The 112,762-nt window shown below is 63.7% G+C and carries 112 protein-coding genes (1 of these 112 running past the window's edge); 64 read left to right on the forward strand and 48 right to left on the reverse strand.

The features are described from left to right. Positions 1–68: 68 nt before the first annotated feature. Genes ACS0VV_RS12700 through ACS0VV_RS12710 form a run of 3 tightly spaced genes read right to left on the reverse strand, consistent with a single transcriptional unit; the run spans position 69 to position 3,369 of the window. The gene (locus ACS0VV_RS12700) at positions 69–809 is read right to left on the reverse strand and encodes a hypothetical protein (RefSeq protein WP_483533057.1); all 741 of its coding nucleotides are present in this window, start codon (positions 807–809) and stop codon (positions 69–71) included. Positions 810–856: 47 nt separating this feature from the next. After that, the gene (gene nadB / locus ACS0VV_RS12705; RefSeq protein WP_483533058.1) at positions 857–2,434 is read right to left on the reverse strand and encodes an L-aspartate oxidase; all 1,578 of its coding nucleotides are present in this window, start codon (positions 2,432–2,434) and stop codon (positions 857–859) included. Next, a complete protein-coding gene (locus ACS0VV_RS12710; RefSeq protein ID WP_483533059.1) occupies positions 2,434–3,369 on the reverse strand; it encodes an ABC transporter ATP-binding protein in 936 nt (311 codons plus the stop codon). The genes nadB and ACS0VV_RS12710 overlap by 1 nt, the downstream gene beginning before the upstream one ends. Before the next feature lie 55 nt (positions 3,370–3,424). On the opposite strand from ACS0VV_RS12710, the gene ACS0VV_RS12715 reads away from it, so the two are divergent. The 3 genes from ACS0VV_RS12715 (at position 3,425) to ACS0VV_RS12725 (ending at position 4,679) form a co-directional block, all read left to right on the forward strand. After that, positions 3,425–3,667, forward strand: a complete 243-nt coding sequence (locus tag ACS0VV_RS12715) for a zinc-finger domain-containing protein (RefSeq protein ID WP_483533060.1) — start codon at positions 3,425–3,427, stop codon at positions 3,665–3,667. Then, on the forward strand, positions 3,667–4,185 hold the full coding sequence (locus ACS0VV_RS12720; protein WP_483533061.1) for a hypothetical protein: 519 nt from the start codon (positions 3,667–3,669) through the stop codon (positions 4,183–4,185). Before ACS0VV_RS12715 ends, ACS0VV_RS12720 begins: the two co-directional genes overlap by 1 nt. Before the next feature lie 83 nt (positions 4,186–4,268). Next, positions 4,269–4,679: a hypothetical protein gene (locus tag ACS0VV_RS12725; protein WP_483533062.1), complete on the forward strand. Its 411-nt coding sequence runs from the start codon at positions 4,269–4,271 to the stop codon at positions 4,677–4,679. Positions 4,680–4,691: 12 nt separating this feature from the next. Here the strand turns inward: ACS0VV_RS12725 and ACS0VV_RS12730 are convergent, their stop codons facing one another. The 9 genes from ACS0VV_RS12730 to ACS0VV_RS12770 form a co-directional block, all read right to left on the reverse strand. Beyond that, positions 4,692–5,480, reverse strand: a complete 789-nt coding sequence (locus tag ACS0VV_RS12730) for a hypothetical protein (RefSeq protein WP_483533063.1) — start codon at positions 5,478–5,480, stop codon at positions 4,692–4,694. Beyond that, positions 5,477–6,193 carry an endonuclease III domain-containing protein gene (locus ACS0VV_RS12735; protein WP_483533064.1) on the reverse strand — a complete coding sequence of 239 codons (717 nt, stop codon included), beginning with the start codon at positions 6,191–6,193 and terminating at the stop codon, positions 5,477–5,479. The genes ACS0VV_RS12730 and ACS0VV_RS12735 overlap by 4 nt, the downstream gene beginning before the upstream one ends. After that, positions 6,130–6,420, reverse strand: a complete 291-nt coding sequence (locus ACS0VV_RS12740; RefSeq protein WP_483533065.1) for a hypothetical protein — start codon at positions 6,418–6,420, stop codon at positions 6,130–6,132. The genes ACS0VV_RS12735 and ACS0VV_RS12740 overlap by 64 nt, the downstream gene beginning before the upstream one ends. Positions 6,421–6,439: 19 nt before the next feature. Continuing rightward, positions 6,440–8,365 (reverse strand): hypothetical protein, encoded by a 1,926-nt coding sequence (locus ACS0VV_RS12745; protein WP_483533066.1) that lies wholly within the window; start codon positions 8,363–8,365, stop codon positions 6,440–6,442. A gap of 282 nt (positions 8,366–8,647) precedes the next feature. Continuing rightward, positions 8,648–10,222: a glutamine-hydrolyzing GMP synthase gene (guaA, locus tag ACS0VV_RS12750; protein WP_483533551.1), complete on the reverse strand. Its 1,575-nt coding sequence runs from the start codon at positions 10,220–10,222 to the stop codon at positions 8,648–8,650. Positions 10,223–10,284: 62 nt separating this feature from the next. Beyond that, positions 10,285–10,482 carry a hypothetical protein gene (locus tag ACS0VV_RS12755; RefSeq protein ID WP_483533067.1) on the reverse strand — a complete coding sequence of 66 codons (198 nt, stop codon included), beginning with the start codon at positions 10,480–10,482 and terminating at the stop codon, positions 10,285–10,287. Positions 10,483–10,571: 89 nt separating this feature from the next. Next, entirely contained in the window at positions 10,572–12,191 is a 1,620-nt protein-coding gene (locus ACS0VV_RS12760; protein WP_483533068.1) for a tetratricopeptide repeat protein, read from the reverse strand. Positions 12,192–12,313: 122 nt separating this feature from the next. Then, positions 12,314–12,985 carry a PEP-CTERM sorting domain-containing protein gene (locus ACS0VV_RS12765; protein ID WP_483533069.1) on the reverse strand — a complete coding sequence of 224 codons (672 nt, stop codon included), beginning with the start codon at positions 12,983–12,985 and terminating at the stop codon, positions 12,314–12,316. Positions 12,986–13,412: 427 nt separating this feature from the next. Next, a complete protein-coding gene (locus ACS0VV_RS12770; RefSeq protein WP_483533070.1) occupies positions 13,413–14,795 on the reverse strand; it encodes an L-serine ammonia-lyase in 1,383 nt (460 codons plus the stop codon). A 139-nt stretch (positions 14,796–14,934) separates the two neighbouring features. Here ACS0VV_RS12770 and gyrB point away from each other — a divergent pair, with 139 nt between their 5' ends. Continuing rightward, positions 14,935–17,472, forward strand: coding sequence for a DNA topoisomerase (ATP-hydrolyzing) subunit B (gyrB, locus tag ACS0VV_RS12775; RefSeq protein WP_483533071.1), 2,538 nt, complete (start codon positions 14,935–14,937; stop codon positions 17,470–17,472). On the opposite strand, the gene ACS0VV_RS12780 is transcribed toward gyrB, so the two are convergent. The 8 genes from ACS0VV_RS12780 to ACS0VV_RS12815 all read right to left on the reverse strand — a co-directional run bounded on the left by ACS0VV_RS12780 (position 17,469) and on the right by ACS0VV_RS12815 (position 23,631). Further along, complete coding sequence (locus tag ACS0VV_RS12780; RefSeq protein WP_483533072.1) at positions 17,469–18,182, reverse strand: sigma-70 family RNA polymerase sigma factor; 714 nt, start codon at positions 18,180–18,182, stop codon at positions 17,469–17,471. The genes gyrB and ACS0VV_RS12780 overlap by 4 nt on opposite strands. Beyond that, on the reverse strand, positions 18,179–20,290 hold the full coding sequence (locus tag ACS0VV_RS12785) for a flagellar biosynthesis protein FlhA (RefSeq protein WP_483533073.1): 2,112 nt from the start codon (positions 20,288–20,290) through the stop codon (positions 18,179–18,181). The genes ACS0VV_RS12780 and ACS0VV_RS12785 overlap by 4 nt, the downstream gene beginning before the upstream one ends. An 11-nt stretch (positions 20,291–20,301) precedes the next feature. After that, on the reverse strand, positions 20,302–21,204 hold the full coding sequence (locus ACS0VV_RS12790; RefSeq protein WP_483533074.1) for a transglycosylase SLT domain-containing protein: 903 nt from the start codon (positions 21,202–21,204) through the stop codon (positions 20,302–20,304). Positions 21,205–21,272: 68 nt separating this feature from the next. Beyond that, a complete protein-coding gene (locus ACS0VV_RS12795) occupies positions 21,273–21,614 on the reverse strand; it encodes a flagellar protein FlgN (protein WP_483533075.1) in 342 nt (113 codons plus the stop codon). Then, positions 21,611–21,901 carry a flagellar biosynthesis anti-sigma factor FlgM gene (locus ACS0VV_RS12800; RefSeq protein WP_483533076.1) on the reverse strand — a complete coding sequence of 97 codons (291 nt, stop codon included), beginning with the start codon at positions 21,899–21,901 and terminating at the stop codon, positions 21,611–21,613. Before ACS0VV_RS12800 ends, ACS0VV_RS12795 begins: the two co-directional genes overlap by 4 nt. Before the next feature lie 78 nt (positions 21,902–21,979). Beyond that, positions 21,980–22,513, reverse strand: a complete 534-nt coding sequence (locus ACS0VV_RS12805) for a flagella basal body P-ring formation protein FlgA (protein WP_483533077.1) — start codon at positions 22,511–22,513, stop codon at positions 21,980–21,982. A 32-nt stretch (positions 22,514–22,545) separates the two neighbouring features. Beyond that, positions 22,546–22,968 carry a hypothetical protein gene (locus ACS0VV_RS12810; protein WP_483533078.1) on the reverse strand — a complete coding sequence of 141 codons (423 nt, stop codon included), beginning with the start codon at positions 22,966–22,968 and terminating at the stop codon, positions 22,546–22,548. Between the two features lie 3 nt (positions 22,969–22,971). Then, positions 22,972–23,631, reverse strand: coding sequence for a MotA/TolQ/ExbB proton channel family protein (locus ACS0VV_RS12815; RefSeq protein ID WP_483533079.1), 660 nt, complete (start codon positions 23,629–23,631; stop codon positions 22,972–22,974). 198 nt (positions 23,632–23,829) lie between these two features. On the opposite strand from ACS0VV_RS12815, the gene flgB reads away from it, so the two are divergent. The 13 genes from flgB (at position 23,830) to ACS0VV_RS12880 (ending at position 33,611) form a co-directional block, all read left to right on the forward strand. After that, positions 23,830–24,177 carry a flagellar basal body rod protein FlgB gene (flgB, locus tag ACS0VV_RS12820; RefSeq protein ID WP_483533080.1) on the forward strand — a complete coding sequence of 116 codons (348 nt, stop codon included), beginning with the start codon at positions 23,830–23,832 and terminating at the stop codon, positions 24,175–24,177. Between the two features lie 37 nt (positions 24,178–24,214). Then, positions 24,215–24,619 (forward strand): flagellar basal body rod protein FlgC, encoded by a 405-nt coding sequence (flgC, locus tag ACS0VV_RS12825; RefSeq protein ID WP_483533081.1) that lies wholly within the window; start codon positions 24,215–24,217, stop codon positions 24,617–24,619. Then, positions 24,619–24,927: a flagellar hook assembly protein FlgD gene (locus tag ACS0VV_RS12830; RefSeq protein WP_483533082.1), complete on the forward strand. Its 309-nt coding sequence runs from the start codon at positions 24,619–24,621 to the stop codon at positions 24,925–24,927. Before flgC ends, ACS0VV_RS12830 begins: the two co-directional genes overlap by 1 nt. 37 nt (positions 24,928–24,964) lie before the next feature. Beyond that, positions 24,965–25,783 (forward strand): flagellar hook-basal body protein, encoded by an 819-nt coding sequence (locus tag ACS0VV_RS12835; RefSeq protein WP_483533083.1) that lies wholly within the window; start codon positions 24,965–24,967, stop codon positions 25,781–25,783. Between the two features lie 34 nt (positions 25,784–25,817). Then, positions 25,818–26,558 (forward strand): flagellar basal body rod protein FlgF, encoded by a 741-nt coding sequence (locus ACS0VV_RS12840; protein WP_483533084.1) that lies wholly within the window; start codon positions 25,818–25,820, stop codon positions 26,556–26,558. Between the two features lie 18 nt (positions 26,559–26,576). After that, positions 26,577–27,365, forward strand: a complete 789-nt coding sequence (flgG, locus tag ACS0VV_RS12845; RefSeq protein ID WP_483533085.1) for a flagellar basal-body rod protein FlgG — start codon at positions 26,577–26,579, stop codon at positions 27,363–27,365. A 25-nt stretch (positions 27,366–27,390) separates the two neighbouring features. Next, positions 27,391–28,062: a flagellar basal body L-ring protein FlgH gene (locus ACS0VV_RS12850; protein ID WP_483533086.1), complete on the forward strand. Its 672-nt coding sequence runs from the start codon at positions 27,391–27,393 to the stop codon at positions 28,060–28,062. Between the two features lie 170 nt (positions 28,063–28,232). Beyond that, entirely contained in the window at positions 28,233–29,294 is a 1,062-nt protein-coding gene (locus ACS0VV_RS12855; RefSeq protein ID WP_483533552.1) for a flagellar basal body P-ring protein FlgI, read from the forward strand. Beyond that, positions 29,291–29,611 carry a rod-binding protein gene (locus tag ACS0VV_RS12860; RefSeq protein ID WP_483533087.1) on the forward strand — a complete coding sequence of 107 codons (321 nt, stop codon included), beginning with the start codon at positions 29,291–29,293 and terminating at the stop codon, positions 29,609–29,611. Before ACS0VV_RS12855 ends, ACS0VV_RS12860 begins: the two co-directional genes overlap by 4 nt. Further along, entirely contained in the window at positions 29,608–30,936 is a 1,329-nt protein-coding gene (gene flgK / locus ACS0VV_RS12865; RefSeq protein ID WP_483533088.1) for a flagellar hook-associated protein FlgK, read from the forward strand. The genes ACS0VV_RS12860 and flgK overlap by 4 nt, the downstream gene beginning before the upstream one ends. Continuing rightward, positions 30,933–31,847, forward strand: a complete 915-nt coding sequence (locus ACS0VV_RS12870) for a flagellin N-terminal helical domain-containing protein (RefSeq protein WP_483533089.1) — start codon at positions 30,933–30,935, stop codon at positions 31,845–31,847. The genes flgK and ACS0VV_RS12870 overlap by 4 nt, the downstream gene beginning before the upstream one ends. A 30-nt stretch (positions 31,848–31,877) precedes the next feature. Next, positions 31,878–32,741, forward strand: a complete 864-nt coding sequence (motA, locus tag ACS0VV_RS12875; protein ID WP_483533090.1) for a flagellar motor stator protein MotA — start codon at positions 31,878–31,880, stop codon at positions 32,739–32,741. Beyond that, positions 32,742–33,611: a flagellar motor protein MotB gene (locus ACS0VV_RS12880; protein WP_483533091.1), complete on the forward strand. Its 870-nt coding sequence runs from the start codon at positions 32,742–32,744 to the stop codon at positions 33,609–33,611. 429 nt (positions 33,612–34,040) lie between these two features. On the opposite strand, the gene ACS0VV_RS12885 is transcribed toward ACS0VV_RS12880, so the two are convergent. Then, the gene (locus tag ACS0VV_RS12885; protein WP_483533092.1) at positions 34,041–34,859 is read right to left on the reverse strand and encodes a flagellin N-terminal helical domain-containing protein; all 819 of its coding nucleotides are present in this window, start codon (positions 34,857–34,859) and stop codon (positions 34,041–34,043) included. Between the two features lie 231 nt (positions 34,860–35,090). Here ACS0VV_RS12885 and ACS0VV_RS12890 point away from each other — a divergent pair, with 231 nt between their 5' ends. The 19 genes from ACS0VV_RS12890 (at position 35,091) to ACS0VV_RS12980 (ending at position 51,194) form a co-directional block, all read left to right on the forward strand. Then, positions 35,091–36,374, forward strand: a complete 1,284-nt coding sequence (locus tag ACS0VV_RS12890; RefSeq protein ID WP_483533093.1) for a sigma-54 interaction domain-containing protein — start codon at positions 35,091–35,093, stop codon at positions 36,372–36,374. Further along, positions 36,371–36,739, forward strand: a complete 369-nt coding sequence (gene fliE, locus ACS0VV_RS12895) for a flagellar hook-basal body complex protein FliE (RefSeq protein ID WP_483533094.1) — start codon at positions 36,371–36,373, stop codon at positions 36,737–36,739. The genes ACS0VV_RS12890 and fliE overlap by 4 nt, the downstream gene beginning before the upstream one ends. A gap of 3 nt (positions 36,740–36,742) precedes the next feature. Further along, positions 36,743–38,401 (forward strand): flagellar basal-body MS-ring/collar protein FliF, encoded by a 1,659-nt coding sequence (fliF, locus tag ACS0VV_RS12900; protein ID WP_483533095.1) that lies wholly within the window; start codon positions 36,743–36,745, stop codon positions 38,399–38,401. After that, positions 38,398–39,405: a flagellar motor switch protein FliG gene (locus ACS0VV_RS12905; RefSeq protein WP_483533096.1), complete on the forward strand. Its 1,008-nt coding sequence runs from the start codon at positions 38,398–38,400 to the stop codon at positions 39,403–39,405. The genes fliF and ACS0VV_RS12905 overlap by 4 nt, the downstream gene beginning before the upstream one ends. Then, complete coding sequence (locus ACS0VV_RS12910) at positions 39,389–40,042, forward strand: FliH/SctL family protein (RefSeq protein WP_483533097.1); 654 nt, start codon at positions 39,389–39,391, stop codon at positions 40,040–40,042. Before ACS0VV_RS12905 ends, ACS0VV_RS12910 begins: the two co-directional genes overlap by 17 nt. Then, positions 40,036–41,394, forward strand: a complete 1,359-nt coding sequence (locus ACS0VV_RS12915) for a FliI/YscN family ATPase (protein WP_483533098.1) — start codon at positions 40,036–40,038, stop codon at positions 41,392–41,394. The genes ACS0VV_RS12910 and ACS0VV_RS12915 overlap by 7 nt, the downstream gene beginning before the upstream one ends. Further along, on the forward strand, positions 41,375–41,803 hold the full coding sequence (locus ACS0VV_RS12920; RefSeq protein ID WP_483533099.1) for a hypothetical protein: 429 nt from the start codon (positions 41,375–41,377) through the stop codon (positions 41,801–41,803). Before ACS0VV_RS12915 ends, ACS0VV_RS12920 begins: the two co-directional genes overlap by 20 nt. Positions 41,804–41,834: 31 nt before the next feature. After that, complete coding sequence (locus ACS0VV_RS12925) at positions 41,835–43,091, forward strand: hypothetical protein (protein WP_483533100.1); 1,257 nt, start codon at positions 41,835–41,837, stop codon at positions 43,089–43,091. Between the two features lie 24 nt (positions 43,092–43,115). Further along, entirely contained in the window at positions 43,116–43,694 is a 579-nt protein-coding gene (locus ACS0VV_RS12930; protein ID WP_483533101.1) for a flagellar basal body-associated FliL family protein, read from the forward strand. After that, positions 43,691–44,608 carry a FliM/FliN family flagellar motor C-terminal domain-containing protein gene (locus tag ACS0VV_RS12935; protein WP_483533102.1) on the forward strand — a complete coding sequence of 306 codons (918 nt, stop codon included), beginning with the start codon at positions 43,691–43,693 and terminating at the stop codon, positions 44,606–44,608. Before ACS0VV_RS12930 ends, ACS0VV_RS12935 begins: the two co-directional genes overlap by 4 nt. Beyond that, a complete protein-coding gene (gene fliN, locus ACS0VV_RS12940) occupies positions 44,601–44,870 on the forward strand; it encodes a flagellar motor switch protein FliN (RefSeq protein WP_483533103.1) in 270 nt (89 codons plus the stop codon). Before ACS0VV_RS12935 ends, fliN begins: the two co-directional genes overlap by 8 nt. Then, positions 44,870–45,160 (forward strand): flagellar biosynthetic protein FliO, encoded by a 291-nt coding sequence (locus ACS0VV_RS12945; RefSeq protein WP_483533104.1) that lies wholly within the window; start codon positions 44,870–44,872, stop codon positions 45,158–45,160. The genes fliN and ACS0VV_RS12945 overlap by 1 nt, the downstream gene beginning before the upstream one ends. Further along, on the forward strand, positions 45,157–45,960 hold the full coding sequence (fliP, locus tag ACS0VV_RS12950; protein WP_483533105.1) for a flagellar type III secretion system pore protein FliP: 804 nt from the start codon (positions 45,157–45,159) through the stop codon (positions 45,958–45,960). Before ACS0VV_RS12945 ends, fliP begins: the two co-directional genes overlap by 4 nt. A 13-nt stretch (positions 45,961–45,973) precedes the next feature. Continuing rightward, complete coding sequence (locus tag ACS0VV_RS12955) at positions 45,974–46,249, forward strand: flagellar biosynthetic protein FliQ (protein ID WP_483533106.1); 276 nt, start codon at positions 45,974–45,976, stop codon at positions 46,247–46,249. Then, entirely contained in the window at positions 46,246–47,028 is a 783-nt protein-coding gene (gene fliR, locus ACS0VV_RS12960; protein WP_483533107.1) for a flagellar biosynthetic protein FliR, read from the forward strand. Before ACS0VV_RS12955 ends, fliR begins: the two co-directional genes overlap by 4 nt. Beyond that, the gene (locus ACS0VV_RS12965) at positions 47,025–48,158 is read left to right on the forward strand and encodes an EscU/YscU/HrcU family type III secretion system export apparatus switch protein (RefSeq protein WP_483533108.1); all 1,134 of its coding nucleotides are present in this window, start codon (positions 47,025–47,027) and stop codon (positions 48,156–48,158) included. Before fliR ends, ACS0VV_RS12965 begins: the two co-directional genes overlap by 4 nt. A gap of 30 nt (positions 48,159–48,188) precedes the next feature. Beyond that, positions 48,189–49,631, forward strand: a complete 1,443-nt coding sequence (gene fliD / locus ACS0VV_RS12970) for a flagellar filament capping protein FliD (protein WP_483533109.1) — start codon at positions 48,189–48,191, stop codon at positions 49,629–49,631. 1 nt (position 49,632) lies between these two features. Beyond that, positions 49,633–50,010 carry a flagellar protein FliS gene (locus ACS0VV_RS12975; RefSeq protein ID WP_483533110.1) on the forward strand — a complete coding sequence of 126 codons (378 nt, stop codon included), beginning with the start codon at positions 49,633–49,635 and terminating at the stop codon, positions 50,008–50,010. A gap of 104 nt (positions 50,011–50,114) precedes the next feature. Further along, entirely contained in the window at positions 50,115–51,194 is a 1,080-nt protein-coding gene (locus ACS0VV_RS12980) for an AI-2E family transporter (protein ID WP_483533111.1), read from the forward strand. 107 nt (positions 51,195–51,301) lie between these two features. Here ACS0VV_RS12980 and ACS0VV_RS12985 read toward each other — a convergent pair whose 3' ends face one another. The 5 genes from ACS0VV_RS12985 to ACS0VV_RS13005 form a co-directional block, all read right to left on the reverse strand. Continuing rightward, the gene (locus tag ACS0VV_RS12985) at positions 51,302–54,448 is read right to left on the reverse strand and encodes a TonB-dependent receptor (protein WP_483533112.1); all 3,147 of its coding nucleotides are present in this window, start codon (positions 54,446–54,448) and stop codon (positions 51,302–51,304) included. Positions 54,449–54,587: 139 nt separating this feature from the next. After that, positions 54,588–56,102, reverse strand: coding sequence for a tryptophan halogenase family protein (locus ACS0VV_RS12990; protein WP_483533113.1), 1,515 nt, complete (start codon positions 56,100–56,102; stop codon positions 54,588–54,590). Continuing rightward, a complete protein-coding gene (locus ACS0VV_RS12995) occupies positions 56,099–57,631 on the reverse strand; it encodes a tryptophan halogenase family protein (RefSeq protein ID WP_483533114.1) in 1,533 nt (510 codons plus the stop codon). Before ACS0VV_RS12995 ends, ACS0VV_RS12990 begins: the two co-directional genes overlap by 4 nt. After that, positions 57,628–58,614 (reverse strand): tryptophan 7-halogenase, encoded by a 987-nt coding sequence (locus tag ACS0VV_RS13000; RefSeq protein ID WP_483533115.1) that lies wholly within the window; start codon positions 58,612–58,614, stop codon positions 57,628–57,630. The genes ACS0VV_RS12995 and ACS0VV_RS13000 overlap by 4 nt, the downstream gene beginning before the upstream one ends. Continuing rightward, complete coding sequence (locus tag ACS0VV_RS13005; RefSeq protein WP_483533116.1) at positions 58,611–60,137, reverse strand: tryptophan halogenase family protein; 1,527 nt, start codon at positions 60,135–60,137, stop codon at positions 58,611–58,613. The genes ACS0VV_RS13000 and ACS0VV_RS13005 overlap by 4 nt, the downstream gene beginning before the upstream one ends. A 133-nt stretch (positions 60,138–60,270) precedes the next feature. Between ACS0VV_RS13005 and ACS0VV_RS13010 the strand changes: the two genes are divergently transcribed. Genes ACS0VV_RS13010 through ACS0VV_RS13035 form a run of 6 tightly spaced genes read left to right on the forward strand, consistent with a single transcriptional unit; the run spans position 60,271 to position 67,072 of the window. After that, the gene (locus ACS0VV_RS13010; protein ID WP_483533117.1) at positions 60,271–61,428 is read left to right on the forward strand and encodes a Gfo/Idh/MocA family protein; all 1,158 of its coding nucleotides are present in this window, start codon (positions 60,271–60,273) and stop codon (positions 61,426–61,428) included. Then, positions 61,425–62,483 (forward strand): sugar phosphate isomerase/epimerase family protein, encoded by a 1,059-nt coding sequence (locus ACS0VV_RS13015; RefSeq protein WP_483533118.1) that lies wholly within the window; start codon positions 61,425–61,427, stop codon positions 62,481–62,483. Before ACS0VV_RS13010 ends, ACS0VV_RS13015 begins: the two co-directional genes overlap by 4 nt. A 26-nt stretch (positions 62,484–62,509) precedes the next feature. After that, entirely contained in the window at positions 62,510–63,916 is a 1,407-nt protein-coding gene (locus ACS0VV_RS13020) for an MFS transporter (RefSeq protein WP_483533119.1), read from the forward strand. A 2-nt stretch (positions 63,917–63,918) separates the two neighbouring features. After that, on the forward strand, positions 63,919–64,503 hold the full coding sequence (locus ACS0VV_RS13025) for a gluconate 2-dehydrogenase subunit 3 family protein (protein ID WP_483533120.1): 585 nt from the start codon (positions 63,919–63,921) through the stop codon (positions 64,501–64,503). Positions 64,504–64,505: 2 nt separating this feature from the next. Continuing rightward, positions 64,506–66,209, forward strand: a complete 1,704-nt coding sequence (locus ACS0VV_RS13030; RefSeq protein WP_483533121.1) for a GMC oxidoreductase — start codon at positions 64,506–64,508, stop codon at positions 66,207–66,209. Next, complete coding sequence (locus ACS0VV_RS13035; RefSeq protein WP_483533122.1) at positions 66,206–67,072, forward strand: sugar phosphate isomerase/epimerase family protein; 867 nt, start codon at positions 66,206–66,208, stop codon at positions 67,070–67,072. The genes ACS0VV_RS13030 and ACS0VV_RS13035 overlap by 4 nt, the downstream gene beginning before the upstream one ends. 1 nt (position 67,073) lies before the next feature. Here the strand turns inward: ACS0VV_RS13035 and ACS0VV_RS13040 are convergent, their stop codons facing one another. Next, a complete protein-coding gene (locus tag ACS0VV_RS13040) occupies positions 67,074–68,138 on the reverse strand; it encodes a LacI family DNA-binding transcriptional regulator (protein WP_483533123.1) in 1,065 nt (354 codons plus the stop codon). Beyond that, entirely contained in the window at positions 68,128–69,531 is a 1,404-nt protein-coding gene (locus tag ACS0VV_RS13045) for an MFS transporter (RefSeq protein ID WP_483533124.1), read from the reverse strand. Before ACS0VV_RS13045 ends, ACS0VV_RS13040 begins: the two co-directional genes overlap by 11 nt. 103 nt (positions 69,532–69,634) lie before the next feature. Here ACS0VV_RS13045 and ACS0VV_RS13050 point away from each other — a divergent pair, with 103 nt between their 5' ends. Beyond that, entirely contained in the window at positions 69,635–70,129 is a 495-nt protein-coding gene (locus ACS0VV_RS13050) for a gluconokinase (RefSeq protein WP_483533125.1), read from the forward strand. On the opposite strand, the gene ACS0VV_RS13055 is transcribed toward ACS0VV_RS13050, so the two are convergent. After that, positions 70,112–71,443, reverse strand: coding sequence for a GntT/GntP/DsdX family permease (locus ACS0VV_RS13055; RefSeq protein WP_483533126.1), 1,332 nt, complete (start codon positions 71,441–71,443; stop codon positions 70,112–70,114). The two genes, ACS0VV_RS13050 and ACS0VV_RS13055, sit on opposite strands and share 18 nt — an antisense overlap. Before the next feature lie 119 nt (positions 71,444–71,562). On the opposite strand from ACS0VV_RS13055, the gene ACS0VV_RS13060 reads away from it, so the two are divergent. Further along, positions 71,563–72,288, forward strand: a complete 726-nt coding sequence (locus tag ACS0VV_RS13060) for a M50 family metallopeptidase (RefSeq protein ID WP_483533127.1) — start codon at positions 71,563–71,565, stop codon at positions 72,286–72,288. On the opposite strand, the gene ACS0VV_RS13065 is transcribed toward ACS0VV_RS13060, so the two are convergent. The 8 genes from ACS0VV_RS13065 to ACS0VV_RS13100 all read right to left on the reverse strand — a co-directional run bounded on the left by ACS0VV_RS13065 (position 72,285) and on the right by ACS0VV_RS13100 (position 78,000). After that, on the reverse strand, positions 72,285–73,079 hold the full coding sequence (locus tag ACS0VV_RS13065; RefSeq protein ID WP_483533128.1) for a DUF1295 domain-containing protein: 795 nt from the start codon (positions 73,077–73,079) through the stop codon (positions 72,285–72,287). The genes ACS0VV_RS13060 and ACS0VV_RS13065 overlap by 4 nt on opposite strands. Then, positions 73,072–73,689: a 1-acyl-sn-glycerol-3-phosphate acyltransferase gene (locus ACS0VV_RS13070; RefSeq protein WP_483533129.1), complete on the reverse strand. Its 618-nt coding sequence runs from the start codon at positions 73,687–73,689 to the stop codon at positions 73,072–73,074. Before ACS0VV_RS13070 ends, ACS0VV_RS13065 begins: the two co-directional genes overlap by 8 nt. 24 nt (positions 73,690–73,713) lie before the next feature. After that, positions 73,714–74,016 carry a DUF3088 family protein gene (locus tag ACS0VV_RS13075; protein ID WP_483533130.1) on the reverse strand — a complete coding sequence of 101 codons (303 nt, stop codon included), beginning with the start codon at positions 74,014–74,016 and terminating at the stop codon, positions 73,714–73,716. Next, the gene (locus ACS0VV_RS13080; RefSeq protein ID WP_483533131.1) at positions 74,013–74,291 is read right to left on the reverse strand and encodes a hypothetical protein; all 279 of its coding nucleotides are present in this window, start codon (positions 74,289–74,291) and stop codon (positions 74,013–74,015) included. Before ACS0VV_RS13080 ends, ACS0VV_RS13075 begins: the two co-directional genes overlap by 4 nt. After that, a complete protein-coding gene (locus ACS0VV_RS13085) occupies positions 74,288–74,611 on the reverse strand; it encodes an endonuclease domain-containing protein (RefSeq protein WP_483533553.1) in 324 nt (107 codons plus the stop codon). Before ACS0VV_RS13085 ends, ACS0VV_RS13080 begins: the two co-directional genes overlap by 4 nt. Before the next feature lie 189 nt (positions 74,612–74,800). After that, positions 74,801–76,402 carry a carboxyl transferase domain-containing protein gene (locus ACS0VV_RS13090; protein ID WP_483533132.1) on the reverse strand — a complete coding sequence of 534 codons (1,602 nt, stop codon included), beginning with the start codon at positions 76,400–76,402 and terminating at the stop codon, positions 74,801–74,803. 129 nt (positions 76,403–76,531) lie between these two features. Further along, positions 76,532–76,837: an alkylphosphonate utilization protein gene (locus ACS0VV_RS13095; RefSeq protein ID WP_483533133.1), complete on the reverse strand. Its 306-nt coding sequence runs from the start codon at positions 76,835–76,837 to the stop codon at positions 76,532–76,534. Next, on the reverse strand, positions 76,834–78,000 hold the full coding sequence (locus tag ACS0VV_RS13100; protein ID WP_483533134.1) for an isovaleryl-CoA dehydrogenase: 1,167 nt from the start codon (positions 77,998–78,000) through the stop codon (positions 76,834–76,836). The genes ACS0VV_RS13095 and ACS0VV_RS13100 overlap by 4 nt, the downstream gene beginning before the upstream one ends. 88 nt (positions 78,001–78,088) lie before the next feature. Here ACS0VV_RS13100 and ACS0VV_RS13105 point away from each other — a divergent pair, with 88 nt between their 5' ends. Further along, positions 78,089–79,654 carry a sensor histidine kinase gene (locus ACS0VV_RS13105; protein WP_483533135.1) on the forward strand — a complete coding sequence of 522 codons (1,566 nt, stop codon included), beginning with the start codon at positions 78,089–78,091 and terminating at the stop codon, positions 79,652–79,654. On the opposite strand, the gene ACS0VV_RS13110 is transcribed toward ACS0VV_RS13105, so the two are convergent. Both ACS0VV_RS13110 and lgt read right to left on the reverse strand, forming a co-directional pair. Continuing rightward, positions 79,651–80,733, reverse strand: a complete 1,083-nt coding sequence (locus ACS0VV_RS13110; protein WP_483533136.1) for a class I SAM-dependent methyltransferase — start codon at positions 80,731–80,733, stop codon at positions 79,651–79,653. The two genes, ACS0VV_RS13105 and ACS0VV_RS13110, sit on opposite strands and share 4 nt — an antisense overlap. Continuing rightward, positions 80,730–81,656, reverse strand: a complete 927-nt coding sequence (lgt, locus tag ACS0VV_RS13115) for a prolipoprotein diacylglyceryl transferase (RefSeq protein WP_483533137.1) — start codon at positions 81,654–81,656, stop codon at positions 80,730–80,732. Before lgt ends, ACS0VV_RS13110 begins: the two co-directional genes overlap by 4 nt. A gap of 152 nt (positions 81,657–81,808) precedes the next feature. Between lgt and ACS0VV_RS13120 the strand changes: the two genes are divergently transcribed. After that, a complete protein-coding gene (locus ACS0VV_RS13120; RefSeq protein WP_483533138.1) occupies positions 81,809–84,577 on the forward strand; it encodes a [protein-PII] uridylyltransferase in 2,769 nt (922 codons plus the stop codon). Positions 84,578–84,587: 10 nt separating this feature from the next. Here the strand turns inward: ACS0VV_RS13120 and ACS0VV_RS13125 are convergent, their stop codons facing one another. The 3 genes from ACS0VV_RS13125 to ACS0VV_RS13135 form a co-directional block, all read right to left on the reverse strand. Then, a complete protein-coding gene (locus ACS0VV_RS13125; protein ID WP_483533554.1) occupies positions 84,588–84,914 on the reverse strand; it encodes a PilZ domain-containing protein in 327 nt (108 codons plus the stop codon). A 115-nt stretch (positions 84,915–85,029) separates the two neighbouring features. Next, positions 85,030–85,524 carry a hypothetical protein gene (locus ACS0VV_RS13130; RefSeq protein ID WP_483533139.1) on the reverse strand — a complete coding sequence of 165 codons (495 nt, stop codon included), beginning with the start codon at positions 85,522–85,524 and terminating at the stop codon, positions 85,030–85,032. Between the two features lie 37 nt (positions 85,525–85,561). Further along, positions 85,562–86,227 carry a YggS family pyridoxal phosphate-dependent enzyme gene (locus tag ACS0VV_RS13135; protein ID WP_483533140.1) on the reverse strand — a complete coding sequence of 222 codons (666 nt, stop codon included), beginning with the start codon at positions 86,225–86,227 and terminating at the stop codon, positions 85,562–85,564. 20 nt (positions 86,228–86,247) lie between these two features. Here ACS0VV_RS13135 and ACS0VV_RS13140 point away from each other — a divergent pair, with 20 nt between their 5' ends. The 13 genes from ACS0VV_RS13140 (at position 86,248) to ACS0VV_RS13200 (ending at position 102,935) form a co-directional block, all read left to right on the forward strand. Then, positions 86,248–86,787, forward strand: coding sequence for a thiamine phosphate synthase (locus tag ACS0VV_RS13140; protein ID WP_483533141.1), 540 nt, complete (start codon positions 86,248–86,250; stop codon positions 86,785–86,787). A 307-nt stretch (positions 86,788–87,094) separates the two neighbouring features. Continuing rightward, on the forward strand, positions 87,095–89,455 hold the full coding sequence (locus tag ACS0VV_RS13145; protein ID WP_483533142.1) for an FtsK/SpoIIIE family DNA translocase: 2,361 nt from the start codon (positions 87,095–87,097) through the stop codon (positions 89,453–89,455). 17 nt (positions 89,456–89,472) lie between these two features. Then, complete coding sequence (locus tag ACS0VV_RS13150) at positions 89,473–90,516, forward strand: hypothetical protein (RefSeq protein ID WP_483533143.1); 1,044 nt, start codon at positions 89,473–89,475, stop codon at positions 90,514–90,516. Between the two features lie 34 nt (positions 90,517–90,550). Beyond that, positions 90,551–91,048, forward strand: coding sequence for an ATP-dependent zinc protease family protein (locus tag ACS0VV_RS13155; protein ID WP_483533144.1), 498 nt, complete (start codon positions 90,551–90,553; stop codon positions 91,046–91,048). Positions 91,049–91,073: 25 nt separating this feature from the next. After that, complete coding sequence (rimK, locus tag ACS0VV_RS13160; protein ID WP_483533145.1) at positions 91,074–91,979, forward strand: 30S ribosomal protein S6--L-glutamate ligase; 906 nt, start codon at positions 91,074–91,076, stop codon at positions 91,977–91,979. A gap of 99 nt (positions 91,980–92,078) precedes the next feature. Next, the gene (locus tag ACS0VV_RS13165) at positions 92,079–93,041 is read left to right on the forward strand and encodes a hypothetical protein (protein WP_483533146.1); all 963 of its coding nucleotides are present in this window, start codon (positions 92,079–92,081) and stop codon (positions 93,039–93,041) included. A gap of 37 nt (positions 93,042–93,078) precedes the next feature. Then, positions 93,079–94,206, forward strand: coding sequence for a 7TM domain-containing protein (locus ACS0VV_RS13170; RefSeq protein WP_483533147.1), 1,128 nt, complete (start codon positions 93,079–93,081; stop codon positions 94,204–94,206). Beyond that, complete coding sequence (locus ACS0VV_RS13175) at positions 94,106–94,888, forward strand: sugar-transfer associated ATP-grasp domain-containing protein (protein ID WP_483533148.1); 783 nt, start codon at positions 94,106–94,108, stop codon at positions 94,886–94,888. Before ACS0VV_RS13170 ends, ACS0VV_RS13175 begins: the two co-directional genes overlap by 101 nt. A 95-nt stretch (positions 94,889–94,983) precedes the next feature. After that, on the forward strand, positions 94,984–95,493 hold the full coding sequence (locus ACS0VV_RS13180) for an SRPBCC family protein (protein WP_483533149.1): 510 nt from the start codon (positions 94,984–94,986) through the stop codon (positions 95,491–95,493). 129 nt (positions 95,494–95,622) lie between these two features. Beyond that, the gene (locus ACS0VV_RS13185) at positions 95,623–98,208 is read left to right on the forward strand and encodes a TonB-dependent receptor plug domain-containing protein (RefSeq protein WP_483533150.1); all 2,586 of its coding nucleotides are present in this window, start codon (positions 95,623–95,625) and stop codon (positions 98,206–98,208) included. Between the two features lie 133 nt (positions 98,209–98,341). Continuing rightward, the gene (locus ACS0VV_RS13190) at positions 98,342–99,787 is read left to right on the forward strand and encodes a helicase HerA domain-containing protein (protein ID WP_483533151.1); all 1,446 of its coding nucleotides are present in this window, start codon (positions 98,342–98,344) and stop codon (positions 99,785–99,787) included. A gap of 192 nt (positions 99,788–99,979) precedes the next feature. Then, complete coding sequence (gene ald, locus ACS0VV_RS13195; protein WP_483533152.1) at positions 99,980–101,095, forward strand: alanine dehydrogenase; 1,116 nt, start codon at positions 99,980–99,982, stop codon at positions 101,093–101,095. A gap of 136 nt (positions 101,096–101,231) precedes the next feature. Next, the gene (locus tag ACS0VV_RS13200) at positions 101,232–102,935 is read left to right on the forward strand and encodes a diguanylate cyclase (protein ID WP_483533153.1); all 1,704 of its coding nucleotides are present in this window, start codon (positions 101,232–101,234) and stop codon (positions 102,933–102,935) included. On the opposite strand, the gene ACS0VV_RS13205 is transcribed toward ACS0VV_RS13200, so the two are convergent. Next, positions 102,932–103,351, reverse strand: coding sequence for an acyl-CoA thioesterase (locus ACS0VV_RS13205; protein WP_483533154.1), 420 nt, complete (start codon positions 103,349–103,351; stop codon positions 102,932–102,934). The two genes, ACS0VV_RS13200 and ACS0VV_RS13205, sit on opposite strands and share 4 nt — an antisense overlap. Beyond that, a complete protein-coding gene (locus ACS0VV_RS13210; RefSeq protein WP_483533155.1) occupies positions 103,348–105,402 on the reverse strand; it encodes a S9 family peptidase in 2,055 nt (684 codons plus the stop codon). The genes ACS0VV_RS13205 and ACS0VV_RS13210 overlap by 4 nt, the downstream gene beginning before the upstream one ends. 40 nt (positions 105,403–105,442) lie before the next feature. Between ACS0VV_RS13210 and ACS0VV_RS13215 the strand changes: the two genes are divergently transcribed. From ACS0VV_RS13215 to ACS0VV_RS13235, 5 genes are all read left to right on the forward strand, one after another. Continuing rightward, the gene (locus tag ACS0VV_RS13215; protein WP_483533156.1) at positions 105,443–107,254 is read left to right on the forward strand and encodes an aminopeptidase P family protein; all 1,812 of its coding nucleotides are present in this window, start codon (positions 105,443–105,445) and stop codon (positions 107,252–107,254) included. 1 nt (position 107,255) lies between these two features. Then, positions 107,256–107,651 (forward strand): cupin domain-containing protein, encoded by a 396-nt coding sequence (locus ACS0VV_RS13220; protein WP_483533157.1) that lies wholly within the window; start codon positions 107,256–107,258, stop codon positions 107,649–107,651. Positions 107,652–107,852: 201 nt separating this feature from the next. Beyond that, positions 107,853–108,446, forward strand: a complete 594-nt coding sequence (locus ACS0VV_RS13225) for an EF-hand domain-containing protein (protein WP_483533158.1) — start codon at positions 107,853–107,855, stop codon at positions 108,444–108,446. Then, positions 108,443–109,180, forward strand: coding sequence for a response regulator (locus tag ACS0VV_RS13230; RefSeq protein ID WP_483533159.1), 738 nt, complete (start codon positions 108,443–108,445; stop codon positions 109,178–109,180). The genes ACS0VV_RS13225 and ACS0VV_RS13230 overlap by 4 nt, the downstream gene beginning before the upstream one ends. A gap of 16 nt (positions 109,181–109,196) precedes the next feature. After that, positions 109,197–110,582 (forward strand): sensor histidine kinase, encoded by a 1,386-nt coding sequence (locus ACS0VV_RS13235; protein ID WP_483533160.1) that lies wholly within the window; start codon positions 109,197–109,199, stop codon positions 110,580–110,582. A 3-nt stretch (positions 110,583–110,585) separates the two neighbouring features. Here ACS0VV_RS13235 and ACS0VV_RS13240 read toward each other — a convergent pair whose 3' ends face one another. From ACS0VV_RS13240 to ACS0VV_RS13255, 4 genes are all read right to left on the reverse strand, one after another. Then, complete coding sequence (locus ACS0VV_RS13240) at positions 110,586–110,957, reverse strand: hypothetical protein (protein ID WP_483533161.1); 372 nt, start codon at positions 110,955–110,957, stop codon at positions 110,586–110,588. 67 nt (positions 110,958–111,024) lie between these two features. After that, positions 111,025–111,432 carry a ribose-phosphate pyrophosphokinase gene (locus ACS0VV_RS13245; RefSeq protein ID WP_483533162.1) on the reverse strand — a complete coding sequence of 136 codons (408 nt, stop codon included), beginning with the start codon at positions 111,430–111,432 and terminating at the stop codon, positions 111,025–111,027. A 4-nt stretch (positions 111,433–111,436) separates the two neighbouring features. Continuing rightward, positions 111,437–112,609, reverse strand: coding sequence for a serine hydrolase domain-containing protein (locus ACS0VV_RS13250; RefSeq protein ID WP_483533163.1), 1,173 nt, complete (start codon positions 112,607–112,609; stop codon positions 111,437–111,439). A 4-nt stretch (positions 112,610–112,613) separates the two neighbouring features. Beyond that, a protein-coding gene (locus tag ACS0VV_RS13255; protein ID WP_483533164.1) for a helicase HerA-like domain-containing protein crosses the window boundary here: on the reverse strand, positions 112,614–112,762 show its end. 1,378 nt of this gene lie beyond the right edge of the window; the window shows 149 of its 1,527 coding nt (coding positions 1,379–1,527); the start codon falls outside the window, past its right edge — the gene reads right to left on this strand; it ends in the stop codon at positions 112,614–112,616.

A 112,762-nucleotide genomic window follows, 5' to 3' on the forward strand; every position in this document is an offset into this window, starting at 1 on the left:
GCCTCCACAGCTAGCAAACGGAAGAGTTTGGGCCGCGTTGACGCGCGGGGAAATGCGGCATTGCGGCGCTAAGGCGCACTGTCCGCCCCGTTCACGCGAACGACCTGCAACAGCGAGGTCTGCTCCATGTCCTCGCCATCATGGCAGCGCAGCCGGATGATCTGGAACGCGCCCTCGCCGCTGCCAAGCGGGCGGCCGAGCGCGGTGAAAGAGCAGCTGTCCCAATCGATCTGCCGGTCTTCCAAAAGCTCCCGCGTGGAGACTGGCGCCATACGCGGAACATCGCTCATGCGCTGGGCCAGCTCGGCAAGCGAGGCGCGGGCGCGAGCAACCGAGGGCGCATAATATATGTCGAATTGCTGGCCGGATCCATAGGAGAGGCGAATTCCGCCGGGTTGCGGGATGATGGCGGGTGGCGGCGGGGTGCCGACCCGTTCAAGCAGAAACGCATTGGCATCGGCGATGATCTGATAGGGATCGTGCCAGTCCTCGCGGTCGGAATATGTCACTTCGATCCGCTCGTCTCCGGTCGCCTCGTCATAAATCTGGTCGCGCTGCGCGCGGTAGACGAGCCAGTATTGTTCTTCCCCGGTCGCGACATCAATCGCCACCAGAAAGCGTTCGCTGTAGTCGCTATGGTAAACACCGAGATTGTCGTTGGTCGAGCGGTAGACGAACAGCGTCTCGCCATTGGTCGCAAACAGATCATCGCCGATAGTGATGACATCGGGTGGGGTTTGCTCACCCAAACCCGGCGTAGGCGGCTGCATTATGGCGAGCACTGCGGCGGGAATGATCATCAGGCTCATAGGACTTCAAATATCCCTTTGGGAATGAACGGCGCAGAAACAGGTGCTCAAGGCACCAGCACCGTGTCGCGAACCTCTTCGGCCAGTTCCGGATAATCGGTGATATAATGCAGCCCCCGGCTTTCGTGGCGGCGCAGCGCGCTCTTCACGATCAAGTCGGCGCATTGGTGCAGATTGCGCAGCTCGATAAGATCGGTCGTCACGCGGAAATTGCCGTAATAATCCTCGATCTCGCTGCGCAGCAATTCGATCCGGTTCTGCGCGCGTTCAAGCCGTTTGGTGGTGCGGACAATACCGACATAGTTCCACATCATCCGCCGGATTTCGGTCCAGTTCTGCTTGATGACGACCTCTTCATCGGAATCGGTCACGCGGCTTTCGTCCCATTCGCGGATGGCGGGGGGCGCTTCGAACCCGTCCCAATGCGCGAGAATGTCCTGTGCCGCGGCCTCGCCGAAGACGAAGCATTCGAGCAGGCTGTTGGACGCCAAGCGGTTCGCGCCGTGCAGCCCGCTTTCGGTGACTTCGCCTGCTGCATAGAGCCCGGGCAGATCGGTGCGGCCATCAAGATCGATCACCACCCCGCCGCAGGTGTAATGCTGCGCGGGCACGACGGGGATCGGCTGCACCGTCATATCAATGCCGAGGCCCAGCAGCTTGTCATAAATGGTCGGGAAATGGCCTTTCACGAAATCGGCCGGCTGGTGGCTGATATCGAGATGGACGTAATCGAGACCATAGCGCTTGATCTGGTCGTCAATCGCGCGGGCCACCACATCGCGCGGGGCAAGCTCCATGCGCTCGGCATCGTAATCCGCCATAAAGCGGTGACCAGTTTCGGGGTGGAGCAAATGCCCCCCCTCGCCGCGCACCGCCTCTGTGATGAGGAAGTTTTTGACGTCGAGATTGTAGAGGCAGGTCGGGTGGAACTGCATCATTTCCATATTGGAAACCCGCGCGCCCGCCCGCCAAGCCATAGCAATCCCGTCACCCGTCGCGCCGCGCGGCGCGGTGGAGAACTGGTAAACGCGGCCCGCCCCGCCCGCCGCCATGATCGTCGACTTGGCGGTGTAGGCCTCGACTTTGCCACTCGCTACATCAAGGGCATAGGCACCCCAAACGCGGCCTGAGCCGGAGAACTTCGCCTCATGCCGTCCGGTGATCAGATCGACGCAAGTGCGATGCGGCAGCAGGGTGATGTTGGGATTTTCCTCGGCGGCTTTGAGCAGCGCCGCCTGCACCGCCCAGCCGGTCGCATCATCGACATGGACGATGCGGCGGTGCGAATGCCCGCCTTCGCGGGTAAGGTGGAGGTCGCCCGCATCGCGGTTGAACGGCACGCCGAGCTCGCACAGCCGGTCTATCGCGGCAGGCGCGCGTTCGATGACGAACTCGACCGTCTCGCGGTCATTCAGCCCCGCGCCCGCCACCATTGTATCGCGGATATGGTCTTCAAACGTGTCGCCCGCATCGAGCACGGCGGCAATCCCGCCCTGCGCCCAAGCGGTGGAGCCGCTCTTCAAATCGCCCTTGGCGAGCACCAGCACCTTGCAGCTCTGTGCGAGCGTAAGCGCTGCGGTAAGCCCGGCCGCGCCGGAGCCGATGATGAGGACGTCTGTTTGCATCAGGCCCCGCTCCCCGTCAGCTGCACGAACACGTCCTCTAGGTCCGCCTCGCGCGTCGTTACGTCCTCGATCGTGTAACCGTGGTTTTGCACGATCGCGAGGATCTGCCCCGCAGAAGAGGCATCGCGGTCGTAAGTGATTTCGAGCGTGCGCTCACCCGTCACTTCGGATTTGAGGAAGCCTTCCTCCACCACCGGCCCCGCCAGATCCTTGTCGACCGTCACCCGCACGATTTTCTCGCGCGCCATGTCGACCAGTTCGCGGGTCGGGCGGTTGGCGATCAGCTCGCCGTGATTGATAATCGCGATGCGCTCGCACAATTGCTCGGCTTCTTCGAGATAGTGCGTGGTCAGCACCACGGTCACGCCCTCGGCATTCAGCTCGCCCACAAGCTCCCACAATTGCCGCCGCAATTCGACATCGACACCTGCGGTCGGCTCATCGAGCACAAGGATCGGCGGCGAATGCACCATCGCCTTGGCGATCAGCAACCGCCGTTTCATCCCGCCTGACAGGGTGCGGGCATAGGCGTTGCGCTTGTCTTCCAGCCGCACCGCGCGCAGCAGCTCTTCGGAACGGCGCAGAGCCTTGGCAACGCCATACATTCCGCTCTGGTTTTCCAGCACTTCGAACGGGGTGAAAAACGGGTCGAAGACGATTTCCTGCGGCACAATGCCGATCGAAAGCTTCGCATTGCGGTGATCGGTGTCGATATCGTGGCCCCAGATCTTCACCTGTCCGCCCGACTTGTTCACCAGCCCGGCCATGATGTTGATAAGCGTCGACTTGCCCGCGCCATTGGGGCCCAGCAGGCCGAAGACCATGCCTTCGGGCACATCGAAGCTCACCCCCTTCAGCGCCAGCTTGGGCGGGGCGTTCTTGGTGCCCGCATATTCCTTGCGCAAATCGCGGATTTCGATGGCTGCGTCGCTCATATGTGCGCTCTTAGGGGCTTTTCGCCGCCCGCGTAAAGCGATAGAGGCAATGCTCATGGATCACGCACCTGAAAGCACAATCGTCGATACGTCCCGCGTCTGGTGTGACGGCGCCGGAGACATCCGCGGCGGAGAGAATTACAAGCCCGCCAGCCTCGGCCATCCACGCGTGTGGATGCAGATCGATGCGAAAGGCTATGTCGATTGCGGCTATTGCGACCGGCGTTTCATCCTGGCGGGCGGCCCCGCGGATGATGGCAATGTGCCCGATGCCTCTGTTACCGGAGCTGCACAGTGATGCGCGGCCTGATGGCGGGGCTTGCCTCGTTGTCGACGCTCACCGTTCCCACAGCTGCATTGGCGCAAGATGTTTGCAGCGTCATCCGAGCACTGGCTTCGCCGAGCCCTTACCAAGCGCGACAAGTCGAGGTCCGCTCGCACTACGGCAATACACAACAGCTCTATGTTGGCCAATCGGCATCCCTGCCGCGCGACGCAAATATGTGTGCTCTGGATGTCTACGCCGAAGAGGACTGGATCGGTGTAGATCTCGTATGCGAATGGGCGTTTGAAGAGCAACACCAAGCCTTGCGCTTCCTCGACGAACTTGCGCGCGAAGTCGGCCCTTGTTTCCCTGCCCCGATGCAGCGCGACGACGAGGAAATCGATCCCGACATGGCGCCCGTTGCAGTGGGATACCACATCGAGCAACAGACCGGTGATGATGGCGGCGAGTTGTTCGTGGAACTCTACTTCTGGAGAGAGGCCAATCTGGAAGCCGAGTCTTACAATGTTTACTTGACACTGACTCGATGAGCGCGAGCATATCGGATTGACAGCTTACGTTCAGTGATACCGTGTTACACGACGAGCTTGATAGGCGGATCAGGAGTATTGATATGAAAACTTTCATTGCATCAGCCGTTGCGACCGCCGTGCTTGCCTGTGCGGCACCGGCCATGGCGCAGGACCGCAGCGAGCGGGCCGACGCAGCCTTTGCCGAACTCGTCGAGAACCGCGAAGTCGCAGGTGAAGGGCAAACCTGTATCCGGACATTCAACGACAACCGCCTGCGCGTGGTCGAAAATGTCGGCCTCGCCTATCGTCGCGGCGACACCCTGTGGGTGGCCCGGGCGCGCGATCCGCAGCAGCTTGGCCCGTGGGATGTGCCGGTAATCGAGCGGTATGGCAGCCAGCTGTGCCGCCACGACATCATCCGCACGATTGACCGTAGCAGCGGGATGTTCTCAGGCGTGCTTTCGCTTGAAGACTGGGTGCCCTACCGCGAAGTCGAAAACGCCGACAGCTGAGCGGCCCCTCGGTCAGCCCTTGGGTTTGACCAGCTTCTCGGGCCTGCGCCGCTGCGCTTCTGCGAACAGTCCGTAGCTTTTGTTCACGTAATTGGTCACGTCGGTGATCGAGGTAACGTAGCTGTCAAGTTCGGCAGTCATTTCCTGCTCGACCAGCCGCACGCGGGCGGAGGGGTTTTCGGTTTCGAACGCCACGTAAAACCACGGCTCGCCGCGCTTCAGCACCAGCGGCTGTGACAAATCATACCACTCGAACGCCCAGGCCAGCGGGCGTGGCCAGATATGGATCGGGAAGCGCCCGCCCATCTGCAAGCCGGGGCGCTGCGTCGGGAAATAATGCAGATAAGGCGGCGTCTGCACGACATAGGCCGGGCTGTCCGCCACGAAGATATAGGGCGCGGTGAATTGCACAATGGGGCGATTGGGATCGCGCCATTCGTTCGGCGGCTGCACGATAAACAGGTTCGCGCGACCTTGCGGACGCATTCCCGATTGCTCGCCATCCGCATCAACCAGCTGGATCTGGCCTTGCGGTGTCCGCTCGAATTTCAGCGTCAGATCGACCGGGCACGGCACGACGAAATGCCGCCGGTCGAAATCGATCGCAGCAGGGCAAGCCTGTATGCTCTTGGCGCTCACAGCCTTGGGATCGGCGCGGCTGAAGGCTTGGGGCGGCGCCCAGATGGCATCGCCATTGCCCGGCCAGCGCACCGTCCAGCCGACCGTAACCGTGCGCGATTTGCCCCGCGCCTCCGCCTCGTTCGCGCCCGCATCCTCGGCGAAATAGTCGTCCCAGCTCATGGCAATCCTTCCGGCTGCTGCGCCGCATAGCGGCAGTCTCCCCGGATCGGACAAGCAGCGCAGCGGGGCGCGGTTGGCCGACAATGGGTCTGCCCCAGTCTCTTCACCAGCAGATGATGCTCGTCAATGTCCTCGGCTGACCAGTCTGCGGGCAGGAGCGGCATCAGTTCGTCATAGGCGCGCGCGGTGTCGGCCTTCGGCGGGATGAGCCCGGCGCGCTGCATCACGCGGCGATGGTGCCCGTCAATCACCAACGCACGGCGGCGGAATGTGCTGGCGTTGAGCACCCCAGCAGCATTCTTGCGCCCGACACCGGGCAGCGCCTCCAGCCAGTCCATCGCCATGGCATCGGGCAGGTTGGAGAGATGCCGCAGATCGACGCCGCCGCGATCATCACGAATTGCGCGGAAGCAGCCGCGCAGGCGCTCGGCGGCGACCGAGGGGAAGGTCTGGTTGCGCAGCAGCGCTTCCAGCTCGCCGAGATCGGCATCGGCCACCGCGTCCCAGCTGCCATAACGCGCTTTCACCGCATCGGTTGAGGCGTTCGAGATCGCCGTCTTGCTCTGCGCGCCGATCACCCCCTGCACAAGCACCCACACCGGATCGCGGCGCTTGTCATCGGGGCGGATGATCCGCCCGAAAGCGCGGATCAGCGCGGCGTGGATGCGCTCCAATATTTCAGTGCGCGGGTCAGGGCCGAGAGGAAGCTGCATGGCGTATCCCCCATCCCGCAACCGCCAGTGCCGCGCAAGGGAGCCATATCCAGACAGCTTCGGAGACAAGCGTTGCGATCCCCCGCCATGACAGGAAATCGGCCCCGATAGGCGAGACGCGCACCGGCGTGACCGGCGCGAAGATGCGGGGTATTGTCGAACGGCCAGAACAGCGCCGCACCCAGCCCGCCGCTGGTGAGCGTATCGAGCAAGCTATGGCTTGCCATCGCCAGCGCGAGGTTTCGCTTAGCGGATAGCGCGATGGTTGGGCCCATACAGCGTGCCGTTATACCACGAATAGCCAGACCCCAAGGCGCTCGGTCCAGTGTAGCCGCGCGATGCGACATCCGCACGATAATTGGAATAGGCCTCGTCAGCGCCCATGGCCCATAAGGCGCCGAAACCACCGGGGAAATTGCGCGGATCGGGTGGCGGGGGATTGAGGATTTCCTGCCACCGCGCACGCATGGTCGCACAGGCTTGCGCGCTGCGATGCGCACAGTAGAGATCAACATCGGCCGGACTGCCGGGACCGCGATCTTCGATAGTCCGCAAAGCGAGCCGTCGCAGTGATTCCTCGTTTTCGGCGACCCTTCTGGCGCGCTCGGCCCTGTAGGCTGCGAGGCGTTCTTCGCTACGCTGACCCGCCTCTTGTATAATTGCATTGTTGTACCTGGTGAGACCGTTACGCGCATCCTGATAGGTTGCGAACGGGCCCGCACTCAATTCAACCCACGATGCAGGGCCGCTATTCTGCGGATCGGGCACAAGGATAAAGACAGGCCCGTTCCGCATTCGCGCAAACAGACCCATTGAAGCCGTCGCACGCGCCAGGGTCGGTCGTGGTGTGTTACCGGTAATCGGAATGCCATTTGCATCGGTGCCGGGCGTGTAATACTCGACGCTGCGCACGCCGAAGTCGATCATTTCCCAATCCTGCCAGACCGCCCGTGTGCGGGTATCTACTATACGGTTATCATTCACGGGGCTGGTGGCGATTGCCCAGCTTTCGACACCGTCATTTTCCCACAGCACCCCAGTCAGTGTCCAGGGATTGGCAAACCCTGAAGGCCAATGACCCATCCGGTCGCGCAAATACTCGCCGCCCAGAATTGGGCGGATGCCGCGAACGCCGTTGCCGCCGGCCACAACTTCGCCATCGTCGGAAATCGGCCAATAGAGGCCGCGCGCGGCATCGAGAGGGATCATAAACGCGAAATATGGGGTCTGTTGGCGCAGCGCCGAGCTGTCATTCATCTCGGTCTTGAAAGTGAAATGCAGGTCGTCGAGCATGGGCATCATCAGCGATCCGTCGCGTCCGTATATGCCCCAGGCAATCGTACCGTCCGGCTGGCGATGACGCACAACAATCGCGCCATTCTTCGTCGCCATCACTGGATAGTCAAATAGCGTCAGATAGCGGCTCGGACGCAAATGCGCGGGCGTATAAGCGTGCTGCGGATCATTGTCGGGCAGGCGCATCTGATGCTGTAGCAGCGGATTGGCTTGCAATAGCCGCTCATGCTCAGCTTGCGAAATGACCTCCCGCGGGCGCGAGGAGTCGATGTTCGAAAGAATGGCAACGGCATTCCCTCGCTCGTCGAGCAGAGCGAGTTCGCCGGGTTCTGCATCGGGAAGAATGCCGAGATAATATCCATAGGATGGCGCGTAGCTATGCACCTGCTCCCATTGTCCGCCGCGTTCTTCGAAATAGGCTACCGGGTAAGAGGAGGGCGCGAAATACAGTCCGGAAAGGCCGGAATCGGCTGATTGTCCGGTAAGTAGATCAATCCGCGCAAGCGTTGTATCAGCCGCGCTGCGTCGCGCGTAGGCGACATTGTGGCTCAGCACTAATGTGACTTCGCGCGATGGCGGGACAATCCATTGTAGTTGTCCGCCAACACTCCGCGCCCATCCCTGCAGCACTTCCCCTTCGCGTATCCGTTCGCCATTGATACGCACCGTGCGTCTCGCAGTAAGCCGGTAGGGCTCAAGCCGGTAGCGTATATTGGCTCCGTTTGCGGTGACACCCGAGATCTGGTGCCGTGTACCGAGAGTACTTACGGTGAAATCCCGCTGGTTGATACCCAGCGATTCCTGCGCCCCAGCAGCGACCGGCGTGACACCGTTTAGCGCTATGGCAAGCAGCAGAAGGTGCCAGAATGCCAGCATCTGACGATGCGCGATGAATGCGAACGTCTTTCCTCGATCTTTGGCGAACGAGCCGCCTAATCCGCTACGAGCTGGATTTGGCTTCGATAATCCGGCGAGCTTTACCCCCACAATCACCTCTCCATGACTTGGTCATCGGGCGCTATGCAAGCCGCATCGGTGCTGTTTCGCCTTCTGACTGCTTTTCGAAGACTTGATGGGATCCTTGTATATTGGCCTTTAGATTTGGCAAGCATAGGCGTGAGCCTTGGCCTAGCTGAAAAGACGTCATCCCTTACCCCTTCACTCCCACTCAATCGTCCCCGGCGGCTTTGACGTATAGTCATAGACCACACGGTTGATGCCCTGCACTTCGTTGACGATGCGGGTGGCGACGCCGGTGAGGAAGCTCGCGTCGAAGGGGTAGACGTCCGCCGTCATCCCGTCGGTGCTGGTCACGGCGCGCAGGCCGCATACGCTGTCATAAGTGCGCCCATCGCCCATCACGCCCACGGTCTTCACCGGCAGCAGCACGGCAAAAGCCTGCCAGATCGCGTCATACAGGCCCGCATTGCGGATTTCTTCGAGATAGATCGCGTCCGCCTTGCGCAGGATATCGCAGCGCTCCTTCGTCACTTCGCCGGGGATGCGGATGGCGAGGCCGGGGCCGGGGAAAGGATGGCGGCCAACGAAGATGTCGGGCAGGCCCAGCTCGCGACCCAGTTCGCGGACCTCGTCCTTGAACAGTTCGCGCAAGGGCTCGACCAGCTGCATATTCATGCGTTCGGGCAGGCCGCCGACATTGTGGTGGCTCTTGATCGTGACGCTCGGCCCGCCGGTGAAGCTGACGCTTTCGATCACATCGGGATAGAGCGTCCCCTGCGCGAGGAAGTCCGCGCCGCCGATCTTCTTCGCCTCTTCCTCGAACACATTGATGAATTCGGCACCGATGAACTTGCGCTTCTTTTCGGGGTCGGTTTGCCCAGCGAGGCCTTGCATGAAACGCTCTTCGGCGTCCACCACGACGAGCGGGATGTTGTAATGGTCGCGGAACATGGTTTCGACCTGCTCACGCTCGTTGAGGCGCAAGAGACCGTGATCGACGAAAACGCAGGTCAGCTGGTCGCCGATCGCTTCGTGGATGAGGATCGCTGCAACGGAGGAGTCCACTCCGCCCGATAGCCCGCAGATCACACGCCCCTCGCCCACCTGTTCGCGGATTTCGGCGATCTTGGTCTCGCGATAAGCAGCCATCGTCCAGTCGCCGGCGAGCCCGCAGACCTTGTGCACGAAATTGGCGAGCAGCTTGCCGCCATCGGGCGTGTGGACGACTTCGGGGTGGAACTGCGTCCCGTAATATTTGCGGCTCTCATCGGCGATCACCGCGAATGGCGCGCCGTCGCTGGTGGCGACGATTTCGAAGCCGGGGGCGAACTGCGTCACCTTGTCGCCATGGCTCATCCACACCTGGTGCCGCTCGCCTTCCTTCCACAGGCCGTCGAACAGCGCGCAATCCTTGGTGACAGTGAGGAAGGCGCGGCCAAACTCGCCGCCTTCTCCCGTTTCGTGGCCGGGCCGGACTTCGCCGCCCAATTGGTGGCTCATCACCTGCTGGCCATAGCAAATGCCGAGGATCGGCAGGCCGCTGTCGAACAGCACTTGCGGCGCGCGGGGGGAGCCTTCGTCGGGCACGCTGGCGGGCGAGCCGGAAAGGATGATGCCCTTGGGCTGCATCCGGTGAAACGCCTCTTCGGCAAGGCTGAACGGAGCGATTTCGGAATAGACGCCCGCTTCGCGCACGCGGCGCGCGATCAGCTGGGTGACCTGGCTGCCGAAATCGACGATAAGGATGGAATCAGGGAGATAGTCGTGCTGCATGACGAGCCTCTGCCCAATGCCGCCGCGACTGTCCAGCATGGCGCCAAAAAGCGCTCCAAGGGTTATGTTGAAAAATACGCAACACTTGGCGAATCTTTCGCATTTGAAGAATAATCATGCGAAGCCCATATGCGGCGCACAGGGTCGGTAGCAGCCCGCACCGTCCACGTTTTCTGCCGAAGGATCAACCCAATGCGCACGATCGCAACCCATATCTTTGCCTCGCTTGCAGCTGTCTCGATCAGCTCGACGCTGTTCATCAGCATTCTGTAAGTTTGCGCAGAGCGCAATGCGAAAGGGGCCGCTTCGCTGGTGCGAGGCGGCCCCTTTCGTTTGCTTGATCGCAGGATCAGATACGCGCGAGCAGAGCGTCCATCGCCTCGCGCTGGTCGGCGCTGGCGAATTCGCGCATATCCTGGATGATCCGCCGCGCCTCGGCGTTGCGGCCGTTGGCGATCAGCGCATTGGCATAGTGCCAGCGGATTTGCAGATTGCCCGGTTGCCCTTCCACGGCGCGGCTCAAATGGGTGAGCGCGGGGCCCGCCTGCCCGTTTTCGAGCAACGCCCAGCCCAGCGTGTCGGCAATGCGCGGATCGCGCGGGGCGAGTTCATGCGCGGCGCGCGCACGGCGCAGGGCCTCGGCATTGTCGCCGACGCGCAAGGCGGCATGCGCGGCATTGTTGAGGATCACCGCATCGCTGGTTCCGCCATCGGCGAGCAGCGCGGCGTAGAGGCGCTCGGCCTCTTCGTCTTCGCCGCCCAGCAAGGCTTCTTGCGCGGCCTGCGCACGGACGCCGAAATCCTCGGGGCGCGTTGTGGCAACGCGACGCGAGAAGCGGTCTTCCTCTCCCACGCGCGGCGCCAGTTCGGCAGCGAGCGCGAGCAGTTGCGGCGTCGCGGTGGCGCTGTCGGCGAGCGGGGCGACCAGTTGCCACGCCTCGCGCTCAGACCCTTCCTCCAGCAAAGCGCGGCCGAGCACGGTGCTGCCATGCATATGGCCCGGCTGCGATTGCAGGAAGCGCTCGAGATGCGCGATGGCCTGCGCGGGGAATCCGCGCAGATAGGCCAATTCGCCCATCAACAAGCGGCCCTGCGGGATCTTGCCGATCTCGCCTTCGGCTTGCTGGAGAATCTCCTGCGCTTCGTTCAGATCGCCTTCGGCAAAGGCCAGCTTGGCGTCGAGCAACAAGGCCAGCGGATGGCCGGGCGCGATGGCAAGGATCGTTTCGAGATGCGCATCGGCTTCGTCATTATTGCCCAGGTCAGCGTGCGTTGCGGCGAGCGCGAACAGCGCGGCAAGGCTAGCGGGATGTTCCTCGCGCGCGGTCTCGTAGAAAGCCAGCGCCTCTTCCCAGTCGCCGCGCATAACCCTAAGCTGGCCTGCGAGCATCAGCGCGTCATGGTCAACCGGATCGGCTTCCAGCGCGCGCACCGAATAATCCTTCGCTGCGGTCGGCTGGCGCATGGCAATCGCCATTGCCCCGCGCATGGCGAGCAGGCGGGCATTGTCGGGGAAGGCTTCGATAGCGGCATCGGCGCGGGCAATGGCTTCGTCATTGCGGTCAAGCTCACCCAGTGCACGGATGCTGACCCACTCGGCGAGCGGCCCGGCGGGCCCTGCGGCGGCGCGCTCCAGCGCCAGCTCGAATTCGTCGCGCAGCAGCGCCGCGTGCGCAGCCAATGCGTCGATATCGGCGGGCGGGCTGCCGCTGTCGCGCAGCATCTGGATGACCCGTTCCGCCGCTTCGCCGTCTTCCAGCGCCAGCAACGTGCGGGCGTAGAAGTCGATCACTTCGGGACTGCGGGCTTCTGCATCATTGACGGCTGTCGCCAGAGCGACGCGCGCGGTGCGGTAATCGCGCGCTTCGTAAGCGGCGATGCCATCTGACACAGGATCGCCGCCCAACATTCCGCACGAAGCGAGCGTGAATGCGGCAGCAGTGGCGAGCAGGGTGCGGTGCAATTTCATGCGCGCGTCCTAGCGCAAATGGTTTAAACCTTGGCTAAGATCGGCGGGCGGTCGCAGGCAAAAAGAAAGGGGCGCGGTTCCGCAGAACCACGCCCCTTGCCACTCTCTCTTGCCAGAGAAACTTAGGCAGCAACCTTGCGGCGCTGGCGACGGGCAGCATAGACGCCGCCGAGGCCAAGACCGAAGAGCAGCAGACCAGCCGGAGCCGGAACCGGCGTGCCGGGAACCCGTGCGAGATCGAAATTGATGTCGAAGTGCGACAGCACATTGCCGTGCGGATCGAGGATGTTGAGCCATGCCGAACCGCCGAAATCGCCGGTCTTGTCATTGGTGCCCGGGCCGAATTGGAAGGTGGTGTCACCCGCCAGCGGATCGTTGGGGTTCAGCGTGTAGGTAACGCCGCCAATCGTGATGGTGCCCGATGCGTTGGTGAAATAGTCCTGCGTGCTGGGATCGTATGCGCCGCCACCGGCCTTGTAGTCAAAGCCCGTGCCATTGAGCGTGTCCAGCAGACCGCTGAGCGACAGGTTCAGGGTTGCAACGGTGCCCGAGGGATTGATCGCGGTGCCGGTGAAGGTGCCGGTGCCGGCATCGGTATCAACCGAGAAGCGCGTGCCATCCTGGAACGAGTAGTAACGCTCACAACCGCTGTTCAGCGTATTGGTCCACAGGCCGTGCGGGCAGCTGCCGCCGGTCGCGTTCGTCACGTTGTAATCGATGATGTCGGCCTGCGCCGGTGCGGCGATCATGCCGAGCGATAGAATCGCTGCCGAAAGTGCCAGTTGCTTTTTCATATCCGTTTTCCCGTCACCTGTAGAAATGTGATTCGTTGACTGCTTGTCTGATGCTGGGAAAGCATAGGCGTCCGCTGCAATCCACCTCGCCAAATCCGGTGTCTCAAATCGGCGCAATGGTGCCCGCCAAAGGTTAATCAGTTAATATTTTGCATCATTTTGCAGCCGCGTTACGTCCTCGCGAACAGGGGTGGCTAATGTTGCATGGAGCGCAACACTTATAGACTATTTCGCATTTGAGTAATTTCATTGCGCAGCGTATCTGGTGAGCAACACGCGCACCGAGGGTAAGCGGTGCGCTGTCCCAAACCCCTGAGGTCTCGGCTCCCTCCCCCCTTCCTTGCCGAGGCCGACCTGCAAAATGGCCGTCTCCGCCGCTTTACGAAGCTGCGGGGCGGCCATTTTTCTTAGTTGCTTGGGGTTCGGGTCAGCACTCGACGACGTTGACAGCGAGCCCGCCCTGGCTGGTTTCCTTGTATTTGCTCGACATATCGAGCCCGGTTTGCCGCATGGTCTCGATCACCTGGTCGAGGCTGACGCAAGTCGCCTCGTCGCGGTGGAGCGCCAGCCGCGCCGCGTTCACCGCTTTTACCGCGCCGATGGCGTTGCGCTCGATACAAGGCACTTGCACCAGCCCGCCTACGGGATCGCAGGTGAGGCCAAGATTGTGCTCCATGCCGATTTCCGCCGCGCTGGCGATTTGCGTCGGGCTGCCGCCCCACAGCGCCGCCAAACCGCCCGCCGCCATCGAGCAGGCGACCCCGACCTCGCCCTGACAGCCCATTTCGGCGCCGGAAATCGAGGCGCGTTGCTTGTAGAGCAAACCAATGGCTCCGGCGGTGAGCAGGAAAGTCCGGCGGCTCTCCGTGCAGGCTTGGCCATCGGCGGTCTGGCAATAAAAGCGGATGACCGCCGGGATAATCCCTGCCGCGCCATTGGTGGGTGCGGTCACCACGCGGCCCCCGGCAGCATTCTCCTCGTTCACCGCCATCGCGTAGCAGTTGAGCCAGTCGAACAGCTGCTCGCGCTCGTTCGATTGCGGGCTGGCAGAGAGCTTGGCCCACAATTCGGGCGCGCGGCGGCGGACTTTGAGGCCACCGGGAAGGATGCCGGTTTGCGTAAGACCGCGATCGATGCAGCGATCCATCGCTCCGGCTATCCGGTCGAGCCCCGCCAGCGTCTTGTCCCGCGAGCGCGACGCGTCCTCATTGGCGAGCACCAGCTCGGCGATGGTGAGGCCGGTATCGGCGCACATCGCCAGCAAACCTTCCGCCGAGCCGAAGTCATGCGGCACGCTTTTGCCGGTAGAGATGCGGTCACCCTTCGGCTTACGCTTCAATTGCGCCGCGCTGGCGACGAAGCCACCGCCGGTCGAGTAGTAGGTGTGCTCCAGCAATGCGCCGCCCTCGCCATCATAGGCACGCAGCGTCATGCCATTGGGGTGCAGGTCCGGCTTAATGTGACCTGCGAGGTCAATATCCCGCGCAGCATCGAAAGCGATGGACCGCCGGCCACCGAGCATCAGGCGCTTGTTTCCGGCGATAGTCGCCAAGGCGGCTGCACATTCATCCGGGTCAGCCGTTTCGGGCGCAAAGCCTGCCAAGCCGAGGATCGTCGCGTCGACCGTTCCGTGACCCACCCCTGTCAGCGCCAGCGAGCCTTGCAGCTCGACCTGCACCCTTGCCACTTGCTCCAGCACTTTCGCCTTGGCCAGTGCCGCCACAAACCGCCCCGCAATCCGCATCGGCCCCACCGTGTGCGAGGAGGACGGACCAATACCGATGCGGAAAATGTCGAGCACCGAAAGCATGGCCGCCGCGATGCGCTCCTGCGCCGCAAAAGGCAATATGGTTTCAATCGAAACCGCCCGCACCGCCCCTTGCCTTGGCTGTGGGTAAAACATGGGTTTCGGGTTTGGGATTCGGCCCGCCCGCGCCTATATGATGGGCATGAGTGATACCCCCGAAAATACGCCTGAAAAGCCGCGCCAGAACGGCGAATACTCGTCTGACAGCATCAAGGTTCTCAAAGGCCTTGATGCGGTGCGCAAGCGGCCCGGTATGTATATCGGCGACACCGACGATGGCAGCGGCCTGCACCACATGGTGTTCGAAGTCAGCGACAACGCGATTGACGAGGCGCTGGCAGGGCACTGCGACCTTGTCCTGATCGAGCTGAATGCCGATGGCAGCGTCTCGGTCGAGGATAATGGCCGCGGCATTCCGGTGGACATCCACAAGGAAGAAGGCGTCTCCGCCGCCGAAGTCATCATGACCCAGCTGCACGCGGGCGGAAAGTTCGAAAACACGTCGGACGACAACGCCTACAAGGTGTCGGGCGGCCTGCACGGCGTGGGCGTATCGGTGGTGAACGCGCTGTCCGAATGGCTGGAGCTGGTCATCTGGCGCGACGGCAAAGAGCACTGGATGCGCTTCGAGCATGGCGACGCGGTGGAATCCCTGCGGGTAGTGGGCGATGCTCCGCCGGTCGCATCCAATGGCGATGCGAACGGCCTCAAGAAGGGCACCCGCGTCACCTTCAAGGCGAGCGAAGAGACGTTCAAGAACGTTCTCGAATTCGATTTCGACAAGCTGGAGCACCGCTACCGCGAACTGGCTTTCCTCAATTCGGGCGTGCGCATTCTCATCCGCGACAACCGGCACGAGGAAGTGCTGGAGCACGACCTCTTCTACGAAGGCGGGATCGGCGCGTTTGTGAAATATCTGGATCGCAACAAGCAGGCGCTGGTGCCCGAGCCGATTTCCGTCAGCGCGGAAAAGGACGGGATCGGCATCGATGTCGCGCTGGAATGGAACGACAGCTATTACGAAAACGTCCTCTGCTTCACCAACAACATCCCGCAGCGCGATGGCGGCACGCACCTTGCGGCTTTCCGCGCCGCATTGACGCGCACGCTCAACAATTACGCGCAGTCCTCGGGCCTGATGAAGAACGCCAAGGTCTCGCTTTCGGGCGAGGATATGCGCGAAGGCCTGACCGCGATTGTCAGCGTCAAACTGCCCGATCCCAAATTCGGCAGCCAAACGAAGGACAAACTCGTCAGTTCAGAGGTGCGCCAGCCACTCGAAAGCCTGATGGGCGAGAAGATGACCGAATGGCTGGAGGAAAATCCCGCCGACGCGAAGGCGATCATCCAGAAGATCATCGACGCCGCTGCCGCACGCGAAGCAGCGCGCAAGGCGCGTGAAATGAGCCGCAAGGGCGCGATGAGCGTCGCCAGCCTGCCGGGCAAGCTCTCCGATTGCCGCGAGCGCGATCCGGCGAAGTCCGAAATCTTCCTCGTCGAAGGTGATTCCGCAGGTGGCTCCGCCAAATCGGGCCGCGATTCCAAGTATCAGGCGATCCTGCCATTGAAGGGCAAGATCCTCAACGTGGAGCGCGCGCGGTTTGACCGGATCATAAGCTCCAAGGAAGTCGGCACGCTGATCCAGGCGATGGGCACCGGCCTGCGTGACGAGTTTAATCTCGAAAAGCTGCGCTATCACAAGATCGTCATCATGACCGACGCCGATGTCGACGGCGCGCATATCCGCACGCTGCTGCTGACCTTCTTCCACCGCCAGATGCCCGAAATCATCAAAGCCGGGCACCTGTTCATCGCCCAGCCGCCTTTGTTCAAAGTCGCCAAGGGCAAAAGCGAGGTCTATCTGAAAGACCAAGGCGCGCTCGATCGCTATCTGGTGAGCAATGGCTTGCAGGATCGCGTGCTGGAAACCGCAGGCGGCGCGCGTTCGGGCGCGGACCTCGCCGATCTGGTGGACAAGGCGCTGCTGCTCAAAAACCTGATGGCCTTTGTGCCGCGCAAATATGATACCAATGTGATCGAAGCGATGGCGATGGCGGGCGTGCTCGATCCTGAATTGAGCGATACGCAGCGCAATGAACGGCTCGCCCATGCGGCAGCGCAAATCCAACTGAGCGATGCCGAAGCGCAATGGAGCGCGCACCTCACCGATGATGGCGATGTGCGGTTCGACCGGGTGTGGCGCGGCGTGGCCGATGTCCATCTGATCGACGGCAAGTTCCTCGACAGTGCCGAAGCGCGCAAGCTGCACAAACGCGGCGTGGAACAGGCAGAAACCTATGCCTCGCCCGCAAGGCTGGTGAAATTGGGCAGCGCGGCAGCGGCGCAGCTTGCTGAGGCGGAAGGAGAGGAAGGGGCTGCAGATGCACCCGCTTTCGATCCCAACACCGCGATCACGCGGCCCAGCCAGTTGCTCGAAGCGGTGCTGGCAGCAGGCCGCAAGGGTCTCGCGATCAGCCGTTACAAAGGTCTGGGCGAAATGAATGCCGAACAATTGTGGGAAACCACGCTCGATCCGGCAAACCGCGAATTGCTGCAAGTGAAGGTGGAAGACGCCGACGTAACCGACGAGATTTTCACCCGCCTGATGGGCGATGTCGTCGAGCCGCGCCGCGAGTTTATCCAGGACAATGCGCTGAACGTCGCCAATCTGGATATCTAATCCGCCGCCATCATCGTTTTTAGCTTGGCCAGCGCATCCATCTTTAACTGGTGCACGCGCGGCACGCTGACTTCGAGCACGGCGGCAATTTCGGTGAGGTTCAGTTCCTCGACGAAATAGAGCTGGAGCACCAGTTGCAGCCGCTCGGGCAGCTGCGCCACCGCGTCGCCCAGTCGCTCGTTATCCTGCAAGGCGGCAAGCAGATCGAACGCATCGGGCGCATCGCTCCTGAACGCGGCGTCGCTGTCATGCTCCACCGCGTCGATTGAGGAAATCTGCACCGCCTCGGTATCAAAGGCGGGCAATTCGGCCAGCGGTATACCCAGCGCCTCTGCCAGTTCGGGCGGCGTTGCGGGCCGTCCCAATTGCTGTTCGAGCCGCGCGCGCGCATCCTCCACGCGGCGGCGGCGTTGCACACGCTGGCGGCTTTCGGGCATGGTCTTGCGCACAAGATCGAACATCGCACCACGCACGCGGATCTTGGCATAGGCGGCAAAGCCGTCTTCCCCCGGTCCGTCATGGTTCTGCGCGCATTCGGTGAGCGCGATAAAGCCCGCCTGCATCAGATCATCGACCTCCAGCCCGTCGCACCCGCCGCCATAAATGTGCCACGCGGCCTTTTGCACCATAGGCACGAAGCGGGTTACGCGGTCGGCAACGATATCGCGCTGGCCGTAGGCGGCGGCGAAGGCTTTCTGGTCATGCTTCATGCGGGAACACCTTGGAGATTATTCCGGATTTGCGGGGGTTCGGGCGCGAGCGCCGGTTTGCTCGCGCCGCCGATCACACCTTTGACCGCGACGGGCTGGCTGGCGGGGAGTTCGTTGATCGACAGCACCAGACAATGCGCGCCGCGCTGGCGCAGCAGCGCAGCTATCGCGCGGCGCGCGGGCGGCTGGACAATCAGTGCCAGCCCCGCGCCATCGGTCTGCGCCTCGGCATAGGCGGCCACCTGCTCGCCGATCTGGCGCGCGCAATCGGGCTCGATCATCGGCTGGCCCGTCGCCGGATCGCGCATCCCGCCGATGATCGCGCTTTCCAAATCGCTATCGAGCGTAATGACACCCAGCGTCTCACCCGGCGGGCAAATCTGCCCCACCAGCCAGCCGCCCAGATCAGCGCGGATATGGTCGACCAGCGCGGCGAAATCCTGCGTGCTCTGCAGGCCGATCGCAAGGCTGGAGAAAATCGGCACCGGATTGGCGAGCGAAATCCCGTCCGCCAGCAAGGCGCGCAGCAGCCGGGTCAGCGCGGCGAGGCTCAGCGGATCGGGATAGACCGCCTCGACCAGTCCAGGCGTGGCTTCGCGCAGACCGTCCAGCAGCCCGCGCACTTCCTCCGGCCCCAGCAATTGCTCCGCCCTGTTGCCAAGCAGCTGGCTGACATGGGTGGCGATGACGGTGGGGGCGTCGACCGTGAGGAAGCCCTCGGCAATCGCCAGGTCGCGTTCGGCGGGATTGATCCACAATGCCGGACAGTTGAAACTGGGATCGCGGGTCGGCTCCCCCTGCAAGCCGTGGCGTGGCCCGACATCGCCGGTATCGATGGCGAGCAGCGCATCGGGCCGCGCTTCGGCCCTCGCGATCTCCACCCCGCCAAGGATAATGCGATAGGCATTGGGCGGCAGCTCGAGCGCGTCGCGAATGCGGAATTGCGGCACGACGAAGCCGAAGCTCTGACTCAGTTGCTTGCGGACGCCGGTGATGCGGGTGACGAGCGGCGACCCGCGCGATTCGGCGACGTAATGGACAAGGCCGTAGCCGAGTTCGAGCGTTACCAAAGTTTTGTCGCTGACATCGGCGATGGCGATGCGCTGCGGATCGTCGTCCACCTTCGCTTCCGGTGCAGCCTCGGCTGGGGCAACATAGGTCTTGAGCTTGCGATAGAGCCAGAAGGCGAGCGCAGCAGCGGGCAGGAAGATCATCTGCGGCATGGCGGGCACCAGCCCGATCGCGCCAAGCACGATGGCGACGGGCAGCCAAGTGGACGGATCGCCGAATTGGCGACCGATCTGACCGGTCAGGTCGGACTTGTCGGCAACACGGGTGACGATGGATGCCGCTGCGATGGACAGCAGCAGCGCCGGCACCTGCGCCACCAGCGCGTCGCCCACGGCCAGCGTCACATAGACTTCCGCAGCCTCGGCTGCCGACAGCCCGTGCGCAAGCATACCGAGCGCGAAACCGGCGATCAGGTTGATTCCGAGGATCAGCAGCGCGGCAATCGCATCGCCTTTGACGAATTTGGACGCACCATCCATTGCGCCGTAGAAATCCGCCTCGGTCGCAACTTCAGCGCGGCGCGCCTTGGCCTCGTCCGATGTCATCAGGCCCGCCGCGATATCGGCGTCAATCGCCATCTGCTTGCCGGGCAAGGCATCGAGCGTGAAGCGCGCCGACACTTCGGATACGCGGCCCGCGCCTTTGGTGATGACGACCATGTTGATGATGAGCAGGATCACGAACACGAACAGGCCGACCGCGAAATTGCCGCCGACCAGAAACGCGCCGAAGCTCTCGATCACGTGCCCCGCCGCCGCGCCGCCCTCATGCCCGTTGACGAGCACGATGCGGGTCGAGGCGACGTTCAAGGCGAGGCGCAGCAGCGTTGCGAAGAGCAACACGGTGGGGAAGGACGAGAAGTCGAGCGGCTTGCCCGCATTCAGCGCCGCCATCAGCACGCCGATCGACAGGGCGATGTTGAAGACGAAGAATGCATCAAGCATCAGCGTCGGGATCGGCAGCACCATCATGGCGATCAGCGCGAGAATGCCCGCAGGCAACGCGATCATCGCCGGATTGGGGGCGAAGCGGGTCATCAGATTGCCGATCACAGTCCGAACACCCGCAATTGTGCATAGGCATGGCGCACATGGCCCGCCGCGCGCGGAGAGAGGGCGGAGGAGCCGTCAGCCAGCCCGAAACTGGCGCTGAGCGTCTCGGCCATAGAGGGGCGCGTGGTGGCGGTGGCCGCCAGCGGCAGGCCGGGTGTCCCGAACCCGGTGAAGGGTGGCGGCGCACCGCCCGCATAACCCTGCGCGCCCGTTGCGGCGGCGATCCGCAGGAAGTCGGGCAATTCGCCCGGCGCTGCATTCTGCATCGCGGTTTCCACCTTGTTGCGCAGGAATTGCGCCACTTCCGCCACCGTGCGCGCGCTGCCGTCGCGTTCGTAGAAGATCGCGCGGTTGGCGCGGGCGGCGGCGGGCAGGATGCTGTCCGCCCGCGCATCGGGCGATGTCTGCAATGTGCGCAGGAAGCGCGTTGCGCCGCCTTGGCCGAGGAAATGCGCGAGATAGAGCTCACTCGCATCGGGCTCGCGCCCCAGCACCGGCAGCAGCGCAGCGCGGTTGTCGTTCGCCAAAGCTCCCGCCATGATCGAGGAGGCCTGCGGATCGAAGCGCAGATCCATGATCGTCTCGCGCATCGCCGGATCGCGCACAAAGGCCCGCCCGCCGCGCATCCCGATGGCGTCGGCAAAGGCGCCATAGCCATGCGCGCTACCGTGGCGGTAGAGCGTGTCGAGCCAGGTCTGCTCGATAAACTGGAACAATCCGCTCGCAGTGGAGGTGCGCGCTTCGGCGTCCGGATCCATCGCGGATTCGATTTGCGCTTGTGCCAACAGATAGCCGAAATCGACGCCCGTGCGGTTCGCCGCGGCAGCAATCGCTTGCTCCACCGGAGTGGCCACGCGCGCAGCGGGCGTAATCCCGGCATTGGTAAACGGATCAACCATCGATCAAACCCCTTGCGAAATCGCTCGGGGAGGCACTTTGCAAATGCCGTGCCAGCTCGCGCGGGAGGTCAGCCGCCGATGGCAGTTGGTCGCGAATAAAGACCGGGAGACTGGGTCAACACGTCGAGCCGCGCCGCCACATTCGCGGCAAGCAGATTGCGCAGCTTGCGGTTCACCTCGTTCTGGTGCCGCGCGGCTTCCAGGAGACCGCGACATTCGGCGTCGATCCCGGTGGCATCATGGCCCTCCAGCAGACCGCACAAATCGTTTTTGCCCGTATGCGCGAGAACCAGCGCATCGACATCGAGTCCGGCAAGCGCTTGCCGCTCGTTATCGAGCGCGGCAAGCATTTGCCGCAGCGTGTCGGCCAGAGGTGCAGGCGCGCCCTCGCGCTGTCCAGCTACGCTCATTGGCCACCGCTCAGCATCAGGCGGGCAGCGATAATCGCATCGGTTATCTTGGCCGGAACAATCGGATAGCTGCCATCGCGCAAGGCATTGCGGATTTCGGCGACCCGCTCGGCATCGATACGCGGCGATCCGGCGCTGATTTTTGCCTCGGTGGATACGGTCACGCCCGCTTGCGGCGCGGCCTGCGCCTGCTGCGCACCGGCGCGCACAATGCCGCGTTCCTTGCCCGCCGCAATGTCACGCAGCGGTGCCGAAGGGCTCAGTCTGGTAACGTCATAGGGGGACATCGTCCCTGCTCCTTTTGTGACTATCTGCCCATAGAACGGACGGCGCGCGGCGGATTTAAGGGTGCGGGAAGTTTCGCCTCAATTGAGCGGAATTACCGCCCTTGCAGGTGTGACAAGCTGCGCACGCAATTCGTCGCGCCGCCCTTCGGGCCGCACGCGGATCCAGTCGCCGATCGCGCCATCTTCCAGCGCCTCGCCCTGCTGCACCACCGAAAAGCCTCGCCCCTCAACAGCGATGGCAAGCATTTGCCCGCGTTCGATCACAATGCGCCCGGGTTGCCCCGATTGCCCGCCTACCGATGCGCCAGCAGCCTGCGCGCGCAGCACCGGAACGAAAATTTGCCAGCGTTCCGGCCCCGGGCAGACGACGCGCACCATATCCTGGTTTTGCCCGTACCAGTCGAGTTCGAGCGGCGGCGCGCAATCGGCCAGCCGCAAGCGCCGGTCGACCGGCTGCATCGCGCCGCCAGCCGAACCGGTCGGCACGCCGGTTAAGGCAGCGACGCGGGCATCGATTCGCTGGTGATCGATCAGCCCGCCGGACTGCGCGAAAGCGGCATCGGGCAGAAGGGCAAGGCAGGCGGATACACAAAGGGCAAAGCGGATAGTCATGGTGATGCTCCCAAAAACGGATACGTCCATATCTAAAGCAATTGCTGTGCCAGACCCGGCGGCGCGTCATGCGCGAACACCGCGACGATCTGCGCGCTCCCGGCCTGCTGCACCACCATGCGCGGGGCGTATCCGGCGGCAATGGCGGCTGTGGCCAGTTCCTCGCTGCGGCGCTGCACCGCCTCCCTTTCGGCAAGCGCCGCATAGCTGGCAGTGATCGTCAGATGCTGCCCGTCGCCGCGCCCGGTCGCCCCCAGCCAGTCGGCGAAATCGGGCCCTGCCGGGCCATCGACAAAAATCTCCGCCGCCGCGCCGAAGGCCGGATCGGCATATTCGCGCTCTGCCAACGCCTCCCCCGCATCGGGGCGCAAAGCAGCGGCAGTAAGGATGAACAGCAGCAGCGACATATCAGCGAGCGCCACCAGCCATGCGCGGTCGGTCTGGACAGAAAGCATCGCCTACGCTCCCGCCCGCGCCAAACGCGCCGCCGTGGTCGAGGGGCAACCCTGCTCGACCGTATCGGCGAGCCAGCGCATCAGCGCCTCGCGGTCGGCGTCCTCGTCCTCCCCACGCCGCGCGATCAGCCGGACAACAGGGTAGAACAGCAGATGCGCCAGCAGCAGGCCGTAAAGCGTGGTCACCACCGCTTGCCCGATCCCCGCCATCAGATCGGCCTCTGCCACCGCCGACAGGTTAAGCTGGCTGAGCGCGAAGAGCGTACCCACCATGCCGAAGACGGGCGACAACTCGGCGGCGAGCCTCAGCGGGCCGATGGCCTTTTCGCGCATCGCCAGCCGCTCGCGGCGGAAACGGTCATGCGTTGCCAGCATCGAAGCGAGCGAGCGGTCATGGATCAGCGCGCTGGTCGCTGCGAGGATTTCCTCGTCCGAGGTGTGGCAGGATTGTGCGCGCAGCAGCCCGTCATGCCGGATAATCTCGACATCGCGGGCAATCTCCGCGCGCGCCTGCGGCAGGTCGAAACGCGGGCGCAGCAGGCCGAATAGCGCCGCCATGCTCATGCCGATCTCGCTTCGCCCGCTGCCCAGCACTGTCGCCAGCAGCGTTCCGCCCAAGACGATGGCGAAGCCGGTTGTGTCCCACAAGGCTAGCAGGTTCATGCAAAATCCCTTCTCGAACACACAGAACGTCAGCCGAGCAGCAATCTTCAGGGGGCGGCAGCGATTTGCCGCTTCCGGCAAGCTCTTGCCGCCCTGCCCGCCGCTCCGTCCGTAAACCACCCTCTGCCGCGCAATTGGCACGCTGCTTGCTGATTGCTGTCCGACACAATTCGTGTGCAGCCAATCGGAGGCAGGCAAATGAGCGAAAGATTGTTCGGCATTCACGGCGCAGCGCTGGAACTGCGCTCGCATCGCATGGGCCTGCTCACATCGAACATCGCCAATGCGGCAACGCCGGGATACCAGGCGCGCGACATCGATTTCGCCGCCGCGCTCGATGCACGCATGGGCGGCGCGAGCCGCGCAGACGCGATCAATGCCGCCACCCGTTACCGCGTGCCCACGATGCCCTCGCTCGACGGCAATACGGTGGAGCTGGCGAACGAACAGCTCGCCTTTTCCGAAAACGCGGTCGCCTATTCGGCCTCGCTCGCTTTCCTCAATGGCCGTGTGAACACCGTCACCCGCGCAATCAAGGGGGAGTGACCATGTCCTCAAACAGCGAAGCGATAGGACAAACACGATGAGAAATCCCGAAAGCCTGTTCGGTCTCGTCCAGCGCGGAATGTCCGCGCAGATGATCCGTATGAACACCGCTGCCAGCAATCTGGCGAATGCGGGTTCGGTCTCCTCTTCCGAAGCGGAAACCTACCGCGCGCTGCGCCCGGTGTTCCAAGCCGATCTCGCCCGCGCCGATGGCCTCGCCGGGGTACGCGTATCCGAAGTGCGGCAGAGCGATGTGCTGCCCACCCGCCGCTACGACCCCGACCACCCGCTGGCCGATGCAGAGGGCAATGTGTGGGAAGCCGCCGTCAACGAAAGCGCAGAAATGGTCGAGATCATGGAGGCCGCACGGCAATACCAGAACCTCGTCGAAGCGATGCAGACCGCCAAACAGCTGATGCTGGAAACCCTCAGGAGCAAATGATGAACGCCATTACCACCGCTTTGCCGGATAGTACCCTGCGCACGATCAACGCCGCCGGTGATCCGCCGGTCGCGCGCCAGCCCACTGGCCTTGGCGCGATGGACCAGGGCGATTTCCTCACCCTGATGCTCGCGCAATTGCAGCAGCAGGATCCGCTGGAGCCGGTCGATAACACCGAAATGCTGGCGCAGATGGCGCAGTTCACCGCGCTTGCGGGTACCACCGAAACCAACGCCACTCTGGGCGATATCTCGGCCAAGCTCGATGCGCTGATCGCGGCGCAGCAGGCCGCGACGCCCGCCACCTGATCCCTTTCCGAACCCCCGTCCTCAAGGAGTTACCGCCATGTCGTCTTTCTACACCTCGCTTAGCGGCCTGCGCAATTCGCAGACCGATCTCAACACCATCGCGCACAATATCGCCAATGCCGAAACCACCGGTTTCAAGAAAAGCAGCGTCGAATTTGTCGATCTGGTGGCCAATGGCTCCAACTCCGATCCGGGCAAGACCCAAGGCCTCGGCTCGGCGGTGAGCAGCGTCACGCAGAATTTCTCGCTCGGCGCCATCGACCAGACCGGGCGCGCATTGGATGTGGCAATCGATGGCGACGGCTTCTTCGCCACCCGCAATACCGAGAGCAACCAGATCTTCTTCACCCGAAACGGCAATTTCACTTTGAGCCCGACGGGTGCGCTCTTCACCAGCGGCGACCAGCAGCTGCAGATGTTCCCGGTCGATGCCACCGGCACCGTCACCAGCACCGCCAGCACTATCGATGCCACCGTCCCGCTGACCAATCCCGCCGGAGCCGATCTGACCAATGTCACGATTGAAAAGAACGGCATTATCAACGCCGCCTATGGCGATGGCTCGATCACGCCGGTGGGCCGCTTGGCGCTGGCGACTTTCACCGCGCCGGCGGGCCTGCGCGCCGTGGGTGCGACCAATTGGGAAAACACCGGTTCCTCCGGCGCTCCGGTTTACGAGCTGCCATCCAATGGCCGTGGCGGCGCGCTGCTGTCGGGCGCGCTAGAGCGTTCCAACGTCGATATCGCGGAGGAAATGGTCGGCCTCATCACCGCCCAGCGCAATTTCCAGGCCAATGCCCGCGCCATCGATACCGCCACCCAGTTCTCGCAGACGATCATCAACCTGCGCAACTAACAAGCCTGACACGCCAGCCTAGGGAGACCGCCCGATGGACCGCATGATCTATATCGCGCTCACCGGCATGAATGCCGCAATGGATCGCCAGCGGGCAATCGCCAGCAATCTGGCGAATGCCAATACCACCGGCTTTCGCGCCGAGACCTTCGCCACCACGCCGATGCACATTCGCGGCAGCCACTTCAATGTGCGCGGCCTGGCGCAAGGCGCGGTGCGCGGGGCGGATTTCTCGCAAGGCACCGTCACGCCAACGGGGCGCGATCTGGATATCGCGGTGAACGGCAGCGCCTTCATGGCGATGCAGGCCGCCGATGGCAGCGAAGTCTATTCGCGGCGCGGCGATCTGGTAATCGACACCGCCGGGCGGCTGGTAAATGGCGAGGGGCTGCAAGTGCTGGGGATGGCGGGGCCGATTGCCGTTCCGCCCGGCTGGCAGGTCAGCTTCGGCAGCGACGGCACCGTCTACGCCGCCGATCCCGCCGCTCCCGATGCCGAACCCGAAGAGGTCGGCCGCATCAAACTCGCCAGCGCCGAAGGCAGCACGCTGGTGAAGGGGTTGGACAACCAATTGCGTGTGCCCGACGGCGGAATTTTGCCCGCCGATCCCACCGCCACCATCACTCCCGGCGCATTGGAATCGAGCAATGTCGATACTGCCGGAACGCTGGTGGAGATGATCGAAGCACAGCGCGCGTTCGAACGCCGTGTGCAGCTCATATCCACCGCCGAACAACTCGATCAGGCGAGTTCGCGCCTGATGTCGCTGAGCTAATCCACGAAAGGGAACACCATGCCCACATCAGCACTCCACGTCGCCCGCACCGGGCTGGAAGCGCAGGATACGCGGATGCGCGTCATCGCGCACAATCTCGCCAATATCGGCACCACCGGCTTCAAGCGCGACCGCGCCAATTTCGAAACGCTCGCCTATGACGATGCCCGCGTGGCAGGCCAGCGTTCGAGCGGGGAGACCGCCTATGCGATCGGCCTCAATCTTGGCACCGGCGTGTCGGTGCAGGGCACGACGCGCATCGACACGCAGGGCACTTTGTCGACCACAGGCAACACGCTTGACCTCGCGCTTGATGGCGACGGCTTCTTCCAGGTCGAGCTTCCCGGCGGGCAGACCGCTTACACCCGCGCAGGCAACTTCACCCTCTCGGCAGAAGGCCAACTGGTGACCGCGCAAGGCTATGCCGTGCAGCCTGCGATCCAGGTTCCTGCCGGAGCGCAGGCGATCTCCATCGCGCCCGATGGCACGGTGACCGCGATTGTCGATGGCGATGCGACACCCGCCGAACTTGGCCAGATCAATATCGCCAGCTTCGTCAATCCGGCAGGATTGCAAGCGACGGGCGACAATCTGCTGCTCGAAACCGCAGCCAGCGGCGCGGCTGATGTCGGCACGGCGGGGCAGAACGGGCGCGGGCAGATCCGGCAGGGGATGCTGGAAGCCTCCAACGTCAATGTCGTCGAGGAACTGGTCGAAATGATCGAGGCGCAGCGCGCTTACGAGATCAATTCCAAGATGATCAGCGCGGTCGACGAAATGCTGCGCAACGCCAACCAGACGCTTTGAGCCTAGCCAAGTGAGGATTTTACTCATGACCACCCCGCTCCTTCGCTTCGGCGCAGTCATACTCTCCGCTGCAACGCTTTCGGCCTGCGCCATGGAAGGCGGTCGCCCACGCGAAGGCTTTGCCGCCGCGCTGCCACCGCCCCCGCGCGAATTTGCCCCCAGCAATGGCGCGATCTTCCAGCCGGAGCTGGGCTATGCCGCGCTGCACGAAGGCACCCGCGCCCGCCGCGTGGGCGATCTTGTCACCGTGGTGCTGGTCGAAAACCTCTCCAGCAACAAGACGACATCGGCCTCCACCGACCGCGATGGCGGCATCAATCTGACCCCGCCCACCGCAGGTCTGCTCGGATTTCTTGGGCCCGACAACCTTAATGCCGACAACCAATCGTCGTTCAATGGGCAAGGGCGCGCTTCGCAGCGCAGCACGCTCAGCGGCACGATCACGGTCACCGTCGCCGAAGTGCGCCCCAACGGCACCGCGCTGGTGGTAGGAGAACGACAGATGGCACTAAGCCAGGGCGATGAATGGGTGCAGTTCGCAGGGATCCTGCGGCTGGCCGATATCGACAGCGACAACCGCATCGTCTCCAGCCGCATCGCCGATGCGCAGATCGTCTATGGCGGGCAAGGCGCCATCCAGCAGGCGAGCCGCCCCGGCTGGCTCGGCCGCTTCTTCAACATGATCAGCCCGTTCTGAGGGGAATGACGATGCCGATGCTGCAAGCCATTGCCCGCACTCTCCTCCCCCGCTTGCGGGGGAGGCCGGGAGGGGGACTGTCTCCTTCGATTTCACCTTCTTACACGCCCTCCCCCGGCCCCTCCCGCAGGCGGGAGGGGAGTATTTGGGCAGCTTTGCTTTGCGTGCTGATGATTGTTGTCTCCACCCCCGCCGAAGCGCAGCGGGTGCGCGATCTGGGCACCTTTGACGGCGTGCGCCCCAACCAGCTCACCGGCTACGGCATCGTTGTCGGGCTGGACGGCACGGGCGATGACAACTTCGAATATGTGACCGAGGCGATGCGCGGCACTGCCGGGCGCATGGGGCTGACACTGCCGCCGGGTGTCTCGCCCGGCCTGCGCAATGCCGCCGCCGTCATCATCACCGCCGAACTGCCCGCGTTCGCCAAGCCGGGGCAGACCATTGACGTGACCGTCTCTACCATCGGCCGTGCGCGCTCCTTGCGCGGCGGTTCGCTGGTGCTCGCCCCGCTGATCGGCGCGGACGGGCAGATTTACGCGATGGCGCAGGGCAATCTGGCGGTTGGCGGGCTTGGCGTATCGGGCCGCGATGGCTCGCAGCTTACCGTCAATGTCCCCACCGTGGGCCGTATTGCCGATGGCGCGACGGTGGAGCGCGATGTCGCCACCGGCTTTACCGACAATGGCGAGCTGCGTTTCAACCTTCACAATGCCGATTTCCAGACGGCAGCGCGGATGCGCGATGCGATCAATGCCCGCTTCCCAGGCGCGGCGCGGATTATCGACGGCGTGACGCTTTCCATCGTCATGCCCTTTGGCAGCGATGTGCGCTCGGAAATGATCGCCGAGATCGAGATGATCGAAGTGACCCCTGCCGAAAGCCCCGCGCGGGTGATCGTCAACAGCCGCACCGGCACGGTGGTGATCAACTCGGCGGTCAGGCTCTATCCCGCCGCGATCAGCCATGGCCGGTTGATTGTGCGCATCAATGAAGACCCCGCGATCATCCAGCCCGCACCCTTCTCCCGTGGCGCCACCGCGCAGGAAGAAGCGAGCGAAATCACACTGGAGGAAGAAGGCAGCCGCGTCGCTCTTTTGCAGGGCGGAGCGAACCTGTCCGAAGTGGTCGACGCGCTCAATATGCTGGGCGTGGGCGCTTCCGATCTGGTGGTCATTCTCGAAGCGCTGAAGCAGGCAGGCGCCTTGCAGGCGGAAATGGTGGTGCTGTGACCCCGATTGCCGCCTCCACCCCGCTTGCGCCGAGTTCTGCCAGCGCCCAGACCGCCAGCGTCCAGCCCGTCTCCAGCGAGCTGCGCGAGGCGGCAGAGGCGTTTGAAGCGATCTTCATTCGCCAATTGCTGGCGAGCGCGCGCGCGGCCAATTTCGGCGGCGAGCCGCTGCTGGGTGGCCCCGGCCTCGAACAGTTTACCGCGATGCGCGACGAGCATTTCGCCGACATCGCATCGCAAGCCGGTGCCTTCCGCTTGGCCGACGCCATCGAACGACAGCTTTCCGCCTTCGTCCATCACGGGGAGGCCGGGCCATGATGGCGATGCTCCAGATCGGCAAGTCAGGTGTGATGACCGCGCGCGCCGCGCTCGACACCACCGCGCAGAATATCGCCAATGCCGGGAACGAGGATTACGCCCGCCGTTCGGTTACGGTGGAGGAAGTCGCCACCAGCGGGCAGATCGGTCGCCAGGGCGGCTCTGCCCTTGCCGGAGTGCGCGTGGCCGAAATCAGCCGCTCGACGTCGATTTTCCTGCAAAGCGAAGCACGCCGCAGCGCCGCCGATCTGGCCCGCGCCGATGCCGAACTCGTGGGGCTGCGCAACGCCGAAACCGCTGTCGAGCAATCGGGGCTTTACGCATCCATCGTCGATTTCGAAGCCGCCTTGTCGCGCCTCGCCACCGATCCGCTGGGCGGGGCCTTGCGCAATGCGGTGGTAGAAGAAGCGCGCCGCGTGGCGCAGACCTTCCAAGTGGCGGACAACAGCCTCGGTATTGCAGAAGCGGAAATCCGCTTCGAAACCGAGGGCGAAGCTGCCCTTGTCAATGTGCTCGCCGCCGATCTGGCGCGCACCAATACCGGCATTGCCCGCGCGCTTCCCGGCAGTTCCAACATGGCGGTGCTGCTCGACCAGCGCGATGCCCTGCTCAAGGATTTGACCGGACTGACCGGCGGTACGAGCAGTTTCGACAGTCTTGGCCGCGCCATCGTGCAGATTGACGGGAGCGATCTGGTGACGGGCAGCGATGCCTTCACCTTCGCCGCCACCGAGCAAGCCGATGGCAGCTTTGCCTTCACCGTTGATGGGACCGGCGTCGCGCTCGCCTCGGGCACGCTCCTGGGCCGCTCGCAGGCTGGTGCAGCCGTGAACGCTGCGCGCGCCGGGCTGGATGCGCTCGCCAGCGGGTTCGCGACGCTCGCGAATGACACGCAGGCCAGCGGCATAGCCAAGGATGGCAGCCCGGGTGCGCCGATGTTCAGCGGCAGCACGGCGGGCACGATCACCATGGTGCTGGCGAATGGAGACGCGCTGGCGACCGCGCCTGCCGGAGCCGCAGCGGGCAGCCGCGATATCGGCAATCTTCAAGCCTTCCGCGAGGCGCTCGCCAATGGCGGGCCTGCCGCGCAAACCGACGCGCTGCTGTTCGGTCTTTCGAGCGCGATCAGCACCCGCAGCGCCACACGCGATGCCTTACGCACGATTGCCGACACCGCACAGACCGCGCTGAGCGCCGAGACCGGTGTCGATCTCGATCAGGAGGCGGCCAATCTCGTCCGCTTGCAGCAGGCGTTTGAAGCCAATGGCCGCGTGATCCAGGTGGCAGCGGATATTTTCGACACCTTGCTGGGAATGGGCCGATGACCTTGATCACCAATGCCAGCCTCGCCTTTTACCGCCGCTCGCAGGCGCAGATGGGCGATCTGCGCGCGCAGGCCGAGGCTTTGCAGGGCCAGCTATCCAGCGGCGAGCGGCTGGCGCGCTCGTCAGACGACCCCGCCGCCGCCTCGCGCTTGCGGACACTCGGGCGGATGGAGCAGCTTGCCGGTATCGATGCCGAGAACGCACGCCGCACGGCAGAAGATCTGGAGCTGGCAGGCAGCGCGCTCGAAAGCATCGGGGCCGACCTGATCCGCGCGCGCGAGCTTGCCATCTGGGCAGGCAGCAACACGCTGGGCGACGAGCAGCGCCGCGCGATTGCCGATGAAATCGACCAGCTGCGCCAGAATATCCTCGCGCTGGCCAATAGTCCGGGCAGCAGCGGCGACCCGCTGTTTGGCGGCCAGTCGGATAGCGCGCCCTATGTGACCGATGCCAGCGGCGCGATTGTCTATACCGGCACCGCGCAGGCGGACGTGATCGATCTGGGGCCGGGCCAAAGCGTCGTTCGCGGGCTGACCGGGCCGGAATTCCTCGCTTTCAATGTGGGTGGCACGCCGACCGACGCCTTCGCTTATCTTGCCACGCTTGCCGAAACCATCCGCACTGCCGCCGATCCTGCGACTGCCGCGCGCGACGCCATCGGCGGGCTCGACAGCGCGCTCGACACGCTGACCCGCGCGCAGACCATAGCAGGCGCGCGCGTTGCATGGCTCGACGTGGTGCAAGAACGCCAGCTTGACCAGTCGCTCAGCCGTAACCAGCAAATCGCCGATACCGGCGGCGTCGAGTTCGCCTCCACCATTGCCGAATTGCAGCAAATGCTGACCGTGCTCGAAGCCAGCCAGGCCAGCTTTGCCCGTCTCTCCAATCTCAGCCTGTTTCGCCAGATTTAGCCGACACCAGCTTCAAAGGGATATTCGATCATGTTCGCCGCAATTGGCATAGTCATTCTGCTCGTAATGGTGTTCGGCGGCTTCTTGCTGGCGGGCGGCTCGCTTGGCCCGATCATGGCGGCACTGCCGTTTGAAATGATCATCATCGGCGGTGCTGCGATCGGCGCGACGGTGATCGGCAACTCGATGCACGAGATCAAATTGCTCGGTGCGGGGGTGAAGGCGATTTTCAAAGGTCCGCGCTATTCCGACCAGGACCATATCGACGCCATTGCCCTGTCGAGCAAGCTGATGCGGATGCTCAAGACCGAAGGGCCGGTGGCGCTGGAAAGCCACGTCACCAATCCGCAGGAATCGACGATTTTCGCCGAATATCCCAATATCCTCGCCGACACCGCGCTGACTGGCCTGATCGCCGACACGCTGACGCTGATCGTGGTGTCCTCCGGCTCGCTCGACACCCATGCGGTGGAAGATGTGATGGACAATGCCATCAAGACGCAGCTGCACGAGATGAACGAACCTGCACACACGCTGCAATCGCTGGCCGATGCCTTGCCTGCGCTGGGGATCGTTGCTGCCGTGCTGGGTGTCATCAAAACCATGGGTTCGATCAACGAACCGCCCGAAGTGCTGGGCAAGATGATCGGCGGCGCTTTGGTGGGCACCTTTCTCGGCGTGCTGCTGGCCTACGGTCTTGCCGCGCCAATGGCGTCGCGGCTGAAGCAGGTGACCGCGCATGATGCGCAGATTTTCCATTCGGTGAAGCAGGTGATGATCGCCTCGCTGCACGGCTATCCGCAGGCGCTGGTGGTCGAGAGCGCGCGCTCCGGCCTGCCGCCGGCGCACCGCCCCAGCCTGACCGATCTGCTCGACGCGCTGCGGGGCAAGTAAATGGCGACGAACCCGGTTCCGATAGAAGCGCTGGAAACGCCCGCGCCGCCCGCACCGCTCGCCCCGATCATTGTCAAAAAGGTGATCGTCGAAGGCGGCGGGCACCATGGCGGCGCGTGGAAGGTCGCCTATGCCGATTTCGTGACCGCGATGATGGCGTTCTTCCTGCTGCTTTGGCTGCTGGGCGCGACGACCGAAGACCAGCGCAAGGGATTGGCCGACTATTTCACCCCCACGCTGGTGCAATACCGGCAGGAAAGCGCCGGATCGGACGGGATGCTGGGCGGCTCCTCGATTGTTGATCCCGACAATTATCCGCATGGAGCGACGCAAACGGGCACGCAGAGCATCACCATTCCGCGCGATGCCGAGGGCGGCGCGCAGGAAGGCGGCGCGCCCGAAGCCGAACGGCGGCGGCAAGACATCGCGCAGGCGATCCGCGAACGTATGGAAGCGGCTGACCGGATGCGGCGGCTGGTGCGGCAAGTGCGGGTGATCCGCACGCCCGAAGGCATCCGCATCGATCTGGTCGATGATGCCGAGTTTTCGATGTTTCACCTCTCCTCCACCGTACTGGTGCCCGAAGCGCGCGAGTTGCTGGGCATTGTGGCAGAAGCCGTGGGCGAACAGAGCGGCCAGCTGGTGGTGCGCGGCCATACCGACGCGCTGCCCTGGCGCGACGCGCGCAGCACCAACAACTGGACGCTCTCCACCGGCCGGGCCGAAGCGACACGGCAGGAAATGATCCTGCAAGGCCTCCCCGCTGCCCGCTTCGACCGCATCGAAGGCGTCGCCGACCGAGAGCTGCTGATCGCCGACGACCCGGTAGACCCGCGCAACCGCCGGATTTCGATCCTGCTACTGGATTGAGTCGACCGCGCCAGGCCAACGCCACGCTCCTCCGCATCATCGCAAACACCTGAAGACAGTCAGCGCGCAATCGCACGGGCTGGCTAGCATCTCCCCTCCCCGTGGGAAGGGGTTGGGGGTTCCACACCAGTTTGATGCCGTGCCCCCATCCCAGCCGTACGCGCTGCGCGCCGCCTGCGGCTCCTGCACGAGGAAGCTCTCTCCATCGACTGCTCTCGACCGCAGCTGTGGTCGATGCAGCCGTGGCAATATGTGTGGGCGGTGGGTGTGGCAGCAAAGTGCGAGCACGCAATCAACTGCGCCGGTAGGGCCAACGCCCGGAACCTTGCCCCTCACACACACCGCACACAAAAGCGGCCCGGAACCGAAGTTCCGGGCCGCCCGGTTTGCGACCGCGAGGGCACGCGGGTCGCCTTGGGGGACGTTGTCTTACCGCAGCAGCGACAGCACGTTCTGCTGGCTCTGGTTCGCCTGGGCGAGCATCGCGGTCGAAGCCTGGCTGAGGATCTGCGCCTTGGCGAGCGCGGTCGTTTCGGCCGTGTAGTCGGTGTCCATGATCCGCGAACGCGCGTCAGCAAGGTTCGTCGAGTTCGTGGTCAGGTTGTTGATTGCCGATTCCAGGCGGTTCTGGCCTGCACCCAGCGTTGCACGGGTGGCGCTGATATCATCGAGCGCATTGTCGACATTGGTGATCGTCGTCGCCGCCGCTGTGGTCGTCGTCACGTCGAGCGCGGTGGCCGACAGGTTCGCGCCGTCAATGCCGACGCTGGTGAGATCGACCGTATTGCTCGCATCGGTGGCGATCGTCACCGTCACATCGGTGCCCGCCGTGGTGCTGAACAGCGTCACACCGTTGAACTCGGTATTGGCGAGAATGTCGCTGATCTGCGCCTGCAGCTCGTCGACTTCGGCATCCATATAGGCACGGTCATTCGTGCTATAGGTGTCCGTTTTCGACTGCACGGCCAGCTCGCGCACGCGCTGCAGCATGTTGCTGACTTCGTCGAGCGCGCCTTCGGCGGTCTGCGCGAGGGCAATGCCGTCATTGGCGTTGCGGATGCCCTGGCGCATGGCGCGGACATCGGCGGTCATGGTGGTGGCAATGGCGAGGCCGGCGGCATCGTCCGATGCGCCGTTGATGCGCTTGCCGGTGGACAGACGCTCCATCGCCACCGACTGCATACGGTCGGCCATGGTGGAGGCGTTCGAGGCGCGCAGGGCGCTGATATTGGTGTTGATGACGGTCATGGTGTTTCCTGATCCTCTGTAAAGGGTGACAACAAGTCTTCGATCAGCCGCCGCCGGAACCAAGCGGTTACGGGCGGCTGCCACAATGAAGAGCGGCGTCTCCCCGCGATCTTTAAGTGCCCGAAAAAGCGTCCCGTTGGCGGGCCTAGGTAGTTCTCCTAGGCCTTAAGTTTTCCCTTTCTTGGCCGTGGCGGGGGGAAAAGCCCTGCAACAGGTTAAAGCGAGGGCAAAATGACGGGTCTTGTGATCAGTGACACGGCGAAGAAAAACCATCCGGGCCTTACCGCCTATGCCGCCCGCGTGGCCGGATCGCTTCCCGGCGCGGCGGATCTCCACATTGTCACCCCGCACGATGCGGTGCCGCCCGCGAAGGGCGCGCGGCGGCTGATCGAGTTGCATGAGTGCGAGCACGGCTCGATTTTGCCCATCGGCAAAGACAAGCTGCGCATCGCCACCTCGCCGCGCACCGAGCGCGCCGCGCACGCCGCGCTCATCGCTGCCTCGGTGCGGCCCGGCGATCCGGTGGCGGCCGACAGCGGCACCATCGCCATGCTGCATCTTGCCGACCGGGTGGCGCAAAGCGAAATCCCCGTGGTGATCGAAGGGCCGACCGGCACCGGCAAGGAAGTCATCGCCCGCTACATCCACAACCGCAGCAGCCGTGCCGAGGGGCCGTTCATCGCGCTCAATTGCGCTGCGGTTCCCGAATCCATGCTGGAAGCGATGCTGTTCGGCCACCGCAAGGGCGCGTTCACTGGCGCGTCCGAGGCGGCCGAGGGCTTTTTCCGCGCCGCCGACAAAGGAACGCTGCTGCTCGACGAGCTGGGCGAAATGCCGCTCGGCCTGCAAGCGAAGCTGCTGCGCGTGTTGCAGGAAGGCGAAGTCGTGCCATTGGGCGCGACCAAGCCGATCCCCGTCGATGTTCGCATCATCGCCTGCACCAATCGCGATCTGCGACGCGAGATCGAGGACGGCCGCTTCCGCGAAGATCTGTATTTCCGGCTCAATGTCTTTTCGCTGCAACTGGAAGCCCTGCGGGTGCGCACCGACGATATCGCCCCCATCGCTTTTGCCATGCTGCTGCGCCACGCACCCGATCCCGCGTGCATTCCCTGGCTCCACAGCAGCGCGCTCGCCAAGCTCGAACGGCACAGCTGGCCTGGCAATGTGCGCGAGATGGAGAACGTCATCCGCCGTGCGCTGGTGATGGCGGGGCCGGAGGAGCAGATCACCGCGCAGCACATATTGTTCGACAATGCCGTGCGCGCGATCCCCGACGAACAGACCCGCACAGAGGCGCTGGCAGCAGAAATCCGCCTCGGCCGGATCGGCAAGAGCCGCTTGACCGAAGTCGCCCGCCAGTCCGAAGCCAAGGCCATTCTACAGGCGCTGGCGGACAATGGCGGCAACCGCCAGTCGACCGCACGCACCTTGGGCATTTCCGAACGCACTTTGCGCTATCGCCTCGCTGAAATGCGCGATGCCGGATTGGCGATGGCCGGAGGCGCACGATGAACCCTGTTTCCGGCAATGGCGCTGGCGGATTGCAACAAGTGCTCTCGCTGCGCCAGCAAGTGCTCGAACAATCCGCCGCCTTGCGCGAATTGCGCGAGGCCGGCGCGCCCGCCTCGGGTGTCGCTGCACCGGCGCAGCCTGCGGGCAGCGGCTTTGCGGCAACGCTGGAAAACGCGCTCGATCAGGTGAATGCCTCGCAAGCGCGCTCTTCCGAACTGTCCGCTGCCTATGAACGCGGTGAAGTCACCGACATCGCGCAGGTGATGATGGCGCGGCAGGAATCGGGCGTGGCTTTCGAAGCGACGCTGCAAATGCGCAACAAGCTGCTTTCCGCCTATCAGGAAATCATGCGGATGGGAGTGTAACCGATGGCTGATGCAGTTCCCTCTGCTCCCCTCGCCAACCCGCCTGCGATTAGTGCACCCCTTGCCCCGCAATGGTCTGCCATGGGGCCGAGAGTGGGCGCATTGCTGGCGCAGCCCGGCATCCGCAAGGCCTTGCCAGCCATCGTCGCGGGCAGCGTGCTCGCCGCGGTCGGGCTGGGCTACCTCGCTTTTGCCGATGGGCCGCAGCGCGTGCTCTACACCAGCCTGAGCGACGGCGAGCGCGCCGAAGTGGTCGGGGCGCTGGAAACCGCCGCTATCTCCTACAGCATCGATCCCGCTACCGGCGCTGTGAGCGTCGCCGAAGACGATCTCTACCGCGCGCGGATGCTGGTCGCATCGGACACCGCATTGGCCGCGCCCGACAATTCGATCGAAATCCTCGATTCCATGCCGCTCGGCACCAGCCGGACACTGGAAGGCGAACGGCTGCGTACCGTGCGCGAGCGCGAGCTGGTGCGCACCATTGAAGAAATCAACGGCGTCGAAAGCGCCCGCGTCCACTTGGCCGCGCCCGAACGCTCGGTCTTCGTGCGGGAGAACAATCCGCCCAGCGCCTCGGTCATGCTGCGGCTGACGCGCGGGCGCTCGCTCTCGCCCGATCAGGTACAGGCGATTGTGAACCTTGTCTCCGGCTCCGTCCCCGGCCTCTCGCCTGCCGATGTGCGCGTGGTCGACCAGCAGGGGCAGTTATTGTCGGACACCAGCTCGGATGTCGGCGACGCGCTCGAATTGCAGCGCGAGCATGAGGAAAAGCTGCGCATCCAGATCGCCCAAGTGCTCACCCCACTGCTCGGCGAAGGCAATTTTTCGAGCGAGGTGCAGGTCGATGTCGATATGTCCGAAGTCACCCGCGCAGAGGAAAGCTATGACCGCGAGGGCGCGGTGCGCTCGATCAGCGAATCCGAAGCAACGCAGCGTGATGCGGCGGCTGCGGGCGGCGTTCCCGGCGCGCTGACCAATACCCCGCCACCGCCCACCGGGCTGGAAGAAGGCCCGCCCGATGGCGAGGCTGCGCCGGCAGGCGATGCGGGCGCAACCACCGGCCAGAGCAGTTCGCAGCGCATTTACGAGCTGGGGCGTGAAGTTGCCGTCACCAGCTCGCTTCCCGGCACCGTGCGGCGGCTGTCGGTCGGCATCGCGATCAGTTCCGAAGCCCTGGAAGCCATTGCACCGGCCACGGCAGACGATGTGCAGCAATTGGTCGCGGCCTCGGTCGGTGCCAATCTGGAGCGCGGCGATGTGGTGACGGTGATTACCGGCGGCTTTGAACCGGTGGAGGAGATGGCCGTGCCCTTTTACGAGACACCATGGTTCGCGATGGCCCTGCGTTATGGCGCGGGGGCGCTGGTGCTGCTGCTGGCGCTGCTCTTCATCGTGCGCCCGATTACCCGCTCGCTGCCCGCTCCGGCGCAGCGGACGGAGGACGCGCCCGGCGATGAAGACGAAAGCCTGACCGACGCCGAAACCGGCGAGCCGCTTGCCGGTGCCACTACGCTGCCATCTGCCACACTGGACGGCGCAAGCGAGGATGACGTGCAGGAGCAGGTGCGCCTCGCCCGCCAGTTCGCCGCCGAACAGCCTGAACGCGCGGTCACCGCTTTGCGCCGGATGCTCGCTGCACCGGGCGGAGAACGGGCATGATCGGCGCGAGCGACAGCGTGTCGCCTGCCGAGCAGGCGGCGATCATCCTGATGCTGATGAATGACGAGGAAGCGGCCAGCCTGCTGGGCCAGCTGGATCCCGGCGAATTGCAATTGATCGGCCAGACCATGCTCGCCCTGCCCGATGTTGAAAGCCGCGTGATCACCGATGCGATTGGCGGTTTCATCCGTGAAGCACAGGGCACCGCGCTCGACAATCGCGACCGGCGCGGAAGCTATCGCTACCGCATGGCCCGTGCGCTGGGCGAAGTGAAGGCGGATTCGATCATGCAGCGCATCTGCCCCGAACAGACTGCGCCCTCGCTCGAACTGGCGCAGTGGCTCGCCCCTCAAGTGCTCGCCTCGCTGGTGCAGGACGAACATCCGCAGGTGATCGCGGTGCTGCTGCTGGTGCTCGAAGCCGAGCAAGGCGCGGCGCTGCTCTCGCTTCTCCCGCCCGACATCCAGCCGCACGTGGTCGAGCGCATTGCGCGGCTGCGCAAGGTTTCGACGCAGGCCTTTGCCATGCTCGACGAAATTCTCACCGCCAAGATCAGCAAGCGCTTCGGCAGCGGTGCGCTCGACATGGGCGGCGCGCGCGATGCCGCCGACCTTATCAACCGCGCCGCTGGGCCGCTGGCCAAATCGGTGATCCCCGATATCGGCAAGCGCGATACGGCGCTGGCGAAGGCGATCGAGGCCGAACTGTTCACCTTCGAGATGATCCTGGCGCTCAGCCCGATGGATATGGGCCGCCTGCTGCGCGAGGTCGAGAACGAAGTGCTTGTCGATGCGCTGAAAGGTCTGGAGGAAGACGAACGCACGCCGTTCTTCGCCGCCATGTCGAGCCGCGCCGCCGACGGGGTGAAAGACGAGATCGAGCTGCGCGGCAAGCTCAAGCGCGAGGATGTGCAGGCAGCGCAGAAGAGCATGGTCAATATGCTGCGGCAATTGGTCGATGCGGGTGAAGTGAGCGTGGGTTCGGACGATGCCGAGTTCGTTTGAAGCCCTGTTCCCTGCCTTCGCGGACGAGCCCGCGCCCTCTGCCCCGTCGCCATCCGGCTTCGCCGCCGCAGCGTGGCAACAGCTTGCGGGCGAAACGCCAGCAGGCTTTGCGCCGCTCGACCGGTTTACTGCCGCCGGTGCCGATGCGGCGCAGCACGCCACTGCGGAAAGCGCCCTCGACGCCGCTTTGAACCGAGCGCGCGCGGAAGGCGAGGCTGCGGGCCGGGCTGCGGCGCTCGCCGAAATGGCAGCACAGCAAGCCGGGCGCGAAACGCTGGCCCTCGCTGCGCTGCGCTTGCAGGACGATGCGCGTCAGGCCTTCTCCGCCCGCCTCAACGAAGCGGTTGCCGCGCTGTGCGAAACCGCCTTCGGCCCGCTGGGCAAGGATGCGAAGCGGATGGCAAAGCGCTGCGAAACCGTCGCCGCGATGATTGATGACGGCTACCGCGATGCGCGTTTCCGCCTGCATCCCGACGATCTGGCGCTGCTCGAAATTGGCGATATCGACCCCGTGCAATGCCGCGCGGATGCGGGCCTCGAACGCGGCACGATCATTTGCGAAACGGCGGATGGCGAATTGCATGACGGGCCGGAAGAATGGCGCGCGCGCCTGCGCGAGGCATTGGGCCTATGCTGAGCCATCTTACGAACGAACTCGCCGCGCTATCGGAAAGCCGCACAGGCTTTGCCGATATCGCCGCGCCGGTGCGGCTCGGGCGGATCGTCAGTTGTGACGGCCTGCTGGTAGAGGCCACGGGGCTGGACGCTCCCATCGGCACGATCTGCCGCGCGGTGGGCAAAACCGGTGCGGAAACACCGGCCGCCGAAGTCATCGGCTTTCGTAGTAGCCACAGCCTGATGATGATGCTGGGCGATACGGTGCAATTGCAGCCCGGCACGCTGGTGCGGCCCGAAGGCCATCCCGGCATGGTGGCGGTGGGCGAAGCCTTTCTGGGCCGCGCGATAGACGGCGCAGGACACCCGATTGACGGCGGCGGCGCGATCCGCGGCGGCACCTTCCGCCCGCTCGGCGGGAAGCGCGAGGCCGCGCTCGAACGCGGTTCGGTCGCCGAGCCTTTCGACACCGGCATTCGTGCGGTCAATGCCTGCCTCACCATGGGGCTGGGCCAGCGTATCGGCATTGTCGCGGGCTCGGGCGTGGGCAAATCCAAGCTCATCGATATGCTGGTGCAGGGTAGCGATGCCGATATTCTGGTGATCGGCCTGATCGGGGAGCGGGGACGCGAAGTCTCCGATTTCGTCGCGCGGCATTTGCACGATCCCGAGCGGCGCCAGCGCACCGCGATTGTCGCCGTGCCCGCCGATCATGCTGCCAATCTCCGCCTGCGCGGTGCGCAGCACGCGGTTGCGCTTGCCGAGTATTTCCGCGCGCAGGGCAAGCGCGTGCTGCTGGTGATCGACAGCCTGACCCGCGTCGCCCATGCCGCGCGCGAGATCGCCTTTGCGCTTGGCGAAAGCGCCGCTTTGCGTGGCTATCCGGCATCGGCCATGGGTGTCATTACCAAGCTGATCGAGCGGGCGGGTATCTCGTCGAGCAGCGGCGGCGCGATCACCGGCATTTATACCGTGCTGGCCGATGGTGACGATCACAACAATCCAGTGGTCGATACCGCGCGCGCCATTCTGGACGGGCATATCGTGCTCTCGCGCGAGATTGCCCAGCGCGGACAGTTTCCCGCGATCGACATTCCCGCCTCGCTCTCGCGCGTGATGGACGATATCGCCGCGCCCGTTCACCGCGCGTTCGCCCGCCAATTGCGCGCTCTGATTGCCGCGCATGATGCCAATCGCGATTTGCTGATGATGGGAGCCTACAGCCCCGGCAGCGATGCGCAGCTTGACCGGGCGATTGCCATGCAGGACGCGATCCGCGCTTTCCTGGCGCAGGATCTGCACGAAACGGTGAACCTGGCAGACAGCTGCGACGCGCTTGCCGCGCTGATGGCCGATGCAACCGTCGCAGCATAGGCTCCGCCTGCTCGCCCGGCTGGCGCGGCTGCGCGAGGTGGAAGCGCACAAGGCTGCGCGGCATCTGGCGCAGACCGAGCTGACCCGCCAGCAATTGCAGGCCTTGCGCCAGCGCAGCGGAGATATCGCCGCGCTCTACGAGCAGCGCCGCGATGCACAAACGGGGGCCGATCTGCGAACGCAGAAGGCCTTTATCAGCGGGCTCAATCGCATCGCCGAGGAAACCGCAGGCCAGCACGCCAGCCTGCTGCCGTTCCACCTGCAAGCGCAGCAGGCGCTTGGCGAAGCGCGCGCCAAGCATGAGCGCGTCGCCCACCGGCTCGTCCAGCAGCAAGTGCAGATTTCCGATGCGCAATTTGCTGCCGACGTGGCTCCCGCAGCGCGTTTGGCACGGAAATTGAAAAGCTGAGGTCATGGTTAATTCGGATCGGAAGTAGACTGTGACGCCAGCACCCATTGCAACGCCGACGGCGGCCAAAGGCCTGTCACCTGCCGCCGCCCCCGGCATTGCCTCTGCAGAGGATGCGGAGACGGGGAAACTGCCGGAAAATGGCGGATTTGCGCCACTTCTCGCGCTCCAGCCTCCGGTTGCCTTGCCAGTTATCGAAGCGATGAGCACACCCGGCACAGCGCCGGTAGCACCCGCAGGTGCGAACGCCCCCGCGCTGCTCCCGGAACCTGCGCTCAACGCAACCGGCAAGCCTTTGCCGCTCGGCGGCAAGGAATTGCCGCTTCCCGTTTTGCCGGGAAGCGGCAAAACCGTGGAGAGCGCGCCCACCGGTGACGCCGAACCGGCCAAGCCCGCGCCCGCGCAATCGGGCGAGGCGCCGCCGAAGTCGCTGCCCGCTACCACGCCGTTGCCGGTGATCGTCGCGCTCGCGGCAGGCAACAAGGCCCAGCCCGCTGCGAAAACCGCAACCGAAGCGCCCGCTGCGCTTCCCTCGGTCGAAACCGAAGCGGAATTGGCTCCCGAAAAGCGCGCCGCTATGCCGCTACCGGCTGCCCCGTCTGCGCGCCGAGACGCGGCGGAGCCACAGCCCGCACCTGCCGCGCTTGCCAGGCAGGACGCGCAAACCGACGCCGCCAAGCCCGCCCCTGCCTCACCTGCGCAGCCCGCGCCTGCGCTCGCCAGCGCGGCACCGCCTCCCGCAACCGAAGCGCCGCTGGCGATGCCCGCCAGCCGGCCTACGCGGGCACAGGCTCAGGCTCAGGCACCGCACGATTTCGAAACGCTGGTGCAATCGCTCTCCGCCGCGCGCGAGGCCGCGCAGCCCGGACGCGCCGAGATGCAGCTGCTCCACCGCGAATTCGGCCATGTGCAAATGCAGTTCGAGCTCGCCGGTCGCCAGCTCAAGGTTGCGCTGATGAATGGCGATGGCGATTTTGCCAGCGCAGTGCATTCGGCCCTGGGCGAACGCGCTATCGAACGCAGCGTCACCGCCGCCGATGCCAGCACGCAAACGCGCAGCGATACGCGGTCCGAAAGCCAGCAGCAGCACAACGCGAGCAACGCCTCCGCGAACGGCCAGTCCGGCCCTTCCCCGCAACGCCAGTCCACTGGCGAGAACGGCGCACAGCGGAGCAGCGTGGCTGACAACGCGCCTTCCAACACCGGCGATGCAGGCGAGGACGCGCCCGCATCGCGCCCCGCCTCAACCGCAAACGCAAACGCACACCACAACGGGCTTTACGCCTGACCCTGCGCTTTCAGGAGCTGAAACGTGAGCAAGAAGAAGAAAGAAGACACCGATGACGCGCCGAAGAAGGGCGGCAAGCTGAAACTCGTCATCCTCATGATCTTCGTCCTCGCGCTGGGCGCGGGCGGTGCCTATGGCGCGTTTGCCATGGGGCTGATCCACACCGGCGGCGAAAGCGAGCCGGATGTGCCGCGCCTGGTTCCCAAGGATGAAGAAGACCCCTTCGCGCCCGAAGGCGAAGGGAGCGAAACCGGCCCTGTCACTTATGGCGAAGGCGGCAATGAATACCGCGCCAGCTATTTCGTGTTCGAGGAAGGTTTCACTTCCAATCTGAAGGATTCGCCCGGCCTGGTGCAGGTGACTCTGGCGGCGTCCACCTATCATGACGGGCGGGTGATCCAGTGGCTCGAACTGCACGAACTGGCGATCCGCTCGGCCATTCTGGTAGAGCTGGCCAATACGGTGGAAGACGATGTCTACTCCGTCGAAGGCAAGGAACGCTTGCAGACCCGCCTCACCGCCGCCGTCAACCGCGTGCTGGAAGAGCATGAGGGTTTTGGCGGCGTCGAGACCATCCACTTCCAGACTTTCCTCGTCCAGTGAAGCACGACGCCTTCCTTGTCGCGGAGCGCCCGCTCGCGTGCCACTCGGGCGCGCTGACCGGCGGTGCAACGCCCGATGCGCCCGATCCGGCGGCGGAGCTGGCGGAGGCGGCAGCGCGGCTGCGGCTGGCGATCGCGGGCGAGATTGCGGCCTTGCTGGGCAGCAGCGATCATCAGGTGACGCTATCCGCCGTCCAGACGATCTCGGCAGCCAGCCTGCACAAGAAGGTGGGCAAGGGACACACCCATTGCCTGATCGGCGAAACCGGGCGGGGCCAATTCGTCGCTTCGATGCCTATGATCCATGCTCTCGCGCTGACCGACCAGGCTTTTGGCGGCACAGGCGAGATCGACGGGCCGGCTCCCGACACCCTGCCCGCCGCAGCCGCATTGACGCTAACACGGCTCGCCGATGCTCTGGGCCGCGCCTTCGCGGCGGTCTTTGCCTGCCAGCCGCAGGCGTTTACCCGGCGCGAGGATGTGCTGCGCAAGCTGGTTCCGGCGGGCGACGCGCAGCCGCTGCAAACGCTTTGTCTGACAGTCAGCGTTCCCGAAGGAGCAGGCTGGGAATTGCTGCTGGCCTTGCGCGAAAGCGAGGCCGAAAGCCTGCTGCGCTTCGGCAAGGGCGGCGGGAGCAAGGCGGTTGTCGCGGGCGACCGGCGGCATCCGGGCGCTGCGCCCTTTGCCGAAATCCCGCTCGAACTGCACGTGCCGCTGGCGGAGATTTCCATGCCCGTCTCGCGCATCTCTACCTTGCAGCCGGGCGACCTCATTCCGCTCCCGCGCCGTTCGCGCGCCACGCTCAAACTGGCGCATCGCAGCCTTGCCGAAGGCGAGATCGGCAGCGCCGATGGCGCACTGGCTTTGCGGCTGACCCAAATCAACTGGAACCGAAGGACTACCGACAATGGCTGACAATCTGCACGCGCTCGATCTCATCAAGGATGTCGATGTGAAAGTGACGGTCGAACTGGGCCGCACCACGATGCAATTGCGCGATCTGCTGGCGCTGGTGGAAGATTCCATCGTCCCGCTCGACCGGCAGGTGGACGAGTTGCTCGACGTCATGGTCAACGGCAAGCGCATCGCCAAGGGCGAAGTGGTGACCGAAGGCGGGCGTTTCGCGCTGCGCATCGTCGCGCTCGAAGGCGAGCAGAAGCTGGCGAAGGCAGGCTGATGGTCTGGTATATTCTCAAGCTGTTGCTGCTGCTGCCGCTGCTGGCGGGCCTGATCTGGGGCAGCCTGTGGCTGGCGCGCAAAGTGCAGACGGGGGCGATGCCGCAAGGCAAGGAGCGCGCGGCAAGGCTGGTCGAGACCACAATGATCGGGCCGGGAATGCGGCTTGCCGTAATCGAGTTTCGCGGGCGCGAAATTCTGGTGGGCGCGAGCCGCCACGGGCTTGTGCGCCTTGCTGAGGCTGAAGCGCCTCAAGCGCGCGAAATCCTTCCGCAGGAGGGCCAGCCATGACCCGCACGCTCACTGGCCTCGTAATCGCACTTATGCTGCTGTGCCTGCCGATGGCGGCGATGGCGGCGGGCGTGCAACCCGCCCTCCCCAATCTGCCAGCGCCGGAAATGCCCGCCAGCGGCATAGGCGGGGCTTTGGAGCGCGCATTGGGCGGCGCGAATGGAGAGGAAGCACCGCTCAGCTTCTCGCTGCAAATCCTGCTCTTGATGAGCCTGCTCACTATCCTGCCCGCTCTGGTGCTGATGATGACGAGCTTCACCCGCATCATCATTGTGCTGGCGATTTTGCGGCAGGCCCTGGGCCTCCAGCAATCGCCGCCCAACCAGGTGCTGATCGGGCTGTCGCTGTTCCTTTCGCTCTTTATCATGGCCCCGACGCTGGAGCAGGTGAACACGCAGGCGATCGAACCCTATGCCGCCGGCACGATGGAAGCCGATGTGGCGATCGAGGTGGCGGGCGAGGAATTCCATGCCTTCATGATCCGCCAGACGCGCACCACCGATCTGGCGATGTTCGCCGATATGGCGGGGCACGCGGCATTCGAAGACCCGTCCGACGTGCCCTTCTCAGTGCTGCTCCCCGCCTTTGTGACGAGCGAGCTCAAAACCGCCTTCCAGATCGGTTTCATGCTGTTTCTGCCCTTTCTGGTGATCGATCTGGTGGTGGCGAGCGTGCTCATGTCGCTGGGCATGATGATGCTGTCTCCCACCATCATTTCGCTCCCGTTCAAGCTGCTGCTCTTCGTCCTGATCGACGGCTGGGCGCTGCTGATGGGCTCGCTCGCCATGAGTTTCGCGTGAGGAGGCCAGCCTGATGGACGATAGTGCTTCCCTCCTGAGCCTTGCCGACCGGATGCTGTGGACGACCGCTCTGGTCGCTGCGCCGCCGCTGCTTGCAGCGCTCGCCATCGGTCTGGTGGTGGGCGTGGTGCAGGCGGCGACTTCGGTGAACGAGCAGACACTCACCTTCGTGCCCAAACTCGCCGTGGTGGCGGTGGTGCTCGTGCTGATGGGATCGAGCATGATGACCATCACCGGCGATTTTGCGGAGGAAATCTTCGCGCAGATCGCGGCCATATCGCGGCTGTGAGCTTTCCCGATCTCGGCATCGGCGTGATGGGAGAGCAGCTCTGGGCGCTGCTTTTCGTGATGGTGCGCATCGGTGCGGCGCTGCTCGCCGCGCCGCTGTTCGGCATCCGCGCGGTGCCGGTGCAGGCGCGCATCGTGCTGGCGGCGGCTTTGGGCGTCTATATGCTCAACTGGATGCCTGTACGCCTTCCCGATGATATGCTGGCGCTGCCCACGCTGGTGGCGCTGATAGGCGAAGTGGTGATCGGGCTGACTTTGGGCTTCGTGCTGCAACTCGCCTTCGCTGCGCCATCGCTGGCGGGCGAGCAGATTGCCGGCGGCATGGGCATGGCCATCGCCACTGCGGTTGATCCTGCAAGCGGCAGCCAGTCGGGCGCCATCGGGCAGTTTCTCGGCATCATGCTGACGCTGGTCTTTCTCGCGATTGGCGGACATCTGATATGGTTGCGGCTGGTGGTGGAAAGCTACACGCTGTTCCCGCCGGGTGCCGATTGGGATGTGGGCGAGCGCGGCTGGCTGGTGGCGAGCTTTGCCAGCCAGATCCTCGCCACCGCCGCGATTATCGCGCTGCCGGTCACTTTGGTGCTGCTATTGGTGCAGGTGGTGACCGGCGTCATCAGCCGCTCCGCCCCCGCGCTCAATCTCTTCGCGCTCGGCCTGCCTGCGGGCGTGCTCGCGGGGATCATCGCACTCTTGCTCGCAACGCCCTTGCTCACCGAGCAATTCGTGGCGCTCGCCGAACTGGCGCTCGATATGGTGGCAGAGGCAGTGCGGCCATGAGCGAGCAACCCGCGGGCGAGAAGTCATTTGCGCCAACCGAGAAGCGCAAGCAGGACGCGGCCAAAAAGGGCAACGTCCTGCGTTCGCGCGAAGTGGCAACCGCCGTGGCGGTGCTGGCAGGCGCGGTGTGGCTGAAACTGGCGGGTATGTGGCTGCTCACTGCGATGCAGGAAGCGGGCATCCGCAGCCTGCGCTTTGACCGCACCACATTGGAGGATTTCCAGCCATCGGCCATGCTGACGGGGCTTGTAGGCGATCTGGTGCCGGTGGTGCTGACGCTCGGCCTGCTCACCGTCAGCGTGACCATAGTTGCGCAATTGCTGCTTGGGGACGGGCGCTGGGTGATCGGCAATCTCGCGCCCAAGGGCTCGCGCATCAATCCGCTGGCGGGGCTGAAACGCATTCTCGGGCCGCAAGGCCTGATTGAGCTGGGAAAGAGCCTCGCCAAGCTGGGGCTGCTTGGCGGGATTGCGTACTATTGGGGCAGCGCCAATTTGATGACGATCCTCTCGCTGGGGCGCGGCGAACTGACGGGACAGCTTTCCGCCGCATGGGACGCGATTGTCACATTGCTGTTCCTGCTGTCGGCGGGTCTTGTGGCGATCGCGGTGATCGACTGGCCGATCCAGTATGTGCTGCGCATCTCCAAGCTCAAAATGACCAATCAGGAATTGCGCGACGAACAGAAGCAGGCGGAAGGCGCGCCCGAAAAGAAGGCGGCGATCCGCCAGCGGCAGCGTGATATGGCGCGCGGCGGCGTGGCCAAGGCGGTGAGCGAAGCGCAGTTCATCCTGACTAATCCGACCCATTTTGCCGTTGCTATGCAATACGATCCCGCGCAGGCCGATGCGCCCTTTGTGCTCGCCAAAGGACGCGGCGAGAAGGCGCTGGCGATGCGCGAGCTGGCGGCGGAAAACCACGTGCCGGTGCTGGAATATCCAACGCTGGCGAGGGCGGTCTATTTCACCTCCCGCGAACACCAGGTGATCCGTGCCGAGCTGTATGTGGCGGTGGCCGCAGTGCTGTCCTTCGTCCTGTCGCTGAAACGCGGCGAGCGGCCCTCGCGCCCGCGCATAACCGTGCCGATAGAGCTGCATTTCGATGCCGAGGGGAAGCCTTTCCGGCCTTAAACCGCGCGAGCCCGCGCCGTTCTATGCGGCATGGAAACAAGCACCACATCCTCGATCGTCAGCCGCCTTGGTGGCGGCAGCGGCATCGACATGACGCAGCTGGCGCGCGATCTGGCAGAGACCCGCTTTCTCGCCCAGATCGGCCAGCTGGAAAGCCGCAGCGAAGCCTTGCAGGCGCGGATTTCGGCAGCGTCGACTTTGCGTAGCCAGATCACCCAGCTTGCGAGCGCGCTGGGAGACCGCATCCGCAATGGCGACCTCGCCCCCAGCGCATCGCTCGCCAATCCGGCGGTCGCGCGGGTGCAGGTGGCGAGCAGCAGCAGCGCGAGCGGTTCCTATGCGCTCGAAGTGCAGCAACTCGCCTCGGCGCAAATGCTGGCAGGCAATGCCTATTCCGGTTCGGGCACACTGGTGGGCGAAGGGACGCTGACAATCCGCTTCGGCAGCATTACTGGCGGTAGCTTCACCGAAGACACGGGCCGCACGCCCGCCGCGATCACGGTGGAAGCGACCGACACGCTGGCCGATGTCGCGGGGAAGATCAACGCCTCCACCAGCGGCCTGACCGCCTATGTCGCGCAGACCGCAGCGGGCGCGCAGCTGGTGGTGAAAGGCGAGACGGGCGAGGCCAACGGTTTCGTCATCGAAGCGGGCGGTGCCTCGGCCTCGGGCGGAACGCCTGCCCAGGGCAATATCGATTTCCTCGCCTGGAGCCCTGCCGGCGATGGCGGTCAATTGCGCGCCGCCGCGCAGGACGCTGAGTTCCTGTTCGATACCATCGCGATGAGCAGCGCCAGCAACAGCGTCACCGGCCTGCCCGAAGGGCTGAGCTTGACGCTGACGCAGACCAATGTGGGCGCGCCCACCCGCATCAGCTTTGACGATAAGAGCAGCGCGATCACCGCGATGATGGGCGATTTCACCGCCGCGCTTAACGATCTGACCGGCGCTCTGGCGGAACTGGCATCCCCGCTCGGCGGTGAGCTGGGCAATGATCCGGGTGCGCGCGCGCTGAAGCGCGAGCTGGCAGCGCTCTCGACCGAAATCGTCATGCCCAATGCTGCACCGGGCGAGCCCGCTACGCTCGCCGATCTCGGCCTTGCCCGCACGCGCGAAGGCAATTTCCGGCTCGATGCCGACCGCCTGCGCGATACGCTGGCGAACAATCCGGCGGCGGCGGGTGCGATGTTCACCACCGGCCTGTTCGGCGTATTTGCGACCATCGACAATCTGGCGCGCGAAGTCAGCCGCAGCACCGATCCCGGCTCGCTCGGCGGCTCCATCACACGCTACACCGCGCAAGCGGGCACGATTGACGAGCGGCTGGAAAAGATAGCCGAGCAGCAGGAAGCCCTACGCGAGCGGCTGGTCAAGCAATTCGCCGCGACCGACCGCAACGTCACCGCCTCGCAATCAACCCTGAGCTTCCTGCAGAACCAGATCGCGGCGTGGAACGGCCGCAACGGCAATTGATATGCTCGCCGCGCGGGATCCCTTTTCGGCCTATCGCGCCGTCGCCTTCGAAGCTCAGGTCGCAGGCTCTCGGCCCGGCGAGCTGGTGCTGCTCTGCATCGAGGACGTTTCTGCGGCGATTTCGCGCGCGGTCTGGGCGCAGGCGCGTGATCAGGCGGCGGTGCGCCGCTCCAGCCTGCAACGTGCCGCCAACGGGCTTGCCGCGCTGCAATTGGGCGTCGACCGCGACAGCCCGCTGGCAGACGGCTTGCTGACGCTCTATTCTGCGATGGCGCGCTGCGTCACCGCATCGTTGTCGCAGTTCGATACCGGGAGCCTTGCCCGTGTGGTGCAGGATCTTCACGATCTGGCGGAGCAGTTTCGCGCCAACCTCGCGTAAGCTTTGATTGATTGCCCGCAATCCGGTGGGTAATCCGCCCCGGCCCCTATCGCCAAGGGGCGGGTTTGCCGCACATTGCTGCCACCTTTGCAGGAGGCACGATCATGGCCGAGTCGCGGTCTGGCAATCCGGTTTACAGCACCGGATATTTTATCTTCCTTGCGTGCATCACGCTGGCCTTCGGCGTCATTGCCTGGCCGTTCGCCTCGCCATTGCTGTGGGCGGCGCTGGCGGCGATTATGTTCCAGCCATTGTATCAATGGTTCCTTGCACGGCTTGGTGGGGAGAACCGTGCGGCAATCGCAACCTTGCTGGTCATTACTTTTGCAGTGATTATCCCCGCGCTGTTTATCGGCGGAGTGGTGGTGGAGCAGGCGACTGCGGTGGTCATTGCATTCCAAGAGGGGCGTATCGATCTGATCGCTTGGTTCGATACGGTGTTCGCCGCTCTGCCTGATGCCGTACGGGAAAGACTGAGCGATTCGGGTTTTGGCTCGGCCGCCATGGTGCAGCAACGGGCGCAGGATCTGGCACTGGAAAGCTCCGGCATGATCGCCAGCCAGGCGGTGTCCATCACCGGGAGCGCGCTGGGCTTCTTCCTGTCCTTTGGCCTAGGCCTTTATGTCGCCTATTTCCTGCTGCGTGACGGCAAGACCATCGGGCGGCAAGTGATTGAGCATCTTCCACTGGCCCCGGCGATTGCCGAGCAGCTGGCCAACCGCTTCCTCGCGATTGTCCGCGCGACGATCAAAGGCTCGATTGTGGTCGGGCTGGTGCAGGGGTTGCTCGGCGGCATTACCTACTGGATTGCGGGCGTGCCGAGCGTCGTCTTGCTCGGGCTGCTGACCGCGCTGTTCTCGCTGCTGCCCGCGGTTGGCCCCGCCATCGTCTGGGGGCCGGTGGCGGCCTATCTGCTGGCAATGGGCTATGTCTGGCAGGGCATTGTGGTGCTGGTGTCGGGTGTCGCAGTGATCGGCATGGCGGACAATGTGCTGCGGCCAATCCTTGTGGGACGCGATACTGGCATTCCGGACTGGATCATCCTGATTTCCACTCTCGGTGGCATCGCCGCGATGGGGCTTGCGGGGATCGTCGTGGGCCCGATGGCTGCAGGGCTTTTCCTTGCCGGCTGGTCGATCCTGAAGGCGAACCGCGCGGACGGTACTACAACAGCCGCGCCTTAGGCTTTTGCTCATCGGCATAAGAAAACCCCCGCCTCCCGGTGCAGGGGAGGCGGGGGTCTCGCTGGCGCACCGCTCAAGTATGGTGCGCCAGCTGGGAGAGGATCACTCTAGAACGTGCCGCGCACGATGAAGGTGAAGCGACGGTCGTTGCGGAAGTAGTTCCGCGGTGCCTGGAGCCCTGCCGCATTGATCGTCTGCGTCGTTTCGGTGACGTCGTCGAGGATGTTCACCCCTTGCACGCCCACACTGAAATTGTCGTTCACTTCGAAGAAGATCGAAGCGTCGACCTGCCCCGTTGCCGGTTGGTAGATCGAGGCGAACGGGAAGATCACGTCGCGCGGCGTCAACTGGAACTCGCTGCGCCAATTGTAGGCGAGGCGGGCCTGAACGGGGCCATATTCATACAGGCCGATCAGGTTGACATTGTGCTCCGAAATGCGCGGGAAGACCCCTGCATCGATGTCGAACCGCGCGGTGGGCGGGTTGGTGCTCGGGATGCTCGGATCGAGCTCGTTCGCCACGCCATTGGCATCGATATAGGTATAGCTCGCCTGGAGCCCGAGGCCGCCGAGGATACCCGGCAGGAAGTCGTAGAATTGCTGATAGGCAATTTCGAAGCCGCGGACATCCGCATTCTCGTCCGAATTGACTTCGGTGTTGCGCAGCAGCGGGTTGAGCAGCGGATTGCTGATGAATGCTGCGGGCACATCACCTGCCGGCAGCTCCACGGCAACCGGTGCGAAGGCGATGAAGTTGTCGATCGACTTGTAGAAGGCGGCAATCGTGATCGAACCGGCATTGTCGAAATACCACTCATACGAAAGGTCGTAATTCCACGAAAGCTGCGGGAGCAGATTGGAATTGCCCGTCGCGTTACCGGCAAAGCCGGTGAAGCTGGGCACAGTCTGCCCGCCGCCCGTATCAATCGAACCTGCCGGGAGCGTGCCGAGAACAACGCGCTCGTTGAGCTGGTCGACACCAGGGCGGGTCAGCGTGCGCGAGAATGCGCCGCGAACGACATGGCCGCCGGGAATGTCGAACTTGAAGTTGAAGCTCGGCAGGAAGTAGTCATAGCTCGTCACCGCATTCTGGTTCACGAAGAACCCGTTGCCGATGGCCGATTGCAGGCCAGCCAGATCAAGCGAACAGAAGGCAGGCGTCTGGAAGCCCGGCGTGGTCGGAGCCGTTGCCGGATCGCACAACGCCAGCTGCGATGGGCTGATATACTGCGCGAACGGATTGACCGTCAGCGAGCTGTCGACCGAGCGTTCGGTGTGGACATAGCGCACACCGATATTGCCCGTCAGATCGATAGCGCCCAGCGCGGCACCGTAATCGGCGCGGATATAGGCGGCCCAGTTGTCGCGGCTGATCTCACCGATTTCACTCGGCAGGAACGGGGTTCCGGGGATCACGCCGGCACGACGGGTGAGCGGTCGCCAGCCTGACGGGCTGTTGTTGTTGGCGCCGTAAAGCACGTCGATGATGTTATTGAACGTATCCTGGAAGCCCTGGAAGTCGTTCACCGACGGGCCGACATAGGTCGGGATCGCCACCTGGTCGATGCCATTGGGGATGCCGCGCTGATAGTTCAGATAGGGCACACCCGTGAAGATCGGATCGACCAGAGCGTTAAGCGCGGAATTGGGATTGCCTCCCAGCAGCAGGATGGAGCCGGTATCGCCCGGCGAGTTTTGAATGTTCTGGCCTGTCCAGACTTCGGAAATATTGCCCCAGTTGAAGGTCGACTGGCGCAGCGTTGAATCCTGCTGACTGTAGCGCGCACCCGCGCGGATCGAGCGCAAGAAGCCGTCTTCGGAGAAATCGTATTCCACATCCGCGCGGAAGGCGAGCGAGTCGGCTTCGTTCTGGGTGATGTGGTCCATCGCGGCGCGCAGGTAATAGCTGCTCGGATCGCCGTAATAGCCAGCGGCTTCGCCCGCCGGGACAAGGAAAGAAACCTCGGCATCTTCGCCATTGCTGGTATCGATGAAAACCGGGGCGAAGAACGCGGCGAAAACCGAAAGGTCGGTCACGTCGGCTGTCGACTCGATATATTGCGCATCAAAGTTGAAACGCAGCCGGTCGGTCGGGCTCCACTTCAGGTTGAAGCCGTAATCCGTGGTGACATCTTCTTCGAGACGTTCACGCGTCGGACGCGCCTGCAACCCGCCTTCGCTGGCGAGCAGTGCTGCCGTCGCATTGGGGCCGCGCCATTGCGAATTGTCGGTAATCGTGCCTGATTCGAAAACACCATCTTCGTCAAAGCTGAAGTCCGACGCATTGAACCCGCTGCGCGCGCCTGTGCTGTCGATGGTGGTTTCGATCACCCGCTCGCCCCATTGCAGGGTCGAATCCGAGCGCAGGAATTGTGCCGTGGCCACCCAGTTACGGTCGGCGCTTTCCCACTGCAGCGCGCCTGCGATGGTCAGGCGTTCGCGGTCGAAATCCTGTGTACGGATGCTGGCACCGCCGGGAACGAAATTGCCGTTGCCGTCGGGCAGATAATCGCCCACGCCGGTGCCGTCGCCGCGGGTCTGCAAGCGCGAATAGGCGACATTGCCAAGGATACCCACACGGCCACCGGCAAAATCGAATTCGTTCGAATAGAGCGCGGACACAGTCGGCGACCATGCGTCCGCCAGATCGCCATAATTCATTTCGGCGGAGAAGGAGAAAACCTGGCCGACCGAGTCGAATGGCAGTCGCGTGCGCAAATCAATCGTACCAGCAGCGCCACCTTCGATCAGATCGGCGGTGGAGTTCTTGAACACGACCACGCTGCCGAGCAGTTCGGGCGAAACATCTTCAAAGCCGAGGGTGCCACTTGAGTTCGCGCCGAATACGTCGCGGCCATTCAGTTCCGAACGAACGAAAGGCAGGCCGCGAATAACCACGCCGCTGCCTTCGACCGCGAAGTGATCGGGATCGTTGGGGCCGGCGAAGCGCAGAACCGAGACACCGGGAACGCGCTGCAGCACTTCGGACACCGAACGGTCGGGCAGTGCGCCGATATCCTGCGCTGTCACCACATCAACCAGCGTATCCGCGTCACGCTTGATTTCCTGCGCGGAGTTCAGCGAGGCGCGGATGCCTTCGACGATGATCACGTTTTCGGGATCGGTGACATCGTCGGGGTCGGCGCCCGTCTCCTGCGCCAAGGCAGGGGTTGCGACCAATCCGATAGCGATAGTGGAAGCGCCCAGCATGAGGGCGCGCGATGCATTGCGGCATACGCCGGTAGTACGTTTCATAGACCTCCCCAATTCATCCCTTCATTAAGGTTGGCTGCAATTTGTCGCTTTCTGACAACCTTGTCAAGATTTTCTGATAACGATGACATAGTGTGGCAAAATTGCCGCTTTTCGGATGGCTGCGGGGTAAAGGCGCTAGTTAGAGCGGCTGCGCCTGACAGTTATCGGCAATAAATTGCGCGTGGCTTGGCATCGCTTTCACGCCGCCCTCAATGGCATCGCCCACTTGGCCCACCAGCCGGGCGAGTCGATCCACCGGCATTTTGTCGACCAGCGGGTGGTGGCTAGCAGGCACGACGCCCTGCCCGAACATCACCGCCAGCCAGCTCGCTGTGCCGAATACGTCATGCGTCTCTTCGTAGATCCGGCCCGATGCGGCGAACTGGCCGATCCGCCGCTGCAAGTCCTCTGATTGCGCGATAGAGCGGCAATGCCGCCAGAACGGCGTGTCATCGCGCTCGGTCGCGGTGTAATGCAGCACGAGGAAATCGCGGATGCGCTCATATTCGAGCGACGTGCGGCGGTTGAAGCTGGCAATGTCTGCCGCGTTAAAGCGTTTGTCGGGAAAATGCGTGAGCAGCCGCGCGATGCTCGTTTGCACCAGATGGATCGAGGTCGATTCAAGCGGCTCCATAAAGCCCGCCGCCAACCCCAGCGCCAGCACGTTGCGGTTCCAGAACTGCTTGCGCCGCCCGGTGGTGAAGCGCAGCATATTGGGCTCTGCCAGCGGCTCCCCGTCCAGATTGGCGAGCAGCGTCGCCACCGCTTCATCGTCGCTCATAAACTCGCTGCAATAGACATGGCCGTTGCCGGTGCGGTGCTGCAGCGGAATGCGCCATTGCCAGCCCGCCTCACGCGCGGTTGCTCTCGTGTAGGGGAGCGGCGGGCCGACCTTGGCGCAGGGAATGGCGACCGCGCGGTTGGCGGGCAGGTGCTCGCTCCAGTCGTGATAGCCTGTCTCCAGCGCGCCCTCGATCAGCAGGCCGCGAAAGCCCGAGCAATCGATGAAGAAATCCGCCGCAAAAACGCGCCCGTCATCGGTGGTGACCGAGGCGACGTGGCCGCTTTCCGCATCCAATGTCACATCGGCGATCCGGCCCTCCACCCGCTCGACCCCGCGCGCTTCGGCATAGCGGCGCAGGAAGGCGGCATAGAGCCCCGCATCAAACTGGAAGGCGTAATTGATCCCCGAAAGCGAGCTTTTGGGCCGGTCGGTGAGCGGGCGCATGAACCGCTCTTCCCGGCAGGCGCGCACCATCAGCGAGTAATCGAACAGATCGCTCTCCGCCCCGCCGAGCCAGTGCTTCATCCAGTATTGGTAGAAGGGGATCGCATCGATCTCGAGCCCGAAATCGCCGAAGGGGTGGATGTAGGAATGGCCCTTCTTCCACCAGTCGACAAATTCGATGCCGAGTTTGAAGGTCGCCTGCGTCTCGCGCACAAAAGTGTTCTCGTCGAGACCGAGCATGGCGTTGTATGCGATAATCGGCGGGATCGTCGCTTCCCCCACGCCCACCGTGCCGATGGCTTCGGATTCGATCAGGCGGACCTGGGTGCGCGTCCCCTGCAACAGATTGCCGAGCGCGGCCGCGACCATCCAGCCAGCGGTGCCGCCCCCGACAATCAGGATGCTATCGAGCGGCTCTGCGCTCATGGCGTTTTCTCCCAGATCACCGGATCAGCCTTGCAGAAGCGGTCGATAAAGGCCTCGTGCGGCGGCATGGCATCGGCGGCCTTGGCAATCGCGCTGCGCATATTGGCAAGGCTGCCTTTGAGATTGGCCTCGCCCAGCATCCCCGCCATCGGGCTGTGGCCCTCCGGCCCCCAGCCCTGCCCCTCGGCCACGGCGAGCCAGCTGGGCAGATCGAACAACTCGGCATCATATTTGAAGAAGCGCCCCGAACCGCGCAGCAGCGCCATTTTGGCGGTCAGGCTTTCGGGCACATCCATTTCGCGGACATAATCCCAGAACGGCGTGCCGGTGCGGGTGGTGGCCTTGTAATGCAGCGCCAGAAAATCGCGGATATGTTCAAAATCCTCGCGCATCAGCCGGTTGTATTCGGCCCGCTCGACCGGCGCCTCGCGCCCTTGCGGGAACAGCGCGATCAGTTTCGAAATGCCTGACTGGATGAGGTGGATACTGGTCGATTCGAGCGGTTCGAGAAAGCCCGAGGAAAGGCCGATAGCGATGCAATTGCCGTTCCAGAATGTGCCGCGATGGCCGGTGCGGAAGCGCAAATGATTGGGCTGCGTCAATGCCTCGCCCTCGAGCGAGCCGAGCAGGATCGCCTCCGCCTCGTCTGCTTCCATATAGGCATCGCAATAGACATGGCCGTTGCCGGTGCGGTGTTGCAGCGGGATGCGCCATTGCCATCCAGCGGCGCGCGCGGTTGACCGTGTGTAAGGCTGCGGCGGCCCTTCGCGCGTGCAGGCGACCGCCACCGCGCGGTTGCAGGGCAACCAATGGCTCCAATCGACAAAGGCCTCGCCGCCCTCGCCCCCGCTTATCAGCAGCGCACGAAAGCCGGTGCAATCGATAAACAGGTCGCCTTCCAGCAGCTCGCCCGATTGCAGGGTGAGCCCGGTAATGTGCCCGCTCTCGCCATCGCGCTCCACCGCATCGATACGTCCCTCGACGCGCTGCACGCCCTGCCCCTCGGCAAGGCCGCGCAGGAAGCGGGCATAGAGTCCCGCGTCGAAGTGGAAAGCATAGGCGAGCTTGTTGATGACCGGCCCGTGATCGGGCTGCGGGCGGATGAACTTTCCGGCATAGGCCGCCTGCGCGTTGAGCGAATAGGGCTCCAGCCCATGCGCTTCGCCGAGCGACTTCGCCCGGTGCCAGAACTGGTGGAAGTCGACGCCTTCCAGATCGAAGCCGAAATGGCCGAAAGGGTGGAAATACCGCTCGCCCTCACCGCCCCAATCGACAAATTCGATGCCCAGCTTGAACGTGCCCTGCGTCTCGCGCACGAATGTGTCTTCGTCGATGCCAAGCTGGGCGTTGAATTTGGCAATTGGCGGAATGGTGGCCTCGCCCACGCCGACCGTGCCGATTTCCTCGGACTCGACCAGCGTCACCGCGATGCCAGCACCCTTGCAATAACGGGCGAGCGCGGCGGCGGTCATCCAGCCTGCGGTGCCGCCGCCTGCGATCACGATTTTCCCGATTGCAGCCCGGCTCACACGCCGCGCTCCAGCTGCTCCATTTGGCGGCGCAGCGCATCGATCCATGCGGCGATTTCGTCGCGCGGGAAGCGGTCCGCCAGCCGGTCATAATCCGCAGGTTCGATCCCTTGCTGCAGGAACACGCTCATCCAGTAATGCGGCGGAATGACTTCGTAATCCTCCACCGGAATGCGCCCGAAGGCAGCGAAGACATCGCGCTTGCGGGCAACTGCCGGACGCGAAAAATCGCCGACCATCAGCGCGGCAAAATCGCCGATCCGTTCTTCTTCGGCCAGTGACAGCCGATTGAACTCCTGCGCCTGCGCGGGCGTTTCTTCGCGCCCGGGGAGGAGGCCGAGCAGCCGCTCGACCGAGGTGACGCAGCGATAGGGGCCAAGCTCGGGGAAAGCGCCATCGGTGGGGATGGTCACCTCGCGCCCGTCCCAGTCGGCGCCGCCATTGCCCATTACGGTTACGGTAAGATCAGCTGTGCTGGCGGGGATCGCTTCGGCGGAAGGCGGCGCTTCGAGCAGCGCCAACAGCTTACCCCGCTCCAGCCGGAAGCCGAACGGCACGGGCGGCTGCTTGACCGGCCCGTTCGCTTCCAAGCGCGCACCCAGCCTCGCTGCGGGATTGAAGGGAAGGATGCTCTCATGGGTAAGCGCGCCTTGTATCCGGTGCAGATGCTGGTGGAAATCCACCCCGCCCTGCGCGAGGCCAAACGGCGTGCTCCACACTTTCATGCGCGGCAAATCCCAGTGGAACCGCTGCTCTGCGCCCGCTTCCCAGAGCGGTGCATCGCCAATCCCGACGCCATCGAGTGCGCGGCGCACAATCGGCCCGAGGACAACCGGCCTCGTGCGCGGTTCTTCATCGTTCAAGTCGCCTAGGCCGACGCGGCAACCATGCGGAGCGAGCGCTGTTCCGAGCAATGCGGCAACAAAGCGCGCGTGCAACGCATCGCCGCCAACGCTGATCGTTTGCAGGGCTCCCGCGCTCATGCTGGCGCACCCATTGGAGCGGCGTTGCTGAGGTAGTCACCATGCGCGCGCATCCCGCCTGCCGTGCGCGCCAGATGGGCTTTTAAACCGACAAGCTGCTGCACCAACGCGCCTTCATCAACACTGTCGGCCCGCCAGTCCCAACCTTCAGGAATAACACGCTGCCCAATCATCACCGCCACCCAGCTGGCGGCAAGAAACAGGCCGTGATCATAGGAAGCCACGCGCCCGCTTTCGCGGAACAGCTCCATTTTCTGTGCAAGGCTATCGGGCAATTCCATTGTGCGGACATAGTTCCAGAAGGCACTGTCGTCCCTGTTTGTTGCCGTATAATGTAAGATCAGGAAATCGCGGATGCGCTCGAACTCCAGGTCCATCCGGCGGTTGTACTCGTCGCGCTGCGGCGCGCAGTCAGTGGTTCTGGGAAAGCATTCGAGCAGCTTGGTAATCCCCTCCTGTATGAGATAGATGCTGGTCGATTCCAGCGGCTCGAGAAACCCGCCCGAAAGCCCAATGGCGACGCAATTGCGGTTCCACAATTTGCGCCGCTTCCCGGTGGTGAAATGCAGCGGCTTGGGATCGGACAGAGGTTTGCCATCGAGCCCCGCCAAAAGCGCGGCCTCTGCATCCTCATCGCTGATGAAGCGGCTCGCATAAACATAGCCGTTGCCGGTGCGGTGCTGCAGCGGAATACGCCAGCGCCAGCCCGCCGTGTCGGCGGTTGCGCGGGTAAAAGGCAGCGGCGCACCTGCGCTTTCACACGGCACCGCCACCGCGCGGTCACACGGCAACCACTGCGTCCATTCATCATAGCCGGTTTCCAGCGCCCGCTCGATCATCAGCCCGAAAAAGCCGCTGCAATCGATGAAAAGGTCGCCTGCGATTTCCTGCCCGTCTTCGAGAGCCAGCGCGGTGATGTCGCCGCTTTCACTGTGCTGGAGAACACGGGTCACCTTGCCTTCGACCCGCGTCACCCCGCGCGCTTCGGCAAGGCGGCGCATAAAGGGCGCATATTGCGTTGCGTCGAACTGGTAGGCGTAGCGATAAGTGCTCAGCGCCGAGCGCGCATCCCCGGACGGCGGCTGGAACTTGCCTGCCTTCGCAGCAAGGATCGGTAGCGAATAGTCGAACAGTGTCCCCGCTTCAGATCGCCCGGCAACGCGCCGCCAGAAATGGTGGAACGGCACGCCCGCATCGGCAATGCCGAAATCGCCGAAGGGGTGGATATAGGCATCGCCCTTGCGTCCCCAATCGACGAATTCGATGCCCAGCTTTATCGTGGCCGAGGTCGCGGCGATGAACTCCGCCTCGTCAATGCCCAGCGTATCGTTGAACGCCTTGATATGCGGTAAGGTCGCTTCACCCACGCCGATCGTGCCGATCGCCTCGCTTTCGACCAGCATCACGTCGACACCCGCCGGGCCAAGCATGGTCGCCAGTCCCGCGGCCGTCATCCAGCCCGCCGTGCCGCCGCCAAGGATGACGACACGGTTGATCGGTGAAGGGACTGATGCCCCTGCCATGCAAGCGTCTCCCCGTGCTTTCAGCGGCCCCGCCTCCCGCTGCGCACCATGTCACACTATCGCTCTTGACCCGGCGCGCAAGACGGTTGTAGTCATATGACAACGAAAGACAAGATGGGATGGGAAAACGCCTGTGAGCAGGTTTCGCAAAGTGCGGATGGGCATGGTTGGTGGTGGACGCGGTGCCTTTATCGGGGCGGCCCACCGGATGGCCGCTGCACTGGACGGGCAGATCGAACTCGTATGCGGCGCGTTCAGCTCCAATGCGGAAGTCAGCATCGAATCGGGCGCAGAACTGGGGCTGGAGGCTGACCGCTGCTATCCCGACTACGCGACGATGTTCGAAGCCGAAGCGGCGCTGCCCGAAGACGAGCGGATGGAATTTGTCGCGATCGTCACGCCCAATCATTTGCATGTCCCCGTCGCCATCGCCGCCGCCAAGGCAGGCTTCCACGTGATGAGCGACAAGCCGGCGGGGATTTCGCTGGCCGAAGTGCAAGAGCTGGCGCGTGTGCTCGCCGAAACCGGCGTGCTGTACGGCCTCACCCACACCTATCTCGGCTATCCGATGGTGCGCCACGCGCGGCATCTGGTGGCGAGCGGCGCCATCGGCACGGTGCGCAAGATTATCGCCGAATATCCGCAAGGCTGGATGGCGGGGCCGATCGAGGAATCGGGCAACAAGCAAGCCGAATGGCGGGTCGATCCCGCGCGTGCAGGACTTGGCGGAGCCTTGGGCGATATCGGCACCCATGCGCATAATCTGGGCGAATTTGTCAGCGGGCAGAAGGTTGTCGAACTCGCGGCAAAGCTGCGCGCACACCGCGCCAACCGCGTGCTCGATGATGATGGCGAAGTGAATGTCATTTACGAAAACGGCGCGACCGGACTGGTGACGTTCAGCCAGGTCTGCGCGGGCGAGGAAAACGCGCTAAAGCTGCGCATCTATGGCGAGACGGGCGGCCTCGAATGGTCGCAGATGGAGCCCAATTCGCTGATCCACCATGTCGCAGGAGAACCTTACCGCGTTCACCGTGCGGGCGTGGACAAGCCGCTTTGCGACGAGGCGCTGGCACATTGCCGCCTGCCATCGGGCCATCCCGAAGGATACCCCGAGGCTTTCGCCAATCTCTACCGCCATTTCGCCGCCGCCATCCGCGATCCGCAGGCCGAATGCGCGCAATGGGTGCCTGGCATCGAAGCCGCGCTGCGCGGCATGGCGTTTGTCGGACAATGCGTCGCCAGCAGTAATGGCGGCGGGGGCTTTGTCCCGTTGGAGGTTTCAGCATGAAGGAAATTCGCGGCCCGGCGGTCTTTCTCGCCCAGTTCATGGGAGACAAGGCGCCCTTCGACAATCTCGACAACATCGTCGAATACATGGCTGGACTCGGCTACAAAGGCGTGCAGATCCCGTCGGACAATGCCAATTGTATCGACCTCGATCTCGCCGCCGACAGCCAGGATTATTGTGACGAGCTGAAAGGCCGCTGCGCCGAACATGGCGTGGAGATTACCGAGCTTGCCACCCACTTGCAGGGGCAGCTGGTGGCGGTGCATCCTGCTTATGACGAGCTGTTCGATGCCTTCGCGCCGACGCAGGTACACGGCAAGCCCGCCGAACGGCAGGCCTGGGCAGTCGACCAGATGAAGAAGGTCGCGGTCGCCTCGCGCCGGCTTGGCCTCAAATCGACTCCGAGCTTCCCCGGCGCGCTGATGTGGCACCTCGTCTATCCGTGGCCGCAGCGCCCCGCAGGATTGGTCGATGAAGGCTTTACCGAACTGGCCCGCCGCTGGCGGCCGATCCTCGATTTCTACGAGGAGAACGGCGTCGATGTGGCTTATGAAATCCACCCCGGCGAAGACTTGCACGACGGCGCGAGTTTCGAGGCGTTCCTCGAAAAGGTCGACAACCATCCGCGCTGCAACATCCTGTATGATCCGAGCCATTTTGTGCTGCAACAGCTCGACTATCTCGCTTTTATCGATCGCTATCACGAGCGGATCAAAGCCTTCCACGTGAAGGATGCCGAATTCCGCCCTGACGCCCGCACCGGCGTATATGGCGGCTATCAGGCATGGGGAGACCGCGCCGGTCGCTTCCGTTCGCTGGGCGATGGCCAGGTCGATTTCCGGCAGATTTTCAGCAAGCTGACCCATTACGGTTTCGACGGCTGGGCCGTGCTCGAATGGGAGTGCTGCTACAAGCATCCCGAACAGGGCGCAGCGGAAGGCGCACCCTTCATCGCGGACCACATCATCCGTCCGACCGAATACGCATTTGACGACTTCGCCGGTGGCGATGTCGACGCAGGGAAAATTGCCCGCGCGCTCGGCCTCGAAGGCTGAGCGCAAGAGGGAGGGGAGAGGAAATAATGGCAACTGCACCCATGGACGCTGTCGCGCCCGCCGGTATCAACCGCAACCGGCTGTTCTGGCTCAGCTGCATCTCGCTGATTGTGACCGCGATGACCTTCGCCATCCGCGCAGGCATTTTGACGCAGCTTTCGGAAGAATTCGCGCTGAGTGACACGCAGCTTGGCTGGGTCAACTCGATGGCGTTTCTCGGCTTCCCGCTGGCGATGGTGGTGTTCGGCTTCCTCTATAACAAGCTGGGCCCGCGCCTGATCATGATCCTCGCCTTCCTCGGCCATTTGCTCGGGCTGGTGCTGACCATTTTCGCAGGCGGCTTTATGGGCCTGCTTATCTCCACCTTCTTCATCGGTTTCGCAAACGGCTCGGTAGAGGCAGCGTGCAACCCGCTGGTTGCCGACCTTTACAAGGACGAGAAGACCAAGTGGCTCAACCGTTTCCACGTGTGGTTCCCCGGCGGGATCGTGATCGGTGCGGTGGTGTCCTATGTGATGACCAATGCGGGTATTGGCTGGCAGCCGCAAATCGCGGTGATGCTGATCCCCACCGCGATTTACGGTTTCATGGTCTTCACCACCCGCTTCCCCGATCTTCCCGAGGCAGAGCGGACGGTCGATCTCGACACCAAGGGCGTGGTGCTGATGAGCGCGATCCTTGGCCTGCTCATGCTGATCGGCACGCCCAATGATCTGGTTGCCGGCCTGCCCGGCACCTTTGTTGCGCCGCTGCTGCTGGTGCTTGGCCTCACCTTCACGCTGATGGTGTTCCGTTCGGGCAGAGCGCGCGATGCGGCGCTGCTGATCGTGCTTATGGCAATCATGAGCCTCACCGCCACTTCCGAACTCGGCACCCAGCAATGGGTTGACCGCATCCTCGGCGCTCAGCTCGGCAATCTGCCCGGACAGGCGATGATCGTGCTCGGCATGGTGACCGGCATCATGGCAGTAGGCCGCTATTTTGCCGGGCCGCTCATCCATGCGCTGAACCCGCTCGGCGTGCTGCTGATGAGCGCGGTGCTGACCACGCTCGGCCTGTTCCTGATGGCGTCGGCGAGCGGAGCAATGGTTTACGTCTCGGCGATCATCTTCGCTTTGGGCGTCTGCTATTTCTGGCCGACCATGATCGGCGTCACCGCGCAATATGTGCCGCGTTCGGGCGCGTTGGGGATGAGCCTTGTCGGCGCTGCCGGTATGTTCGCGCTGACGATCTGGAACCCGATCATCGGCGGCTGGATCGACAGCGCCCGCGCCAATGCAGAGGCCAGCGGGCTGGAAGGCACGGCGGTTGAAGTGGCGGCGGGCCAAGGCGCGCTTTCGCATCTGGTCTACTTCCCGGTCGTGCTGATCGGCCTGTTCGCCATCCTCTATTTCGCACGCAAGCAGATCGAAGCCTCGGCAGGGGACGAATAACAATGAGCCTGGACAAATTCCCGATGGATCGCCGCTCCATGCTGCGCGGCACGGCGGTTTTTGCCGGCGTTGTGGTGACGCTCCCTGCCATGGGCGCGCTCAGCGGGTGCAAAAGCGCGCCCGCCACGATCTCTGCGCAAATGCCGCTGGTGAGCGCGATGGCCGACCGGATCATTCCGGCGACCGACACGCCCGGCGCTCTGGCTGCAGGCGTGCCTGATTACATCGCCTCCGTGGCCGAGGATTTCCTCACCGGAGACCAGCGCGAAGAGCTTGTCGAAGGCCTCGCCGCGATAGAGGCGAAAGCGTCCGAGACGGGGCTGAACGGCTTCGAAACGGGCTCTGCCGAGCAGCAGGATGCCGCTTTGCAAGCCATTTCCGCCCTGCCCGACACCGATCCTGCGCGCCGCGCGTTCCAGCAAATCCGCGATCTCACCGTGTTCGGCTTCTACACTTCCGAAGCCGCGACGCAGGAGCTGGCCTACGAAGAAATTCCCGGCCGTTATGAAGCGTGCCTGCCGCTTGCCGATGTGGGCCGCGCGTGGCTCGACCGTGGCGGCAACTGGCAACCCCAAGGCGATTACTGATTATGTCCCAAGATACGCAATTCGACGTCATCGTCGTCGGCTCCGGTATGTCCGGAGGCATCGCGGCCAAGGAATTTGCCGAGCGCGGGTTCAAAGTGCTGGTGCTCGAACGCGGCGAGATGCGCGCGCCCGGCCAGTATCCGGGCGAAGGGCTTGAGCCGTGGGATATGGAACACCGCGACCGCGTGAACCCGCAGGTCATGGAAGCCGACTATCCGGTGCAGAGCCAGTGCTATGCCTTCCGCGAAAGCACGCGCAGCAATTTCATCAAGGATAGCGAGACCCCTTACCAGACCGCAGAAGACACCACCTTCAACTGGATCCGCGGCGACCAGGTGGGCGGCAAATCGCATATGTGGGCGCGGCAATCCTACCGCTGGAGCGAAATGGACTTCGCCGCAAACGCTGCCGACGGGCACGGGCTCGACTGGCCGATCCGCTACGAAGATGTGCGCCCGTGGTATGAAAAGATCGAGACCTTTGTCGGCATTAGCGGCTCGGTCGAGAACCTGCCGCAACTGCCCGACAGCCTGTTCCAGCCCGCGATGGAGCTGACCTGCGTCGAGAAGGCGGCGAAAGAAGGCATTGAAAGCACTTTCCCCGAGCGCAATCTCATCATCGGCCGCGCCGCGCATTTGACGCAGCCGACCGAGGAACAGCAATCGCTGGGTCGCGGCGCGTGCCAGTTCCGCAGCGAATGCGAGCGCGGCTGTTCGTTCGGCGCCTATTATTCGAGCACCAGCGGCGCTCTTCCGGCCGCCGAGCGGACCGGCAATATGACGCTGGTGTCGGACACGATTGTCGAGCGCATTCTCTACGATCCCGCCACCAACCGGGCGACCGGCGTGCGCACGATTGACCGCAATACGCGCGCGCAGCAGGATTTCACCGCAAGAGTGATCTTCCTCAACGCATCGACCATTGGCACGGTGCAATTGCTGCTCAATTCGACCTCGGAAAGCCATCCCAATGGGTTCGGCAATTCGAGCGGCGTGCTCGGCCATTACATCATGGACCACCACTATCACGTGGGCGCAAACGGCATGATGCCGGGCTTTGATGACGAATATTTCGCGGGTCGCCGGCCCAACGGTATTTACATCCCGCGCTACGTCAATCTCGGCAATGAGACCGATGGCGAGTTCGTACGCGGATATGGCTTCCAGGGCGGCAGTTCGCGGTCGAGCTGGGACCGTGCTTTGGGCGGCAGCGAGTTCGGTGAGGGGCTGAAGACCAGCCTGCGCCAGCCGGGCGAGTGGAGCATGAACCTCCACGCCTTTGGCGAGCATCTGCCGATGGCGCGCAACAAGGTGACGCTCCACCCGACCGAGACCGATGCCTTCGGTATCCCGCAGGTCGTCGCCGATGTCGTTTATGGCGAAAACGAACGCAAAATGCGGGAGCGGATGAAGGCTGATGCGGTCGCCATGCTCGAAGCGGCGGGCGCGACCAATATCACGACGTTCGAAAGCGAGCCGATCCCCGGCTTCTGCATCCACGAAATGGGCGGCGCGCGCATGGGCAATGACCCCGCACAAAGCGTGCTCAATCGGTTCAACCAGAGCCACGACGTGCCCAACGTCTTCGCCACTGACGGCTCGGCGTTCAATTCGATTGCCTGCCAGAACCCGTCCCTCACTTTCATGGCACTGACCGCGCGCGCGGTTGATTATGCCGCCCAGCAAATGCAGGCAGGTACCATATGACCCAAGTGATGTTTGATCGCCGCCTTTTCCTCGGCTCCTCGCTGGCTGGGGGAGCGCTGCTCGCTACCGGCTGCTCGCCTGCTGCGGAGGACAGTGCTGCCGGGCCGACCGGCATCACCGCGCGCCCCTACGAAGGCAAATTGGGCGTTCAGCTTTATACCGTGCGCGACCTGTTCGAGGCCGATTACCTCGCCAGCTTGCAGGCGATTGCCAGCATCGGGTTCAAGGATCTCGAATTCGCAGGCTATTTCGAGCACGATCCCGCTGACGTGAAAGCGGCGATGGACGATCTTGGCCTGATCAGCCAGTCGAGCCATGTGAAGGTCGATGATGTGCGCGAAAATTTCAGCCAGGTGCTCGATATCGCGGGCACTATGGGACAGAAAAACCTGATCCTGCCCTGGCTGCCCGAAGACCAGCGCACCGGCGAAATCTACCGCGAAATCGCCGATCTGATGAACACGCGCGGCGAGGAAGCGGCGGCGGCGGGAATGCGGCTCGGCTACCACAATCACGAATTTGAATTCGATGATCTGGGCGACGGAGAGACCGGTTACGACATCCTGCTCGACCGCACCGATCCGGCGCACACATTCTTCGAAATCGATCTGTTCTGGACCGCAGTTGCAGGGGTCAACCCGCTCGACCTGTTCCCGCGCGCACCGGGGCGTTTCCTCACCTGTCATCTGAAAGACCGCAACGCGGCGGGCGACATGGTTGCAGTGGGTGACGGTGCGATCGATTTCCAGTCGGTCCTCGCCATGGCAGAGGAGATCGGCATGGAAGGCTTTTATGTCGAGCATGACGAACCGGAAGACCCGATCGCCAGCATTTCGCGCAGCTACGCCTACCTGACCGCTTAACTCAGCCTTGCGGCGGCGCGGTCGTGTCGCGCAGGATCAGTTCGTAGGGCAGGATAATGGTGCTCTCGGCGAGCTTGCCGTCGCGCCCCAGATTGTGGACGAAATTGTCGATCCCGCGCGCGCCCATTTCGTTGATCGGCTGGCGCACGGTGGTGAGCATGGGACGCATCCGGGTCGCCACACTGGAATCGTCGAAACCGACAACCGACAAATCGCGCGGTACCTCAATCCCCGCCTCACGCGCGGCGGTGATAAGGCCTGCGGCCATATCGTCATTCGCGGCGAAAATCGCGGTCGGGCGGTCTGCCTCCGCCAGCAATTCCTCGCCCGCTGCGAACCCGCCTTCGAACTGGAAATTGCCCGGCTTCACCCAGCGCGGCTCGACCGGCAATCCGGCATCCGCCATGGCTTCGCTAAAGGCGGCAAAGCGCAGATGCGTTGCTTCCTGGTTTTCGACCCCGCGGATAAAGCCGATCTTCGTGTGGCCGAGGCCGATCAGATGCTCGGTCAGTTCGCGCGCGGCGGCCTTCTCGTCGATCTGCACCACCGCGCCCGCCTCGCCCTCCGGCAAGGGGCCGATACAGGTGACCGGAAGGCCAAGCTCCCGCAGAACTTCCAGCACGTCATGGCTGCTCGAATAAGGCGCGGTGAGCAACACGCCGTCAGGCTGGTAGACATTGCGCATCCGTTCCAGATGCGCGCGAATGCCATCGCGGGAGTTCTTGGTCAGCATCTCGATCAGGGCGATTGACAGCTGGTATCCCTGCTGCTGGCAGGCCACCATCGCGCCGAACTGCACCTGCTGGACATAGGCGCTGTCACCTGCATGGCATATCTGCGTGATGTTGTAGGAACGCGATCCGCGCAGCGATCGGGCCGACTGGCTGGGCACGTAATTCAATGCCTGCACCGCATCGCGCACCTTGTCGCGCAGCTTTTCCTGCACATAAGGCTCGTTATTGAGGACGCGCGAGACAGTCTTGATCGACACGCCGGCATATTCGGCGACGTCCTTCATCTTGGCGGGCGGCGCGCCTGCCTGCGGGGTTCCGGCTTTATTGCTCAACTCTGAGCTCTCCTACGATATTTGCATGAACCCTACGGTCCAGCGGCATAAAGTGGAACACCGCCGCTGCCAAGAGCGAGGCGAGCGGCGGGACCAATGCCACGAATACCTCAAGATTACGCGCTACCGCGACCGAGGGTTCCACAACCCCTGCGGTAAAGCCGATGCCTTCAAGCACCAGCCCGACGCCCAGCCCCGCCAGCGCGCCCGATCCCTTCTGCATCAGCAGGAAAGAACCGAACACCGCTCCCTCCGCCCGCTCGCCATAGCGGTGCTGGCCATATTCGACGATATTGGGCACCACCGCCCACACGATCACGGCAAAGGCCGCGCTGCAAAAACCGTAAAGCGCGATCTGCGCGGGCACGCCCATCACCAGCCACGGCCCGCCGAGCATCAGAGTCAGGCCGACCGCCAATTGCAGCGCCGCTGCGGCAAACCAGCAATCGCGCTTGCCGACCTTGTGCATGATGGCCGTCCAGAACAGCGTGCCGATGATGGTGCAGACGGCAAAGGCCCCCATCACTACCTCGACCGCCGCAAAGCGGCCACTGTTGGCGCTGACATAATAGGCGAGCGGGATCATGATGCTGGTTCCGGCAATCACATTGAGCACGATCACCACCATCAGCACGCGCAGCGCATCATTGTGCTTGATGGCTTTGACAAAGGCCTGGAAATAGCCCGAGCGCAAAGCGTCGCCCCATTCGCCTCGCGGACGCGGCAGTTCGCGGGTCAACGCCGCGCACAGCATCAGGATCACCGTCGCAGTGGCGGCACCGACAGCGGCTGCGTAGAAGAACCCCCATTCCGCGCCATGCTCGGCGGCGAAGTAGCGGGCGAAAGGGAAGGCCAATGCGGCAACGCAAAGCTGGCCGATAAAGGCAAAGGCCATGCGCACACCCGACAGGTCGCCCCGCTCCTCGCTATCGAAAGTGATGCGTGATGACAAAGCGGCATAGGGAACGGCCACGATCGTATAGCAGGTGCGGAAGATCACATTGGTCAGCAAAAGCACCCAGAACAGCAGCCCTTCGTCCACCGGCGGCACCCAGAACAGCAGGCAAAAACTGCCGCCGAGCACAATGCTGCCAAAGCCGATATAAGGCCGATAGGAGCCGAAGCGCGTTCGGGTCCGTTCGGTCAGCCCGGCAACAATCGGATCGGATATCGCATCCCATAGCAGGCCGAGCGAGAAGACCAGACCTGCCAGCGCGGGCGACAATCCGGCAACGCTGGTGTACCAGAAAACCAAAAGCAGCGAGAGGCTGTTCCAGTAGATGTTAAGCCCGAAATCGCCGAGGCCATAGCCCAGCAGCCGCTTGGCATAATCCATGCGCTCGCCGCGTGCCGCCATTGTCCCCTTCCCGTATCCCTCGCCGCGTGCTGCCACATTGGGGACAGTCTCGACAGCGGCAAAAGTGTGTGACAACGTTGGCACAGTTCCGCGTCTGTGGAAAGGGCCGGCGTATGGGGACGGATGGGGAGAGGGTTCGGTGCCGCAATTGATCGTCGTGATGGGCCCGTCAGGCTGCGGCAAGAGCACGTTGGCAAGCGCCTATGCCGCCGGGAGCGGCGCGCGCGTTGTCGAGGCGGACGATCACCACCCCGCCGCCAATATAGCCAAAATGGCGGGCGGGCAGCCGCTGACCGATACTGACCGGATCGCGTGGCTCGACGCGCTGCTGCCTGCGCTGGAAGCGGGGGAGGAGACGCGCGTTGTCCTCGCCTGCTCGGCGCTGACGCCCTTTGTGCAAAACCGTTTGCGCGATGGCTCACACCGCGCGGTGACCTTCGTTTATTGCGCTCTCCCGGAAGCCGTGCTCGCCCGCAGGCTGGCGCAGCGGCAGGGGCACTTCATGCCGCCCGGCCTGCTCGCCAGCCAGCTCGCCGCACTAAGCCTGCCCGATGATGCGCTTATCCTCGATGCGGACGATGCGCCCGATATCGTTCTCCAACGTTTGACCGCGCTGCTAGAGCACGAGGGATAGCGCCAGCACCATCGCAAAGCCGACCAGCCCGACCAGCGTCGATGCCACCGTCCAGCTCTTCAGCGTCCCCGCGAGATCGACATTGAAATAGCGCGAGACGAGCCAGAAGCCCGAATCGTTCACATGGCTCACGATGCTCGCGCCCGAAGCGATGGCGATGGTGAGCAGGGCGAGGTCGATGCCCGTCATGCCCGCCGCTCCCGCAATCGGCGCGACCAGCCCTGCGGCGGTCAGCATCGCCACCGTGGCAGAGCCCTGCGCCACCCGCGTTACGCCTGCGAGCAGGAAGCCCGCCACCAGCGGCGCAATGCCCAGTCCCAATGTCTGCTCGGCGAGCATTGCACCCGCGCCGCTATCGACCAGCACCTGCTTGAACGCGCCGCCTGCACCGGTGACGAGGATGATCGCGGCTGTCGGCTCGAAGGCTTTGCCGATGGTCTCGCGCAATGCCGCTTGGCCCGCCGCATCGGTGGGGCGCAGGAACCACGCCGCGAGCGCACAGGCGATAATCAGCGCGACAATCGGGTGGCCGAGCAGTTGCAGCGTGTCGCCGATTGTCGTGCCGGGAGTGGCCAGCGCACCGGCAACGATCAGCGCGACCGGCACCAGCACGGTGAGCAAAGCGCGGCGCGCGAGGCCCGCATCGAATGCCGCGCTTTCTTCCGCGGCAACCACTTCTTTCTCGACCTCGCCCAGCCAGCCGCGCTGATAGGCGAAGCGTGCATAGATCGGCCCGCCCACCAGCATGGCGGGCACCCCAGCCGCGAGACCGCAGAGGATCACCAGCCCGATATCCGCGCCCAATATCTCCGCCACGGCAACGGGGCCGGGTGTGGGCGGGATGAAGGCGTGACCCGCCGCCAGACCCGCCAGCAAGGGCAGGCCGAAATAGAGCAATGGCTTAGCGGCCTTTCGCGCGAGCGCTTTCACAAGCGGGAATAGCAGGATCAGGCCGACATCGAAGAATACCGGGATCGCGATCAACACGCCGACGCCGCCCAAAGCCCAGCGCCCGCGCTCGGTCGAGCCACTGCCAATCAGCCCGCGCGCCAGCGCCTGCGCGCCGCCACCTGCCTCCAGAAATGCGCTGAGCAATGCCCCCAGCCCGACCACGAGAGCGATAAAGCCGAGCACCCCGCCCGCGCCGTTCTGCACCGCCGCGACGGCGTCCATCGGTGCCATGCCCGCGAGCAATCCCGACAGCAGCGCCGCCACCAGCAGTGCGACAAAGGCGGGCACGCGGAATTTGAGGATCATCGCCAGCAGCACGATTATTCCTACTGCCGTGGCCAGCAATGGCTGGTTCTCACCCATTCCCTCTCCCCTCACCGGCGGCTTGGCTGCCGCTCTGCGCACGGGTTATGACATCGTTATCATATAAAATGCAAGCACGGCCCTTGCGCAGCCGCCCTCCCCGCGCCGATATAGGCGGCATGACAGCCTATCGCGTGCGCCCCGGAAGCCAGGAAGAGAAAGTCGGCAGGCTGATTATCGCCGCCGTGCTGCTGCTGGTGCTGCCGGGCATCCCGTTCGGCGCCTATCTGATCTACCCCTTCACCATTCTCACCACCTGGTTTCACGAGATGGGCCACGGTCTCGCCGCGCTGCTGTTCGGCCACGGGTTTGAACAGCTGGTGATTTACGCCGATGGATCAGGCTATGCCGAGAGCGCCTTTTATGGCGCGCCGGGTGCGCTTTCGAGCGCGCTGATTGCGGCTGGCGGGCCCATCGGTCCGGTGATGGCAGGATCGGCGTTGATCCTCGCCAGCGCGCGGGAGAAATACTGGCAACCCGCGCTGCTGGTGCTGGCGGGCGTGATGGCGATATCGGTGCTGGTCTGGGTGCGCAGCCTGACGGGCTGGATCGTCCTCCCGCTGCTCGCCGGTGCGCTCGGCTATATCGCGTGGCGCGGCGCGGACTGGCTCAAGCAGTTCAGCCTGCAATTCCTCGGCGTGCTGGGCGCGATGAGTATGTTCCGCGACTGGGACTATCTGTTCAGCGAAAGCGCCTATGTCGGCGGACGGATGATGCCATCAGACACCGGCGCGATCGAGGACGCGCTCTTCCTGCCGCACTGGCTGTGGGCAGCGCTGATCGTGGGCGTGTCGGGACTAATGATCGGCGCGAGCCTCAAATACGCGCTCAACCGCGAGGGTTAGGCGCGCTTCGGCGGCATCGGGATGAAGCTGCTCGTCCGCTCTACGTAGCGCGCAAATTCCTCGCCATATCTGTCGCGCATCCCCTTCTCGGTCAGCGCCGCGCCCGACCATTTGACGAGCGTGAAAGTGAGGAAGACCGGCCCCGGCAAGGTCCAGATCACCGCAGCGGGCGCAACCGCCATCGCCGCCAACCAGATCCCCCACCACACGCAGGCATCGCCGAAATAATTGGGATGGCGGGTGTAGCGCCACAGGCCGCCCGTCATCACCTTGCCCTTATTGGCAGGATCGGCCTTGAAGCGGGCGAGTTGCCAGTCGCCCACGACCTCGAAAAACATTCCGAGCGCCCATAGTGCAATTCCGGCATAGGCCAGCATTGGCAGCGCCTGCCCGCCTGCCGCCAGAATGCCGACCTGCGCGGGACTGCTCACCGTGAAAAGCAGCACCGATTGTAAGAGCCACACTTTCCACAGCACGGTGATGCCCCAGCGCCCGCGCTCCCGCGCATCGCCGAGCATGTTATCGTACCGCTTGTCCTCGCCGTGGCTGAGGAAACGCTGAAAGAGGTGCACGAAAAGCCGCACGCCCCACAGCACCGCCATCAGCATGATCGCCCATGCGGCAGACCCGCGCTCGGCAAGCTGGAGGAAACTGGCGAGCGCCAGTCCTGCCATCGCGCCGCCCCAGACGCTGTCGACAAAGCTCACCTTGTCAATGGCGAGCGAGATCAGCCAGAAAATGATCGCTGCACCCAGCAGCAGCGCTGCATTGGCGAGCAGCGCCTCAGCCACTCTTGCGCCCCAATCCTTCGACTTCGCCTTTCGCTTGCTTCATCAGCATATCGAAGCGGTCGCAATCGGGGCGGTGCTCCTGATAGAAGGCCGCCAGCTTGGCGAGATCGGCGTGGAAGTCGCCGGTGGGATAGAGCGGTTCGCCCAGCCCCCCGCGCTTCGTTGCGTGGTTCACCCAAGCAGGGACGATCGGAATGCCTGCGCCGTGGGCGATGTGGTAAAACCCGCTGCGCCAGCGCCCGTCAGACGTCCGGCTGCCTTCGGGCGCAACCACCAGCGCTATGTCGTCCGCCGCGCCAATCGCTTCGATCACGGACTGGACGTAATTGCCCTTCGTCCGCCGGTCGACCGGAATGCCGCCCATGTCATACATGAAGCGCGTCATCGGCCATTTGAACAAAGTGTGCTTGCCCACGAAATTGGGCTTTATCCCGAGTTCGCGCACCGCTCCGGCGAAGAAGATGAAATCCCAATTGGTGGTGTGCGGCGCGCCGATCAGGATATATTTCGGAATGTCGGGCGCACCGCCACTGAGCTTGAACCCCTTCCAGCGGTAAAGCCCGCGAAGGATGCGCCAGACGATGCGGGAAAGGAGTGTGGGCTTGCTCATGCGGACTGTGGAAGTCTGTCTGCCCTAAGACGAGCGGATTGGAAAGCCGTGCCTTTGGTTGAGGGCTGCAAGCAGCGCGTCCTGCGTGTTGACAAAGCCCCCTTCGGCAAAGGCGAGCGCGGGGCAATTCTGGTTGTCCTCACCCAAGGCTTCGACCACCGCAGTGCGCGGTTTCGCCCACGGGACGCGGACGATATGAAGCTTGGCTGCAAGCTCGGGGAACATCGCGAGCAGCCCGTCAACTTCGATACAATCGCGGCAATAGAATTCCTCGCCTGCGTCGTCAGTATAGCTGCGGTCGAGGATGAAGAGGGTGTCTTTGGTCATCCCTGAAAGTCTCCGACACCCAGTTTCCGGGCGACAGCTATGTCGCGGCGCGTGACTTGCCATTCATCCCACACATTTTCGGGGTCGAGATCGTCATAGCCACGCTCAGTCGCGACCGCTGCATATTGCTCGTGCGTCATTACGATACACGCGGCGCCGTCACGAATGCCCAGGACTTCCTCTTCGGTTAGCGGCGAGCCTTTATCGCGCTCCTTGGAAAGCAGCACCGCGACCAGCGCGGGGACGGGAACGATCAGGAGATTGTCGTCGGTCATTGATCGGAGGCTTTCCTCAACAGACTTTCGGCGATCGCAGCCGGATCGGCCAATACATCACTTGCCGGAATACACAGCACGCTCCAACCCTTGCCTTCGAGAATATTCTGGCGCTCCATATCGCGCTGCGGATTCTCGCCCATATCGTGCGCTTTCCCGTCGATCTCGACAAACAGCCGCGCGGCGGTGCAGGCGAAATCGACCACGTAGTCGCCACTGGGATATTGCTTGCGGAATTTGGGTTTCTTGCCCTTGAGTTCTTTCCACAGCAACACTTCGGGCAGGGTCATATTTTTGCGCAAATGGCGGGCACGCTTCACCGTCGGCGCGGGCGCTCCAACCGTGCGATGCCGCAGCCGCCCGCGATCCTCCCCGGAACGGGGAGGGGGACCGCTCGAAGAGCGGTGGAGGGGTCGCGGCGTTTCGTTCCGATCGTCGTTCAATTTGACTTCCCTTGCGGCCCCTCCGTCAGCCTGCGGCTGCCACCTCCCCGTTCCGGGGAGGATCCTTCACATCCTGAACACGCCGAACCTCGGCGTCACCGGTATCGGCGCCTCCAGACAGGCGGCGAGCGATAGTCCGAGCACATCGCGCGTCTGCACCGGGTCGATCACGCCGTCATCCCACAGCCGCGCAGTGGCGTAATAGGGGTTGCCTTCGTCCTCGTATTTCTGGCGGATCGGGGCCTTGAATTCTTCCGCCTGTTCCTCCGTCCAGCTGTCGGCATCGCGGTGGACGGTGGCGAGCACACTCGCGGCCTGTTCGCCGCCCATCACCGAAATGCGCGCATTGGGCCATGTCCACAGGAAGCGTGGGCTATAAGCCCGCCCGCACATCCCGTAATTGCCCGCGCCGAAGCTGCCGCCGATCACCACGGTGAGTTTGGGCACCTGCGCGGTCGCCACCGCCGTCACCAGCTTCGCGCCGTGCTTGGCGATGCCTTCCGCCTCATATTTCCCGCCGACCATAAAGCCGGAGATGTTCTGCAGGAACAGCAGCGGAATGCCGCGCTGGCAAGCAAGCTCGATGAAATGCGCGCCCTTTTGCGCGCTTTCGCTGAACAGCACGCCGTTATTGGCGAGGATCGCCACCGGCATCCCCCAGATATGCGCAAAACCGCAGACCAGCGTGGCGCCGTAATCGCGCTTGAACTCGTGGAACTCTGAAGCATCGACCAGCCGCGCGATCACCTCATGCACATCATAGGGCGCGCGCACATCTTCGGGGATGAGTGCGTAGAGATCGTCGGCATCGAATTTGGGCGCTCGAGGCTCCCTCAAGTGGACTTGAGCCTTTGTGGAATTTCCCAGATGGGACACGATATCGCGGACGATGGTGAGCGCATGCTCGTCATTTTCGGCGAGGTGATCGACCACGCCGGATTTCTTCGCATGCAGCGCGCCGCCGCCCAGATCCTCGGCGCTGATTTCCTCGCCTGTCGCGGCTTTCACCAAAGGCGGTCCGGCGAGGAAGATCGTCCCCTGCTCGCGCACGATCACGCTTTCGTCGGACATTGCAGGGACATAGGCGCCGCCCGCGGTGCAGCTGCCCATCACGCAGGCGATCTGCGGAATGCCCATGCTGCTCATCTGCGCCTGGTTGTAGAAAATCCGCCCGAAATGGTCACGGTCGGGGAAGACTTCGGCCTGGAACGGCAGGTTCGCGCCGCCGCTATCGACGAGGTAGATGCAGGGCAGCCGGTTCGCCTGCGCAATCTCCTGCGCGCGCAGATGCTTCTTGACCGTCATCGGATAGTAGGAGCCGCCCTTCACCGTGGGATCATTGCAAGCAATCATCACCTGCCGACCGCTGACACGCCCGATACCGGCGATCATCGAAGCGCCATTGACGTCGCCCGTATACATCCCGTTCGCCGCGAGCTGGCCGATCTCGAGGAAAGGCGAGCCCGGATCAAGCAGCCGCTCCACCCGCTCACGCGGCAGCAGCTTGCCCCGCGCAACGTGCTTCTCCCGATGCCGCTCCGGCCCGCCCAGCGCCGCCTCGGCCACCTTGGCGCGAAGCTCTTCGGCGAGCGCCTTGTTATGCGCGAAACGGGCCTTGGCGTCGGCGCTCTCGCGGTCGAGTTTGGTGGTGAGAGTAGGGGCGGTCATACCTTTGTCCTAACGTCATGCTGAACTTGTTTCAGCATCCATCGCAGAATTTCGTGCCTCGTTGCGAATAGCCGAAATAGACCCTGAAACAAGTTCAGGGTGACGGGATGGCGACGACCCGCCCCACCCTCACCGCTTGCGCACAAACTCGGCCCGCAGCACCAAGCCTTTGATGCCGGGATATTTGCAATCGATCTCCTGCGCGTCGCCGGTCAGGCGGATCGATTTGATCAGCGTGCCTTGTTTTAGCGTCTGGCCCGCGCCCTTGACCTCCAAGTCTTTGATCAAAGTCACCGCATCGCCATCGGCGAGCACATTGCCCACCGCATCGCGCACTTCCACCCGCTCGGCATCGGCCTGCTTGGCGGCGAGGTCGGACGCGGGGAGCCATTCGCCGCTGTCCTCGTCGTACACGTAGTCTTCGTCGGTGCTCACCCCGTCGCCCCAATCAGCTCCCGGCCGATCAGCATCCGCCGGATCTCGTTCGTCCCCGCGCCGATATCGAGCAGTTTGGCATCGCGCAGATAGCGTTCCACCGGCCAGTCGGTGGTGTAGCCTGCGCCGCCCAGTGCCTGGATCGCCTCGCCCGCCACGCGGAAGGCGTTTTCGCTCGCCAGCAGGATCGTGCCCGCCGCATCGAAGCGCGTCGTCTGGCCCTTGTCGCACGCCTTGGCCACCGCATAGGTGTAAGCGCGCGCCGATTGCAGCGCGACATACATATCGGCGACCTTGGCCTGGATCAGCTGGAAGCTGCCGATAGCGCGTCCGAATTGGCTGCGCTCGCGCACGTAAGGGATCACCGTGTCGAGGCAGGCCTGCATGATGCCGAGCTGCACGCCCGAGAGCACCACGCGCTCGTAATCGAGGCCGCTCATCAGCACGGCGGCACCCTTGCCGACTTCGCCGAGCACGTTTTCTTCGGGCACATGGCAGTCTTCGAACACCAGTTCGCTGGTGGGGCTGCCCTTCATGCCCATCTTCTCGATCTTCTGCCCGCAGGAGAAGCCCGGCATATCCTTTTCGATCAGGAAAGCGGTGATGCCCTTGGAGCCGCCCGCCGGATCGGTCTTGGCGTAGACCACCAGCGTTTCCGCATAATGGCCGTTGGTGATCCAGAACTTGGTGCCGTTGAGCAGATAGCCGCCCTGCACAGCGTCGGCCTTCAGCTTCATGCTCACCACATCGCTGCCCGCGCCCGGTTCGCTCATGGCGAGGCTGCCGACATGCTCACCCGAAATCAGGCCGGGGAGGTATTTCGCTTTCTGCTCGGCATTGCCCCAGCGCGCGATCTGGTTGACGCAGAGGTTCGAATGCGCCCCGTAGGAGAGGCCGACCGATGCGCTCGCGCGGCTCACTTCCTCGATGGCGATGGTGTGTTCAAGATAGCCGAGGCCGGTGCCGCCGTCTTCCTCGCTCACCGTCATGCCGTGGAGGCCCAGCTCGCCCATTTCGGGCCAGAGTTCGATGGGGAAGCGGTCTTCGGCATCGATCGCGGCGGCCAGCGGCGCGATGCGTTCATCGGCGAAGCGGGCAACGCTGTCGCGGATCATCTGGGCTTCTTCGGTCAGGCCGAAATCGAAATCGGGAGTGGCGCGCATGGGAATATCCTTCGTCTTTGCGCAGGCACTTAGCAAGTCGCCAGACAAAGGGAAACTGGTTGCAGATGTTACCGCCGTACCGCTTCGCTTGCAATTTTGGCTGCAAAGCCTACTCCACACGCGCAGGAGTAACCATCTGAACTTCAACGATTCGCCCGCAGCGCCGCGCGCGCCGTCGCCCCATGCCGACATTCCGGACGAGTCCGAACGGCTGCGCATTGTCGAATGCTTTGCGCCTGACGCGCTGGAAGACGATCCGGAATTGCAGGCGATTGCCGATTTTGCGGCCAGGCTCTGCGATGTCCCGCGCGCCCATGTCACGCTGGTCGAAGAGCAGAGGCAGCGTTTCCTTGTCGGCAGCGGGTCGGACGACCGCGAGACGGCGCGCAACGTCTCCTTTTGCGCCCATGCGATGCTGGCAGACACGGTATTCGAAGTGACCGATGCCACTGCCGATCCGCGCTTTGCCGATAACACGCTGGTGACCGGTCCGACGCATCTGCGCTTCTATGCCGGGCATCCGCTGATCTCTCATGAAGGCGCCCCGTTGGGCGCTCTTTGCGTGCTCGATAGCGAGGCGCGACCCACTGGCCTCACCGCCTTGCAGCGCGACGGGCTGGCGGTGCTAGCGCAGGCGGTTATGCGGCGGATGAATGCCATGCGTGAAGGGCTGGCGGCAAAGCGCACGATTGCCGATCGCGAAGCGCGGTTGAAGCGGCTGATCGACAGCGTGCCGCAAATCGCCTGGTCGGCGGACAATGAGGGTAATTACGATTACTTCAATTCGCGCTGGGAAGAATGGATTGGCAGCCCGCCGCCGCGTATCGCGGAAGAATGGCGACAGTATATTCACCCGGAAGATCAAGTCGCTGTTTATGCCGACTGGCACCAGGCAGTTGCCGACGGGGAGGAGTTCAAGGCCGAATACCGCATGAAGCAGGCCAGCGGAAAGTGGCGTTGGGTGCTTTCGCTCGCGGTGCCGGTAAAACAAGAGGACGAGCATTCGATCCGCTGGTTTGGCACGATCACCGATATCGACGAGGAACGCCGCGTGCTCGAAGAGCGCGAAACATTGGCGCACGAATTGTCGCACCGGATCAAGAACATCTTTGCAGTCATAATCGGGCTCGCCTCGCTGAAGGCCCGCCGGGCGCCGGAACACCAGCCATTCGCCGATGATCTGATCGGTGCGCTGCGGGCGCTTGGCCGGGCGCATGACTTCGTCAATCCGGGGGGCGGGGCAGCACAGGAGAGTCTGCACGGCGTGCTGGAGGCACTGTTCGCGCCCTATCGCGGCGCAGGCGATGCACCGCGCGTGCGCATCAGCGGTTGGGATTGCCTTATGTCCTCGCGCGCCATCCTGCCGCTATCGCTGGTGTTCCACGAACTGGCGACCAATTCGGCCAAATATGGCGCGCTTTCGGCAGAGAATGGTTATGTCACGCTGGATATTGCCGATGCCGGCGCGCATCTTTCGCTGGTGTGGAGCGAAATCGGCGGGCCGCCCGCCAGCGAACCGCGCCAGACCGGCTTCGGCTCGCGACTGGTCGAGATGAGTGTCAAAGGGCAATTGCAAGGCAGCTGGCAACGCGAGTTTGCGCCCAGCGGGTTGGTCGCCACGATTCTGATCGCGAAGGCAGCGCTCAGCGCCTAATCTTTGGCAAAGCCGGGGCCGTCGGGCCAGCCGGGCGCAACCAGGCCCATCACCTTGAACAGTTCGCCCATCTGCTCGGGAGCGGTCAGCCGTTCCTTCGCCCGCATCAGCGCCTCGCGGTGCTGCGGCGCGAATTCGGCGAGCGCGTCGGCGCGCTGGGCAATACCCAAAGCATTGAGCCACTGGCCTTGCGTCACCGTGCCCAGCACCCGCGCGCCGCGCGACAGCGCGACCTGCTCCATCTGCGCGAAATCGACATGGGCGGAGAGATCGACCTCGCCCGGCTTATCGAAAACGCCAACCTTCTGGTGCCCGCTCACCGCCTGGATGGTCGAGCCCGAACGTCCGTCGGCATAGCCGTAATCGATAAACAGCGCCGCACCGTCCTGCTCCTTCAGCCGCCCGGCGACTTCGAACATTATCGTGGCGGAGGCGGGGCTGGTCTCGATCACCGTGCCAAGCGGCGCGTCGCGGCGCGCTTCAGGAACAGCGGAATCCATGTGCTGCCGTCCCGGCACTTCGACAAACGCGCCAGCAGGATCGACATCGATCATGACTTCGCGCCAGCCCTCTTCGGTCTTGACCAATTGCCGCACCGGCAGCGCGTCGAGAAACTCGTTCGCCACCAGCAGGATCGGCCCGGCGGTGGGAATGCGCGAGAGATCGTGGTGGTGCATCGCTTCGGGAACCGCCTTGATCTGCGCATCGCGCATCCGGCGCGAGGTTTCCACCAGATGCACTTTGGGCACGAGGCCATAGCGTTTCATCGCCCGCAGCGCGTCGCTCGCCAAAGTGCCCTTGCCGGGGCCGAGCTCGACATAATGGACAGGCTCCGTGCGCCCCGCGCGAATCCACATATCGGCCATCCACAGCCCGATCAGTTCGCCGAACATCTGGCTCACTTCGGGCGCGGTAATGAAGTCGCCCCCGCGCCCGCCAATCGGGCGCTTGTCGGCATAGTAACGCTGGTTCGATTCGCCCATGAAATGCGCGAGGCTGATCGGCCCGGTAGCGCTGATCAGCCGCCGGAACGTGTCGCCCAGATCGCGCTTGGCCAGTTCATCCCGGAAATCGTTCAAGCAGCCCCCGCTTCGTTCACCTCGCCACTATCGGCGCCGGCCTTCGCCGGCTTTTTGCCAGAGGCGAGTGCAGGCCGGGTTAACGACCAGGCGATAATTCCGAGGCCCAAGACCACCAGCGGCACGCTGAGCCATTGGCCCATCGACAGGCCGGTCTGGTCATACACCCATTGCAGATCGCGGTCGGGCTGGCGGAATATCTCGTTGATGATCCGCGCCGCGCCCATCATCGTGGTGAAGATACCCACCAGCAATCCGGTGCGGAACCGTGCGCGGGTAAGCCAGAACAGGCACAGCATCACGACCAGTATGACAAATCCCTCGCCAAAGGCCTGATACAGCTGGCTGGGATGGCGGGCGAGCTGGGCCGGATCCTTGTCAAAAACCATGCGGATCAGCGCACCTTCGCCGGCTTCGCGGCCCCACAGCTCGCCATTGACGAAATTGGCGAGCCGCCCGAGCAGCATTCCCAGCCCGACATTGACCGCGATGTAATCGCACACACGGATGAACGGCAATCCGCCGCGCCAGCTCACCCAGCCGATCGCCGCGACCACGCCGATCAGCCCGCCGTGAAAGCTCATACCGCCATCCCACAAACGCAGCACGCGCCAGCTGATCAAAGTGTTCGGCTCGAATGTGGTCCACAGCGTTGGGTCGTAGAAAGTGGCATAGCCCAGCCGCCCGCCAAGGATCACGCCCAGCGTGCAATAGAAAAACAGGTCATCGACATGAACCTGCCCCATCGGCGCGCCGGGTGCCTTGATCATCTTCGACAGGTGCCAATAGGCGAAAATCAGCCCGATCAGATAGGCGAGCGAATAATATTTCAGCTGGAAGAAACCCAGATCGATATGCGGGCTGAGGCCCAGATCCTTGAACTGGATGACATCCGCTGGCGCGGCGGCGAGAAATTCGAGCATTGTCTTATCAAGCCCTATGGCATGGCGACCGCGTGCGGCCTGTCTCGGGCAGTGCTTTGGCATAGAGCACCGCAAGGTTAAAGCCTTGCTTTGCCCCGTCATCCCGCAGAACGGCTTTGCATCGCCGCTATGGCTCGCTTATCTGCTCCATTGTGACGTTACCCCGCATCCCCAAGCAGCGAAAGATCATCGACCGGCGCGGGCTCGCCCTGCGGATTGCAGAGATCGTTGAGGCCGAAGGGGCGCAGGCAGGTCGGCGCGCTATTGTTGCGGCATTGAAGGAAGCGCTGGAACAGGGGCGCGAAGTGCTGCGTAACCGGCTCGCCAAGCGGCCCGGTGCCGGACACGAACACGCGCATGGGCAGGCGTTCCTGATCGACCAGCTGATCCGTATCATCCACGATCATGTGGTGGATGACGTTTACCCGGTCGGCAACCGGTCGAGCGGGGAGCGTATCGCGTTGCTCGCCGTGGGCGGTTACGGGCGCGGCGAAATGGCGCCCCACTCCGATGTCGATCTGGCGTTCATCACTCCGGACAAGCCGACGAGCTGGTGCGAACAGGTGGTCGAGGCGATCCTCTATTACCTGTGGGATCTCAATTTGCAGGTCGGCCATTCGACCCGCTCGCTGGCCGAGGCCGCGCGGATGGCAAAGGCCGACCTCACGATCCGCACCGCGCTGCTCGAAGCCCGGTTTCTTTGGGGCGATCAGGCAGTTTACGACGCTGCCAGCGCGCAATTCTGGAACGAGGTCGTCCCCGGCTCGCAGCGCAGCTTTGTCGAGGAGAAACTGGAAGAACGCAATGCCCGCCACCACCGTATGGGGGATTCGCGTTACGTGGTCGAACCCAATATCAAGGAAGGCAAAGGCGGCCTGCGCGATCTGCAAACGCTCTACTGGATCGGCAAATATGTCTACCGTGTCTCCAGCGCGGCGGAGCTCGTGGGAAAGGGACTGTTCACCGAGAAGGAATACCGCACCTTCCGCCGTGCTGAGACCTTTTTCCTTGCGGTGCGCGCGCATTTGCACACCATCGCCCGCCGCGGCGAAGACCGGTTGACCTTCGATCTGCAACGCGAAGTTGCCGCCCGCATGAACTATGCCGACCGGCCAGGCAAAAGCGCGGTCGAACGCTTCATGCAGATGTATTTTCTGCAAGCCAAGCAGGTCGGGCATTTGACCGGCGTGTTCCTCGCCCAGCTGGAGGAGCAGACCGCGCAGAAAAGCCGCGTGTCGGATTTCTTTTCCACCATGCGCAAAGGGCGGACGCGCACGGTCGATGGCTATCTTGTCGCTGGCGGCAAGATTGCCGCACCGGTCGATGACTGGTTCCGTAAGGATCCGGTGCGGCTGGTCGAAGTGTTCGCGATCGCCGAGCGCGAAGGGCTGGAAGTGCATCCCGGCACCATCCGTATGGCTCGCCGCGACGGGGCGCTGATCACGCCGGAAATCCGCCGCGATGCGCGCGCCAACGCGTTGTTCCTCGATGTGCTGGCGGGCCGCCGCGATCCCGAAAACGTGCTGCGCTGGATGAACGAGGCGGGCGTGTTTGGGCGTTTCGTGCCCGATTTCGGCAAGGTCAACGCACAGATGCAATACGATATGTATCACCACTATACGGTGGATGAACATACGATCCGCGCCATCGGCCTGCTGAGCGGTATCGAGCGCGGCGAGCTGGTCGAGGATCATCCGCTCGCCAGCGCTATCCTCCCGCAACTCGCTAACCGGCGTGTGCTCTATGTCGCGGTGCTGCTGCACGATATCGCCAAGGGACGCGGCGGGGACCATTCGGTGCTGGGCGCCGATGTCGCGCGCAAGCTGTGCCCGCGGCTGGGGCTCGACGAGAAGGAAACCGAACTGGTCGCCTGGCTGGTGCGCTATCACCTGCTGATGAGTGCGACCGCGTTCAAGCGCGACCTCGCCGATCCCAAAACGATTATCGATTTCGTCGGCGAGGTGCAGAGCCTTGAACGGCTGCGGCTGCTGACGGTGCTCACCATCGTCGATATCCGTGCGGTCGGCCCCGGCATCTGGAACAGCTGGAAACGGCAATTGCTCGCCGACCTGTTCGACGCCGCGCAGGAGCGGCTGCGGCTGGGCCACAAATCGCATGGACGGGCCGAGCGCGTGGCTGCCAAGAAGGCGCGTGTGGCCGAGTTGCTGGGCGAGCGGGCCGCTCTGGTCGGGGAGCTTTCCGAAGTCTTCGGCGATACCTACTGGATTGCCGAGCCCGAGGACGTCATCGCGATCAATCTGCCGCATTATGCCGCCGCGCTCGCGGGCAGCCACTCGCTATCGATCCATACCGAATTCTACCCCGAATTCGGCGCGACGCTGGTCACCGTTATCAGCGACGATCACCCCGGCCTGTTCTTCCGCATTGCCGGCGCGATCCATCTGGCAGGCGGCAATATCATCGACGCGCGCATCCACACCAACCGTGTGGGCAAGGCGCTCGACAATTTTCTCGTGCAAGACCCGCTGGGCCGCCCTTTCAGCGAACCGGGCCAGCTGCTGCGCCTCAAAAAAGCGATCGAAGACGGGCTTGCCGGAAAGATCGATATGGTGCCCAGCCTCGCCAAGCGGCCGCTGAAACAGATGCGCGCGGAAAGTTTCCGTGTCGCCGCCGACGTGTCATTCGACAATCAGGCGTCGAACCGCTTCACCGTGATCGAAGTCAACGCTACCGACCGCCCTGCCCTGCTCAACCGGCTGACGCGGGCGATGTTCGAAGAGAGCCTGCTGATCAATTCGGCGCATATCACCCATTATGGCGAGCGCGCGGTCGATACGTTTTACGTGACCGACCTGTTGGGCCTTAAGCTGACATCAGAGGAGCGGCTGGAGCGGGTGGAGCAGGCGCTGCTGTCCGCTATTGCGGCGGGTGAACGCGAAATGGCCGAAGCTGCCGCGTGAAATGGACGGCTCAGCGGGCCGTCGCGATGATGTGATCGAACACGTATTGGCTGATCGGCACCACGAAGCGGCAACCTGCCGTATCCGCGCGCGCCCAGCACACCTCTGCATTGAGCATCTGGATACCAGCAAAGCGCACAAACAGCGCGGTGCCGCGCGGCGGCATATCGAATATCTTCACCTGAAAACCTTCGGGTGTCAGATCGGCAATCTGCGCCTTGCGCCAGGCTTTGGTGCCGACGCGGATTTCGCAATTGATCTCTACACGTTCACGCTCATGACGCCGGTCGGCGCTTGCGCGTTCGGAGATTTCGCCTGTCTGCCGTGCGGGATACATCAAACCACCTGTTAACTATGCAATGTCACAAAAAGCAGCGTTACAACGGCGTTTTACATCTTCGCAGGTTAAGGAATGGTTTTACAACAGGCAAAAATTCCCGCGCAGCGCCATCCTATCGCATCCGCGCGACGCGCAGATAGCCCGAACGGCCTTCGAAGCGGATTTCATAGGCTCCGCTCCAGTGACGGGTGATCGTCCCGGTCCAACCTTCGCGCACACGGTTGCGGAGCGTTCCGCCGTCGATCTCGCGCCAGAGCTGGCCGTTATCCATCAACAGCACCTGCGAACGGCGATTGCCTTGCAGAATTTCCTGCACAGTGACGGTCAGCACCGCTGCTTCCGGCTGGCGTTCGATCACATCGTCCTGCTCACGGAAGCCGAACACTTCCTCGCGCTCGGCCGCTACGGCCTCCTCGCGTTCGGCGATCACCACAACCTGCTCGGCATAGGTCGCATCGAAACAGGCGAGGCGCTGTGCATTGTCGGCAATGGCAGCGCAGGCGGCGTAGGGGTTGGCGCTATCCTGGGCCGCGGCAGGAGTGGCGAAAATTGCGAGGGCGGGAGCCAGCAAGAGCGGGGCAATGCGCATGGAAAATGCCTTTGTCATAGAGTTGCCCGCAAAGTGCGGCGCGACGCGCGACGCGTCAAGCACCCCGCTCGCCAAACAGAGCCGTGCCCACGCGGATATGCGTTGCGCCGAGCATGATCGCGGTGGCGAAATCGCTGCTCATACCCATGCTGCGCCCCTCCAGCCCGTGATCGTCGGCGAGCTTTGCCATCAGCGCGAAATAGGGGGCAGGCTCGATACCGAAAGGCGGCACGCACATCAGGCCGGCCAGCGGGATGTCGGCATCGCGCGCTTGGGAAAGCAGCGCGGGCAGCTCGGCAATCGCGCAGCCGCCTTTCTGCTCCTCCGCGCCGATATTGACCTGCACGAAGCAGGGCACTTGCCGGCCGGCCTTGTCGAAGGCCTTGGCGAGCGCCGTCACCAGCGAAGGCCGGTCGAGCGAGTGGATGCAATCGAACAGCGCGACCGCTTCGTCTGCCTTGTTCGATTGCAGCTGGCCCACCAGATGCAGTTCCAGATCGGGTGTTTGCTCGCGCAATTCCGGCCATTTCTCTTGCGCTTCCTGCACGCGGTTCTCGCCGAACACGCGCTGCCCGGCGGCGATGAGCGGAGTGATCTCCTCTGCCGGATGCGTCTTGCTCACCGCGATCAGCGTCACATCGTCCACCTCGCGGCGCGCGATTTTGCACGTTTGGGCGATTTCGGCGTGGACGGCGGAAAGGCGAGTGGCGCTATCGGTCATGCCCGCGCTATAGCCTGCCCATGGCCGCAATCCAGCCCTCTCTGCCCGATCTCTGGCTCTTGTCCGACGCGCGCAACGACCATGTGATCGAACAGAGCCTGCGCTCTTTCGCAGAGCCGCTGGGTTTCGTGTTCCGGCATTACCACTTGCCGCCGGTCGAGCGCTATGCCCGCTTCCGCACCCTCCAACGGATCGCGCGGGCGCAGGGACATCTCGTGATCCTCTCCGATAGCGCATTGACGGCGCGCGAATGGGGCGCGGACGGAATTTATGGCGCGCCCTTGTCGCTCTACCCCCGCCGCCGCCACCTCATCCACATCGCCACTGCCCACACTATGCGCGAGATTGCGCAGGCGAACCGGACGGGCGCGAATGCGGTGATGCTTTCGCCCGTCTTCCCCACCCGCTCGCATCCCGGCGGCAAAGTGCTGGGCCGGCAGCGGTTTTTGCAATTGGCGAAGCATTCGCTTGTGCCGGTGATTGCGCTGGGGGGGATGGACGACAGACGCGCGCGGCGTCTTGGTTGGGAACGTTGGGCCGGGATAGATGCGTTCGGGTGAGTTTTTCGTTCACACAAAGAGCACGAAGACACGAAGAGGTACTTCCCAAATCGTGCCGCAGGCGCTTTCCACTTTATCGCGCAGAGGCCGCAGAGCACGCGGAGCTTTGCCTCCCAAACCTCTGTGTGCTCGGCGGCCTCTGCGCGAAATACTATTGCGCCTTCGGCACGATTCTTGGCCAAACCTCTTCGTGCCTTTGTGGCCTTCGTGTGAAAACTTCTCATCCCGAAGGCAAGCACCGCGCTTGACCCCCGAGTCCCGCTGTGGGATTCTCGCCAAAGGGACGTAAAGACATAAGGTATCCATCATGGCCAGCAGAGCTGCCAATCAGGGCGCGGACTGGAAAGCCGCCTTCCGCCATTCGCTTGCCCGCAGCGCGCAACTGACGGGGGCCGTGATCCTTTACGCCTTCACCATTTTCCTCGCCATCGCGCTGATGAGCTACAGCCAGACCGATCCCTCACTCTCCACCGCAGCGGGCGATGTGGTGGATAACTGGATGGGCAAGCCGGGCGCCTTCGCCGCCGATCTGGCGCTCACCGGCTTCGGCCTTGTCTCCGTGCTGTTCCTGCCGCTGACCTATGTGTTCGCGCGCAAGCTGTGGCGCGATGCGGACGAGGAGGAGGACTGGGGCGGATCGTGGTGGCGCACCGTCGCCATCATGCTGCTGGCCATGGCGCTGCTTTCTACCGTGCTCTCGCTCGTCACCGACCCGCGCGATGCGAGCGGCTGGGGCGGCGCGTTTCCGGCCGGGCTGGGCGGGCTGGCGGGCCTGCTCGGCGAAGGGAGCATCCGCGCGGTTGCGGGTTTGCTGCCCGCTGCGGCGCAGTTCTGGACGATACTGGGCGGCGGTGTGCTGGCGCTGGTGGGCGGGGCATTCCTTGCCGGGCGGATTTTCGCGCTCGACTGGTCGCGCTTTCTCACGCTGCCCGAATGGGCGGGCAAGCGCCCCAGGCTCGGCGGGCCGGTCAACCCGTTCAAGCCTGAAAAGGCCAAGCGCGAACGCCGCGCGCCCGAACCCCTGGCGCAAAGCGATGACGAGGAAGAGGGCGAGGCTGCTCTCCCCGCCCGCCGCGCGCCCGAAATCGTCGATCCCGCCGCGCCCCCGGCCCGCGCGCGCCCCGCCGCCAAGGCGAATCAGAAAGATCTGTTCGCGGATTATGATTTGCCCAGCGTCGAATTGCTCGACGCGGTCGACAACAGCAAAGTCCCGCCGGTCGACAAGCTGGCGCTCGAACGCAATGCCCGCCTGCTGGAAAACGTGCTCGACGATTTCAACGTGAAGGGGGAAATCACCGCGGTCAAAACCGGCCCCGTCGTCACCATGTACGAGCTGGAGCCCGCTGCGGGCATCAAGGCCAGCCGCGTAATCGGTCTGGCCGAAGATATCGCCCGCAATATGTCCGCGATCAGCGCGCGCGTGGCCTCCATCCCCGGCAAAACCGTGATGGGCATCGAATTGCCCAATGCCCACCGGCAGACGGTGAATTTCCGCGAAATGGTCGAAAGCGAAGCCTTCGCCGCGCACAAGGGCAGCCTGCCGATCATTCTGGGCAAGAACATTTCGGGCGATCCGATTGTCGAAGACCTTGCCGCCATGCCGCATCTGCTGGTCGCGGGCACCACCGGCTCGGGCAAATCGGTCGGGCTCAACACGATCCTGTGCAGCCTGCTCTACCGCTTCACGCCGACCGAATGCCGCCTGATCCTGATCGATCCCAAGGTGCTCGAACTGAAGAGCTACGAACACATCCCCCACCTCCTCGCCGAAGTGGTGACCGAGCCGCCCAAGGCAGTGCGTGCCTTGAAATGGGCGGTCGAGGAAATGGAGCGGCGCTACCGCATGATGTCCGATGTCGGCGCGCGCAATCTGGCAGGCTTTAACGAGCGCGTCCGCGCCGCCGCTGCCAAGGGCAAGCCGCTGCAACGCACGGTGCAAACGGGCTTCGATCCCGAAACGGGCGAGGCGATTATCGAGGAAGAACTGCTCGAATACGAAGTGCTGCCGCAGATCGTGGTGATCGTGGACGAGCTGGCGGATCTGATGCTGGTGGTCGGCAAGGAAATCGAAGGGATGCTCCAGCGCCTGTGCCAGAAGAGCCGCGCGGCGGGCATCCACGTGATTACCGCAACGCAGCGCCCGTCGGTCGATGTCATCACCGGCGTCATCAAGGCGAACCTGCCCACCCGCATCAGCTTTGCCGTATCCAGCCGTATCGACAGCCGCACGATCATTGGCGAGCAGGGCGCGGAGCAGCTGCTGGGCAAGGGCGATATGCTCTACAAGCCGCTTTCCGGTTCAATCACCCGCGTGCACGGCCCGTTCGTGAGCGACGAGGAAGTCGAGCGCGTGGCCGAACACTGGCGCAAGCAGGGCAGCCCGCAATATATCGACAGCGTAACGCAGGAACCCGAAGACGGCGGCTTTGCGTTCGAGGACGAATTCACCGGATCGGACAATCCCGAAGAACGCAAATACCGCCAGGCGTGCCAGATGGTGATAGAGAACCAGAAGGCGAGCGGCAGCTGGCTGCAACGCCAGATGGGCGTGGGCTATAACACCGCCGCCAAGTGGATCGAACGGATGGAAGAAGACGGACTGGTCGGCCCGGCGAACCATGTCGGGCGGCGGGAGATTTACCGGGACAAGGACGGGAATCCGATTTGATGGGGGTGCGTCAATGGGTGCGGACTTTCGCCGTAGGGATCCTCGCCCTTACAGCTTTGCCCTCTGCGGCGCAGGATGCCGAAGAAGACGAAAACTGCCCGTGGAGCGAGCGCGCACAACCCGCCTGCATCGAAGCGCGCGCAGCGCAAAGCGCTGAGGCCTATGGCTTGCTTCCCCTCGAAACCTATGGCGATGCCGACACCGCCGAACTGCGGGTCTTTTTCATTGATGCATGGGGCCGAGAAAAGCGCGCCATTGTCCTGTCGCGGCCAGCAGGACAGTCGCCGCGCTTGGAAATGCGTTTTGCCTATGACCTGCCCATAACGCTGTCGCAGCAGGTTTCGGGTGACCTGTGGGATCGGTTTCACGAAGATGTCGGTCTCTTGCCCCGGCGGCTTGCCCCTCCCCCGCCGCGAGAGGATGGCTCGATCGTCATTTGCGCCGATGGAACCACGGCGATTCTCGAATTGCGCCCGCAAAATGGCCCTGTGCGTCGGGCGATTGGGCATAGCTGCGCCAACGGAGTCGGCAGCAGCGGCTATCTGACCTTCGCGCTGGCCGAGCGGGTCGAACGTCTTGCGGCGGACAACCTCGTCCATTGCGCCGACCTCAACCGTGATTACTACCGCTTCGTCTCGCTATTTCTCGAAATGTGCTCGACGCTGGAGGGGGACATTCCTTCCGCATCCAATGCGCTCGATCTTTTCATGCGTCATGGACTGGACAATCGGGCAACCGCCGTGCCGCAGCGCGTTTTGGCAAGAAATGCCGTTCTCGTCTTACATGACGGGACGATGATCGAGGGAGGCGAGGCAATTGCCGAGTATTGGCTAGCCAACTTTAATGACATTCTGCTGTTCAGCGTCACCGGCGAGAGCGCCCTCACGGCCCGGATGGCTGCGAATATCGATCTGAAGGATTCATGGCCCCGCGAAGGGGCCGATATGTGGATCGAAGAGGCTGTATTCGTCTTTTCCAGCAGCTCGGCGCAGCATTTGCCGCTTGTGCGCATCGAACTCGGAGAACCTGTTGCGCTGCCGGAACCGGACGAACTCGACTAGCCCCGCCGCCCACAAACTGCTCTAACTCCCTCCAATGAGCGACACCCCACCTACGCCCCCGCAACCCAAATCCCGCAAAGCCAAACCCTCGCCCACCGATCTTGTCGGGTGGCGCGAGCTGGTCGATCTGCCCGAGCTCGGCCTCACCGGCGTGCCCGCCAAGATCGACACCGGGGCGCGCACCTCCTCGCTGCACGCGCAGGTGCTCGAACATTTCGAGCGGGACGGGCAGAAATTCGTGCGCTTTTGCGTCGATTGGGGCGATGTCCGGCACACCTGCGAAGCCGTGCATGTCGATATTCGGGGCATCACCAGTTCCAATGGCGAAACCCAGCGGCGCTATGTCATCAAGACGCCGCTTACGATTGGTAACAAGACGCACCGCGTGGAAATCAGCCTGGCCAACCGGTCGGACATGAAATTCCCCATGCTAATCGGGCGATCCTCGCTTAGACGGCGCTTTGTCGTCGATTCGGGGCATTCGTGGCTGCAAACGCCGGGGATGGAGCCCGTCCGGGGACACAAGCCATAATTCCGCAGGCCGAGAGGATCGCCGCATGAAGATCGCCATGCTTGCCCGCAACCCGGACCTCTATTCGCACCAGCGGATGAAAGAGGCGGCCGAGGGGCGCGGGCACACGCTCGATATTCTCAACACCACGCGCTGCATGGTGAATATCGCCAGCCACCGGCCGACGCTGACCTATAATGGCGAGACGCTGAAGGGCTATGACGCGGTGATCCCGCGCATCGGCGCCTCGATCACGCATTACGGGCTTGCCGTGCTGCGGCAGTTCGAGATGAAAGGCGTGTGGCCGCTCAATGAAAGCGTCGCCATCGGGCGCAGCCGCGACAAGCTGCGCTCGCTGCAAATCCTCGCCAAGCACGGGCTCGGCCTGCCGCTGACCGCCTATGCCAACGATCCCAAGGCGGCGGAGGAAATCATCAAGGCAGTGAAAGGCCCGCCTGTCGTCATCAAGCTGCTCGAAGGCACGCAAGGTATCGGAGTGGTTCTTGCAGAGACCATGTCGAGTGCCAAATCGGTTATCGAAGCCTTCCGCGGGGCGAATGTAAACATCCTCGTGCAGGAATTCATCAAGGAAGCGGGCGGCACCGATATCCGCGCGCTGGTGGTGGGCGGCAAAGTCGTCGCGGCGATGAAGCGCACCGGCGCGGCGGATGATTTCCGTTCTAACCTGCATCGCGGCGGCAGCGCCGAAGTCATCAAGATCACGCCCGAAGAACGCTCCACCGCCGTACGCGCGGCAAAGCATATGGGGCTGAACGTGTGCGGGGTGGATATGCTGCGCAGCAATCACGGCCCCGTCATCATGGAAGTCAATTCCTCCCCCGGACTGGAGGGAATCGAGAAGGCGACCGGCAAGGATGTGGCCGGCATCATCATCAAATTCATCGAGGACAATGCGGTCAGCGGGAAGACCAAAACCCGCGGGAAAGGCTGACCCGCCGTTGCGCCATCGCGTGTCACAGCGGCGATTGTAAAATCTTTCGCGTTACAGTTAGCCATTCGTAAACCGGTCACCCCGTAAAACCACGGGGTTATGAACGGGTCGTCCTCCCTTGCTGCCCTGCTGGCGCGCGGCCTGCGCTGCGCCTTGGTGCCGCTATTGCTGGCGTTCGCGCTGCTGCCCGCGCCCGCTGCGGCGCAGGAGGAAGCGCGCGCGTGGACCTTCGATCCCTTCGCGCGGATCGAGGCGGGCATTGTCCTCTCAGAAAGCGAAGACCAAGATGACGAGCTCATCATTAATGGCGATGGCGGCTATCTGCGCGGGCAGATCGGCGTCACGCTGGGCGATGAAGTCAACGAAGTGCGGATCGAGGCCGACCGCATCGAAGTGGCCCGCTTCGGCTCTGCTACCGGACGCGACGGCTTCAACCGCGACCGGCTGACCGTCCAATACACGCGCGATCTGGGCGATGGCTGGGGCGTCGAACTGCGCGGGCGGCTGTATGACGATCTGGTCACCATCGAGGCCGCCGATACCGACGAACAGCAGGTCTCGCTCCAGCTCGAATACGAGCCCGAACAAGCGCACCGCGTGCGGCTGCGCGGCACCTGGCGGGAACGCGAATATGACGATGGCGCTGGCCCCGGTGGCGCATCCTCCACCGGCGAGGGCTGGCGCGTGGACGCCGAATACCGCCACCGGATCGGACGCTATCACTACATCGCTGCCGATTTCCGGCTGGAAGACATCACCTCCGCCAATCCGCTGCGCGGTTATGACCGGCAATCGGCGAGTGTCTCCTACACCCGCCCCGTCACCAGCGACCTGCGCATCCGGCCGGCAGTCGAGTTGCGCCACACCCGTTTCGACGGGCGGCTGGCGCCCGACCTCAGCCAGCGCAGCGACACGCAATTCGTTCCTGAAGTCGAGCTTCTGTGGTGGCCCGGCCCGTGGCGGGTCGAGGCCGAGGCGAAGTATATCTTCGGCGAAAGCAATGATCCGCTGCGCGACCGGCGCGGATATCGCGTCAGCGTGAGCGTCGGCTATGTCTTCTAGGTCGCTGCGCAAATGGCGGCTCAGCCGCTTCCGCAAGATGCGGCGGGTGCTGTCCAAAGCCACGCCGCAGATCAAACGGCCCGCCCTGATCGGCGCGGCCGTATTCAGCGTTATTGCGCTGCTTGCCGTGCTCGGCCTGTCGAATACGCAGAACCTTTTCTATATGCCGCAATCCGCTGGCGAGACGGCGGTATCCTATCAGGTGTGGGGCATGAAGCCGTCGAACCTGCTGATGGCGCTGCCCATCGGCGCGTTCCTGGTGGTGCTGGCGCGCAGCTTTGTCGGGATGAAAGCGTTCGGCCTGTTCACGCCGATGCTGATCGCCATCGCGTTTCTGCAAATCGGACCGATCTTCGGTCCGTTGGTGCTGGTTTCGGCCATCGGCGTCGGCATGATTGTCGCGCCGACACTGCTGAAGCTGCGTATGACCCGTGTGGGCTTCCTCGGTGTGCTCATCAGCTTCGTCACCTTTGTTCTGGCGGGTTTGCAGGTCCTGCTCAAAACCGAGTTGCAGGTCGACGCCTTCCCCGTTGTGGTGACCGCGCTTTGTGTAGAGCGCTGGTATCGCACGTGGGAGAAGGAGGGCGGCTGGGAATCGACCAAAATCGCGCTCAGCACGTTTGTGCTCGCCCTGATTATCCAGTTCGTGATGGTCAGCCGTGTCGCGCTGGCGCTGATCGAAATATCGCCGCTGGTGCTGCCCGGCTTTGCCGGTCTCGCGATTGCCCTGTTGGGCCGGTATCGCGGGCTGCGCCTCTCTGAAATCAAACGCTTTGCCCCCATCTGGCTCGAAGGAAGACGCAATGCCAAGGCCGCCCTCGCCCTTGACGAGCGGGACGCAGACGCTGCCGCCACCGGCGACACCATCCAGCAGCCCGCCCTCCCGCAAGTGGAAATTCCCGCAGCTCCTGCCATTCCGCAGCCGGTCTTCGGCAGTTGGAGCGGCATCGCCCGCAGCGAGCCGGCCGTTGAAAGTGCCGGCGAAGGGGGATCTGGACGAGATCCTCGGCATCAACCTGCGCAACGCGATCATCGCGAAATACAACCCGCGTTCGGCAATCGAATTGGCCCGCGACAAAGTCGGAGCGAAAGTAGCGCTCAACGCCGGCGGCGTAACAACTACGGGCACGATCGCCGTAATCTCCAGCTATGGGGATCTGCTTGATTTCGATCCGGTACGCGATCTGCCCAATAGCTGGGCAATCAAGCCGGCGCGCGGATCACAGGGTGACGGCATCTTGCTGGCGCTGCGGCGCGAAGGGAATGACTGGTTCAAGGGTTCGGGCACACGGCTGACGCCGGGCGACGTGATGAACCATTTGCGCCGCATCGTCGATGGTGCGTTTTCGGGCGACAATGCCGAGGACGCGGCGCTGATCGAGCCGCTGATCCGGGCGGACAAGCGTATCATCGAACTGGTGCCCGAAGGCCTGCCCGACGTGCGCGTCATCAGCTTGCGCGAACATCCGCTGATGGCGATGATGCGCATTCCCACCAAGGCATCCGATGGCAAGGCGAACCTGCACCAGCGGGCGATCGGGGCGGCGGTGGATATCGATACCGGCATCATCACCCGGGCCATGTGCGTGGGCGAGGAAATCACCCACCACCCGGATTCGGGCGCGCTGCTGATCGGCTTTACGGTGCCCGAATGGGATACCGTGCTGGAAATGGCGTCGAAATGCAGTGCGGCAATCGGGCTTGGCTATCTCGGCGTAGATATCATCATCGATGAGAATCACGGCCCGATGATCCTTGAGGTCAACGCCCATCCCGGCATCGAAATCCAGAACATCAACCAGAAGGGCCTGCGCCGCCAGATGATCCTTGCTGGCGAGAAATGCTGAGCAATGCGCTTGGTCAGCGCAGCTTAACTACGTTTGCGGGGCCTCTCTTAAGCCCGCCGGCTTATGCGTTTCGCTGTCATCATCGGGGGAATACCATGTTCGGCCTCTTCACCGGCAAAGCGCCCAAGGGCCCTGCCACTTTCAGTTTGCAAGCCGACATCGGCTGTCCGGCCGAAAGGCTTTTCGCGCTCGTCAATCCGGCCAGCCCGGATTTCTGGCAGCGCGCTGAAGGCGGTCTCGAAAGGCTCGCACCCGGGCGATACCGCCAGCATCTGGATGGCGCGCCAGAACGCCTGCGCACGTTCGTTGTCGAAGAGGCGGAGCCGGGGCGGGTTCTCGTCTGCACAATCCAGGCCACCCCGCGCATCGACCAGGTGGTCTCTTCGCAGCACCGCTACACCATGGCGCCAGCCGGCAGCGGGAACTGCACTGTAACGCTGAAGCTGGAAGTCCGCTTCGTGCCCGGACTTGGCAAACGCGCCTACGAGCACGCGTGCCGCGCTGCGGCAGAAGAACTTCACACAACGCTCACCAGGCTCAAAATCCATGCCGAACAGGGCCGGGGAATGGTCTGCCGCATCGACCGCTTGCAAAGTGCGGCCTGAGACGCGCTGTGGCGCAAGGGTATCACTTCTTGCGGAAATATAGCCGTTTGCGATTGGATATTCTGCAAGCTGTAATCTTGTCGTAACAATCCTGCACGGCTTCTGCAGAGCCGAAGCAGGGAGACCTTTATGAAGACTTCACGGCAATCGTTTCGCGCAGGTTGCGCCATCGCCGCACTGGCATTCGCATCGCTTTCACAAACCGCTATCGCACAGGACACCGGCTCGACCGATCCGGCAGCGGATGAACCCACGATCATCGTCACTGGTACGCGCCGTACCGACCGCACCGTGGCCGACAGCACCGTCCCGGTGGATGTCATCACTTCCGAAACACTGCTGAACCAGGGCGCGGTGGAAACGAACCGGCTGCTCAACAATCTCGTCCCCTCCTTCAACTTCCCGCAGCCTTCGCTCACCGACGGCACCGACTCGCTGCGCCCTGCCACCTTGCGCGGCCTTGCGCCTGACCAGACGCTGGTGCTGGTGAATGGCCGCCGCCGCCACTTGTCCTCGCTGCTCAATCTGAACGGCTCGATCGGGCGCGGTTCGGCAGCGGTGGACATGAACACCATCCCGGCACTGGCGATCGAACGGATCGAAGTGCTGCGCGACGGGGCATCCTCGCAATACGGCTCGGACGCGATTGCCGGGGTCATCAATATCCGCCTGCGCACCCGCGAAGGCGGCCGCGCGCAGGCGACCTATGGCCGCTACATCACAACAATGGACGGGGTTGACCAGGTCGCTTCCGTGGCGCCCACCACCACGACCAGTTCGGGCGAATTGCCCGCCATCACCTATACCGGTGAAGACCGCACCCGCCGCGATGGCGATACCTATACGCTGGCGACCAATTTCGGCGTGCCTGTGGGCGATAGCGCCTTCCTCAACCTCACTGCCGAATACCGCAACCGCGAGCCGACCAACCGATCCGGCCCCGATATCCGGCGGCAATATGCGGGTCTGGGCGATCCGCGCGAAACCACCTTCGACCGCTACAGCCACCGCTTTGGCGACGGCAAATCGGAAGACATCAACTTCTTCGCCAATGCCGGCGTCGATCTGGGCACCGACTTCGAACTCTATGCCTTCGGCAGCTACGGCAACCGTGAAGGCAATGGCGCAGGCTTCTACCGCCGCGCGCTCGATGCGCGCAATGCCGACTGGGCGAATGGCGGACAGCCCTTCTATCCCGACGGCTTCCTGCCGCTGATCAACAGCAGCATCGAGGATATCTCGGCCTTTGTCGGCGTGCGCGGCGAAACCTCGGGCTGGAATATCGACCTGTCGCTCGGCTACGGCTCCAACCGGCTCGATTACCGCATCACCAACACCTGGAACGCTTCGCTGGGCGGCAATGTCAGCCCGACCGAGTTCGAAGCAGGCGGCCTGCGCTCGGGCCAGACCGCGCTCAATCTGGATGTGCAGCGCGATCTCGATCTGGGCATCGGCGACACCTCGCTGGCCGTGGGCGGCGAATGGCGCAACGAGAATTACCGGATCATTCCGGGCGAAGAGGGCAGCTATGTCGCCGGCCCGTTCTTCTTCTCCAACGGTTCCGCTCCCGGCGCGCAGGTTTTCCCCGGCTTCTCGCCCACCACCGCAGTGGACGCCTCGCGTGACAGCTTTGCGCTCTATGCCGAAATCGACAATGATTTCACCGATTGGCTGAATGTCCAGCTGGCCGGACGGTTCGAGGATTTCTCGGACTTCGGCAGCACCTTCAACAGCAAGATCGCGGCGCGTCTGGAACCGGTGGAAGGCCTCGCCTTCCGTGGCTCCGCCTCGACCGGCTTCCGTGCCCCTGGCATGGCGCAGCAATTCTTCTCCACCACCTCGACGAACAATGTCGGCGGGCAGCTGATCGAAGTCGGCACCTTCCCCGTCGAATCGCCGATCGCGATTGCGCTGGGTGCGGAACCGCTCGAGCCGGAAGAATCGGTGAATATCAGCGCTGGTGTAGTCTTCACCATGATCCCGCGCCTCAACGTCACTATCGACTATTACAATATCGAGATCAGTGACCGCATCGTGCTGACCGAAAACCTGACCGGTGCGGACGTGTTGGCGTTGTTGCAGCAAGCGGGCGTGGCCGGTTCCTCGGCGCGCTTCTTCATCAACGGTATCGATACCCGCACCGAAGGTCTCGACATCGTCGGCAGCTATCGCATCCCCGATGTGCTCGGCGGATCGCTCACGCTGACCGCGGGCTACAACATCAACGATACGGAGATCACCGACCGGCGGGTGTTCAGCGGCTTCACCGCCGACCGCCTGTTCGCGCGGCAGGAAAGCTTCCGCCTGACCGATGGCCAGCCGAGCAACAAGCTCAATCTGGGTCTGACCTTCGACCGCGAACCGTTCGGCCTGACACTCAACGCCAACCGCTTTGGCAGCGTGTTCCTGCCCGATGGCGTGTCGGCAGCTTCGATCCGCAACGATATCACCATCGATGAAGGCGATGCGCCGGGCGATCTGACGCTGACGCCGAAATGGGTGGTCGATCTGGAATTGCGGTACAATGTGATCGATGCCGTGCAAATCGCAGTGGGCGCGAACAATCTGTTCGACGAATATCCCGATCGCCTGCCCTTCGGCACGGTGAACGGGGTCAATTACGGCCTCAACAACAGCTTCCTGCCCTATTCCTCGCAGTCGCCTTTCGGCTTCAGCGGGCGCTTCCTCTACGGGCGGGTGAGCGTCGAATTCTAAACCTTTGAATTTGTGAAAAGCGCCGGGGCAGGGATGACCTGCTCCGGCGTTTTCGTATCTGCACGAAGCAAATCGCTGGATAACAGCGCCGCCTCGCTAGGCGGAATCGCCGCGCCTGCCTAACGTCCTATCCGTGGACGCGACAATCGACATCGGCACCGATCCGCACGGCACCCCCGTGCCCATCGACGTGGAGGAACTCCTCGCCACGCGCCTGCTGGTGCAGGGCAATTCGGGCAGCGGGAAGTCGCATCTGCTCCGCCGCCTGCTCGAACAGAGTGCACACATGGTGCAGCAGGTGGTGATCGACCCCGAAGGCGATTTCACCAGCCTTGCCGATTTTCACGATCATGTGGTGATCGATGGCGGCAAATATTCGGTGCGCGAGATCGAGGCGCTGGCGGGCCGTATCCGGCAGCACCGGGCAAGCGTTGTGCTGGCGCTCGACGATCTCGAAGTCGAACAACAAATCCGCTGCGCCGCCGCTTTCCTCACCGCGCTCTTCGATGCTCCGCGCGAGCATTGGTATCCGGCGCTGGTGGTGGTGGACGAGGCGCAAATGTTCGCGCCCTCTGCCGCAGGCGAAATGGCCGAGGACACGCGCCGCATGACCCTGTCGGCGATGACCAACCTCATGTGCCGGGGCCGGAAGCGCGGGCTCGCCGGGATTGTCGCGACGCAGCGTCTGGCGAAGCTTGCCAAGAATGTCGCGGCGGAGGCGAGCAATTTCCTGATGGGCCGCACTTTCCTCGACATCGATATGCAGCGCGCCGCCGATCTGCTCGGCATGGACCGCAAGCAGGCGGAGCGCATCCGCGATCTGCAATGCGGGCATTTCCTCGGCCTTGGCCCGGCGGTGAGCCGTCGCCCCGTTGCTGTGCATATCGGCGCTGTCCAATCGGGCGGCAAGAACGGTGCGAGCGCGCTGATGCCCTTGCCCAAGGCCGATGCGGCGGAAATGGGCGCGTTGCTGCACGACGCACTGGCAGAAGAAGCCGCGACGCCTGCACCGTCGCCCCCTCCCCCGCCGCCCGCACCCGATGCAAGCGCGCTCGAAGCAGCGATTGCGATGCAGTCCGAAGCGGCAGAACCGACAGCAGAGGATCGCCCGCAACGCATCGAAACCGGCTCGGTCGATGATGTTCTTGCTGAAATGGCGGCGGAGGATGGTGCGACTTTCCGCCCCGCCGCCACTCTGTTCCGCGATTTCGCCACACGCTGTCGCCAGCGCGGCATCGCCTCGGCACATATCGATATGCCCGCATTCCGCCGCCTGTTCGCTTTTGCCAGCGCGGGGATCGACCGGCTCGACCCCCCGCAGCGCGAGCGGGTGGAGGCAATGGCCGCCAATGTCGATGACGATGTCGTCGCCCCCTATCTCGCCATCTGCGTCGCCGCCGCGCAGGGCCGCAAGGCTCCTGACGAGGACGAACTCGCCCGCGCCTATGGCACCGCATCCCCCGGCCGCATCCGCCGCCTGCTCGACCATCTGGAGAAAACCGGCCTGATCGCCGTGCACGAGGATTTCGGCGGCGCGCGTACGATTACGGTGCCGGGGCTGGAGCATCTCGCCGCCTGACGGAAGCGCGGTGCGATTCCGCTTTCCTACAGATTACCACTTCGTACAGCACGCACGGTTAGGCGAAATACCGACGGCATTTTGACGGAGACAGCACATTTTCCCTGCCGGATGTATTTCATCAACCAACCGCTTGGCATTGCCCGAATCCGGTTTCGCTTGTAACGGCTTTGCCAAGAAGGAGACTCCCCCATGCGCATCGGCTGCCCCAAAGAAATCAAGAACCGCGAATACCGTGTCGGCCTGACGCCGGAAAGCGCGGGCGAGCTGGTCGCCAATGGCCATGAAGTGTGGATCGAAACCGGCGCGGGCGCGGGGATCGGGGCGTTCGATTCCCATTATGAGGAACGCGGCGCGAAAGTGATCGCCACCGCTGCAGAGATTTTCGCCGAATGCGAAATGATCGTGAAGGTGAAGGAACCGCAGGCGGAGGAAATCGCCCGCCTGCGCGAGGGGCAAGTGCTCTACACCTATCTCCACCTCGCCCCCGATCCGGCGCAGACCGAAGGACTGGTGAAATCGGGCTGCACCGCGATTGCCTATGAAACCGTCACCAGCCCGCATGGCGGTCTGCCGCTGCTGAAGCCGATGAGCCAGGTCGCGGGCCGGATGAGCATCCAGGCAGGCGCGACCGCGCTCGAAAAGGCGCATGGCGGGCGCGGTGTGCTGCTGGGCGGCGTGCCGGGCGTGATGCCGGGCAAGGTCGTCATCATCGGTGGCGGCGTGGTCGGCTTCAACGCGGCGCAAATGAGCGCAGGCCTCGGCGCGGACACCGTGATCATGGATTTGAACCCCGAAGTGCTCGAAAAGGTCGGCACGCATTTCGAAGCACGCGCCAGCACCCGCTTTGCCAGCCGCGCCAATATCGAGGAAGCCGTGGCCGAAGCCGATATGGTCGTCGGCGCGGTGCTGGTGCCCGGCGCCGCCGCACCCAAGCTGGTGAGCCGCGCGATGCTCAAGACGATGAAACCCGGCGCAGTGCTTGTCGATGTAGCAATCGACCAGGGCGGCTGCTTCGAAACCAGCCATGCCACCACGCATGACGATCCGACCTATGTCGTTGATGACATTGTCCATTATTGCGTCGCCAATATGCCCGGCGCGGTCAGCCGGACGAGCACCTATGCGCTCAACAATGTCACGCTGCCCCACGCTTTGCGCATCGCCAATATGGGCTGGAAAGAAGCCATGCGCGCTGATCCGCATCTGGCGCAGGGCCTCAATGTCCATGCGGGCAAGGTGACCTATCCGGCCGTGGCGAGCGAACTGGGCTATGATCTGCTGCCGATCGAAGAGGCCATTGCCTAGGTAAATTGCCCGGTCACGAAGGCGGGCATTAACGCCTCCCTTACGCATCCTGCCCTAGAGTTGCGCCATGATCGGTGGTGCGACCCGTTGGCTCGCCCGGCTATGCGCCGCGGCGCTGACAGTGCTGTGTGCGCTGATGCCCGCACACGCCCTCGCGCAAGACCCCAATAGCGGCCTTACCTATCCTGTGGAGCGGCCCTGCCACACCATCGTCGATCCGGCAGAGACGATGGCGGCGATTGCCCGCGATGGCGGTCGCTGGTCATGCGGCGCGCTGGAGGAGTTGCCAGCGGGCGTGCAGCAGATTGCGGTGCGCTTTGCCCTTGGTGACAGCGCGATCGCGCAGCCCGGCCTGCTCGTTAATTCGCACACCTACCGCGAGTTCGACACGTTCGAGCGGTTCGCAATCGTCACGGTCGGCGAGCGGGAGATTGCCAGTTCGGGCTGGCTGACAGTGGAGCAGTTCCCGCCCACCTCTCCGGTCTGGAAGACCCGCGTAGAAGCACCATCCATCGCTGGCGAAGCGCAGGCGGTGATCGTGCGGATCGATGCGCCCGGGCGGGTGGGCGTGATCGACCGTTTCGAGCTGGTGGAGACCGCGCCCGACGCGCTGCTCGCCAATGCGGATCAGCTGATTGCCGCAACGCTGTGCGGATTGCTGCTTCTGCCGGTCTTGATCGGGCTCGGCCATTTCCGCGTGCTGCGTTCCCGCTATGCTGTCTACCATTTCGCCTATTGCGTGCTCGCGATCGTGCAGATCGCCGCGCTCGGCGGGCTGTTGCCGCTGCTGTTCGACATCCCGCGCACCGCGCAATTCCTGATCCTGCATTTGAGCTTTGATCTGATCACCGCGACCAGCGTCATTTTTGCGGTCAATTTTATCGAGCCGGACAGGCTGAGCGCAACATCGCGGCGGTTGCTTTATGCCATTGGCGCTTTGGCGCTTGTCCTCGGCACGATGCGGGTGACGCTCGGCCAAACCATCGGTGATGCCATCGCCTTTGTCTATTATGGCGGATATGTCCTGTTTCTGGCAGGGCTCGGCTATGCCTTGGGCCAGACACTGCTGAGCGGGAGCCGGGCAAGCCGGTTCATTCTGGCCGGATTCTTGCCGCTGGTGGTGATCGGAACGCTGCGGGTGGTGCTGGCGCTGGCCACCAATTTCGAAGTCCGCTTCCACGCCGTGCTGTGGCAGCATCTGGCGCTCAGCTGGCAAGCGGTAGTGACCGCGATAGCCGTCGCCGACCGTTTCCTGATACTCCGGCAAGAGCGTGACCTGGCCCGTGACACCGCGCAGCTGCTCGAACGCGTATCAGAGCGCGACTCGCTGACCGATCTGTACAATCGCCGGATCATCACCGAACGCTATGCGCAGCTTCATGCCGACGGCTTTACCTCGCTCGCCGTGCTCGATCTCGACCATTTCAAGGCGATCAACGACACCTTCGGGCACGCGGCGGGTGACGAGGTGTTGTGCGCGGTTGCAGACGCGCTGGGCCCCGATGAGGACACGATCGTGGTGCGCATGGGCGGCGAGGAATTCGTCCTGCTCTTGCGCGGGGGCGGGGTTTTCGAACGCGCGGAAAGCCGCCGAATTGCCGTGGGCCTGGCGGGCCGAGCGGCGCTTGGCGATGCGCACCGGGTGACGGCCAGCATGGGTCTCATTGAACTGAGCCCGGAAACCGCGCCGGACATGGATTTCTACGGCCTATACGAACGCGCGGACCGGCTCCTGTATGAAGCGAAGAATGCGGGCCGCGACCGAACCGTGAGCGAACGGCTCAAAGTCTTCCGCCCGCGCCGCCGCGACCGGCGCCAAAGCGACCGGCGCGCTGCCTAATCGGCCTTTGCCCACCCGCCTTCGGGCATAAAGGGCGCGGCGACTTCGCCGGGCACACGCATCAACTTGCCGCTCGCCTTGTCGATCATCGCCCACGTCGTTTTGGCGCGGACGAGTTCTTTGCCCTCGCTATCGGTGAAGCGGTAATGCCGATTGAAGCGGGGCCCGCGCGGACCTTCGAGGATTTCGGTCGTGCCCGTCACCACCGCGCCCTCGCTTACATTGCCGCGATAATCGATCTCGTGCCGCAGCACGAACCATGCATAGAGGTCGCGGTCTTCCGCACGCGCCTGCAAGTCCCAATGCTCGCCGGAAAGGTCTTCCATCCAGCGCAGCCAAACGGTGTTGTTGACATGGCCGTTTATGTCGATGTGCTCAGGCCGCGCGGTGAATTGGCGGGTGTGGGTGTTGGTCACCCCTCCACCCCCAATTGCCACAGCACAAACGCCACTTCCTCCGCCGTTTCGCGCAGGCCCTCGAACCGGCCTGATTTGCCGCCATGCCCAGCGCCCATATTGGTCTTCAAGAGCAGCACATTGACGTCGGTTTTCAGCTCGCGCAGTTTGGCGACCCATTTGGCGGGCTCCCAATAGGTGACGCGCGGATCGTTGAGGCCAGCAGTGACGAGCATCGGCGGATAGGCCTGCGCGCGCACCTGATCGTAGGGCGAGTAGCTGCGGATCAGCTCGAACATTTCGCGGCTCTCGATGGGATTGCCCCATTCGGGCCATTCACCGGGCGTGAGCGGCAGGCTCTCGTCGAGCATCGTGTTGAGCACATCGACAAAGGGCACATGCGCGACGATTGCGCCCCACAATTGGGGCGCCTGGTTGATCACCGCGCCCATCAGCTCGCCGCCTGCCGAGCCGCCGCTGGCGCTGATTCTGCCCTCGGCGGTGTAGCCTTTGGCGACCAGACCACGCGCCACATCGACGAAATCGTTGAAGGTGTTGGTGCGCGCCTTCATCTTGCCAGCCAAATACCACTCGCGCCCCAGATCATCGCCGCCGCGAATATGCGCGATGGCATAGGCGACCCCGCGATCCACCAGGCTCAGCCGCGTCACCGAGAAGCCCGGCGGCACGGCATAGCCATAGGCACCATAGGCGTAGAGATGCAGCGGGCCGCCCATCGGCCTGTCCTTGCGATACATCACGCTGACCGGCACCTCGGCCCCGTCGCGCGCGGTGATGCTGAGCCGCTCGACCGTGTAGAGCTCGGGATCGAAACCGCTCGGCACTTCCTGCACTTTGAGCACTTTGAGGCCGCGCGATGCCACATCGTAATCATATACAGTGTCGGGCGTGATCGGGCTCTGGTAATGCAGCCGCAGCTTCTCCATCGCCCATTCGGGATTGTTGCCGAGACCTGCGGTATAGGTGTCCTGCGGAAAGCTGATATTCTCCACCCGCGCCGGATCGTCATAGTAACGGATCTGGATCTGGTCGAGCCCCGCCAGCCGCCCCTCTATCGTGTAGAAATCGCGGAACAGGTCGAAGCCGGTGATGTAGAACTCGTCCGAGCCTTCGATCAGCGTCGTCCACTCGGCAGGCGCGGACAGGGGCGCGGTGGCGAGGCGGAAATTGATGTGATTGTCATTGGTGAGGACGAAGAGCGTATCGCCCTTCACATCGACATCATATTCGACGCCGGTCTGGCGCGCTTTTACCAGCAGCGGCTCGGCGAAGGGATCGCTCGCGGGGAGCAGGTAGACTTCGGACGTTTCATTGTCGCCCGTCCCGATCATCAGCCATTCGCGGTTGGAGGAAAGGCCCGGCGAAGCGGTGAAGCCCAATTGCGCCTCGTGATACAGCTCTGCATCCTCACCGGTCTCGCCCACGCGGTGCGCGAAAATGCGGTCGACCCGCCATTGCTCGTTCGCGCGGCCATAGACGATGACGCTGTCCCCAGCCGCCCAGACGAGATCGGTGTTCACGTTTTCGATGCGGTCGGGCAGCAATTCGCCGCTCTCCAGATCCTTGATGAAGCCGGTGAAAAACTCGCCGCCCGTCGTGTCGGTCGAGTAAGCGAGATAGCGCCCGTCCTCGCTCACCGACAGCGCGCCGAGTTTGAAATATTCTAGGCCCTCGGCGAGCGCCGGGCAGTCAAGGATCAGGTGCTTTGCATCGCTCCCCACCGGGCGACGATAGAATTTGCGATACTGCCCGCCTTCTTCGAATTCGGACCAGTATTCGAAAGCGCCATCCTTCTGCGGAACGGTGGCATCGTCTTCCTTGATGCGCGCACGCATTTCCTTGAAAAGCGCCTCGACGCGGGCCTGATGCGGCGCCATCTGCGCCTCGAAATACGCGTTCTCCGCCTGCACATGGGCGAGGATTTCCTCTTCCGTTACCTCGGGGTAACCCGGATCGCGCAGCCAGGCGTAATCGTCGGTCAGCGTGATGCCGTGGTGCGTGGATGAGACAGGGCGTTTGGCCGCAATCGGCGGATGGGTGGCGTGAGACATAAGAGAGGCCTATGTAGGCGCAAAGAAAGGACTGCAAGCCATGTTGATGCAAACCCACGAAGCCCGCCTGTCTGCCCTGCGCGAGGAACTCGCGCGCCGCGAGCTAGACGGCTTCGTCGTGCCGATCAGTGACGAGCATTTGTCCGAATATGTCGGCGCTTATGCCCAGCGCCTTGCATGGCTCACCGGCTTTGGCGGCAGCGCAGGCAGCGCGGTGGTGCTGAAGGATCATGCGGCGATGTTTGTCGACGGGCGCTACACCATCCAGGTGCGCGATCAGGTCGATGGCAAGCTGTTCGACTATATGTCCGTGCCCAAGGATGCGCCGGGCGACTGGATTGCGGTGAAAGCGCAGGAAGGCGCGCGCATTGGCTTTGACCCTTGGCTGCACACGCGCGGCTGGGCGAAGGCGATGGCCGCGCGGCTCGCCAAAGCGGGGATGGAACTGGTCGCGGTGGAGAGCAACCCCATCGATGCGGTGTGGGCCGACCAGCCCGAACCGAGCATGGCCCCCGCCTTCGTGCAGGACGATGCGCTGGCAGGACGCTCCAGCGCAGAAAAGCGCGGGGCAATTGCCGACTGGTTGCAGGCCGAAAAGCTCGACGCGGTCGTCATCAGCGCCTTGGACAGTGTGGCTTGGACGCTCAATGTTCGCGGAGCGGATGTCGATCACACGCCGGTCGCGCTCAGCTATCTGATGGTGCAGGCAGACGGCACTGCAGACTGGTTCATCGCGCCCGAAAAGGTGCCGCACGAGGTTGCCGAGAAGCTGGGCAATGCGGTGCGCATTCGTGCAAGAGATGAATTCTCGGCTGCCTTCGCAGAGCTCGCTGGCAAGAAAGTGGCGGTCGACCCCGAACGCAGCGTCTATGCGATTTTTGACCGGTTGGAAGAAGTCGGCGCGCTGGCCGTTCTCGAAACCGATCCGGCGGTGCTGCCCAAGGCGATCAAGAACGAAGCGGAGCAGGCAGGCCACCGCGCCGCGCAGGCGCGCGACGGTGCGGCGGTGACGCGCTTCCTCCAATGGCTCGAAGGCGAAGGGCCGAAGGGCACGGTGGACGAACTGTCTGCCGCCGCCAAGCTCCACGATTTCCGCAAGGCCAATCCCGAACTGCTTGATCTGAGCTTCGATACGATCTCAGGCGCAGGCTCCAACGGCGCGTTGTGCCATTACCGCGTGAGCGAGGAAACCTGCCTGCCGCTGGTGCCCAACAGCGTCTATCTGTTCGATAGTGGCGGACAATATGCCGACGGCACCACCGACATCACCCGCACCGTATGGATCGGCCCCGATGCGCCGCCTCCGGAAGTGAAAGACCGCTTCACCCGCGTGCTCAAGGGCCATATCGCGCTCGACATGGCGGTGTTCCCCACCGGCACGCCGGGCAGCGCATTGGACGTGCTGGCGCGGCAATTCCTGTGGCAGGCGGGCGTCGATTACGCCCACGGCACCGGCCACGGCGTCGGCGCGTTCCTCGCGGTGCACGAAGGCCCGCAGCGCATCGCCAAGGGTCGCGGCGGACAGGCGGGCACCGATCAGGAACTGCTGGCGGGGATGATCCTTTCGAACGAGCCGGGCTATTACAAGGACAATGCCTACGGCATCCGCATCGAGAATCTGGTGCTGGTCGAGGAACGGAAGATCGACGGACAGGAAGGCGACTGGCTCGGCTTCGAAACGCTGACTTTCGTGCCGATTGACCGGACGCTGGTGGATGTGAGCCTGCTCAGCGATGCCGAAATCGGCTGGTGGAACAGCTACCACGCGAAAGTGCGCGATGTGCTTGCCCCGCAGCTGGAAGGCGAAGCACTGGCATGGATGGAAGCCGCCTGCGCGCCAATCAGTCGCTGATATGACCGCGCGCAAACTCTCGGAGGAATGGATCCATTTGGGCCTCGGCGCGAGCGCCGAACCGTTGGAGCCGTTTGACGGGATGGAGTGGTATGCCCGTTATGGTGCGCGTCATGCGGCGGACGGTGCGGAAGGGCGGCTCGTTTCGCAATATCGCTTCACCGAAAGCTGGGCGATGTGGGAAATGCACCCGCATGGCGCGGAAGTGGTGGTCGTCACCGAGGGCGCGATGACGCTGGTGCAGGAAGTGGACGGCGAGGAAGTGCGCATCACGCTCCGGCGCGGCGAATATGCCATCAATCCGCCCGGCGTCTGGCATACAGCCGATGTCGAGGGGGAATGCGATGCGCTGTTTATCACTGCGGGCAAGGGCACAGAGCATCGTCCCCGAAGCTGAACTGCGTGCGGATAAAGCGCGGCTGAACAGGCACGCCGTTCCGCGACACTTTGCGACACTTCTCCGGTTTTACGGCAAATCTCTGCGACATGGGTGCCCTAGAACGGCAAACATAGAGCAGCGGGGCGCCGGAAACCTCCCATCCCCCTTCAAGATGGCGCCGCGTTGCTCTACCCTGTAATTTAGAGTGGAGAAGACGCGATGAAAAAGACCCTTTTGATTGCCGCAGCCGCCGCTGGTCTCACCATGGGCAGTACTGCCGTGGCGCAAGAACAGATGCGCGGCCCCCTGGGTGGCTCAATGGCTGGTGGTGATGTCACCCGTGCAGATGTCGAAACCCGCACTGCCGAACGCTTTGCCCGCATGGATGTGAACGGCGATGGCCTGCTCAACCAGGCAGACCGCGAAGCGCGGGCCCGCGCCCGCTTCGAAGAGGCCGACACCAATGGCAACGGCCAGCTGAGCTTTGAGGAAATGCAGGCTGCGCGCGAGGAACAGCGGGCCACCCGCGAGGAACGGCGCGCCGGGCGCGGTGAACGCCGTGCCGAACGCGGCGAGCGTCGCGGTGGCCAGCGCATGGCGCGCCGTGGCGGACGCGGCGGCGGTGAAGGCCGCGGAATGATGGAACGCGCCGATACCAATGACGATGGCAGCATTTCGCTCGCAGAAATGACCACCGCCGCGCTCGCCCGTTTCGATGCGGCTGACGCCAATGGTGATGGCACGCTGACCGCCGAAGAACGCCGCGCCCAGCGTGGTGAACGTCGCGGTCGGCGCGGTGGCCGCGAAGGATGAATGATCCGCAGGTAAAACTGCTGCTGGTGGACGATGAAGCCAGCCTGCGTGAACCCCTGGCCGAGTATCTCTCGCGCCAGGGGTTTGCCGTTACCGAGGCGGCGGACGCCGCCAAGGCGCGCAGCGTACTGCTCGACCAGCGGCCCGATCTGGTGCTGCTCGACATCATGATGCCGGGCGAAGACGGCCTGTCGCTGTGCCGCCATCTGACCGAGGCGAAAGACCTCCCCGTCATTCTCCTCACCGCCAAGGGCGAGGCGACCGACCGGATTGTCGGGCTGGAAATCGGCGCGGATGACTATGTCACCAAGCCGTTCGAGCCGCGCGAGCTGGTGGCGCGCATCCGTTCTGTCCTACGCCGCGTGAACAAGAACGGCGGCGCCGCCGCGGTCGAAACCGAGGCGCATTACGAATTCGATGGCTGGCAGCTCGATCCCTTGAAACGCCGCCTGACCGATCCCGAAGGCACATTGGTGCCGGTTTCCACTGCCGAGTTCCGCCTGCTCGTCGCGCTGCTCGATCATCCGGGCCAGGTGATGGACCGCGACCGGCTGCTCGACATGGTACAGGGGCGCGAGGCGCATCTGTTCGACCGCGCGGTGGATAACCAGGTGAGCCGGTTGCGCCGCAAGATCGAAGTCGACAGCCGCGACCCCAAGCTGATCCAGACCGTATGGGGCGGCGGCTACCGCCTCGCCTGCGAAGTCCGGCGCTTTATGCCCGACGGGGTCTAGGGCAAAGGCCAAGCCAATGCCGCGTCTTCTCCCCAAAAGCTTGCTCGGCCAGATGCTCCTCGCCGTGGCGCTGGCGCTGCTGGTGGCGCAGACGATTGCCGGCGTGCTGCTCTATCGCGGGCAGCAGCAGCGCGCGCAGAATGAAATGGTGAACGGCTTGGCCTTCCAATTGATCGTCGAGGCGCAGCCGCAAAGGCGCGGGCCGATGCGCGGAGAGCGGCTGCGCCAGCGCGCCATCCTCGCATTCGAAACCCCTGAAGTGCGTGCGCGTTTGCGCGAACCGGAGCTGGAGCTTGCGCTGCGCGCGGTATTGCGGGACCAGGGCGTCGACGTGTCCGAACTGGTGGTGCTCAATCGCCCGCGCTCGGTCGAATTGCCGCGCCTTGCCGAGGGGCCGCGCGGCCAGCAAATCCAGCGCCCGGGCGGTGATGTCGATCGCGGCGCGCTGTTTGCAGGACTGAAGGTGGCAGGAAACGATGAATGGCGGATCGCCCGTGTCCCCGGGCCGCTGCGCGATCGCAACCCGCTGTTCGGTCTGATCATCCAGTCGCTGATCCTCTATCTGGTGCTGGTCGGTGGTCTCGCGCTTTTGCTCAAACGCCTGACGCGGCCCTTGGCGCAGTTGACCGAACGGGTGGAGGCTTTCCAAGGCACGCCCGATGCGACGCAGGAGCCGCTAGCGCCCTCCGGCCCCGAAGATGCCCGTCGTCTGATCTCGGCACACAACGCCATGGAAGCGCGCATTGCCGCGTTGCTCGAAGAGAAGGACGTGATGCTGGGCGCCATCGGCCATGATCTCAAAACCCCGCTCGCCGCGCTGCGCGTGCGGATCGAAAGCGTGGAGGATGAGAGAGAACGCATCCGCATGGCAGCCACGATCGAGGACATTACCACTTCGCTCGACGATATCCTCTCGCTCGCCCGCGTGGGCCGCCCGACCGATCCGCTCGAACGCACCGATTTGGCGGCTCTGGTCGCCAGCGTGGTCGAGGAATATGAGGATATGGGCGAGGATGTGGAACTGGCCGAGGCGGCGCGCATCGCCATGCCGCTGCGCGCCACTTGGCTGCGGCGCGCGGTGCGCAATCTCGTCTCCAACGCGCTGCGTTATGGCGAACATGCGCGGGTGCGGCTGATTCGTGATGGCGACACTGCGATCATCCGCATTGCCGACAAAGGCCCCGGCATTCCCGAAGCGGAGCTTGCCGCCATGCTCGAACCCTTTGCGCGCGGCGATGCCTCGCGCAATCGCGGGACGGGCGGCGCAGGGCTGGGCCTGACGCTGGCGCGCGCGATTGCGCAGCAGCATGGCGGGACGCTGACGCTCGCCAACCGGATGGATCAGACCGGCGCGGTGGCGGGGCTGATTGCGGAAATCAGGCTGCCAGTTACCGGGGCCTGATGGTCAGTAGCCGGTTCCGCGACCACCCACGGTCAACAAACGTTGGCGACCGCCAACGACCTGGACATTGTTAAATGTCGCGCTGTCATAGCCGCTACCGAAACCGTGGCCGACCATCACATCCCAGCAGCCGGCATCAACCCGGAACCGCAAACCTCTGCCGGGCTGCACCGGATTGCTTATCCGATTGAGCCCGTGGCTCATCGCGCTGCAACGCGAGATGGTGATCGCGTTGAGCGGAACGTTGGTGTTGTTCTGGACAACAATTTCGCCAACCGGCGCGTTGCCGCTGACAAGCTCTCCACCGGTAAAGGTGGCGCAACCACCCAGAAACGTTGTGCTGGCAAGTGCGGCTGCTGCGAGAAGTCTGTTCATACTTACCCCCTTTCTGAACGATACTCATCCTATCCAAGGGGCGTTCCGGAGCAAGTGACAAGTACTGTTATGCGCGCAGACTGCGCCAATAGGCGAAGGCCTTGGCCTGCAAGCCCTCGACAAAACGCAGCGCTTCGGCACCCGTCCATTCGCCCTTGTAATCCTCTCGGCCCGTCCACCAGCCCTGCCCCGGCAAGCGGTCGCTTTCGCGCACGACCAGCACCGCGAGCTCCGGCTCGCCATCGGTGCGGCCATCGGCGTCGATGGCATCGAGCGTGCGGCAGAGGCTGCGCATTTTGGGGCGGGTGAAGCGGAAGCCCAGTTGGCCGAGCAGCTCCGAATAGCTGACCGCCCGCCCCTCGCGCGCCGCATCGATCAGCAACGCGCGGATGCGCGGCTTGTCATACAAAGCGCTGGTATCGGCGGGTGCGGACAGCCCGCTTTCGTCGAGAAATTCGGCGAGCGATTTGTCCATGGCCTCAATCCTGCAGTGCCTGCGCGCGGGCGACCAGCGCGATTTCGCGCGGGTCGAAGCCACCTTCATCCTCCGCCCCCGCGCGCGGCGGGACGGCGGTGATGGCGTATACCATCCCCTCACCCGTCAGCGGATTGAACCACAGGCCGGAGCGCAGGCCATAGGCTTCGCCCGGGTGCCCCAGCCGCGCGACGCCATCGGCAAAGAGACGGTCGACGCAACCCCGCCCCGGTGCCTCGATCAGTTGCAGGCCGAGACCGTAGCCGCAAAAAAATTCCTGCCCGGCAATCTGCGGCTGCGCAGAGGCGAGGAGATAGGCCATGCTCTGCTCGCCCAGAAAGCCCTCCCCACCATGGGCAAGCATCTGCCCGATCCGCGCCAGATCAACTAGCCCGATGCGCAGGCCGCCTTGCGGGCTGAAGACCGAGGCATTGGTGCCGGGGACATAACCTTGCAGACTGCATTCCTCGCCGTCGGCCACCGGAATCGTGCAATTGGGTGGGAGGCTCTGCGTATCGTCACGCGCGACTTCTCCGGTATCGCGGTAAAGCACGATTGCTCGCGCCTCCTGTTCCGCCGTACAACCGATCCAGTTGAAGCAGGCGGAAATGCCCAAGGGGGCGAACACGGTGCGTTCCATCAGCGCGTCGAACCGCTCGCCGGTCGCCGCCTCCATGACGGTAGCCACCACGGGCGAGCCGAGATTGGCATAGGCGAATGGCGCTTCGCCCGGCGTCGCGTGCGGGTACCACGCGGCAGGATCGACGAGATGCGCCTGCAGACCCTCGCCCAAAGGGATGACATAGCCCGCATCATCGCGCAGGCCCGAACGGTGCGAGAGCAAGTGCCGCAAGGTCACCGGATCATCGGGGAAACCCGGCGCGCGCAATTGCCAGCCGAGATAGTCGGAGACATCGCGGTCGAGATCGAGCGACCCTTCCTCTACCAGCCGCAAGGCCGCTAGCGCGACCACCAGCTTGGAAATGCTCGCCACGCGGATGGGATCGTTCGCCCCGGCCAAGCGCCCCGTGGCGCGGTCGGCCTCGCCTTCGACGATCAGCGGAGCGATACTGTCCCGGTCGAACGCGACCGCCAGTGTGGTGGGGGGCTGCTCCTGCGCCTGCGCTATGCCGGGCGATGCCAGCAGCGCGGCACCCAGAGCAAGCAGCTGCCGCATCGCCCTACCGCATCAGCCCGCCGATGATGTTGCGCACAAAGGCGGTCGCGCCGGTGCGGATCGGGTCGGCGCTGGAGCGGCGGCCCGTTGCGGCGGCAACGGCAATCGAGGTGAGCGAGCCCGCGGCAGCGCGCATCGCGCTCTTCCCGGCGC

This window comes from Aurantiacibacter sp. KMU-128 (assembly GCF_056933515.1).

Bases quoted from the DNA above. Each gene is read 5' to 3' on its own strand.
- guaA (WP_483533551.1), bottom strand. From the start codon at position 10,222: ATGCAGCACGACTATCTCCCTGATTCCATCCTTATCGTCGATTTCGGC.
- ACS0VV_RS12720 (WP_483533061.1), top strand. From the start codon at position 3,667: ATGCGCGGCCTGATGGCGGGGCTTGCCTCGTTGTCGACGCTCACCGTT.
- ACS0VV_RS13215 (WP_483533156.1), top strand. From the start codon at position 105,443: ATGTTGATGCAAACCCACGAAGCCCGCCTGTCTGCCCTGCGCGAGGAA.
- ACS0VV_RS12885 (WP_483533092.1), bottom strand. From the start codon at position 34,859: ATGACCGTCATCAACACCAATATCAGCGCCCTGCGCGCCTCGAACGCC.
- ACS0VV_RS12975 (WP_483533110.1), top strand. From the start codon at position 49,633: ATGCTCGCCGCGCGGGATCCCTTTTCGGCCTATCGCGCCGTCGCCTTC.
- ACS0VV_RS12965 (WP_483533108.1), top strand. From the start codon at position 47,025: ATGAGCGAGCAACCCGCGGGCGAGAAGTCATTTGCGCCAACCGAGAAG.
- ACS0VV_RS13025 (WP_483533120.1), top strand. From the start codon at position 63,919: ATGAGCCTGGACAAATTCCCGATGGATCGCCGCTCCATGCTGCGCGGC.
- ACS0VV_RS13155 (WP_483533144.1), top strand. From the start codon at position 90,551: ATGAGCGACACCCCACCTACGCCCCCGCAACCCAAATCCCGCAAAGCC.
- ACS0VV_RS13015 (WP_483533118.1), top strand. From the start codon at position 61,425: ATGAAGGAAATTCGCGGCCCGGCGGTCTTTCTCGCCCAGTTCATGGGA.
- ACS0VV_RS12835 (WP_483533083.1), top strand. From the start codon at position 24,965: ATGTCGTCTTTCTACACCTCGCTTAGCGGCCTGCGCAATTCGCAGACC.
- ACS0VV_RS12985 (WP_483533112.1), bottom strand. From the start codon at position 54,448: ATGAAACGTACTACCGGCGTATGCCGCAATGCATCGCGCGCCCTCATG.
- ACS0VV_RS12920 (WP_483533099.1), top strand. From the start codon at position 41,375: ATGCAACCGTCGCAGCATAGGCTCCGCCTGCTCGCCCGGCTGGCGCGG.
- fliE (WP_483533094.1), top strand. From the start codon at position 36,371: ATGAACCCTGTTTCCGGCAATGGCGCTGGCGGATTGCAACAAGTGCTC.
- ACS0VV_RS12755 (WP_483533067.1), bottom strand. From the start codon at position 10,482: ATGAACAGCGTCGAGCTGATCGAGACAGCTGCAAGCGAGGCAAAGATA.
- ACS0VV_RS12840 (WP_483533084.1), top strand. From the start codon at position 25,818: ATGGACCGCATGATCTATATCGCGCTCACCGGCATGAATGCCGCAATG.
- nadB (WP_483533058.1), bottom strand. From the start codon at position 2,434: ATGCAAACAGACGTCCTCATCATCGGCTCCGGCGCGGCCGGGCTTACC.
- flgG (WP_483533085.1), top strand. From the start codon at position 26,577: ATGCCCACATCAGCACTCCACGTCGCCCGCACCGGGCTGGAAGCGCAG.
- ACS0VV_RS13210 (WP_483533155.1), bottom strand. From the start codon at position 105,402: ATGTCTCACGCCACCCATCCGCCGATTGCGGCCAAACGCCCTGTCTCA.
- ACS0VV_RS13020 (WP_483533119.1), top strand. From the start codon at position 62,510: ATGGCAACTGCACCCATGGACGCTGTCGCGCCCGCCGGTATCAACCGC.
- ACS0VV_RS12855 (WP_483533552.1), top strand. From the start codon at position 28,233: ATGATTGTTGTCTCCACCCCCGCCGAAGCGCAGCGGGTGCGCGATCTG.
- ACS0VV_RS13185 (WP_483533150.1), top strand. From the start codon at position 95,623: ATGAAGACTTCACGGCAATCGTTTCGCGCAGGTTGCGCCATCGCCGCA.
- ACS0VV_RS13180 (WP_483533149.1), top strand. From the start codon at position 94,984: ATGTTCGGCCTCTTCACCGGCAAAGCGCCCAAGGGCCCTGCCACTTTC.
- ACS0VV_RS13225 (WP_483533158.1), top strand. From the start codon at position 107,853: ATGAAAAAGACCCTTTTGATTGCCGCAGCCGCCGCTGGTCTCACCATG.
- ACS0VV_RS12785 (WP_483533073.1), bottom strand. From the start codon at position 20,290: ATGACCCGCTTCGCCCCCAATCCGGCGATGATCGCGTTGCCTGCGGGC.
- ACS0VV_RS13000 (WP_483533115.1), bottom strand. From the start codon at position 58,614: ATGAGCGCGGGAGCCCTGCAAACGATCAGCGTTGGCGGCGATGCGTTG.
- ACS0VV_RS13240 (WP_483533161.1), bottom strand. From the start codon at position 110,957: ATGAACAGACTTCTCGCAGCAGCCGCACTTGCCAGCACAACGTTTCTG.
- ACS0VV_RS13055 (WP_483533126.1), bottom strand. From the start codon at position 71,443: ATGGGTGAGAACCAGCCATTGCTGGCCACGGCAGTAGGAATAATCGTG.
- ACS0VV_RS12790 (WP_483533074.1), bottom strand. From the start codon at position 21,204: ATGGTTGATCCGTTTACCAATGCCGGGATTACGCCCGCTGCGCGCGTG.
- ACS0VV_RS12955 (WP_483533106.1), top strand. From the start codon at position 45,974: ATGGACGATAGTGCTTCCCTCCTGAGCCTTGCCGACCGGATGCTGTGG.
- ACS0VV_RS13060 (WP_483533127.1), top strand. From the start codon at position 71,563: ATGACAGCCTATCGCGTGCGCCCCGGAAGCCAGGAAGAGAAAGTCGGC.
- ACS0VV_RS12850 (WP_483533086.1), top strand. From the start codon at position 27,391: ATGACCACCCCGCTCCTTCGCTTCGGCGCAGTCATACTCTCCGCTGCA.
- ACS0VV_RS12830 (WP_483533082.1), top strand. From the start codon at position 24,619: ATGAACGCCATTACCACCGCTTTGCCGGATAGTACCCTGCGCACGATC.
- ACS0VV_RS12915 (WP_483533098.1), top strand. From the start codon at position 40,036: ATGCTGAGCCATCTTACGAACGAACTCGCCGCGCTATCGGAAAGCCGC.
- fliD (WP_483533109.1), top strand. From the start codon at position 48,189: ATGGAAACAAGCACCACATCCTCGATCGTCAGCCGCCTTGGTGGCGGC.
- fliN (WP_483533103.1), top strand. From the start codon at position 44,601: ATGGCTGACAATCTGCACGCGCTCGATCTCATCAAGGATGTCGATGTG.
- ACS0VV_RS12810 (WP_483533078.1), bottom strand. From the start codon at position 22,968: ATGCTTTCTGTCCAGACCGACCGCGCATGGCTGGTGGCGCTCGCTGAT.
- ACS0VV_RS12880 (WP_483533091.1), top strand. From the start codon at position 32,742: ATGGCGACGAACCCGGTTCCGATAGAAGCGCTGGAAACGCCCGCGCCG.
- ACS0VV_RS12980 (WP_483533111.1), top strand. From the start codon at position 50,115: ATGGCCGAGTCGCGGTCTGGCAATCCGGTTTACAGCACCGGATATTTT.
- ACS0VV_RS13080 (WP_483533131.1), bottom strand. From the start codon at position 74,291: ATGACCGACGACAATCTCCTGATCGTTCCCGTCCCCGCGCTGGTCGCG.
- ACS0VV_RS13245 (WP_483533162.1), bottom strand. From the start codon at position 111,432: ATGGACAAATCGCTCGCCGAATTTCTCGACGAAAGCGGGCTGTCCGCA.
- lgt (WP_483533137.1), bottom strand. From the start codon at position 81,656: ATGCTCGAATTTCTCGCCGCCGCGCCAGCGGATGTCATCCAGTTCAAG.
- flgC (WP_483533081.1), top strand. From the start codon at position 24,215: ATGAGAAATCCCGAAAGCCTGTTCGGTCTCGTCCAGCGCGGAATGTCC.
- ACS0VV_RS12725 (WP_483533062.1), top strand. From the start codon at position 4,269: ATGAAAACTTTCATTGCATCAGCCGTTGCGACCGCCGTGCTTGCCTGT.
- flgB (WP_483533080.1), top strand. From the start codon at position 23,830: ATGAGCGAAAGATTGTTCGGCATTCACGGCGCAGCGCTGGAACTGCGC.
- ACS0VV_RS12730 (WP_483533063.1), bottom strand. From the start codon at position 5,480: ATGAGCTGGGACGACTATTTCGCCGAGGATGCGGGCGCGAACGAGGCG.
- fliF (WP_483533095.1), top strand. From the start codon at position 36,743: ATGGCTGATGCAGTTCCCTCTGCTCCCCTCGCCAACCCGCCTGCGATT.
- ACS0VV_RS13235 (WP_483533160.1), top strand. From the start codon at position 109,197: ATGCCGCGTCTTCTCCCCAAAAGCTTGCTCGGCCAGATGCTCCTCGCC.
- ACS0VV_RS12890 (WP_483533093.1), top strand. From the start codon at position 35,091: ATGACGGGTCTTGTGATCAGTGACACGGCGAAGAAAAACCATCCGGGC.
- gyrB (WP_483533071.1), top strand. From the start codon at position 14,935: ATGAGTGATACCCCCGAAAATACGCCTGAAAAGCCGCGCCAGAACGGC.
- ACS0VV_RS12910 (WP_483533097.1), top strand. From the start codon at position 39,389: ATGCCGAGTTCGTTTGAAGCCCTGTTCCCTGCCTTCGCGGACGAGCCC.
- ACS0VV_RS13250 (WP_483533163.1), bottom strand. From the start codon at position 112,609: ATGCGGCAGCTGCTTGCTCTGGGTGCCGCGCTGCTGGCATCGCCCGGC.
- ACS0VV_RS12795 (WP_483533075.1), bottom strand. From the start codon at position 21,614: ATGAGCGTAGCTGGACAGCGCGAGGGCGCGCCTGCACCTCTGGCCGAC.
- ACS0VV_RS13125 (WP_483533554.1), bottom strand. From the start codon at position 84,914: ATGTATCCCGCACGGCAGACAGGCGAAATCTCCGAACGCGCAAGCGCC.
- ACS0VV_RS13075 (WP_483533130.1), bottom strand. From the start codon at position 74,016: ATGACCAAAGACACCCTCTTCATCCTCGACCGCAGCTATACTGACGAC.
- ACS0VV_RS13135 (WP_483533140.1), bottom strand. From the start codon at position 86,227: ATGACCGATAGCGCCACTCGCCTTTCCGCCGTCCACGCCGAAATCGCC.
- ACS0VV_RS12805 (WP_483533077.1), bottom strand. From the start codon at position 22,513: ATGACTATCCGCTTTGCCCTTTGTGTATCCGCCTGCCTTGCCCTTCTG.
- ACS0VV_RS12735 (WP_483533064.1), bottom strand. From the start codon at position 6,193: ATGCAGCTTCCTCTCGGCCCTGACCCGCGCACTGAAATATTGGAGCGC.
- ACS0VV_RS12770 (WP_483533070.1), bottom strand. From the start codon at position 14,795: ATGCTTTCGGTGCTCGACATTTTCCGCATCGGTATTGGTCCGTCCTCC.
- ACS0VV_RS12905 (WP_483533096.1), top strand. From the start codon at position 38,398: ATGATCGGCGCGAGCGACAGCGTGTCGCCTGCCGAGCAGGCGGCGATC.
- ACS0VV_RS12870 (WP_483533089.1), top strand. From the start codon at position 30,933: ATGACCTTGATCACCAATGCCAGCCTCGCCTTTTACCGCCGCTCGCAG.
- ACS0VV_RS12715 (WP_483533060.1), top strand. From the start codon at position 3,425: ATGGATCACGCACCTGAAAGCACAATCGTCGATACGTCCCGCGTCTGG.
- ACS0VV_RS13070 (WP_483533129.1), bottom strand. From the start codon at position 73,689: ATGAGCAAGCCCACACTCCTTTCCCGCATCGTCTGGCGCATCCTTCGC.
- ACS0VV_RS13035 (WP_483533122.1), top strand. From the start codon at position 66,206: ATGACCCAAGTGATGTTTGATCGCCGCCTTTTCCTCGGCTCCTCGCTG.
- ACS0VV_RS12945 (WP_483533104.1), top strand. From the start codon at position 44,870: ATGGTCTGGTATATTCTCAAGCTGTTGCTGCTGCTGCCGCTGCTGGCG.
- fliP (WP_483533105.1), top strand. From the start codon at position 45,157: ATGACCCGCACGCTCACTGGCCTCGTAATCGCACTTATGCTGCTGTGC.
- ACS0VV_RS12760 (WP_483533068.1), bottom strand. From the start codon at position 12,191: ATGAAATTGCACCGCACCCTGCTCGCCACTGCTGCCGCATTCACGCTC.
- motA (WP_483533090.1), top strand. From the start codon at position 31,878: ATGTTCGCCGCAATTGGCATAGTCATTCTGCTCGTAATGGTGTTCGGC.
- ACS0VV_RS12800 (WP_483533076.1), bottom strand. From the start codon at position 21,901: ATGTCCCCCTATGACGTTACCAGACTGAGCCCTTCGGCACCGCTGCGT.
- ACS0VV_RS12740 (WP_483533065.1), bottom strand. From the start codon at position 6,420: ATGGCAAGCCATAGCTTGCTCGATACGCTCACCAGCGGCGGGCTGGGT.
- ACS0VV_RS12990 (WP_483533113.1), bottom strand. From the start codon at position 56,102: ATGAGCGCAGAGCCGCTCGATAGCATCCTGATTGTCGGGGGCGGCACC.
- ACS0VV_RS13170 (WP_483533147.1), top strand. From the start codon at position 93,079: ATGCGGCGGGTGCTGTCCAAAGCCACGCCGCAGATCAAACGGCCCGCC.
- ACS0VV_RS12745 (WP_483533066.1), bottom strand. From the start codon at position 8,365: ATGCTGGCATTCTGGCACCTTCTGCTGCTTGCCATAGCGCTAAACGGT.
- ACS0VV_RS12765 (WP_483533069.1), bottom strand. From the start codon at position 12,985: ATGAAAAAGCAACTGGCACTTTCGGCAGCGATTCTATCGCTCGGCATG.
- ACS0VV_RS13220 (WP_483533157.1), top strand. From the start codon at position 107,256: ATGACCGCGCGCAAACTCTCGGAGGAATGGATCCATTTGGGCCTCGGC.
- ACS0VV_RS13005 (WP_483533116.1), bottom strand. From the start codon at position 60,137: ATGGCAGGGGCATCAGTCCCTTCACCGATCAACCGTGTCGTCATCCTT.
- ACS0VV_RS13165 (WP_483533146.1), top strand. From the start codon at position 92,079: ATGAACGGGTCGTCCTCCCTTGCTGCCCTGCTGGCGCGCGGCCTGCGC.
- flgK (WP_483533088.1), top strand. From the start codon at position 29,608: ATGATGGCGATGCTCCAGATCGGCAAGTCAGGTGTGATGACCGCGCGC.
- ald (WP_483533152.1), top strand. From the start codon at position 99,980: ATGCGCATCGGCTGCCCCAAAGAAATCAAGAACCGCGAATACCGTGTC.
- ACS0VV_RS12710 (WP_483533059.1), bottom strand. From the start codon at position 3,369: ATGAGCGACGCAGCCATCGAAATCCGCGATTTGCGCAAGGAATATGCG.
- rimK (WP_483533145.1), top strand. From the start codon at position 91,074: ATGAAGATCGCCATGCTTGCCCGCAACCCGGACCTCTATTCGCACCAG.
- ACS0VV_RS13100 (WP_483533134.1), bottom strand. From the start codon at position 78,000: ATGCGCGCCACTCCCGATTTCGATTTCGGCCTGACCGAAGAAGCCCAG.
- ACS0VV_RS13030 (WP_483533121.1), top strand. From the start codon at position 64,506: ATGTCCCAAGATACGCAATTCGACGTCATCGTCGTCGGCTCCGGTATG.
- ACS0VV_RS12700 (WP_483533057.1), bottom strand. From the start codon at position 809: ATGAGCCTGATGATCATTCCCGCCGCAGTGCTCGCCATAATGCAGCCG.
- ACS0VV_RS12815 (WP_483533079.1), bottom strand. From the start codon at position 23,631: ATGAACCTGCTAGCCTTGTGGGACACAACCGGCTTCGCCATCGTCTTG.
- ACS0VV_RS12780 (WP_483533072.1), bottom strand. From the start codon at position 18,182: ATGAAGCATGACCAGAAAGCCTTCGCCGCCGCCTACGGCCAGCGCGAT.
- ACS0VV_RS13145 (WP_483533142.1), top strand. From the start codon at position 87,095: ATGGCCAGCAGAGCTGCCAATCAGGGCGCGGACTGGAAAGCCGCCTTC.
- ACS0VV_RS13230 (WP_483533159.1), top strand. From the start codon at position 108,443: ATGAATGATCCGCAGGTAAAACTGCTGCTGGTGGACGATGAAGCCAGC.
- ACS0VV_RS13200 (WP_483533153.1), top strand. From the start codon at position 101,232: ATGCCCGCACACGCCCTCGCGCAAGACCCCAATAGCGGCCTTACCTAT.
- ACS0VV_RS13090 (WP_483533132.1), bottom strand. From the start codon at position 76,402: ATGACCGCCCCTACTCTCACCACCAAACTCGACCGCGAGAGCGCCGAC.
- ACS0VV_RS13140 (WP_483533141.1), top strand. From the start codon at position 86,248: ATGGCCGCAATCCAGCCCTCTCTGCCCGATCTCTGGCTCTTGTCCGAC.
- ACS0VV_RS13130 (WP_483533139.1), bottom strand. From the start codon at position 85,524: ATGACAAAGGCATTTTCCATGCGCATTGCCCCGCTCTTGCTGGCTCCC.